Below are 114,234 nucleotides of genomic sequence, written 5' to 3'. Positions count from 1 at the left end.
GGTGGAGGATGCGGATATATGGAGGCCTAACCCAAACTTTAAGGTAAAGAAAATGGCAGATTACAACGTAAGCATGCGCGACCTTCTTCAAGCAGGCGCACACTTCGGTCACCAAACACGTTTCTGGAATCCAAAGATGCGTCAATACATCTTTGGTGCGCGTAACAAAATTCACATCATCAACCTTGAGCACACTGTTCCTGCGTTAAATGATGCTTTGAACTTTGTTAACAACCTTGCTAGCAAAAAGAATAAAGTATTGTTTGTTGGTACTAAACGTGCTGCTTCTAACATCATCCGTGAACAAGCACAACGTGCTGGTCAACCTTATGTTGATCACCGTTGGTTAGGTGGTATGTTGACGAACTGGAAAACACTTCGCCAATCTATCAACCGTCTTAAAGACCTTCAAACTCAATCTCAAGATGGTACTTTCGCTAAGCTTACTAAACGTGAAGCTTTAGAGCGTACTCGTGAGATGGAAAAACTTGAACGCGCTTTAGGCGGTGTTAAGAACATGGGTGGTTTACCTGACGCATTATTCGTAATCGACGTTGATCACGAAGCTATTGCAATCAAAGAAGCTAAAAACCTTGGTATTCCTGTAATCGGTATCGTTGATACAAACTCTAACCCAGACAACGTAGATTACGTTATTCCGGGTAACGACGATGCGATCCGTGCAGTTACTCTTTATGCTTCTGCTATGGCTGATGCGATTCTTGCTGGTAAAGAATATGCTCAATCACAAGCAAATGCACAAGCTAAAGGCGAAGAAGCACCTGCTTCTGAGGCTTAATGCGTTTGACGTAAGCTTGTCATTTTTGCGACATGTGATGGTGGCAAAGTAAGCGTCATGTATGCAGACGGCCCAAGAGATAGCTCTGGGCCGTTTCTGTTCTAAAAAGAATTCATTTTCTACCGTATTTTAGGAGATTGACATGACTGCAGTTACAGCAAGCATGGTTAAAGAATTGCGCGATCGTACTGGTCTTGCAATGATGGAATGTAAAAAAGCATTAACAGAAGCGAATGGTGACATCGAGCTAGCGATTGATAACCTTCGTAAATCTGGTCAAGCTAAAGCGGCTAAAAAAGCAGGTAACATTGCAGCTGACGGTGCAATCACAATTGCTCAAGAAGGCAATAAAGCAATCCTTTTGGAAGTAAACTGTCAAACTGACTTCGTTGCTAAAGACGAAAACTTTGCTGGTTTCTCTGCTCAAGTTGCTGCTGCTGCGTTAGCTGCTGGTGAAACTGATGCTGCTAAAATTGCTGAATTGAAACTTGCAGATGGCGTAACTGTAGAAGAAGCGCGTATCGCTCTTGTTCAAAAAATCGGTGAAAACATCCAAGTTCGTCGTGCAACAATCGTTGAAGGCGACAACCTTGCAGTATACAAACACGGTCTAAGAATCGGTGTTGTTGTATCTTACGCAGGTGATGCTGCAACTGGTAAAGGTATTGCAATGCACGTTGCTGCATTCAACCCAGTGGCTGTAACAGAAGCTGACGTATCTGCTGAGCTTATTGCTAAAGAAAAAGAAATTGCTGAAGCAAAAGCAATTGAATCTGGTAAGCCTGCAAACATCGTTGAGAAAATGGTCACTGGTTCAGTTCAAAAGTACTTAAATGAAGTTGTACTTGAGAACCAAATGTACGTTATCGACAACGACAAAAAAGTTTCTGATGTGCTTAAGTCAACTGGTACTACAGTTGCTCAATTCGTTCGCTTTGAAGTGGGTGAAGGTATTGAGAAGAAAGCTGAACTTTCTTTCGCTGAAGAAGTTGCTGCTGCTCAAGCTGCTGCAAAATAATTGAAAAATTATTTTGAGTAAAAAAAGCCCCATTGGGGCTTTTTTTATACAATAAAAACGAAATAAAGGAAAAATACATGGCAAATAAAACAAATCTAGGTATTGGTGCAGTGATCGTGGTTTTGGTTGCTGCATATTTTGGGATTGATCTTCAAGAAAAACAGCTTAATACTTCAACTTCATCATCCAATCTAGAAAGATCGGCTACACATCGGGAAGTGCAAAACTCTGGGTCTGATGATGCTGCAAAAATTGCTCAAGCCTTTCAAAACCAAAAAAGTAATGTTCAAGTTCAATCTCAAGGGCGAGTGGTGGCTGTACTGAAAGATGACAATGATGGCTCTCGTCATCAAAAGTTTATTTTAGCGTTGCCGAATAATATGACAGTTTTAGTTGTGCATAATATTGATCTAGCTCCAAGAATTGATCGTTTGCAAAAAGGGGATACGGTCAGTTTTAATGGGGAATATGAATATAGTGAAAAAGGTGGGGTCATTCACTGGACGCATCGGGATCCACAGCAACGTCATGTGGATGGCTGGTTAAAGCATCAAGGAAAAATCTATCAGTAATAGAGCAATTTTGTTCTATACGTTTTACTGAATCACAGTATGCTGAGTGGTTCAGGAGAAGCTAACTCATGCACAAAATCAGATCCAGTGAATTTGTAAATTATCATCATGTTCAAGAACTTGGTGGTCTTGAGATGTTAAAAGCCTCCTATCAACATACTCAGTTTTCAAAACACACGCACGAAGGCTACTGCATTGGTTTGATTGATGAAGGTGCGCAATCTTTTTTACGCACAGGAAATCAGCATATTGCACCGCAAGGCGATATTATTTTAGTCAATGCGGATGAGGTGCATACGGGTTCATCTGCTGTTGAAACAGGTTGGTGTTACCGAGCAATTTATCCGACCCCTGAAATGATTCAAGCTATTAGTCAGGATTTTTTTCATGAAGCTGGTACTATGCCGTGGTTTCCACAAGCTGTGGTGCATGATGAGGGACTGGCAGAGCAGTTGAATTTACTGTTTGATTTGTTATTGCAGCCTAAAAATATACTGTTCAAGCAGAGTTTGTATATTTCAACTTTAGCATATTTATTAAGTCGTTATAGCCAGTCTAGGAAAACATTAAAAGATTTACCTGAAGCGCAGCGTAAGGTCGTGCTGATTCAGGAGTTACTCGAAGCCGAACCAGAAAAAGAGCACCAACTTACTGAGTTGGCGGCTGTGGTGGGGATGAGCCCTTGGCATTTGCTACGTCAATTTAAAAAGTTTACTGGACTTCCACCTCACGCATGGTTGATACAGTTTCGTTTACGTAAATCATTATCTTTGCTAAAACAAGGTTGTGAGATTGCGACAGTAGCACAATTGTGTGGCTTCTCCGATCAGAGTCATTACACACGTCATTTTAAAAAGGCATTGGGCTGTACACCAGCACAATATATGGCACATAAAATCTAAAATAACAGCAATTTCATACAAGAAAGTCATTTCCTCAATCTTGCATATTAATTCCTATGGATAGAAATCATAGGGTTTTTCATGCAACAACAAGCGATACAACCACAAAGTCTAAGTTTTCTTCGGGGCGTACAGGACATGCTACCTCTGTCTGTTGCTGTGATTCCATGGGGAATATTGGCTGGCTCAGCTGCGATTAATGCGGGATTGAGTGTGATGCAAGCTGTGGGAATGTCAGCTTTGGTATTTGCTGGTGCTGCTCAATTGGTCAGCTTGAGTATGCTGATGACAGGTGCATCTTTGCTGAGCATTATTTTGACGGTATTTTTTCTGACTAGTCAGCATTTTATTTATGCGTTGAGTTTAAGAGAAGATGTGAAGCCATGGTCATTAAGCCGGAGACTCAGTATTGGTTTTTTGCTGACCGATGAACTCTACGCCACCGCAATGCTAAAACAAAAGCCATCTTATGCTTATATGTTGGGGGCAGGATTCAGTTTTTATGTCTGTTGGGTAGGGTTTAGTTTAGTCGGCATACTGCTTGCAAATACAGTGCCTGATCTTTCAAATCTACATTTGGAGTTTTCAATAGTGGTGGTGTTCTTGGTGATGGCGGTAATGCTGATCCAAAATAGAGCTGCAATTTACGGTGTCATTGCATCATCACTCTCTGTTTTGCTGTTGAGTTGGTTGGGTGTGAAATCAGCCATCTTGTTAGCCGGTTTTACAGGTATGTGGGTTGCTGCGATGTTTGATCGTTCGGAGTGCTGAAGATGACTTGGTTATTTGTTTTTAGCTTAACTTGTGTGACTTTTTTTAATCGGTATTTATTTTTAGAGCCTAAAACTCAAATTCGACTGCCTAAATTTGCGACACGCATGCTGAAATATGCAGCGCCTTGTCTCATGGTTTCGATTTGTTTGCCACTGGTTTTTTTTGAGGATTCACAGTGGAAAGGGATATTTCAAAATAGCTATTTTTATGGGGCAATTTTTACCTTGTTGATCACCCTTTTGACCAGAAAGTTATTGCTCAGTATTTTACTCAGTTTAGGATTTTTTTATGGTCTGAATCTGTTATTCGATTTTTAGCATTTCATGAGCAAATAGACCCATAAAAGACCGAAAAAAGGATGAAAAAGTGCAAGAGTTTGATCTTTTTCATCGCTTTTAAATTTATATTGTTCTAAATGCGCACTGTTTGCGATTTTTACACTGTTTAGCAATTTGACGTAGCTTTGATTGGGAATATGAAAATATTGAAAATTGAGCAAATGAGGGGTTGTTTGAGAACTTTGAAGAAAGAACAGCATTTTCTTTAGCATTTGTAAGCATAAAATGCTTCTATTTATACAAAAATCAGTAGAGCTCTAACACCTGCCATATCGTAAAAAAGAAGCTGAATTCACATGCGAATTTGTCAAATAGCTCTGAATTCGAGAATAGATAAAATCACGCTTCAAAGTGGATGAAAAATAGCTTTGAATATACAAAAAATGAATTAAGAACACATTAGCTCGGCTAAACCTACAAAGTTACCAAGATTGTGAGCACAGCCAACTCAAAAACTGGAGCGATTGGATTTTTTTATTCGATGTAAACATGGTTTTGAGCGATGTTAAAGCATCGAGATAGAACGGCTAAGGATCATCTGCAGTCATTTGTATAAAGACTAGGTATTAAAAAAGCCACATTACTGTGGCTTTACTGTCAAATACGTGTTGTAGGTCTGAATCTTAAGAGTTTGGTCCATCAATACGTTCAATGCTAACTTTCGCAGTACCTGAATTGGTAATACCCAATTGTTTTGCTGCGCCGTAAGATAAATCAAGTACACGGTTACCGTGGAAAGGACCGCGGTCGTTAACTTTAACCACAACGCTCTTACCATTGGTTTTATTCGTTACGCGGATATAGCAGTTTAGTGGCAGGCTACGGTGTGCAGCAGTTAATGCATTCATATCGAATGTCTCACCACTTGCAGTTTTACGACCATGGAACTGACGACCATACCAAGAGGCCATACCGGTTTGGCTAAACTTACGTACTGTATTTGATGCAACAGTATTTAACTTTTCAATCACTGAAGGCTCTTCTTCAGGGATTTCAATTTTTGCAGCGATTGTTTCGCGGCGAATTTTATCGCCTGAACGTTCAGTGATTGAAAGGCTATTTAAATTTGAGAAGTGTGAGTTGAAGCCTTGAGCATCTTTATTTAAGACACGTGCAGCTAGACGAGAGTTATCATTATCATTGGTAAATGATGACTGAACCATCTCTGCTTGCGATTGGCTCAGCACGATGGTCGAGGCAATGGCCAGTATATATTTAAGTGATGACTGCATTTATAAACTCCAAAAGACAACGCTTTTTTCTTTAAACTAAGTGGCTGAAAGATAAAAAAACTTGCCTGTTAATTCACTTTTGCAACAGCATTTGACGAAATGGATAATATTCATGCAGTCATAAGCATGTCTAGTGTTTAATTAAAATAATGATAAAAACTACATAAACTGAACGTTTTTTGATTAAAAAATAATCAATATTGTAACATAATATTAAAAATGCCGAATTTTACATCATTTTTAAATATTTTTTTGTTGACATTTTAATCTTGAGTAAAAATCTAGCCTTATCGGCTAGCAATTTCAGCCCCTAACTGCCACACCGCAGTCGCATACATACGACTCTTATTGTAGGTTGTGATCACCTGAAAATTAGGGTAGGTAATGTAATAACTTTGCCCATAGTTTTCCTGTAGTTGGATCACATTCACCATATCTAAATCATCAATTTTCACAATCGGATTGGTGGGTTGAATGCCCTGATTTTTCAGCACACCATAAGGTGTCGGTAAGGTTAAATCTTTGGCAATCACAGATTCAGGATTAGAACCACTATAGCGTGCTGCGAATCCAATTGGCTGATTACGTTGCCAGCCATGATTTGCTAAATAGTTGGCAATTGAGCCGATAGCATCCACTGCTGAATTTCGTAAATCGACATGACCGTTACCGTCATAATCCACCCCAAACTTTGGAATGTTGCTTGGCATAAATTGTGGGTAGCCCACCGCACCCGCGTATGAACCTACAACCGAGTTGGTTGGCACGCCATCTTTATAGCTCCATGCGATTAAAGCACTGAGTTCATCTTGGAAATATTGCTTACGGCGTTCGTAACCAAAACCTAAAGTCGCTAAGGCATCACGAGTCACAAAATTACCTTTATTGCTCCCAAAACCTGTTTCTACCCCTAAAATGCCGAGAATGACGGACTGGGGTACACCAAATTGTTGTTCGGCACGGTTTAGGGTATCAGCATATTGTTCTTTAAAGCGGACACCACGTTGAATGGTGCTTTCAGCCATAAAGTTGGTTTTATATTCGTACCACGGTTTGCTTTCACCTGGACGATTCATAATGTTAATAATATTGGGCAAGTTTTTAGAGCCATTCATGGCCCAATCGACTTGTTCAGCAGACAGTCCATAGTTTTGCATGGTTTTTTGCTTGAAGCTGATATAGTCAGGATGAGAAGCGAAATCGTTGGCTTGGCAAAAGCTGGTGATTGACAAAGCGCCAATCAATAAAGGTAAACGTTTAACTTTGTTATAAAAGTTTAAATTTAACATAGAAGTCTAATTTCCAGAGTCATGATGGGCCGTGGACCAAAGCGAATAGAGCGAAGCTCTAAACTACGCATTTATATTATGTCGAAATTCTTGTGAACAGAGTCTAGTTTGGACAGGCTTTAAGATAACACTGTCTGTACTAAAGCGGGCAAATAGGGATACAAAAAAAGACAAACTCAGCCTATATATAAGGCAGATCAAGGAAAACAGGATAGAGCTTCATAGATTTTTTAGTGTGACGGTATAAGTCAAGTTTTACTCATTGATATAAAAAGCTCGGTATCTACATGTAAGCCCATTTTTTATTGAAGACTTTATGGCAAAAGTATGCATTTATACAAAACGTAAGGAATTACAGCTTAGAAACAAAAATGACCCTATATAAATAGAGTCATTTGATCTGAAAAGTCGCGAAAGGCTTTTAGTCTTTAAGCATGAAATAAAGTGTCGTGATACTCAGCTAAAGCTAAAAGTTCATCTTTGGTTAAATTTGGGATGATTTTATTCGCTGCAATATGAACCGCTTTAATGACAGCCGCAGAACCGATATCGGCTGCTTTACGCTTGATCATGCCCAAATCGAGGGTTTTATTAAAGTCATTCATAAAGTGGCGTACAGTCGCTTCAGCAAACTGTTTATACAGTTCGGTTAACGCGGCTTTATCTACTTCATTGCCTGCTTTAATTTCAGCAAAATTATATTTGAGGCTGGTCACTAAGCTTGCATCTAAAGCTTCACCCACACGGAACTGACCTTCAGCATCTTTAAACAAGCTTTTTTCAGAAAACTGAATTGAAGCTTGCACTACGTCGTTTGATGCTTTGCCTAAGAGTTGCTTCAACAAAACCGCAACTGTTGACTTAATATAGCCAGCCAGTTTTTCCGCTGTATCTCGTTTATCACTCGGTGGAAAACGGCGTACTAACTCAGTTAAAATGGCATCAATAATTTCATCATTGATCAGTAGTGCTGTTTTGTCTCGAAGTGGATATAAAGGTTCACTTGAGTCTTTCTTCTGCTGAGCAGTTTGAATAGTCTGTAAAAGTTCAGTCGATGGAATAAAACCAAAAAATGGCATCGTGTATTAACCTCAATGTTCTTTATTTTATTGTCGCGCCAATCGAATTGGGCGGGGCATCCATGACACATCAGACACACGACACGGATTAATATCTAAACCACCACGGCGTGTATAAGCTGCGTACACCATCAGCTTTTCAGGTTTCAAATTTTGCCAAATATCGGCAAATATTTGTTCCACACATTGTTCGTGGAAGCCGTTGTGCTGACGGTAAGAGATAATATAAGCCAGTATGCTGTTATAACAAGGCTTTTTACCTTTATATCTGATAAATACCGTACCCCAATCTGGTTGTCCAGTGACTGGGCAGTTACTTCTGAGTAAATGCGAGTAAATCTGTACTTCAACATCTTCAGCAGCGCTATCCAATGCCAACAGATTTGCATTGGGATGATTTTCCAGTTGGGTTGGAATCAGTTCATCAATACAGATGCCTTCAGGCTGACTAACTTGCACATCATCAACATGAAACAACTCAATACTCACATCTGCACCAGCCGCCGCCGATAAATCCTGTTCAACCGTTGCTTTAAATGCAGCTTTAGACTCAAACTGAGTAAAGTTCATGCTATTAAAGTAGAGTTTTAATGACTTTGACTCAATGAGATTGGGCGAGGTGGCAGGCAGACTGATGCGACCAATAGCAACTTGCGGAACACCGTGGTGATTTAGCCAAGAAATTTCAAAAACATGCCACCAGTCTTTACCTTGTTGAATACCTTCAACATGCGCATAGTGCTCACGTGCAGTGGCACGGGCAATAGGAAAAAGAATGTCGGGTTGATAAGTTGTTGGGTAATTGGTGTCTTTACCCAAAAGAGAATGTTCTACACTCATTATTCACGCATTCCTGAACCACGAGAAAGTAAATAGTAAGCAATGCCATAAAGCACTGCACAACATATAGTCATAACGGATAGGGAGACGACGACGTTAACATCGCTATGACCTAAAATACCGAAACGAAAAGCATTGACCATATATACAATCGGATTGATCAACGATAAATTTTGCCAAAAAGGGCTGAGTGCTGAAATGGCATAAAATACGCCGCCTAAATAAGTTAAAGGCGTCAGCACAAAGGTTGGGATGATGGAGATGTCATCAAAAGATTTCGCATACACAGCATTGATAAAACCACCCAGTGAAAATAAGAACGAGGTGACCAAGACGGTGTAAATGGTAACAAACCAATTGGTAATATACAGGTCAGTAAAAAATAAACTCATAGCCGTTACTATAATACCGACCAAGACCCCACGACAGACACCGCCTAAGACAAAGCCCCATAAAATGGCATGCAAAGGTACAGGACTCATGATCAGCTCTTCAATACTTTTTTGAAATTTGGCACTAAAAAAGCTCGAAGAAACGTTAGCATAACTGTTGGTAATCACCGCCATCATAATCAGTCCAGGGACGATGAACTGCATATAGCTAAAACCGCCCATCTCACCAATACGAGAACCGACCAAATTACCAAATATCACAAAGTACAAACTCATGGTAATGGCAGGTGGAAGTAAGGTTTGCGGCCAGATACGCATAAAGCGGCGAATTTCTTTATGCACCAGAGTATATAAAGCTACGCTAAGTTGATTTAAGTTCATGGCGTAGTTCCTTCGAGATTTTTTTCGACCATCTTCACAAACAGTTCTTCTAAACGGTTGGATTTGTTCCGCATACTACGAACTTGGATCCCTTGCGATTCGAGCAATTGAAATAAGTCATTGAGAGTATGTGCTCTATCCATAGTCACTTCTAGAGTCACGGCGTCGACTAAGTGGAAACGAACCCCAATAATGTCGATATGAATCGGCTCAATCGGTGTGGCCAAATCAAAAATAAAGGTTTCCTCATTGAGCTGATTGAGGAAATTTTTCATGCTGGTGTCTTCTTTAATCACACCACGGTCAATAATGGCAATTCGACGACATAGCATTTCCGCTTCTTCTAAATAGTGTGTCGTTAAAATGATCGAGGTACCTTTACTGTTCATTTCTGTGAGGAAGTCCCACATCGAACGACGCAGTTCAATGTCAACCCCTGCGGTAGGTTCATCTAAAATAAGGAGTTTTGGTTCATGCATCATGGCACGGGCAATCATCAGGCGACGCTTCATACCACCTGAAAGCATGCGAGCTTGAACACCACGTTTTTCCCATAAGCCGAGTTTTTCTAAATATTCTTCGGCACGAACTTCTGCAATTTTTTTAGGAATACCATAATAGCCCGCTTGTGTGACTAAGATATCGAAGGTTTTTTCAAACTGACCGAAGTTAAACTCTTGAGGTACAACTCCTAAGCACTGTTTGGCTTGAGAAGGGTGGGTGTCGAGATTATGTCCAAAAATTTCGACAGTACCTGCGGTTTTCTTGGTCAATGAGCTGATAATACCAATCGTTGTAGATTTGCCTGCACCATTTGGTCCAAGAAGGGCATAGAACTCACCTTCAGGAACAGTTAGATTGATGCCTTTTAAGGCCTGAAACCCATTTTTATAGGTTTTGGACAAATCTCTTAACGTCAATGCATCAGTCATGAAATTCTCGAATGATTAATAGTGGCACTATTGTGAGCGATTATGCCTAATAAACCAAGTAATCTACTCGCAATTCTGTGTTGCAGATATGGAACATTGTATAAAGCATAAGCAGGAAAATCACTCTAAGCTATATAGATGCTTTACCTTGTGATTTTTTTTGATATGATGTGCTCGCGCGCTCATAGCTCAACTGGATAGAGTACAGGTCTCCGAAGCCTGTGGCGTGGGTTCGAGTCCCGCTGAGCGCACCAATTTATTGTTATTTATCAATGACTTACATTTTTATACATGTGTATTTAAATGGGTTTTTGAGGGTGAAAATTCCCATATCATTCCCATCAAAATTAAAAAAACAGTATGAAAAACATTCAAAAGCCTAAATTTAGGTAAAATTGAAAATATTCGGGGACTATCGTTTTTTTGAAGTAATAAAGTAATATTTTCTTATAATTATATTTAATACAATAACTTATAGTATTTTTAAGATGTAATTTAGAGGTAATATGTTAGTAATTAATTACTGTAAAAATTAGTTAGATTTAACCTGATACCATGCTAATAAAATCAATAACTTATAAAATATTACCTAGAATATTACAAAAAATTACACTTTAATGTAATCATGTTTATTTATATATTTCAGTAACTTAAATTTTAAAATTACTTTATTACTTCAAAAAAAAATCTATGACCTAGAAAACACATTTATTTGTGCTCAATAGATGGGAATGCATTAGATTATGTTCGCAATAGTTATAAGACTGAATATTTATTCTCTCTTGTCTTAGCTCAACTTTTATCCAAACAGTCAAACATGTTTATCTGTAGTGAAATGCAGTATTAAAAAAGCTTCTCGAAGTTTGAAATGCCCTAATCACGCCCTATGTTTGCCTGATTTTTTCTTATGTCTGGCCTTGCAGTAAAACAGCCACATTTAGAGAGGGCAGGTGGGGTGGGGCAACTGCGCGGGGCAAGGTGTGGGGTGGATATAGGTGAGAATTATTCTCGTTTGTTCTTGGGGTCAAAAAAACCCGCGATGTACGCGGGCATTTTTATTGAGGAGTGGTTATGCGATTTGAATTTTCAATTCTTTGCCTAATGCTTTGAATGCATCTTCAACTGCTTCAATTTTGGTACCATGTTTTAATGATAACAATCTATCGGCATTTTTCTGTATACCGCCTAAGCGTCTAGCAAGTTCTGCTTTAGTCACTTTCTGATCTAACATTTCGTTGTATAGATAGATTTTTGAAGCAACCAAAACAGGCACATGAATGAGATACTCACCATCCTCCTGATCTGTTGGTAAAGGAATCATCTTGCGATCATCCATATACATCATAAATACTGTCTCGATACCTTCCAAGGCTTCAGATAAAGCCTCTTCCAATGAATATCCAACACTATTTAATTCTGGTAAATCACGAGCACTTACAAGAAAGGCATCGCCTTCTTGCACAATTTTCACTGCATATTTCATCTTATAAATACCTCGACTAATAGTACGAGTTTAAACCTAAAAGCTACATAGGATTTGAGGCTAAAGCCCCAAATCCTTTTTGATCTTTAAACGAGTGCCCTCTGGTATCTCTTTCTTGCCGTGGTTGGGGAAAACACTTTTCTTACCGTTTAACTCAATAATCATGTGTGAACCCTTTCCCTTGCGCAAAATAACAACACCTTGTGCTAGAAGCCATCGTTTAAATTCGTTGTAGCTCATAAGCTTCACCTTGTTTAAACAATAACTTATTATAAGACAAATTTGTCTTATTGTCTACTTAAATTAAGACAATTTTGTCTTATTTATTGCTTGCAATATTATCTATATGGAGCGAAAATCTCTGTCGTAAAGTTAATTAAGTTATTGTTTTTGGATGTTTTAATTATGAAAAATCAATTAATGAATGAACAGATTTTGAAAGCTCAACTCAAGCTTGTGCAATTAAATGAACTGTTAATGATGCTTAAAGAAGAAGAGCATACTTATTTAACTGGTGATATAGAAAAAGTAAATTATGATTTACAAGTGATATTGGAACGAATGAGTCCATAAAAAAAAGCCCTTAGGGCTTTTTTTAGGTCTTAGTGTTTACAATTTATTTTGATTTGATTAATCCATACTCTTTGAACTTAATCACCTCATCACCCGCCCATTCATTAAACTGAAGTAGACGCGATTGCAATGGCACAATTTCATTGTGATAAAACACTTCGGTAGCAGATTTAATATCACCAAATCCGCCAGCATTACTTGGAACGATACCCATCAACTGTGGCGGAATACGTAAAGCAGCCAAAGTATCATCACGTGTAATTGACTTAATATTAGTGAAATCATCCTTTGCTGCAATCTCGGAAGTTGGGATGACTTGAATACCATCCTTTTTCCCATTTGGACTGTAATAAAACAAGTTTCGGAAATTCCCTGGTCCTTTACTTTCTTTTAATGCTGTACGTAGGGCAGTAATGTCATTTGGATCGCTAGCAGGATCATTTACATAAAGAATAAATCCAGCATGGGAACCATTGTTGTAATACTTACGACGAAAGAGAGTAGCAGATTCATTCAGCCAAGCACTTTGCAAAGCAGAAATATATTCAGGCGTACCATAAATTTCTTGATCAACATCAGTTTCCCGAATTTGACAAATGCGGTCTTGGGGAAATTCATGCTCTGTATATCCGCGATGTCCTTGATCTAAATAAAAGTATTGCCCTTTATTTTCCCCTGCTCTTGTATATTTTGCTAAAGCAGGTTTGAACTCAATTGTATTGTTCAGGCGTGAGCGGACGTCTTCAACATAAGTATTTCCGCACCAAATAAAATCCAATCCGACTTGTTCAAAAGACTGTCGGCTCATACGTGTGTGTGGCACAAATAAGTTGGCTAAAAAATTCCGTTTGAAAATAATCCCACTGCTTAAATACGGTGTTGATTTCCAGCTCTTTGATAGACCTTCTAGACTGACTTGCGGTTCGTACCAACGACCATTAAACCAGCATTCCATGTAGTTTGATAAATCATTTCCATTCAATACTGGAACAGCATCACCAAAGGAGAATGCTTCCGTTTTCTGAGAAACTGTTTGTTGTAATGGCTGCGGTAATAAGTTTAGTGCTGAGGTCATTAAACTTTTGGCTGTTGAAAATGGGTTCATGAGTAAATCTCCAAGACGGAAGTGTTTGTTTCTGTAATGCCAGCCAACGGTTCGTTATAGATTGCATGCATTAGCGCCCAAGCGAGATCGGCATGTCCTATGTCTTCTGATCGACCAGCAGTAAACGTGATTTGTTTTTGACTAGCTGTAATTGTTTTTTTGATGCTCATAAGGGACTGAGTTAAATCCTTATCGCCTGCATCGTATTCAAGTCGTCCATTGCGGATGACATCTAAGGTCTTATAAACAAGTTGGGCTTTAACTTCTGGTGAATATTTAAATGAATGAACAGCAGGAAAGAACTGACGGACAAGTTCTGCAACACCTACGCCCATTCCTGTTGTATCAATACCGATGTAAGTTACGTTGTAGCGTAAAGTGATACTTCTGATATGTTCTGCTTGTTGGGCAAAGTCATCGCCTTTGAACTGGTGACGTTCTAATACACGGAACTTACCGCCCGCAACAGCAGGAGGGGCAACTACAACTAAGCCAGCATTATCTCCAGTCAAAGCGGGATCGTATCCAACCCACACTGGTTTGTTAGCATAAGGGCGTGAATGCCAAACTTTGAAATCAGACCAAGTTTCTAAACTGTCCACCATGCAGTGCTGAAGCATGTTTAGCGGGAACATGGATTGACCATCATCCACGAATTCACACATCAACAAGTTTTGAAAGTCATCTGCAGAGTATTCAAAACGAAGATCATCAATATTGAATAGATCGCATCCGCCTTCTTCAGCATCCAAAATGGTGACAATTTGTCGCCAAATCTTGTCCTCGCAAAGTCGTCCTTTTTTCAGAGCAGAATGCGAGACATCAATTTTAACTTGCTTGTTTTTCGGACGACCTTTGTTGAATCGTTCACCCGTCCAGAATGAATGTGCTTCATGGGTAATAGTTGATGGTGTAGAAAAATAGGTTTTACGCCATTTCTTATGCAAAGCCATTGCCGATGCAACTTTTTCCAACTCATTAAATCCATGAGTCCAGAAAAATTCATCGAAATAAAAGTTACCGTGGTGTCCTTGTGCTGTACGGTAATTTGTACCTAAAAACAAAAGCTCTGCACCATTGGAAAGAACAATAGGATCACCCGTGAGTTCTACCCCACAAACATCAGCTGCAAAGGCTTTGATGTAATGCTTAAAAATATGCGCTTGGGCTTTTGAAGCCGACAAGAAAATTTGATTTCGACCAGTTTTCAAAGCATCAATCAGAGCTTCACGAGCAAAATAATAAGTTGCACCAATCTGCCGACTTTTTAGAATTGCACGGGAACGTTGATCCATTGCCCGATACCAATTCCATTGGTAATCAAACAGGTTTTCCTCAAACGCCAGCACCAATTCTTCGATTTGTTCTTCGGTAAAATGGTTAGGTATTTTTTTACGTGGTGCGGTATTTCGTTTACGGATCTCAGGGTTTAAGTCTGCTTCAGTACCATCATTTCGATACTTCTCAATTCGGGCAAACTCTTTATATGCCCGCATCAATGCATCAATTTCTTTAATGTCACCTGACGTTTTTTTATTTTTAAGAATGAGCATCATCAGGCGAAGAGACAAAGCATTTTCTACACGATTTTCGGGCTTTTCTTTTTCCCAATCTTCACGTGTTTTCCATGCCTGAACTGTTCGCTCATTTTCGTTCAGTACTTCTGCAATATCGACAATTTTCCATCCAAGCCAATATAGGAATTTGGCTTTCAGTTTGTTGTCCATAATCAGATGTAAGTTTGCTATTGGAGATAAATCATTCATTGCCAAGGGCTGTTTGCTTTCATGTGCAAACATTGGCAGTACCGTGTCTTTTTAGCAGTCTGATTAATTTGTATGTGAGTTATATACAAGGAATTCGGATTGCAGATGGCATGCAAGATTGCCCATTCTGCACCTATTCGAAAACGTGATTTATATCCGACAATCAATTTACTGAATAGGTTTGCAAATGGGCAAAGAAGATAAAAAATATAAATCCAAGTGGTTCCGCATCGCTGTAGCAGGGGACACTACGGATGGACGTGAAATTCAAGCCGATTGGATTATCCAAATGGCTGAAAACTATGATCCAAACACCTATGGTGCCCGTATCAATGTCGAGCACATTCGTAGCTATTTACCAGATGGTACCTTTGGTGCGTATGGTGATGTCATTGCACTCAAAACAGAAAAAGTCACCATCAACGGTGAAGAAAAGGATGCACTATTTGCACAAATCGAACCAACAGATAGTTTGATTGCCCTCAATCAGAAAAAGCAAAAAGTCTATACCTCCATTGAAGTAGATGAGAACTTTGCTAAAACTGGTTCTGCATATCTAATTGGGCTTGCTGTGACTGACAGCCCTGCATCATTAGGCACAGAAATGTTGAGTTTTGCTTCTGGTGCTACAGTCAATCCATTCAATGAACGTAAGTTACGACCTGAAAACTTATTTACCGCTTCTGTTGAGACCAAAATCGAATTTGAAGAGGTCAAAGAGCAGCAATCCTATTCCGCAGGCTTGATCCAAAAAGTAAAAGAAATGTTTAAAAAACAAGAAAAAGGCGAGAAAAAGTCTGCGGAGTCTTTTTCAGAACAGGAAGAAGCCATTTTGGAAATCGCAACAGAAACTGCAAAGCAAGGTGAGGTTGTCTCTGATTTGGAAGAGAAATACGGCACTTTGAATCAAGAACATGAGCAATTGAAAAATGATTTCAAAGAGCTGAAAACCAAGCTCGATAGTGAGCCAAACGATGAATCTCGTCCAAAATCTGGCAATTCAAAATTCACAGAAGAAGTTGACTGCTAATTCAACTTTATAAATATAAGAGCACAAATTATGCGTAAAGAAACTCGATTAAAATTTAATGCTGCAATGCAGAAATTGGCTGCAAAAAATGGTGTTGAGTCTGTCTCCCAAAAATTCACAGTTGCGCCAACTGTGCAACAAACACTGGAAGATAAAATTCAGCTCTCTTCAGCATTTTTGCAACGAATCAATATTTTCCCTGTTTTAGAACAATCATCATCTGCTGTTGGTCTTGGTATTTCTCGTCCAATTGCTTCACGTACCAACACAGATACAACGGATCGTCAGGCCAAAGATCCGACCAGTATGGATGAGCGAGTATACTTCTGTCGTAAAACCGATTTTGATACTGCCATCAAATATCAGAAGTTAGATCAATGGGCGAAGTTCCCAGACTTCTATGCACGTTTTTCGGGTCAAATCCATAAGCGTCAAGGTCTTGACCGCATCATGATTGGTTTTAATGGTACGTCTTTTGCCGCGACCACAGACATTGTGGCCAATCCAAAATTGCAGGATGTCAACAAAGGCTGGCTGCAAAAAATGCGTGAAGAAAATGTGGCACGTGTCCTTTCTTCAGGTGCAGCACAGGGCAAAATTACTATTGGCAAATTAGGTGACTACAAAAATGTAGACGCTTTGGTGATGACCTTAGTTGATGAAATGATCGATGAAGTACACCAGGACAACCCTGATCTTGTGGTGCTTTGTAACCGTAAAACTGTAGCGGATAAATACTTCCCATTGGTCAACCAAGATCAGCCGAACTCTGAAAAGCTGGCTGCAGACATCATTATCAGTCAAAAACGTATGGGCAACTTACCAGTCTATGCAGTGCCGTACTTCCCTGAAGATACCATCTTAGTCACCACTTTCGATAACTTATCGATTTATGTGCAAGAAGGATCTCGTCGACGTACCGTCATCGATAACCCGAAGCGTGACCAAATCGAGAACTACGAGTCTTCAAATGAAGATTACTACATCGAAGATTTAGGCCTTGCTGCGATGGTTGAAAACATCGAAATCTTGGCGGGGTAATGTTGAATGAATCTAGCACGTCAACATTTTCTTAAACATAGTGCTAAAGCGGCAGCCGAAACGGCTGCTGAGTTTGGCACTATGGAGTCGCAAACGGCTTATGAGTTGCAATTAACGCAGCTTAATAATGACCGTCGACGACTTAAACAAATTCAGTCCACCGAAGCAAAAATTCAGCTCAAGCAAGGGTTGGTTCCAACTTACTTACCTTATGTAGATGGAATTATAGAAGCCAATACTGGCGTCCAAGATGAAGTTTTTATGACACTTTTGGTTTGGTGTATCGACACTGGGAATTATGCCAAAGCACTAGAAATGGCAGAATTTGCGCTATGGCACAACATGATCATGCCTGATCGTTTTGAGCGGAAGACGGCTACTTTGGTGACTGAAGAAATTGCTAACGCATTTTTGAAGCAGTTGAAAACCAATGTTGAAGTTGAAATTGGGGTACTGCAGCAGCTTGAGCAACTTGTCCTTCATACAAAGTTTGATGAAAAACTTCCAGACATGCCTGATCAAGTTAAATCAAAGCTTTTGGTTGCTTTAGGCAAAGCAACGATTAAACAGATCCAAAGCAAAGATGAACCGAGTCAGTCAGATATTGCATTTGCTCAAGAAGCACAAGCATATCTTGAACGCGCAATTGAACTGGATGACAAGTGTGGTGGTAAACAGGATTTAAAAACAGTGGAGACATTGTTGAAAAAGTTCCCACCAGAAGTAGAAAAACAAGCTGAACCTTTGCTCAATGCAAACGGTTCACAAGTCGTGGATGACCAGGGCGACCTGCAGTTCAAACCGACATAACCGAGTGCCCACGCACCGCATGGGCGAACAATGGTGATGTCATTACACTGTAATACTCATTAAAACCATTGTTCCCACCCATGCACTAACAAAAACAACGGCAGGGGATAGCATGGGATTCGTCGCAAATGGCAATTACACACCAAGCCAAATCCAAATCAAAAGTGACCCGTTTTATCCGATTATTGTTTTGGATCAAATCCGAGAAATTGTCCGTATTGATAGCGCAGTTACGAACGAAAGACTCAAGCAAGCAATTGTCGAAGAAGTGCTCGACACCAACCGATTATTAGTATCACTCAAAGCCAAAGCAGGGGCTTTGTCTGAGCTATCGACAACCCAAATCAATGATCAACCTGATACAGACTTTTTATATTTGTCTGCAGTGGCCAACGGTGTCGCAGCAAAAGTAAATGAGAATTATAGAAACTATGACAGTTCAAACTCTGGGGCAAAAAAAGCTGAGCAAGTTGAATGTACAGTCGATGATTATCGTCGTAACAAGCAATGGGCGATTCAGCATTTATTAGGTGAGAACCACACAGTCGTGGAGCTGATATGAGCAAAACCATCATCGCTATTCAAAACGACACTGTCGACAGCATTTGTTGGCGTGAATACGGACGCAGTGCTGGTGTTGTGGAAATGGTGCTCGAAGCCAATCCAAGTCTAATCGAGCATGGCGTTTTTATTCCGATGGGGACGGAAGTCATTCTGCCTGATATTGAAACACCACAACAAACAAAACAAACCATCCAGCTATGGGATTAAAAAATGGCAGAACCAACAACACCAGTAACTATTGCAACTTTGAGTGCGGTTTCATTATTTCCATTTATCAATGGCAACGCATTGTTAGGGGCAGTACTTGGGGCAGCATTTATTGCCACATTTGAAAAAGATTTAAATCCTTATCAACGTATCCGAAACATGCTTCTTGCAACGGGTATTGGTTATATCAGTGCTCCATTAATTACTGAACACACATTTTTAAAAACAGATGCAGTCGCAGCGCTTATTACCTCGACCCTTTGCTTGTTCATTCTAATCAAAGTGGTGGATTGGGTTAAGTCAGCCAAGCTGTCTGACATTCTGAGCATTTTCCGAGGTGGGAAACCATGATCGAACTTATCTTTCAATGGATCGCAGTCTTAGCCTATTTATTATGCGGATTTCGTATTGCTTGCTTCAGCCACGGTGGAAACTTCCATCGTGGTTATTCATGGTTAGCAACTGTTTTAATCGGATCATTTTTAGGCCAGTCCATTCACATTTTATTTTTCAAAGACCCTGTGACCTTGTGGGATGCCATCTTTGCAGTACTTCTTGGGGTACTCATCTGGAGATCCAAAGGTAATGTGGCCAAACTTATTTGGAGTACGACTCAATGATTCTTAAATATGGTGCTCGAGGCGATGAAGTCGTCTTAGTTCAGAAAAAACTGAAAGAGCTTGGTTATAAAGGCCAAACAGGTAAGCCTCTCAGTACCGACGGCATTTTTGGTGAAAGTACAGAGTTTGCCGTCATTCAATTCCAAAAAAGCAAAGGCATTTTGGTCGACGGAAAAGTCGGGGATAAAACCCGCGCTGCACTTGCAGGTTCTGATGTTAGTAAGTTGCTCAAAGACAGCGACTATATTGACGCAGCAAAACGTCTAAAAGTATCTGAATTGACCATCCGTGTCTTTGGTGCTGTGGAAGGACGTGGGGTAGGTTTTTTAAAAAATGGTAAAGCCAAAATCCTATTTGAACGTCATCGCATGTACTTCTACTTAGGGCAGTTTAAAGGCAAGTCCTTTGCCAGTTTACAAGCACAAACATGCCCAAGCATCGTAAATCCTAAAACGGGTGGCTATAAGGGAAATGAAGCGGAATACACCCGCTTGCGGTTAGCTCAAAACATTCATCCTGAGTCTGCCTTGATGTCATGTAGTTGGGGGCAGTTCCAAATTATGGGTGAAAACTGGAAAGAATTAGGATACGAATCCGTTTTCGATTTCGAGAAACAAATGCAAACCAGTGAATCCTTACAGCTTGAAGCCTTTATCCGCTTTATTGAATGGAAAACTGGCACAGTTGGCGGAAAAAAAGTTTCATTATTAGAAGCCTTACGTGCAGAAGAGTGGACAGCAGTTTTCACGCTTTATAACGGTCCAAACTACAAAAAGCTCGGTTACCAAGCCAAGTTCCAAAAAGAATGGGATCACCTTGAGCCAATTTATGGAGCAAAGCAAGTCGCATGATGCCACTATTTAGCCTAAGCATAAATCTAGATTTGGTCTTGGCTTTAGAGCAAACGGAACTTGCTCGAGCACAGTGTTCAGCGAAGGTGGATTCTATTATCAAAATTCAGGATCAAAACAATGAGAAAGCCCAATAGTTTAAAAAGTCACTTACTCAGTGCGGTGAAAGAACTCCAGCGTGATCCTGATCGTTTGTTGATTTTTACAGACAAAGGTAATGTACGTTGCACTAAGGCAAATGGCCTTTCATTTGAATATGTCTATGAAATCAATTTAATCCTAACCGACTTTGCAGGGGAGCTTGATGCAGTCATGCTGCCTTTGTTCGATTGGGTGCGCACGCATCAACATGAGCTGTTGGTGAACACTGAAAAATCGAAAGAGGCATTTAAGTTTGAGACTGAAATACTGAGCAATCATACAGTCGACCTTTCTTTAACATTTCCTCTAACTGAACGGGTGATTGTGAAACGTCAAGGCGATGGCACACTCGATATTTCTTTTCCCGATGAACCTCAATATGAAACTGCGACTGAACCTAAGCCATTCAAAATGATCGATCATAAGACGGGTGAAGTCTTGGCTGAGTGGATGTCTGCGCCACCTGAAAATCATTACTTTGGGCCCTAATTGATGGCAGAGCTTCAGGCACTAAACGATTATCTTGCTCCATTGCTTACCAAGTTAAGCGATGCCGAGCGACGAAAATTAGAAATGAGTATTGCCCGCAAAGTTCGGGCATCACAAAAGACCAGGATAACGCGACAACAAAATCCCGATGGCAGTGCTTTTGTGCCTAGAAAAAAACGACTAAGGGACAAGAAAAATAAAATCAAAAACAAAATGTTCAATCTTATTAAAACTTCAAAATATATGAAGATTGAACGAACCTCTGAAGGGGTGGCTATTGGCTTTATGAACAGAGTGGCCAACATTGCCCGGGTTCACCAATATGGTTTAAGAGATCGAGTTGAAAAAGGTGGACCGACTGTAAAATATGACAGCCGAGAGATATTAGGTTTTACACCTGCAGAGTTGGAAATGATTGAATCTGATGTTCTAGACTATTTTTCTAAATAATCTAAATCATTTGTATATAACTCACATACAAAAATAATGACATGCATAAAACGGTGGACTGAATAACGATTGCATCATGAATGCAGATCTAGCTCGTCGTCTTGAAAATATTATCCGCTTTGGACGAATCAAGACCATTAAACCGTCTCAACCTTATACAACAGTCACCGTCAATTTAGGCGAGATTACGACTGGAAATATTCGTTACCTAAATTTAAGAGCTGGCGCTGATAGAACGTGGGATCCTCCAAGCATTGATGAAGAAGTTGTCGTTCTCAGCCCTTCAGGTGTTTTAGACATGGGTATTGCTATAGCGGGCTTGAACAATGAAACCAACCCTGCACCATCAAGTGATCTCAATAAAGTGATTCGACTTTTTTCAGATGGCTGCATTCTTTCATACGACATACAAACTCATCATCTAGACGCTGTATTACCAGAGGGTGGCACATGTAATTTAACAGCAGATGTCAACATTACTGGAAAACTTACTGTCTCAGAAACGATTACTGCAGGTAAAGACATCTCGACAGATGCCGATGTAAAAGCTGGCAATATCAGTTTGAAAAATCATAAAACTTCTGGCGTTCAATCAGGTGGAAGTAATTCAGGAGCACCTGTTCCATGATCAATAAAAATAATGGCCAAACAATTAATACAGTTCAAGAGTCAATACAACTTTCAGTAGAGGACATCGTTACGACCCCTATTGGTAGTCGTATTATGCGTCGAACCTATGGATCACTGATGTTTGAATTAATAGATCAGCCCATTAATGATGCCTTGGTCTTGAAGTGCTATAGCGCGATTTATACTGCAATTTCAACTTGGGAGAGTCGCATTAACATTAGTCAAATTACACTTTCCAGTGTGAAAGAAAATGGCTTGGTTTTTGACATTGAGGGGGTCTATCAAGTTTCAGGACAAGAAATGAATTTAAGCATTCCATTAAATATGGGAGCACAAGCATGAGCGTAGATTTTAGTCAGCTTGCTCCGCCAGACATTATCGAAACATTAGATTTTGAAAACATCCTTGCCGAAAGGAAAGCTGATCTTATTGCGAGATTCCCTGCAGATCAGCTTTCCCAAATAACAGAAACACTAGACCGTGAAAGCGAGCCTTTGACTAAGTTTTTAGAGGAAAATGCGTATCGTGAAATGGTTTTAAGAAATCGAATTAATACCGCTTCACGGGCATTATTACTCGCCTACGCAACAAAAAATGATCTTGATCAAGTAGGGGCAAACTTTAATGTCAAACGTTTAACTATTAAGTCTGCAGACCTTTCTATTACACCACCAACCTTAGCTGTAATGGAGTCAGATGATGCCTTTCGAGAAAGGATTCAACTTGCTTTTGACACATTGTCTGTTGCAGGCCCTGAAGCAGCGTATAAGAAATTTGCCCGTGATGCCGATGGTCGTGTTGGTGATGTCTCAGTGGTTTCACCTCAACCTGCTTATATCACTTTAACCATTTTACAAGCGGATTCATTAACAGGATCTGCATCTCCAGAGTTGGTGCAAATTGTAGAAAATGCTGTCACAGCAGAGGACGTTCGTCCCATTGGAGATCGTGTCACTGTTCAATCAGCCGAAATCATTTCCTACGCCATTCAAGCCAAACTTTATCTTGGCAAAGATCCTGAAGCAGCAACGCTTTTACAACAGTCGATTGATAATGTGACGACCTACGCGACCAAACAGAAACGACTGGGTCGATCCATTCGGTTGTCTGCAATTTTTGCGGCATTGCATGTTGATGGTGTGAACCGAGTTGAATTAATGAGCCCTGTAGCCGATGTTGTATTAACTCCAGCTCAAGCAACCTATTGCACCAATATTGAAATTTCTATTGGGGGGATTGAATGAGCCAATTACTTCCCCCCAATAGCACCACTTTTGAAAGGAATGTCACTGAGGTTGCAGCACAAAATTGTGCTTTGCCTGTTGAAATAAAATCATTGGCTTCGATTGATGAGGCTCCAGATTCATTCCTTTCTTTTCTTGCATGGCAATATTCTGTTGATTCATGGGATACCAATTGGCAACCCTCATTACAACGTCAGCTTATTAAAAAGTCATTTCGACAACATCAAATAAAGGGCACACGTACTGCCGTTCGAGAAGTATTGGCACAGTTTGGCTACCAATGCATTTTTCAAGAGTGGTTTGAAACCAATCCAGTTGGAACACCAGGAACGTTCACTTTAGAGCTTGAGCTCAATGGCCTAGAACTAACAGAAGCTACTTATGCCGAAGTAAACAGACTGGTGAAAGATGCCAAACCTGCCAGTCGCCACCTCACCAATTTAGTTATTAATGTTCAACCAGTCTGTATTCCACGAGTTGCTGTTGGCACTCATGGTGCGGAAACAGTCACCATTTATGTCGAGTAGAAAATGGCAGCAACCTATAAAGGTCTTTTGACCAATAACGGTAAAGCGCTGATTGCCAGTGCAACCCTTAATAATAAAATCAACTATTCACATATTGCTGTAGGTGATGGGAACGGATCTGTCCCCAATCCAAGCGAAACAAGAGCAGCTTTGGTAAATGAAAAAGCACGTATTGCGCTTAATGTGGTAGAGATCAACCCAAACAATACCAATCAGATTATTTGTGAAGCTATTATTCCTTCAAATCTGGGCGGATTTTACATTCGTGAATTAGGACTTTATGCGGGTAATACACTGGTCGTGAATGCCAGTTATCCACCGACCTACAAGCCCTTAGCGGATGAAGGCGGTGCACGGGAAATTGCGCTCAAACTGGTAATCAATATCCAAAACGCAGAGGTCATTGCCCTGTATTTAGATGATTCTTTAATTTATGCAACACGGTCTTGGGTCAATACCAATTATATCCGTCGAAATGAATTGGTCGATAACCTCACCACCAATGATTCAACCAAGCCCGTGTCAGCTCGCCAAGCCAAAATTTTACAAGAGTCAAAGGTACAACTTGATAATTCACCGACCTCTCAAGGTGCTTACGTTTCTTGGAATAAAAGTGAGGGGCAAGGAGAAACAGACTTTATTAACCATCGTGGTTTAGGCGCTGGCGGGTTCCGTTTTTACAATGGTGACAACGATAAATTTAATTTAATTGCATATATTGATGGTAGCGGTACATTCACTCCGTTAAATGGCATGAGTGGCAATGCTTCAACAGCAACCCAACTTAAAACCGCGCGAAAGATTAACAATATTGAATTTGATGGCTCAAAAGACATCACCATTAAAGATGATACAAAGCTACCTGTATCGGGCGGGGAAATTACAGGCGACTTAGCCATTGGTGGCACCATCACTGTTTCAAATGTTGGCGATCAAACGGGTGCATTTAAGAAACTGATTCAGGCTTACACCACAACAGATGGCGGGTATTTGGCTGTAGGTAACACCGGGCAAGACAGAGGTTTTGTTGAAATCGGGACCACAGATGACAATGATGCCGAGATCTATGCAACCCAACGAGATGCATCAAGCAATATTCTTCGTAGAGCCACTTTATTGGATGGTGTGGGGAATACACTTTTTCCTGAACACGTATATGCCAAGACATTTAATGGTGGCTTGAATGGCAACTCGTCTACAGCAAGCAAATTACAAACAGCTCGAGACATTAGCTTTTCAGGTGCAGCGACAGGATCATTCAATTTTGATGGCTCTACCAATGCGTCCTGCATTCTTACCTTGGCCAATTCAGGTGTGGTGGCGAGTACTTACGGATCAACGCTAAAAATTCCTGTGCTTACGGTCAATGCCAAAGGTCTGATCACAGGAGTGTCAGAGCAGAACATTCCGATGGTTGACGACCTAACCACGGATGATGGAACTAAACCCCTGTCAGCCCGACAAGGTAAAAAATTACAGGATGAAAAGTTCCCGTTCGCTGGAGGCACTTTATATGGAAGTATGAGAGCGATTACTCTTTCTGCAAATGGTCAAGCGGATTACACACCATCACAACAGGGGGCGTATTTATCCTGGAACAGAACCAGTGGATTGGGTAAAACTGACTTTATTAACCATAAAGGCGGTGGCGGTGGTGGTTTCGATTGGTGGAATGGCAATCAAGACAGTTACACTTCATTGATGAATTTAGATCCGAATGGTGTTTTGTATTCACTCGGTGGTTTTGCTGGAAATGCGAATACTGCAACCAAGTTAAAGACACCGAGAACTATTTTTGGTCAGACATTTGATGGTTCAGATCATGTGAGTGGGACGGTGACAGCCTCTACAGGTATCGTGCAATCCGATGAATATCACTATATAGATATGGGCCGTAATGGTCTTGATCGGATGAATTTTTATAGTTATGGGGCTACATATAATTTCGTAGATACGCAGAATGGGAATATCGTTGCACGTTTGACATCTACAGGGATCGACTGTAATTCAGCTACAACAACTAAACTCAAAACCGCTCGTAATATTGCGCTTTCTGGAGCAGTTATAGGTAGTGTCAATTTTGATGGTTCAGGCAATGTTGAAATCATTACAACGCCTAATACAAATAGTTTAAGAATTGTAGAGGGCAATGGTTATACTATTACCTATGATGATTCTCGTCGAATTGCGATTATCCAACTTACCCTTTGGACAAACCTCAGCATTAATTCGCAAACAATTGCTGAAGCAAGTGCGAATAACCGCTATCAAATTTATTCACTCCCAATCACTCTGAAGAAACGTCTTTCAACTGATATCCAACTAAGTGAAGAGGGTGCAACCGCAAATTATAATGATGAATCATCAGAATGGTTAAGGTATGCAATGCAAGATGGTTATAGAGGATATGATGCTGCATCAAAACTATTTGTACGGTTCAGACGTTGGAGCGGTAGTGATGGTGAGCCTGTATCTGCTAGCGCAACAATTGTGGGGATTTTTTAATGAGTGAACTTTATTATTTTGTAAATATTGAACAGCAATCTTTAGATATTCGTATAACTGAAGATTTACTGGATGATCAAGAAATTACTCAAGAAAAGCATAATCAACTGTTCATAGCGTTAAATAATCAATGTGCGATTCTTGAGGATTTAACAGTATCTGAGCCATGTCCTTCAGCGCACCATGTTTGGGATGGGGCGAATTGGGTCGACAAACGAACTGAAGAAGAAAAGTATGCGACATATCTTACGCAGTTCACGCCTCTAACCCGTCGACAGTTCAAGCTGAGTCTACTTGAGAATGGTCTATTAGATACGGTAGAGCAGATGATTGGTGCAATTGAAGATCCAGTCCTCAAAAGTCGAATTCAGATCGAGTACAGTGAGTCTGAACGTTTTGAACGGACCAATGATTCAGTGCAATACATGCTTGGCGTACTTAATTTGAGCTCAGAGCAAGTGGACGACATTTGGCTTCATGCGATGACACTTTAAATTCTTTGTATATAACTCACATACAAACCTAAGCAACTGACAAATAATTTCCAATTTGTAAGCCTGTGATCTGAAAACATTACAACAGATCACAGGCTTTTTTATGGCTACAGATTCTTATCATCACGGAGTACGAGTCTTTGAACTCAATGAAGGTACTCGTCCTATCCGAACCGTATCTACTGCGGTTATTGGACTCATCGCCACGGGTTCAGATGCAGATGCAACAGCATTTCCACTGGATAAACCCGTATTAATTACCAATATTCAAGCTGCTATTGGAAACGCAGGTACACAAGGGACACTTGCACGTTCATTACAGGCCATTGTCGATCAGACCAACGCAGTCGTCGTCGTTGTTCGTGTTGAGCAAAAAGCCGATGAAGCAGAGCAAACAACTGCTGTAATTGGTGGAACGGTAAATGGCAAATACACAGGCATGAAAGCCTTATTGACGGCAGAACAACATCTAGGTGTAAAACCACGAATTTTAGGTGCACCAGGACTCGATACTGCAGCTGTTACTGCATCATTAGCTGGAATTGCTGAAAAGTTACGTGCGTTTAACTATGTCTCGGCACATGGTTGTGAAACCAAAGAGGAAGCAGTCGCTTATCGCGATGCGATTGGTTCACGCGAAACCATGATTATTTGGCCTGATTTTCTTGGTTGGGATACGGTCACTTCATCAACCAAAACCTTTGAAGCCACTGCACGTGCCCTCGGCTTACGCGCAAAAATTGACAATGATACTGGCTGGCACAAAACTTTATCAAACGTTGCAGTCAATGGCGTTACAGGTATTTCCAAAGATGTGTTCTGGCAACTTCAAAGCATGGATACCGATGCGGGTTATCTCAATAGCAATGAAATTACAACACTAATCCAACGTGATGGCTTCCGCTTTTGGGGTTCTCGTACTTGTTCAGCAGATCCACTTTTTGCTTTTGAAAACTCCACGCGTACATCACAAGTTCTTTCGGACACGATGGCTGAAGGGCACATGTGGGCAGTGGACAAACCTCTCCATCCAAGTCTGGCTCGCGACATTGTCGAAGGGATCAATGCCAAATTCCGTGATTTGAAAACGCAAGGTTACATCATCGATGGTGAGTGTTGGTTTGATGACTCAGTCAATAGTAAAGAAACCCTCAAAAGTGGTCGACTCATTTTGGACTATGACTACACACCAGTCCCACCACTGGAAGATTTAACCCTACGTCAGCGCATCACAGACAAATATTTGGCTGACTTTGCTTCACGTATGACAGCATAAAAGGATAAAAACAGCATGGCTTTACCCAAAAAATTAAAAATGATGGATCTGTTTAACGAAGGTAATTCCTACCTTGGCCAAACAGGTGAAGTCACCATTCCAAAGTTGGTCCGCAAGTTTGAAGACTGGCGTGGTGGTGGTATGAATGGCAACGTCAAAATCGATCTAGGCTTGGGTGATGACGCAACCGAGTTTAACTGGAAATTGGGTGGCATTGACGCACTCGTTATCGAACAATTTGGTGCTGCAACGGTTAGTGCACTTATGTTGCGTTTCACAGGCTCATATCAGCGCGATGACACAGGCGAAACTACAGCTGTCGAAATTGTGGTTCGTGGCCGTCATGAGGAAATCGACTTCGGAAGCCAAAAAGCAGGGGATGACACTGAAACCTCAATTAAGACTATTTGGTCTTATTACAAGTTATCGATTGATGGCATTGAGAAAATTTTGATTGATATTCCGAACATGATTGAACGTGTCAACGGTGTAGATCTACTTGAAAAACACCGTGCCAATATTGGCCATTAATTTTCCTACCCTTCTGTAGTCCAGTACTGCAGGAGGTTTTTTATATCCCATTTTATTTTAAGGAATGTTTACATTGAAAACTCCAGAGCAACAAGACAATACTGCAATCATTAACCCAGACATCCAAGTTATCCCTCTGGAAGTTCCTATCATGATGGGGACACTAGAAATCACCTCATTAGAAATTCGAAAACCTAATGTCACTGCCCTTCAGGGCGTGAAAATTGCCGACCTTTTAAATGGTGATGTCACAGCGATTTGTACAGTTATCCCTCGTGTATCCACACCAACATTGACCAAGTCACAGATTAATCAGCTAGAGCCGTCAGATCTTGCGCAAATTGGTGGGGCTTTAGTCCTTTTTTTGCAACCGAAATCAGTGCGTGCAGAAGTGTTACGCCAACAGTAGACGATGCAATTTCAAACATTGCGGTGGTGTTTCACTGGCCACCGCAAGCGTATGTCGATATGACGCTTTGTCAAATGATGCAATGGCATCAAAAAGCCATTGAACGAAATGGGTCAGATGCCGAATGAAAAAATTAAGATTAGAGGTTCTTTTTGGGGGGAGAGATAAACTTAGTCCTGCTCTTAAAATCATCGCTGGTAGCAGTAATGCTGCCAGTGTTGCTTTAAAAAAAACCAATGACCAATTGAAAGACCTTGAGCGTCAACAGAAACAACTAGCCACTTTCAGAAAGCTAAAAGAAGATGTTAAACAGGCATCAAATGAATTAGAACGACATAAAAAAACAGTTCAGTCACTTAAACAACAATTGGCCACCAATCCCAATTCGAAGCTTTCAGCAGAGTTAAAAAAAACAGAAGCGGAAGTGAAACGCTTAAATAAAGTTGTTGGAGAGGGTCTACCAAAGCTGATTCAACTTCGGCAAGAGCTCAATAATGCTGGATTAAAGTCAACAAATCTTGGACAGCACCAGGAAGAACTTAAAAACAAAATTAAGAGTACCAACACTGAGATTGATCGCCAAAGGAACCATTTAAAGTCCTTAAATAACCTGCAGACAAATAGCCAAAAATGGATGGGCCATACTCGGACTGCAGCCATGTATGGTGCGGGTGCAGCTGCAACAGGTGTGGGTGCTTTATATGCCATGCGTAAACCTATCGACGAAAGCAAACGAGTCGATGTTGAACAGAATCGAATTGCTTCATTGGGTCTAGGAAAAGATGCAACTGAAGAGGCAGTTAAATACGCAAGAGCCATGAAAACTTTTGGTACCAGTACACTCGACAATTTAACTTTAGTTCGAGATGGGGTAACTGCGTTCGCAGACGTGCATCATGCTCAAATGGTTGCACCTATGCTGGCCAAGATGAAATTTGCTAACGAGGCCATGTATGGAAATGAACATGGAGCTGAAAATGAAAAGAAATTCATGGACATGCTCAAAGTCATTGAAATGAGAAATGGCTTAAAAAGCGAAGCTGCATTTAAAGAACAAGCCAATATTATTCAGCAGGTCATCACAGCTACAGGTGGACGAGTTCAACCTGAAGAGTGGCTGAATGTGATTAAAACAGGGGGTATTGCTGCCAAAGGTTTTGACAACAAGGCATTCTATTACAAGCTGGAACCATTAGTACAGGAAATGGGTGGACATCGAGTCGGTACGTCTATGATGTCGGCTTATCAAAACTTATACCAAGGACGAACCACACAACGTGCTGCAAATAATTTAGATAAGTTTGATTTAATTGGCGATCGTACAAAGGTAAAACACAATAAAACGGGTGATTTGTCCTATCTTGATATCGGAGCTATTAAAGGCGCAGATCTGTTTAAAAAGGATCAATTTGCATGGATGGAGCAGGTATTAGTTCCAGCACTAAATGCAAAAGGGATTACTAAAGAAGGGGACGTGGTCGATGCGATCGGAAGTATCTTCTCAAACCGAACCGCATCCAATTTGTTTGCACAAATGTACCTGCAGAGAGAGCAAATTCATAAAAACGCCAAGTTAAATGCTGGTGCGTACAATATTGAACAGTTAGATACACAAGCCAAAGGAACTACAACAGGTAAAGAGCTCGAAGCACGCGCCAAGTTACACGATGCATATTTACGCTTTGGACAAACCATTTTACCTGTCTATACCAAGGCACTCGAAATTGCTGCAGGTGCTTTTCAAAGCTTCACAGGATGGATGGAAAAGAACCCAACTTTAGCTAAAGCATTTGGTATTGGACTATTGGTCATTGCAACCAGTTTAATTGCAATTGGTGGTGCGCTATTGGTTTTCTCACCACTGATTCTAGGCATGTTAAGCCTACGGCTGATCATGGCTTCAACTGCCACCAGTGGAACTGCTTTAGTGACTGCATTTAGTAAAGTCCCAACAGTATTTGGACTTCTACAATCTGCAATTTCAGGGATTGGTTCGGCATTTTTAACTGTTGGTCGCTTTATGATGGCCAATCCTATGCTCTTGGTATTTGCAGCAATTGCAGTTGCGGTGGTTGGAGTTGCTTATCTCATTTATAAAAATTGGGAGCCAATAAAGGCATTTTTTGTCGGTCTTTGGAATTCAGTAAAAAGTGCGTTCAACACGGGTGTGTCGTTCATTAAAGGAATTATTCAAAGTATTGATTCTACTTTCGCATCAAATCCTATTTTGAACCTACTTTTTCCCTTGATTGGTATTCCAAGGATGATCATTGCAAATTGGTCAAGTATTAGTGGTTTCTTTAGTGGACTTTGGGGGACGGTAGCATCCTTTATTGGCACATACGTTAACCAAATTTATGCAATTGTGAGTATTGGCTTTAACGCAGCCAAAATCTACATTTCTACGCTTTGGAATACTATTAAAAATGGGGTAGAGCTTGCATGGAAAGGTTTGTGTAATGTTTTTCTAGCAATTTCACCACTGCCTTATATCGTTAGTGCATTTAAATCCATTTTTGTATTTATGTCTGGGCTATCCGCTCAAATGCGTTCGATTGGCTCGAACATTATTCAAGGCTTAATTGATGGAATTAAATCAGGTTTTGAAAAGCTGAAAAGTATTTGGGCAACCATCAACAGCTACATGCCAGACTTTATGCGGAAAAAAATGGACATTCATAGTCCATCTCGTGTCATGGCAACATTGGGTGGTCACGTCATGGGAGGTATTGGTGTTGGACTTGAGCAAGGCTTTCCTGATCTCAAAGAAAAGTTCAATCAAGTATTAAATGTCTTTAACCCTAATTCCCATACAGCGCTTGAAAAAATTAATGTTGCACCTGCTTTAGCAAAAATAAACCCGGCTCAAAGACTTTCAGGATCATCCCGTGGCGATGTCATCGTACAAGGCGACACAATCACCATTCAGATCACTGCTGCACCAGGACAAAACATACAACAACTGCAAAACATGATTGAGGGCGTATTAAATCGTCGCGATCAGCAAAAGCAAGCGCGTGCTCGTAGTAGTTATAAGGATAATGAATAGGAATTTACACAATGATGATGATTTTAGGGATGTTTGTATTTTCTATACCAACAGCTACATATCAAAGCTTACAACGTAGTACGGCATGGAATCATGCGAGTAACAACCGTGTAGGGAGCATGCCTGCGTATCAGTACGTCGGAAAGGGGGAAGATACCATTACGCTAGAGGGTTCCATTGTTCCTGAATATGGACTGCAGTTGTCAATTACCGCTTTACGAATGATGGGTGATACAGGCAAATCCTTCCCACTCATTGCAGGGAATGGAAAAATTTATGGAATGTGGAAATTAGACTCGGTTGACGAAACACAAACGTATTTCTACAAAGATGGCCTACCTAAAAAAGTTGAATTCTCATTAAAGCTCACCAAGACTAAATCTGCAGGGGCACTTATTTCTGGAGTACTGGGCGCAGCAGCGGGGATGTTGTTCAAATGAATATTGTGTCTACCATTACTGACAAATTGGATGATAGCTATCCTCAAGCTATTTTTAAGCTAAAAACTTCAGGACGAGATTTACGTCAAGAAGCTGTTGAACGCCTAAAGCGTTTGGTCATTATCGACAACCGTGGCATGGAATCAGATTCACTTGAACTAGAATTTTCAGATCATGACGGAATACTTAACATTCCATCAAAAGGGGTTGTCATTGAGGTATGGATCGGTTGGAGCAATACTGGCTTAGTCTATAAAGGTTTATACAAAGTCACAGAGGTCGAACATTCAGGGGCTCCCGATGTTTTGACCATCCGTGCCACTAGCGCAGATCTAAAAGCAGGTCTAAAACAAAAAAAAGAACGTAGCTTCAGTAATGTCACGTTGGAAGCAGTATTACAGGCAATCGCATTCCAACATGAACTCGATTTATTGGTGCACCAAACACTGGCCAAACATCAAATTATCAATTTGATACAAAATGAATCCGATGCAAATTTACTGACACGACTGGCAGATGAGCATGATGCAATGGCATCTATTAAAAATGGAAAATTACTGTTCATGCCTAGAGGTGCTTCACAAACCGTTTCTGGCCAGGAACTTCCAACCTATTTAATTACCCGCGATAAAGGGGATAGCCACCGCTACAGCAATACTGATGGCGGAGATGAAATTACTGCAGTACGTACGTTTTACTATGATTCAGCTCAGGGTAAAAAGCTCGAAGTCGTTTATGGTGATGCCAGTAACCAAAACATCAAAGAACTTCGCCATATCCATCAAGACAAACAATCTGCAACTTTGACAGCGAAAGCAAAACTGGCCGACCTGAAACGTACATCATTAACCTTTAGTTATAATTTAGCCTATGGCAATCCAGACCTTATTCCTGAAATGACTTTTCTATTTGACGGGCTAAAGGAACAAATTGATGAGATCTATTGGCTCGGTACGCGCATTACTCACAGCTTAGACGATAGCAATGGCTTTACCACTGCATTAGAGCTTGAAGTATTTTGTCCAGATTTAGACGATGTTTCAGAGTTGTTTGAAGATCAGTTTGAATTGGAAAAAGATAAAAAATGGACAGGTGTTGTTGTTTATTACCAATCAGGTAACAAAGCCATTGCACTGACAAAGGGAGATCAATTTAATCCGAAACATTTCACCTATTTGTATGTGAATAGGGAAGCTGCTCAAGCACGTCTAGACCGCGAATATGCATTACTCGATCTAGAAACGGGTAAATTCTCAGCGCATAACGAATTAGAGATCAAACCTTACACAGGGCTTAAAGTCCAATATACGCTTGGGAAAAAAATTGCACCGCGCTACTGGGTCACATTAGGAGATCAATCCAACCCTAAAGTGATAAACAAAGTGTATCAAAGTAAAAAAGCCGCAGAACAACGTTTAAAAAACGAAATGCCACGGCTCAATGCTAAAAAAGATATGTTGCAACAAGTTCAAGAGACTGATTAAAAATTAGTAATAATTAATTCGTTACCATTATGCTCTTCATGCGCTGCTTTGTTATTCACAGACCAACGAATCTTTTTATGCTGGATTTTATAGTCTTTGAATAACTCTCTGACCTCAGGTGTATCGTTCAAACTGAGAATAAATTTGCCCTGAATTTTATCCAGGTAATCTTTCAGATCGTAAAAGTCCTGTTTAGACCAAATGCCTTTGCCATAAACGTTTTCACAGTCCCAATAGGGAGGGTCTAAATAGAATAGTGTTTCCGGCCCATCCATACGTTTGAGAACGTAATCATAAGTCGCATTCTCAATAATGACATTTTGCAACCGGGTGTGAATTGAAACTAAATGTTCGCGTAACTCGTCCCCCAGTTTTAAACGGCTTTTACGGTCACGGCTATACGAAAATGAACCATCCAACTGGCAACCAAATGCAGAACGAAGTAAATAATAAAATTTGGCTGCTCGTTGGATATCGGTCAGTCCACGATCGTTCTTTTTCATTTCATTGAACAACGTGCGCGAGAAGAGGGTATTTTCAAATTCGTCTAAGAACGCTTCAAAGTGAAATTTCAGTACTCGGTATAAATTAATTAAATCGTCATTAATGTCATTGATCACTTCGACTGGAGATGCCGTTTTTTTAAATAAAACCCATCCAGCACCACCAAACACTTCAACATAAGCTTTATGTGCGGGCATTAAGTCAACAATGGTACGTGCAAGTTGAGATTTACCACCAAGCCAGCCAGAAAAGCTGTGACCTTTAGGATTGTATTGCGGAATTACAGAAGTGTTTGTCATCGATCTTACCTGTCTCGATTAGACGCTCTTGGCGTTCAGGTAAGGCACTCGGGGTGCTCTGAAAAGTATTGAGGGTTTTACAACGTGGGCATTTAATTTCTAAAACATCAAATGTACCGACTTTTGCCAGTAGCTTAAAACAACATTGGCATTTTAAATTCTGCATAAGTTTTTCTACATGAGCAAAACAGGCGAAATCTTATTAAAATTCAACAAAAAGAACAAATATTTATTCTTTTATTTTAGAATGGTGAAAAATATATTCTTAATAGGGGCGGTTATGACGGCAGTATGTTTCAATAAAATCAACAAGAATAATTCAAGACCTAAATTGGTGTGTCCACATTGTAAAACGACTGTCTTAAAAATAAGAACCAGTGAACAAAAGCATCCGCTACTTAAAGAAATCCGACTTCAATGTCCGAACCTCTCATGCAGTTTTTCTTGTGTTGGCCATATTGAATTGATTTACACACTTTCACCTAGCGCAACGCCCGATCCATCTGTTCAGTTACCAACCATTCAAGAGTTAAAAGAACTTAAAGCTGCAAATGATGAATAGGGATTAATTAACTTGGTTTAGATTCTGAGTTTATTGGTTCAAATTCACAGCCGCAATGCATGCACTTTTTAGCGCCTTGAGGAACATCACCGTAGCAATCTGGGCACTTCTTTAATTGCTCGGATGCTGCAATCTTTCTATTATGGATATCTATCCAGTAAGAAATTCTAAAAATACCAAATACAGTTGCAAGCATTGTGAATACTGAATATATAAAAAGAAAAAAACCTATAGCATTCATAAGATTGCTAAAAAAATTTAATACTGCATAAGTAATGTCATATAAAACATAAAATTCTTCAATTTTTTTTATAAAAAAAGCAGCATCGTTATATTTTAAAAAATAAACAAATATAAGAGTAATAAGTTGGAAAATAACAAAATGAATAAATGATGCATTTATTTGCATAAATAATGAATAACTATTTTTCTTTTCTTTGTCGAATTTTGAGCTCAATAAAATCTTAAGTTTTTCATTTCCAACAGATAGCCACATGGCATAACCGGCAAGAGTAAAACCTAATAATGATGGAAGGATAGCTAAAGGATCAGCCATCCAGAGTTTATTGTTCAACCAATGATTAGTACAAAAAAAGGTAATAATAAGTGGGATAAGAAAATAATAAGAAGCCCAAAATGCACGGAAGCCCCCATAGGCGCTCCAGTACATTTGAAAAATATTAATGGACTTTTTAGACATTTATTACATTCTACTTTTCAGTGTCTGAACAATTTCAGCAGCCTTTATTTTGATGAAATCTAAAGGTGTTGTCTTTGCAGGATCATATTTATCTCGTTCAATAAAGGGAGTCTCTGAAGTACTTTTATCTTTATTGAGCAGGCCAGTTTCTTGATCAACATCAGTATAGATAATTTTACCATTATCAGCAGCGACTTGAATTTGTTTTTTTGTGATTTCATTAGGTTTAAGATACTGTTTATCTTGAGCTATCAGTTTCTTTTCAAAAACTTTAGCATTTTGATTTTCCATTTCTTCAAGGATATCTTCTTCGAAAATTTCGAAATCATTCGGATTTGGGCGCAGAATTATAAGTTCGAGTTTTTTTAGAGTTTTCGATTCCAATATATGTTTAACAGCAGATGTATCTGGAAAAACTGTTATATCTATGGCATTAAACTTTTCTAAAAGACTGGTAGAAGTAAATAATAACTTGAAAAATTTTTCTTGCATTTTAGGACTGAAATTACCATCTTTATCACGGATTTCTGTAACTAAAATATGTGTTTTCGGAAAAAATACAAAATAAAAATTCTTTCCATTTGGTTTTAAATCATCTGGAATTTTGATAGCGTCAAGCTCATCTTGCTCTGCATATTTTCCTGTTTCGATATTGACCCAACCATCTTCCGCAATATCGTTATACTTAATAATTTCACCAATTAAGCCTTCAAGTGGTTTCCCTTCTTGAATAGCCCATAAGCGATTTATTTTTGCAGAGGAATTATTTCCAATACTAATTTTTTTATTTTGATTGAATAATGTTTCAAAAAGATCTACATAGACGGTTTTATCTGGGTGTGGATGTACTCGAATATTGAATGCACTGTAGTCAACACTTAATTTACGCCCCACTTTTAACCCCTTGTAATTTATAATTTATAAAAAAATAGTACCTCACTATATTGACATAACACCTCACTATCGGCAACATGTAAAGGCACCGCAAAATCGGTGCACAGGCGTGAGAACCTGTTTTATTTCAAAAGAGAGCAAATTAACACCGCTCATAGCGGCTTTTTTTTGCCTAAAATGTCTGATCAGCTATACTCGTTATGGTAGATCGGGCAGGGCAGTCTTTGACTGGCCGTTAACTCTTTTGGACGGTATTCTCACCCCTGTTCGGTCTGCCACCATTCCGTGAGAAGAATGGCGGCAGGTTTAAAGCCTTCAAAAGAGAGTTTCCGTCATGAACAGACAGATTCAAGCCCGTGCGTCTGCACATTCAAAAAATGCTCACATCATCGAGCACACGCCAATTACAGACTTAGTAGCTTTCGAGCAACGCTTAAAGAAACGTAAAACTCAAAAACTTCTCAAAAATACATTCGCAGGACTAGTCCAAATTTGTATCGTGGTACTAACGTTCTCCATTCTTTTTTTAGGGGAATAAGCGCATGACTTTAAATGACAACATTATCCCGTATGTGCCCATTGCCCCGCGTGTTCAGGCATCCAACCCAAAGAGCCAGCTCCTTTTTGAGAAACTTTTCGAGCTCATCGACCGCTGTGTTCAAGCCCAGTTTTCGTTTAATCACGATACCGAAAAAGGTCATTTATCTATTAGCCCAGACCAAATAAATGACCTGCTTGATCAGCTCTCAAAAAATGATCAATCTGATAAAGCATTAGACATTAAAATATTAAAAAATTCGTTAAATGATCTTATTTATCCTAAGTTTAATGGAGAACATACCATTTCCAGCCCCATCTGGAACAATGCGGAAATCCGTGTTTGGCAATTTAAATTAAATCAAATTGCCCAAGGGGGATATATGGAAAATTCACATAATGACGCGGAACTTAGTCTAGATATGGTTATGGGCACTATTCGTGTATGGCGTAATTCATTAGAAACTGGAAGTGATAATAGAGATGTCATTTACAAAAGAAATGACCTTATTTATAAACTCATGGATTTAGAAGATAAGTTGAAAATTGTCCAAGCTAAAATAGAGGAATAGTAAAAAAAATATGCTACTTTCATTGTTGAAGGTAGCATTTTCACTGAGCATAAAGTATGTCACATCGTTATATTCGGACAGAGTGGAAAGACTTCCCCAAAGTTCAAGTTTTGTATCCTTTAAATACCTTAAAAAATGCCTCAGAAGAATTATATTTTGAGGCAAAATCAGGCAATGTATTCTCAGCGTTTAATCTACTCGCTATCCAGTTGGACACCTACGACAGAATCATTCACTTAAAACACATTTTCACCGAAGGCAATCCCATCATTGTTCCAGTTCTTGCAATAGAAGCACTCGGTAACAATCGTATCCCTGCCGTGTTCGCAGAAATGATAGCTGAAATACTAAACCTAGAAGTAAACAATGACATCGTACAAACTGTCAAAGCCAATCATACCGATGCAGGAGCTTATGAACGAATTGTGCGACAACCACGGTTTGATGGTAAAGTAGAAAAAGGGCGCAACTATATTATAGTTGATGACACTGTTGCTATGGGTGGAACTCTAGCTGCTTTAAAAGGCTATATAGAATCTCAAGGAGGCTACGTACAAAGAGCTGTTACGCTTACAGGGCTGACAACAGAATTTGATATAGTTCCTCTAGAAAAAATGTTAAAATCAGTATTAGGCAAACATCCAAACCTTTCAGAATGGTGGCAATATGAATTCGGTTTCCCAATTGAATACCTCACGCAAGGCGAACTCGGACACTTACGGACGCCAAGCTCACTTGACGAGATCCGAAATCGTCTCATTACGGCAGGATTTCAAAGTAGCCATGAAGCAGGCGCGGACTTATATACAGAACAACAATAAATCCAAAGCCTAAGCACAATAATCTTAGTGTTAAAAAAGCCCATCAATTTTGATGGGCTTTTTAGTGCAAAAATTAATCCTTTTCTGTTTCTTTGGCATATACAGTGCTTAAATCGAGCAATGCACTTTGGGCTTCAGGACTAAGCTGTCTATAAGCCTTCAATAGCAAACTTTCCTCACTGGTCAAGCCAGCATAATCGGGATCTATGCCAAGCAGCACATAACGAATATCTACACCCTGATGGTGTAGGTTGTGCAGGTAAGCCCATTGATCAGGAACATTTCCACGTACATAGACCCCGAGTGTATTGTCACTGGCACCAATTTCTCTAGATAGCGTCTTAGCTTTCAGATTTTTGTTTTCTAACTCTTCCTTAAATCGTTTTCCAATTTCAATCCCAATATTAGGGTCGAGGTTAGGCATAAATATATTCCCGATGAACATTGAAAGAAATAAAATATGTGCTATAGTGGGTCATAGCACATCACTATAACCGTAGAATACTGTATGAACACATCAAATTCACCCACAAAGTTGCGAGCGAAAAAAGTACCTGGTGGCCGTGTACGCTGCACTATCTATTTGCCCAAAGCAGAAGTCGACTCACTTGACCAACAAGCAGAGAAAACCGATATGAGCCGTTCAAACTTGATCGTGCAAACATATTTTCAAGGAAAAACAAGTAACACTAAATAAAACAGGAGCTGACAATGTCTTTGATCAATCCAAAACGTACCAATCGTAAAAACGTCAATCTCACCAATGATGAATTGGATCTATTCACCATTCTGTCAAAAATGACTGGTATTCCAGTTGGCATACTTCTTCGTCAAATGGCAATGAAGCAGGCTTTTGAACTAGTCAACGAAGAACCTGTTGAACAATATCAAAATGAAGGCTTTCAGAAAGGCGTTTTAGACCACCTTTGAAGGAGCTGAACATGCCATCTCAACCCGTTTTCTTTAGTGATCAAGAACTTGAGGTCATTCAAGAAGTAAAGAATTTAATGGGTTTCGAAACTGATGAAGAAGCGATTCACTATCTGCTTAGTGCACGTCTTAAAGAGCGACTATTAAAGCTCGTCGGCCAAGAACTTAAATCAAAGTCCAAGAAACAGTATTTTTAAGGCAATTGAATCAAATGATGTTCCCAGAAACACAAAGACAAGTTGAACAGAAACTTGAGCAAGTTTATGGCTTTAAACGTAAACCGTCTAAAAATGGGGACAAGCTTCGCGGCAGATGTCCTGACTGTAACCACAAAGAATCATCAGCTTGGGCATTTGCCGAAGAACCTTGGATAGTTTTCTGTCCACGTAAAAATGAATGTGGACATGAAAATCATGTTCGAGATCTTTTCCCAGAATTGTTTGAAAAGTGGGAAAAACGATTTGAACCGACACCTGAAGATCCCTTACGTACTGTAAATGCATATCTAATTGAGGAACGAGGGTTTCCATTAGATCAATTAAAAGGCTTATATGCACAAGAATCCATTACCCGCTATAAACCTAAAAAAACCACATCAATAACCTTACGTTTTCCCATTACGGATGAACAAGGCAACGAGGGATGGTGGCAACGTGTATTGGATCAACAGGAAGTCTTGCCTAAAACGACTTTTAAAGAAGATTGGTCATCAATGGGGCATGCTTGGCTCACACCAAATACCAATTATTTAGAATCGAAAGAAATTTACATCACTGAAGGTATTTTCGACACCATCGCCTTATGGCTTTCAGGTATTACCAGTTTTTCAGCTTTAAGTAGTGGTAATTATCCTTCCATTTTTTTAAATGAAATTGCACAAAAATGTACTGAAGCAGGGATATCGTTTCCTAAACTCGTATGGGCTTTTGACAACGACGAAGCAGGTCATAAAGGTATTTTTAAAAATATTGAACTTGCACAAGCAGATGGGTTCGAGTGTGAAGTTGCTTTGCCACCGGGTGGACGAAAAAAGCAGGACTGGAATGATCTTTACAAACAAGACCGCTTAAAATTTAGCGACTTAGAAACCTATAAATATTACGGTGCATTACTTGTAGCAGAGAAAGCCGTAGATAAAGGCATACTTATTTACAAGTACAAAGGCATGAAATCTTTTCCCTTTGACTTTAAAAATCAAGTGTATTGGTTCAAGTTGGACATGGACAAATATGACGATTACATGAAAGGTCTACATGCTACAGATGACAATGCAGACTGGGCACAAGAAGAAAAAGATCTACTCATTGCCGAGCGCAGAGATTCAGCATTAGAACATGCTTCAACAGTAGAAATTATGATGGAATGCCGTCCCTATGGCCTGTATTACCAGTATCAAAAGGAAATTGATGAAGCTTCATATTTTTTCAAAGTGGATTTTCCACGCGGTGGCCAAACGATAAAAAATACTTTTACGTCATCACAAATCACATCCGCAGGTGCATTCGGTGAACGACTAACGCACATTGCACCGGGTGTATTTTATGAGGGTAATAGTAAGCAGTTGCTCGCATTTCTTAAGCGAGAACTTCGAGACATTAAACGTGTCGAATTAATCAATTACGTGGGGTACCACAAAGAACATCAAACCTATGTTTTGTGTGACATTGCGGTTCAAAACGGTCGACGTTTTAAAATCAATAAAGAGGAATATTTTGAACTTCCACGTAAAACGAACCTTAAAGCACGTGCACCGTTTCAATTAGAAATCAACAACAATGCCAGTGACTACACCGATGCTTGGGTCAAGGATCTGCTCGATGCATACGATGTTCGTGGCATGGTGGCATTAACGGCATTTTTTGGAAGTCTTTTTGCACAGCAAATCCGAGGCATGCATAAATCATTTCCATTTATAGAATTGGTGGGTGAACCAGGAACTGGTAAATCGACTTTGCTTTCATTTTTATGGAAGTTATTCGGTCGCTCAAATTATGAAGGTATCGATCCAAGTAAATCATCCATATCAGGCTTACTACGAACCTTCAGACAGGTTTCTAACTTACCTGTAGTTTTACTCGAGTCAGATCGTGAAGGGGATAAAGGTACAGTAAAACAATTCGATTGGAATGCACTAAAAACCTTATATGACAACGGTTCACTGGGTGCGAAAGGGGTTAAAAATGGCGGGAATGAAACCTATGAACCCCCATTTATGGGCACTTTAGTGATCAGCCAAAATGCTGAAATTGTGTCTACAGAAGCAGTGATGGGACGTATTGTTCAGTACAAATTCACCAAAGAGCAAATGTCTAAAAAAGGCTTATACGCCTCTCGTAACCTTGAACGATACGAACAGGCTCAAATCAGCCAGTTCATTCTACTTTGTATCGAAAAGGAAAAAGCCATACTCGAATCCTACCGTTTGGGTATGGAGAAATACGACGAAATTCTACATCAAGAGAAATATAACGTTAAAAGTTCGCGTGTGATTCATAACCATGCACAAATGTTGTCGTTATTTGATGCTATGTGTACTCACGTTTTAAAAGACTTAATTCAAGACGATATGCAACACAAAGTGCGTGATGAATTGTTTGATATGACGCAGAACCGAGACAAGGTACTCAAGTCAGATCCAATCATTGTCCAAAACTTCTGGAACACCGTCGAAGAAATGGAAGATGCAATCAAGACCCCAACTCACCACGATACAGTACTGAATCACTCAGCCAGACCAGATTGGTTCGCAATTAATTTTGCGCATTTATACAAAGTTGCAGCGGATTACCGCTATCCACTGCCTGAAGTAAATGAACTTCAAAATGCGCTACGCCACAGTTTGCACTACCGCTTTGTTGAAGCAAATAAGGCCATACAAAGCAAAATTAGCAGTACCACCAAACGCTGTTGGATCTTTGAAAAACCAACATCACAACGGGACTAATCCCAACTTTAAAGGAAAATACTATGTATCAACTTAATATTTATACACCTGCATGCATTAAGGCAACGCTACCAGTTTCTTCAGATGTTGCTCATTACTTATCAAATCGTTTGGTTGACCAGGAGATTAAACGAGATGAACTAATGCACACAATTGGCTATCCAGCGGGCATCGGTGGGCAACAAGATTCATTTTTAAGTAGCGTTTATAACTTTGCCACTGCCATTTTAAAAGAGTCAAATTCAGAAACATTCCGTGTGCAAATAGAAGCAATTCCTGCTGAGCCAAAATTGAATCCTATTTTTCACGACATAAAAACGCTTCCTGAGCATGGCAAAGAAATCATAGTTGTATTTGATGATAAAGAAATTATGTCTGGTGTCGAATACTGTAAAAAACATAAGGAATTTCATTCAAAAAGAGGAAATCTTAAAGAGCAACGTATCCACCAATGGGCGTATGCGAATGAATTTTACGAGCAGCTAAAACTTCCGCAATTTCCAAAGCAAAAACAATTTAAACCTGAGATGCCTGAAATTTTGAAACTTATGATTTTAGCTGCGCTTATGTCGGATAAGACTGAATCAGAACAGTCAAAAAAAACTCAGCATCCAATTCATTAATTCAATTTAACAAGCACACATACAGAAGCGGCCACTCCTGTATGTGTCACATCAATCAGTTGGAGAACCAAAAAATGCAAAACGATTCTAGCGTAGAAAGCTCACAAGCGGAAATTCCAGTATATCTGCAGTGTGAACCCCGTACATATAAAGTGAAATTAAACCATTGGCATGAGGATACATGTGAACTGGAATTCACTGTAGTCATCAAATGTATTGACGAGGAATTACACGGACATAATAAGTTTTGGTCAGGACATCAATCTCGTCTTGAAGAAAACAACAGCGATATCGTCGCGGTAATCTTAAAAATGATTGGAACAAAAGTATTTTGGTGGTGCTGTCAAAATAACTCTAATTCCTTACATGAAAAATATGGCGTGAATTCTATTTTTCATGAAGAGGGTTGGCTATCAGACTGCTTCGAAATCACAAAGCTTTATTTTGAAAACTATGTACGAGATGAAGACTTTGAATTTGAACCAGTAAAAGCGGAGGATCAATCATGCTGAAGAAATCCTTCAAATCAAATGCAGTGCTTACACCCGAATTAATTCATCCTAATTTCTTCAAGATGAAAAAGACACATCCGCATACCAGTTTTAAACGTCAGGCGAACTTTAAAGATTCAGTGGCTTTAACTGCAAGTGACATTGAACACCGCAAGCGTTGGGCAATCCGTCAAGTTTCTATGATAGCTAATATTCCCAGCAACGCAGTTTTAGGAGCCTAATCATGAATAATCAAAAATTTCCACGTGAATTAGCAGAACAAATGTTTGATCAAAATGTAAGATTTGAAGCAATTTTGCATGTTCCTACATTATCAGTGAGCCATTCAGTACCAGAAAAATTTGAAGATTTTTTAAGTTCTATGGATTGTAATGCAGGTGATTTAATTGAAAAACACCCACAGTTAAAGAGCTTAATAGAAAGCATTTTGGAATATACAGACAGAGACTGGAATGAAGAACATGCACAGCAACTTGCATTCTATTGCGGGGATCTTGAGTTCTTAATCCTGGTCGAATCTTCAATTCCTAGGAATATTGAGTTTGATGAGAAAGGGGAATTTCGATCATGTTCAATTGGCGGTTGGTATCAACTAGACTGGATCTTCGCTACTGATATGAAGGGCGCAGCCGAACAGGCCATAAAAATTTCAGAAGAAATATATGAGCGTGAAGAACAAAAAGCCCGTAAAGAACAAGGCTTGGAGGGTTAAATGATGTCTAAATATCTTTGTAATTGTGGCGGTTTAATCCTACCGAATTTTGAAGCCTACCAAGTAGGTGATGAAGTTAACTTCATGATCCAAAAGCGTAAAAGTATAGGAAATGGCGCTATCGCTGTGAGTCAAAAAGCGCACAGCGGAAAAATCACCGAAATTACTGGTGATGATATTACGGTAAAAGCTCAAGTTCGTACTTACAAACTTTATCGTTTTGAAATTACTCCAAAGGATGCACCTGGTCCTATTGAATATTTCCGTATTGGCAGATGCCGTTGTGAGTTAGATCAAAAGGAGTTAACAGCGTGAATTTCAATTTCAAGAATGCCTTGTTCCTGAACCTGGTCTTTTCTTGCATGGTTTCTTCTGTAATTTTGATGCTTGGAGAGAAGCAATGAATCCAAAAAAATTAAATACACTTCGAGCGAAACACCAAGCTGAACTGAAACAGAAACAAGATGCAGCTGCTCAGGGCCCTTATGAATTTAGTATGGAATTCTGTGTCGATGAAGTAAATGAAACAGTTGAACAGCACCGCACTGAAACTGGATTAGAAGATGCTGAACAAACTCCAGAGCACGTAGCTTACTCAGTTTATAAAGGCGATTTAATCATTTGCCTGAAAAACATATTAATTCCACTAGAGCAAGAATGGCATTTAGGGGTGGATAGTCATTTTTACAATCCTGAAACGGAAGAAGTGATGTCAGTACCTGTGCAATTCCAAATGCCAAAAATGTCATTTAACGATTTCAAATTTGGTAGCACTTTAACAGTCGATCGTGGTCATGGTCTAAAAACTCGTTGGAAAGGAATTAATCAGGAACTTAACGATATTTTACTAGCTGATGTTCCACTAGGTTTTGAACGTGTACGTAGTAATGCAAAGCTCACCTGTAATACAGGCTTTACTAGTTACGAATGCTTAAAAGAGTTTAACTTTGTGAAAAAAATCATCCGTGAGCAGGGCTTAAACGGAATCCAAAAGTTGAATGAAGCCATGAAACAAAATCAAATTCAGCAGGTGGCATAATGGGTATTAAAAAATTAGTAACGATCACTGTAGAAGCAGAAATAGAAATTGAACTTGCGGATTGGGCAGCTAACCCAACCGCAGAGGATATTGAGAGTGTTAATTACTGTGGCTTCGATGTGAAGAATTCAGATGATATTTATGCCACAGCAGGACGTCTTATCTTGAATGGATATGCAAATTCTAATAACGATGTTTTTGGTGTTATTCATCATTCTTGGCAAAGAAACACTGTACCAAATGCGGAAAATGAATCCTTTCACAAAATTAACTATATCTTCATTGAGGATGTCGATATTCAAGAAATGGGGCAGGAGCAACCGAAATGAACTTTCAAGCGATCGCAATTGCCCGCCAAGCAATCACAGACAAACATGGTACCCAAAAACCACAACTAACTTTTTGTGGTGAAATGCCTTGCCCAATTTGTAGTGCAGGGAAATTGAGTTATCAAATTAGTGCAGTAAATGGGCATATCGCAGCTAAGTGCGAAACTGAAAACTGTGTGCAGTGGATGGAATAATCATGACGGCATTAATTTTTGACACTGAAACTCATAAACTACATGGCGATATTATTGAAGCTGCAGGTATAGCTCTTGAATTTGTTACACTTGAAATAGTGAAAAATTCCAGTGCTCTCGGTACATTTCCAGAGCTATTATTGAGTCCCTCCGAAAAATTCACAGAGCGCTACAAACCAAGTGAGCCGATTAGTATAGGAGCAATGGCAGTACACCATATTGTCGACGAAGATGTAGCGAAATGTGTACCTTATACAGAATTCAGTTTCCCTAGTCATTTTAATGTCCAATACCTTATTGGTCATAACATTGATTACGACATTGCTGCGATTAATCGTGCTGGCACTTCTACAAATGGTATTAAGGCAATCTGTACTTTAGCGATGGCTAGATATCTTTGGCCTAAGTTGGATGCTCACAATTTGTCAGCAGTCGCACTTTATGTGAGTTCTGACCGTGGGAAAACGGCTCATGATCTAAGATTTGCACACTCAGCATTAAGTGATTGCACGACTACCTTTTCTGTTTTAGGGGCCATTGTTCATGAAGCAGATATATCATCGTTTGAAGAGCTGTATGAATTCTCTGAAATGGCGAGGTACCCAACCCATATTTTTTATGGAAAGTTTAAGGGTACTTCAATTAAAGATTTAGAGGATAAAGACATACACTCCCTGCTTGGTAAAACAGATGATCCTTATCTAAAAATCTCTTTAGAAAATGAACTCATTGCTCGAAGCAGCATAGACGAACAAAACGAGCTACCTTTCAACTAAGTAAAGCACCTCTAAAGCACCTCCGATCGGAGGTGCACCTCTCTAAAATATCACTCATATTTGAAATACTTAAATGTAGGTTTTTCCATGTCTGCAGGATTAGAAATTCGTGGCAAAAGCATGCGAATTTGGATGAATACACATCCATCAGAGCCCATTATTAAAGAAACTTTAAACTGGCCATACACTCCAGAGAACGTTGAGAAAGCGAAAAAGTTAGCTGACTTAATTAAACTTGAGATTGAGCTAGACCAATTCAATTTAGCCAAGCATTTCCCCAACTCAAGACATTTGAAAAAGAATCAAATGTCTTACTACATTGCGCAGTATAAAGAAATGATCCGCTGGGAAGTTGCACCGAGTACCTTTGACGGCTATTACAGCCACATCAAGAAACACGTCACGCCACGTTGGGCTATGATTCATCCGAAAGACATCGACACGGCAGCCGTGAAAAAATGGATTAATGAATTAAAAGAAAAGCTTGCACCCAAAACCATTCGTGAAGTGATCACTCGACTGGCATCTATTCATGAATTATGGCGACAGGAGAATAAAATTCCTTATAACCCTTTTGAAAATATTGTTATTAAACAATTAGACAATCTTGAGCCTGATCCATTCTCTAAAACTGAAATTTCAATAATTTTGGGGACTGTGGCCAACAAAGACATACAAAATTTATTGCCATGTGTTTTTTGGACTGGTTTATCTATTTCAGAACAGATATCTATTGCATGGGAAGACATCAACCTCGAAAAGGGCACAATACAGATCAATCGTAACCATGTTAAAGGATTGTATAAGGTAACTAAGAACAGGCGTAGAAAGCGCGAAATAAAGCTATTACAGCCTGCAATACAGGCACTGCGTAGACAATTTGCTATTACAGGCAATCGCTATGGACAAAACGTAGATGTACTACAACGAGATAACAGAACATATAGGCAAGCGCGTCTACATTTTGTATGGATCAATCAAGAGTACGATCGACCTTTTAACTATTATGAATTGCGTTACATTTGGAGACGGCATTTAAAAAAGGCTAGTGTGCGCTATCGTGGAATTAACCAGGGGAGGCATACATTTGCAAGTCAATTACTATCTTCTGGGCAGGTACCACCCGAATGGATCGCAGATCAGCTTGGCCACAGTGATACATCCATGATTTATAAACACTATGGAAAGCTCATAGCTGAAGATATTCCCGACTACTTAACCAAGATCAATAATTACATTAGTCAGTGATTTAACTTACTAGGATCTTACTCCATATCTTACTTGGATGTTTTTACATAAGTGCCTAATTATCTAGGCACTTTTTATTGGCCATTACTTTATTACTCGATAAGCAGATAGGTAGCTTAATTAAAAGAATAACCAAGCTCGTGTCCTATTTTCTAAATACTGAAGCATGAAGTACCTGGTCGATGGGCATAATTCCCATATCAAGCCTACAAGTAATTATATATTTATATAAGTTATTGAATTATATTGATAAAATTTAGTTTTTGTCTTGGGTTCGAGTCCCGCTGGGCGCACCAATTTATTGTTACTTATCAATAGCTTGCATTTTTTCACGCGTGTATTTAAATGGGTTTTCGAGGGTAATCATTCCCTTAAAAATTAAAAACAGAATAAAAAATATACAAAAGTCTAAATTTGAAAATATCAGTGACTAACTTTTGCGCTTTCTAAAAGCATAAAACACATTTTTAATAGATTCTATCTTAGAGTCATGTTTTAAAGACAATAGTCTATTTTTAAAACCATTCTCAATATCTGGCTAACTCAGCTTAACGAATACTTTGATTTAACATCTCATTATATAAATGAACCCTTGATGCGACTAAAACTGGAACATGAATAGATATTTACCGTGCTCCTGAGCAGTTGGACATGGAATTTTCTTGCAAGCATCCATATACATCATAAAAATGATTTCAATACCTTCCAAGGTTTCAGTTAATGCTTTATCCAAAAAATACCTACGCTATTTAATTTTGCCAGATCACGAGCACTTGCAATAAATGCATTACTTTCTTGCATAATTTTCACTGCATATTTCATAGTTATATACTTGAGACTAATATGACGAGTTCAATAAGCTGCTAAAAAGGTTAGGGCTATAGCTTCAGATCCTTTTATCTGCAATTTTTTTGCTATTTCGTTTTTGGATAGTTTGGTAAAACAATTTTTTACTGATTAACTCAATAATCATGTATGAATCCTTTCCTTAAGCAACAGAACAACCCTTTATGCTAGACGTGTCATTTTATGTTGTTGTAATTGATAGCGGTTCTTTGTAAAACGATAACTGATAATAAGATATTTCTTCTTGGAGCTCGGCTCTCAAGTCTTCTAAAAGAGCTGCGAGAATGTTAGCTCTAAGTTTGTCTGTCTGTGTTAATCATTACTTAAGTTTGCTTGTATGCTAAACAATTTGTACTGTTGAGAGGATTGAGTACAGCTTCAAATGTCTAATCATGATATTCCATAGACGTAGAAGAATGTATTTATTTACTGGCGCTTTAAATAGAGGAGATACGAGTACAATTACGTCCATCATTTTTTGCTTCATATAGTTTTTGGTCTGCAAGCTTAATCACGTCATCGACACTTTCTGCATCTCGTGGCCAAGATGCAATGCCAATTGAAACGGTAATATGTCCCACTGGATCAAGATAGCTTTGTGCAACAGCTTCTCGAAGTCGTTCAGCTGCTGTATATGCAACTTTGGGATCTTCATGCACGACAAATACAGTAAACTCTTCTCCGCCAACACGACAGCAAATATCATGCTTACGGAAATTGTTCATCATGTGAGATGCTAGTTTCTTTAATACATGATCTCCTTGATCATGGCCATAGCTATCATTAATTGCTTTGAAGTGATCAATATCTATGTTGAGTACTGAAAAAGGAGTGTTTGTTGCTTTTAATTCATTTAAAAATAATTTCATGCCTCGGCGGTTATATAGTTCTGTAAGCGGGTCTGTATTTACGTGCTGTTTAAGTTCTGCAATTTCATCTTTAAAGTGTTTAGAGCTCAAAAGCAATGAAGTGCGAAAACGCAATGCTTCAAAATACCAAGGATCTATTTTCTTGATATCTTGATCAATATTGGGGCGTGTGAGCATGCTTGCCATTTGAGCAAGTTTATTGAGCGGAGAAGAGATTAAGTAGGATAGTTTCCAAACAAAAATAAAGAGTACAAGATAAAAAATCAGCATACCCAAGGTCACTTTTACAATAATAGCGTTCGCTTGGCTGAGCAATTCTAATGTGGGCTGCTGCGACACAATAATCCAATTCACGCTTGGTATCGCTGCAAAACCAGCTAAGTTCTCGATTCCTTTACTATTGACTAAAGCAATGTTGCCTGAGGAGCGAGAAGTAATATATTTCAACCCCGTATTATTTTTTAATGAATCTCCAATCCGGCTTTGATCAGGGTGGAAAATAATCTTATTTTTATTATCAATAACATAGGTGTAGCTTTTCTTGTGAGAATACGATGTGGCAAGGAGTTCACTCACCAAGTTCTCTTGATTTAAATAAATTGAACCCGTCACAATACCTAAAAATTCATTTTTATGATTAAAAATAGGTTGAGCAATGAGAACAATAAGGTTATTAGAAAGTCCTTTGTAGGGAGAAGATATATAAGTTTGTTTTAGTTTTAAGGCTTCAATGATTCCAGCAGTTTTATATTGTTTTTTGTGGTCTATACGAAAGTTATGTGGTGCATATTCCCGAATGTATGCATTTTTATCGACAATGGTGATCGAGTTAAATTTGTGGGATTGATTCTTGAGCCTTGAAACTTCTGCTTTTAAAACATCTTGATTGGAAAAGTTTTGACCTAAGATGTGAGCGCTAAATTTGAGTTCACTTAACATGCTTTCAAAATATTTATCTGTGCTAAATGCAATTTTGGCAGCATAGCGTTGATTTGCAGCTAAAGAATTCTCTGTGAGTTGCTCTTTGATGACATAATTCAGCACAAAAATTGAAATTAAAAACAAGCTTGATACGCTGCTAATAATTAAGATCAAAATAAGTTTTTGTAAATCTAAACTATGAAAGACAGACTTTTTGATCACTCATTACCTCGAAATAAACAGCGATGTTGTACATTTGCTTGTAGCGCGTAGGCATCCAATTTTAAACAGATTTATGAGAAAAATCTTTAAAAAAAGTATTTGATTGTTTTGGTGTTCATTTTTGAGATATAGATCAATTTACTGATAATATATATGTAATAGTTCTAGTAAATTTACACAAATTACTATTATGATCATACTGATTGAACATAATGGAGCAAAACTAATCACAAATTATAATAAAATTTAATGTAAATAACATTAAATTGACATGCTGAAAACGTAATAATCGAAGTCCATAATATTTTACCTTTGGAGAACATATATGTATGTCATCGGGATCGCATTCATCATTTTACTGTTGCTGATAGGGATAGGTGCAGTGATTACAGGCTTTGCTATGGGGGAGATGTTTTTCATTGTAATCGGAATTTTGTTATTTATTATGGCATTTTTAATTTGGTTAAGTTTTAAAGATAAAGTTTCAAACCCTTTTAAAGATTGATAGTTATAAATTTAATAATATATTTTTTTGATTAATATTTGTCATTTTTCTTGATTGTTTTGTGATTGAATAATTATAAGATTGAAATATGAACTTATTTGTGTGCTAACTGATTTTTACGTCATAACTTTAGAACTTTTAATGTTTTTCATTTAGCTAAGTAGGCTTTTCATAATGATATCGCTCTTGTCCTGACTTTGAATAAGCTCAGTTTTATTGCACATGAAGTGTTTGAAATATGATTGATTGAGCAAGAATGCACTTAAAAATATGTTGAAGAATTAGTCGCTTTTATTGATTTTTGGCCAGCGTCTATTCACTGACTGGCCTGGATGGTTATAGTTTATTACTTTTGCATAATTCCCTACGGCTGTTGCATTTTCCGGGATATCTTTTGTGACTACGCTCCCCGCACCAATGGTTGCATTATGACCAATTTTAACTGCATCAATGATACAGACATTTGGACCAATATAAACATTGTCACCAATGATTGCTGCTTGGCGACCACCATTAGCACCAATTGTTGTAAATTGCGATAAGTTGACATTATTTCCAATCACTGTAGTTGGATTGACAACCAAAGGCCCACCATGCCCAATATATAAGCCATAACCAATTTGTGTAGTACAGTGAATGTCTATACCATATTTCTTTTTCTTATAATAAAACACAGGATAGGCCAGTTTAGCGACCCAAGATTTTGAGCTTGCAAGACGCAACCAAAAACTAAAGTTAAAGCCCCGATTGAACAAATAATTTTTAACAAATGAGCTCATTTTAGTATTGCCACAATAGCGATATAAGTCACTTAAAATTAATTGAACTAACATGGAGATACACTCTTCGGTCGAGTTCGGGAGTTTACTTTATTTGCGGATGAGTTGTTATCTCTATTTTGCCATGAACATGATCGCTCATTTTAATAAAATATCAATTGGATTTTATTTGTACAGTTGTTTAGAAATGTCATACGTACTTGTCGAAGTGCAGAATTACTTTTATATTGTACCTACAGTAGGTCGATAACTAAGACGCTACGATGTAGTTGGACGGATCAATGACAGCTCGTTGAGTTTGAAACGAAATGTTCAAACAATAAATCAGCACTAGCCTTCCAACATAGAAAAGCTCGCAGAAATGCGAGCTTTTTTTATGTGAGTAATTATGACGATGTATCTCGGATGTTACCTTGATTCAGTTTAAGTTTTTGATTTATGGTTATGATTTTTAAAATATTCATATAAATTAACATTGCGATAAATTCTAACATCTCCAAATCGGGACAATTAAAAATCTTATGTTATAAAAGTAAGCAGAGCAAAAAAGAAAAGGAAAGAAAAATGACTCAACTTGTAGATGTGAAGGTTAAGGATCAATACAGTCAAACCTATGAGGTAAAAGCACGACTTAGGCAAGCTCCTGAAGAATCTGAGGCTGCAAATTTAGATTTGTTTCAGCGTATTGAACATATTGTGGTTGAGGGTGAGGTGATTCTTCCGAGTATTGAACTGCTGTTCGAAAGTCAACAGACTGAGAATATATATCGTGTTATTGATTGATTTTATCTTAAACAAAGAGCTCATGTTTACATGGGCTTTTTTGCTTGATCACCAAGCTTAAATAAAAAACAACGCTTTGGTTCTATTGAATAATCAGATGCTTTTCTCGTTAGTTAGGTCAGCACATAATTGCACATCCACATCATACTTATTCAGTTCTTGGATCAAAGTATTCAGTATACATTGTGCTTCTGCGGTATGAGGTGCAAATGAAAGCGTACTTTGCTGCTGACTGTCATAGCATTCGACATAGTCAATTGCCCAAAGATGTGCATTTGCAGTGCGGTGTATAATAATGCGCTGTGGTTGTAGTCGTGGGCTGAGTTGGCGTGGAAGAATATAAGTCAAAGCCAAACAACTATTGTTTAGATCTTCTGGGGGAGATAAAAAAGTAATCAACCAATTTCCGACTTTACTGAATTGCATCGGGTTATCTACAGGATCAAACAGTAGATGATTTAACATTGCCATAGCATGGTTCCTATTTCATATTAGAATTTATGCCTTGAGCGCTTGACTGAGCCAATTGTGCCAAAGTTTAAAGAAATTCGGATGACCTCTAAATTTTAGTTTAGATTTTAAAATAAATTTATAAAAACAATAGCTTGATATTTTTTCTTAGAGCTTACTCCTTTTGAACCATACAAAAAAAGACTGAATATGCATGCCTCAAGCGGCTTGTAAACGTAAAAGTGAATGATTAATTTGCTGTAGATATTGGTTGAGCATAATGGGTTCTATTCGACTTTCTTGTAGGGCGGTAATCCATTGCATTTGGCAACGTTTCAAGCTTTGTAGGTCTGTTGCAGATTGAATTTGGAGAATGAGTTGTCTCGCCATTAATCCACAATAACGTTGTAATAAACTCATCATCAACTCACGAGTTTCTTCAAAACTGTACGCTTTGAGTGCTGGTGCTGGTGCTGGTGCTGGTGCTGGTGCTGGTGCTGGTGCTGGTGCTGGTGCTGGTGCTGGTGCTGGTGCTGGTGCTGGTGCTGGTGCTGGTGCAGTAATTTCAGTGTTTAAAACTAGAGCAGCGTTGCTGTCTTTCAACTCAGGCGTTACAACGGGGGAGGAACTTGGAGCTATGTTGGTTATATTTGTTTCAAATTCAACAGGAGTTGGTTTTGGAGTATGAGCTGCTTGGGTGGAATGAATCAGACCCAATTCGACGAGTTGTTCGAGTATTTCTGGTGTTGCAATACGTTGTTTAAATTGATCTGCCAGTCGGTCAAAATCTTCTGTGCCAATTAAAACCAATAATCGTCTCTGGCGTGCATTGAGTGGGATATGACGTTGTTGTAACGCATCGAGACCTAATGCTGTCTTTTGATAATGATTCATACCTTAATTTACTCCCCCGAAAAAATAAATTAAGGCTGAACATACAGTGTAAAAATTACAGTAATATTAACAATTTATGACAAATGATTTTAAAGTGTTGTAATGCTGGCATTTTCCAAAGCCTTACGTAAGTAAGGATCAAGTTCATCTTGGCGCATTAACCACTGAATATAGTCGGCAGGGAGCTCTGCAATCGCAGTTCCACGATGTTTACCAAAGTTAATGACACGAGGAATACGGGCATCTTCAGAGGCTGTAAATAACTGCTCCATACTATTTATTTTTAAGTGATGAACCACATGCATTAAAATATTGGCTGTTAAAATAATATCCATATCCGCACGGTGCGCTTTTTTAATCATCTCACGGGCTTTTTCACTACCTTTGGAGATCATATAAATGAGTGCTGAAATATTATGGGCTTCAGCATCAGGCCAAACTAAGCGCGCAAGTGCCAAAGTACAAATTGCTTTAAGATTTGAAACATTTACACCACACTTTTCTATGGCACGAATATCATAGTCAATATTATGACCAATAATGTATTGGGTCTCATCTGGTAGCCTGAATGTCGTGTAGTGGGGTTGGCCCACTAAATCTGACTCTAAAATATGGTGTACAGCCATAGCAGCAAAAGAAATCGGTTCATCGACCGTATAGAGCTGATCAAAGACTTGGCTTTTATCTAGGCTTAATTTGCCATTGATGATTTCAATTGGCGCGTATGCAATCTCAATAGGTTGACCGTTGAGGGTATGAGTTTCTGTATCGAGAATGATGGCTTGCATATGCATGTCCGAAAATTGAAAACTGTATAAATTTATCATTTTCAACAGGATCAAGACAGCCTGCGATGTCGGATTTGTAGCCTGATATTATTTTTGTTGGTGAACAAGTGTATGCACTGAAGCGCAAGTTTAAATGATTGAGCCATATTCATCCGTTCAAATCGACGAGATACAATAAGCCTAGCGAGTCGTAGTTCATTATCTTGAGAAAATTAAATAGCGTTAAAAACGTATTTTTGGACAGTCTCACCTATAAGTGCAATGACTTGTTATATGGTTTTTTATTTTATAAATTACAATGCTTTATGTTGTTTTAAGAAATAAAGATAGATTCAAAAGGGTCATTTGTTTATTTTTTGTAAGTGATCTTGCTATAGGTCATTTTGAAGCGTAAATCATTAATGTATTCAAGTGATTTGAATCGTTACAACAAGAAAAAAACTTCATTAAGGAAATTGAAGATGAAAAAAAGATTATTGGCAGTGTTGGTCAGCAGTTCTGTACTTTTATTAACAGCCTGTGGTGGTGGGGAAGGGAACACAACTTCCGTCGTTGTAAATGATGGAGTCCCGAAAAATAATATTGTAAATCCAGTGGTGAAAACTGAAGCTTATACGGATGTTAATGCTAGTGCCAATATTGTTCTGGATAGTGTGAGTGCATCTAAAACCTTGATGACGTATAAAATGCGTGGTGTAAATGGGAGTGAGACTCAAGCCACCGCATTAGTATTTACACCCAAAGGAACAATGCCTGCAGGTGGTTGGCCAATTGTTGCATGGGCACATGGAACAACTGGCGTTGCTGATCAGTGTGCGCCAAGCCAACAGGGCTTAGCTGGAAATGAATATTTGATAGCTAAACTTCTTGCCTCAGGTTATGCCGTGGTTGCACCAGATTATGAGGGTTTAGGTGAACCTAGTGGCCGTGAGTTGCATCCATTTTTAAATCTAAAAAGTGAAGCCTATTCGATCACCGATGCAGTTGTTGCAGCGAGTCAAAATTTTGGTAATACAACTGAAAAACGTTGGGCTGCCATCGGACATTCTCAAGGTGGACATGCAGCATTGGGTGCAGCTGAAAATGCATCACGTGCACAACTTGATTATAAAGGTACGATTGCAATTGCTCCTGCATCATTTTTAAGCTTGATTCTGATTGGCGGTGAGCAACAGGCAGCTGCTGAAACAAACTTAACAAATAAAATTAAAACACTTGCAGGATTAGACACATTTACAGCCTTAATTACAGCAGGGTTAAGAAACCCTTATCCAAATTTACAGTATAGCGAAGTGTTCCAAACGCCAACTGATAATATTGCAGCAGAAGCTGAATCACTATGTTACACAGCATTAGGTAATAAGTTTGGTGGAGCGATGGGTGTTTATGCTGCAACATATGGAACCATAGATGGTTATCCACGAACTCAAACAGGATTTATGTCGAATATTCCGGAAGTAAAAGATTTTCTAGCCAATGGTTCACAACCTTTGAAGAGCAAGATTAGTACCCCAGTGATTATTTATCAAGGAACATACGATACGACAGTACCAAGAACAATAACCAATAACTTAGTGAATACAGCACCAGCAGGTACGGTGATCACGTATGTTAATGATGATCAACTCGTAGCAGTTGATAAATGGGATCACACTACTGTTTATACTAAAAATTTGGATAACTTTGTGGCAGATGTTAAAACTCTCATGCCAATTCAATAATTTGCTTTGACCTAAAGCGCTCATGTGGTTTTACTGCATGGGCGATTTTTATTTCAAACAGAGTAAAGTTCGTTCTCGAAATTTATAAACTTCATGCTACAATACGCGCCAATCTTAGCACGGCTTAAAAGCCCTAATTTCATAGGACCTCGCTAATGTTTGCCAATATCTCAATTGCTGAATTTGATCCAGAAATCGCGCAAGCAATCACACAGGAAGATGCTCGCCAAGAAGCGCACATCGAACTGATTGCTTCTGAAAACTATTGCTCTCCAGCAGTAATGGAAGCGCAAGGTTCAAAACTTACAAACAAATATGCTGAAGGCTACCCAGGCAAACGCTACTATGGCGGTTGTGAATATGTAGACGTGATTGAACAATTAGCGATTGACCGTGCTAAAGAGCTTTTCGGTGCAGATTACGCAAACGTTCAACCACATGCGGGTTCACAAGCAAACTCTGCTGTTTACTTAGCCCTTCTTAACCCAGGCGACACAGTTTTGGGTATGAGCTTGGCGCATGGTGGTCACTTGACTCACGGCGCAAAAGTGAGCTTCTCTGGCAAAACATATAACGCAATTCAGTACGGTTTAAACCCAGAAACTGGCGAGATCGACTACGAAGAAGTTGAACGTTTAGCAATTGAGCATAAGCCACGTATGATCGTTGCTGGCTTCTCTGCATATAGCCAAATTGTTGACTGGCAACGTTTCCGTGACATCGCGGACAAAGTTGGTGCTTACCTATTTGTAGATATGGCTCACGTTGCTGGTCTAGTTGCTGCTGGTGTTTACCCAAGCCCAGTTCAGATTGCTGACGTAACAACAACTACTACTCACAAAACACTTCGTGGCCCACGTTCAGGTTTAATCCTTGCGAAAGCAAACGAAGAAATCGAGAAAAAATTACAATCTGCTGTATTCCCTGGTAACCAAGGTGGTCCTTTGGTTCATGCTGTAGCGGCTAAAGCAATTTGCTTTAAAGAAGCAATGGCTCCTGAATATAAAGTTTACCAACAACAAGTGGTGAAGAACGCTCAAGCTATGGCTGAAGTTCTCATTGCTCGTGGTTATGACATCGTTTCTGGCGGTACAGAAAACCATTTGTTCTTGTTATCTCTAATTAAGCAAGATGTAACAGGTAAAGAAGCAGATGCATGGTTAGGTGCAGCTCACATTACTGTGAACAAAAACTCTGTACCAAATGACCCACGTTCACCATTTGTGACTTCTGGTATCCGTATCGGTACACCAGCTGTGACGACTCGTGGTTTTGGTGAAGCTGAAGTACGTGAACTTGCTGGTTGGATTGCAGACATCCTAGACAGCAAAGGTGACGAAGCTGTGATTAATGCTGTTAAAGCGAAAGTTGAAACCGTTTGCGCGAAATTCCCAGTTTACGCGAACTAAGTTTGACTTGAGAAAGCCCCCTCAAGGGGGCTTTTTTTATGGCATTAAAAAATCAAAATCAGTTGAAATGTAATTTAGACTGCATTTCTGATATAACAGAAGTTATAGGCTAATAAATTATTTTTAATAAGAATTTTATTCATATCGTATTCAAATAGGGATGCAGCACATGGCAAATCCAGCAATTATTATTTCTGAGCAGGATCTTCATCGTTTAGAAACGATGCTAGAGCATCAGCCTAAACTTACACCGACTATGCAGTTGCTTGAAGAAGAATTGGCCCGTGCCGATGTTGTTGCGCCACAAGATATGCCTGCCAATGTGGTAACGATGAATGCAAAAGTTTTACTGACCATTGCCTCATCTACAGAAGCATCTGAAATTACCTTGGTTTATCCGCATGATTTTAAAGGGGAGAAAGGGCAGGTCAATGTGGTTGCTCCAATTGGCGCAGCAATTCTGGGCTTAGCTGAAGGTCAGGAAATTGAATGGCCACAGCCAGACGGTCAAATGATGAAGGTCAAAATTGAAAAAGTGCTTTATCAACCTGAGCGTGAAGGTGATTATTTATAATATCGAATCACTTAATTTTAAGGCCATGTTGCTCATGGCTTTTTATGACGTTGAATATGTGCTTTCTATAATGAAAGACAGTAATGCAAAAGAAAACAAAAAAGTAGAGTGCTGATTGATTTCGATTTTTTATTTCATCTAGATAGAGTTGGTTATATTGTTGATAGGCTTGTTCATAGCCGAAAATCATTTTTCCATTCACATGTAGTGCATACAAAATATCATGAGGGCTCTTTAGATAAGTGATGGATTGACCTCTCCAAGCAGGAATATCTAAAGTTAACCGCATTGCATCGAATAGCCATTGGCAAGTATGAAAATAGCGAATAGGCAAATTCATTTTTTTTATTGGATTTTTCGGGCCAGTGTAGGAGGTGGTCTTAAAAGGTGAGTCTAGCCAACGATCACACCAAACCGTTTGAATTCGGCTCTGATTCTGGCTAAAGAAACCGACCAAAAATTGCGTTTTACCCAAGCGGTTTAAATTATAGGGTGCTAGATTTTTTTGATAAAGTTGAATAGCTGTTTCATTGCCTAACAGTGTGCCACTCACTTGTTGCAATGGGCTCGGATCATGCTCTAAAAATGTTTCGTGGATGCGTTTTGCTTTATAGTGCGCACCAATACCAATAAATAAGGTTAATGCAATGCAGAAGCCTAAACTATAACGAATGACGTGCTGAAGACGAATGATCATAATTTTAAATAGATATCATTTTATTGGAAGCAGAAGTAATGATTAGCCAGATCAAGATAAAAGGTTTTCACAGCATTTTTGCAAAAATCTACATGTTATTTAATACAAAAGCTGTAGTATAAAAATGATTTTATTCAATTTCTTTATTGGGTTAAAGCACTATGGCACAAATTGACGTTCTTGTTCCATTAAGGGATATACCAGTCAATTCAGACGAACTTTTAAGTATCCAGCGTAATGATTTGGTTCCGTTGCTGAACGACCAATATCGTCTCAATCATTATGCAGATAGTGTCATTCAGGCGCAGTCTGTGCTGCTTAATGGGATAGATCCACAGCTGACTTTACAGCTGAGTCAAACCATTGAGCAACTGATCCAGTCACTGGCTGACTCAAAAAAATACCTAAAAAAGCGAAAATTTAATGGGCTGCAAAAGTGGCTCGGGATTGATATTGAATATGGTTCAACCCAAGTTGAATACTATAAAAAACTGGATCAATTGCTGGATCGAGCCAATCATCTCAGCCAAAAATTACAAATTGAAATTCAAAAGTCGCAAGCACGTTATCAGCAGCTCACTGGTTTACGTGAGCAAATGGCTAAATATATATCTGCGGCTGAAGCATTTTTAATGGAATATCCTAAATTTGTGAAGAATGCACATCCTTTAGATAATTTTGCAGAACGTTTATCCAAGAAAATTAACAGCTTGCAAACTTTGCAAAGCAGTAATGATATTGCGATTACGCAAATGCAGTTGTCTCAGCAGCTTTCATTGAGTTTGTTAGACCGATATAAAGAGGCGCAGCAGGTTTTGATCCCAGCATGGCAATATCATGTCAAACAATCCCAGCAATCAAGCTCGACAATTGAACTGGAAAAGCTCGATAATAGCCGTGAAAAATTGATTCATACTTTAAAAAAATCACTACAGAAACCAACACTTTAAGAAATAGATTAGGTGAATTATGACCAACCCAGAACAAAACAGTCTTGTGGTAGAGCCAACCACTGAAGTGATTGAACACAAGTTTCAACAGTTAAATTTGCAAGAAATTGGCTTGCAACAAGATGACTTCAATGCAGTCTTGGCAGCGCGGAAAGAGTTGGCAGAAATCAACCATAACGCCGTGGCGGAGTATGGTAAAAATATTGCGACACAAACCTCAGGATATACTGATGAGTTGTTAAATTTGGTTCAAAATAAAGACTTGGATGAAACTGGGCAAAAGCTGAATCAGGTAGTACAAGTTGCACAACAGCTCAATACCTCAAGTATTTTAAATAAAAAGAAAAATTCAGGTTTCTTCGGTGGCTTGATGAGCAAAATTAAAGGCGCAAAGAATAATATTGATATGCACTTTAATACCACCAAAGAACAGATTGATACTTTGGTGAAAGAAATTGAAAAATCGCAGTCTGGTTTAAAAGCACGTGTTGATACGCTAGATCGGATGTTTCATGGTGTACAAAGTGAATATAAACAGCTCGGTGTGTATATCGCGGCGGGTAAGTTGAAACAGGATGAAATTCAGCAGGAAATCTCAACACTGACTGCACAGGCGCAAGACCAAACCACGACGCAGAGAGTTTACGATCTCAATCATTTAGCCAATAATTTGGAAAAACGCGTGAGTGATTTGCAGGTTTTACAACAATCAGCCATGCAAACATTACCGATGATTCGTATTATCCAGTCTAATAATTTGATGTTGGTCGATAAATTTTATGCGATTAAAAACATCACATTGCCTGCATGGAAAAATCAAATTAGTTTGGCGATTTCTTTAAATGAGCAGAAGAACAGTGTGCAGTTGGCCAATACCATTGACGATGCGACCAATGATTTATTGAAGCGTAATGCTGATTTGTTACATCAAAACTCAGTAGATACAGCAAAAGCCAATCAACGTTCGGTGATTGATATTGAGACGCTTGAACATGTACAAAACACCCTCATTAAAACAGTAAATGATGTGATTCAAATACAAAAAGAAGGGATGCAGAAACGTGCTGAAGCAACCACACGTTTGCGTAGTTTGCAGGACAATTTGAATCAATTGGTTTTAGACTCGAGTTCTAATCGTACGACACCATCTTAATGCTAAGTTGGGTGGTCGATAGAGGAGAAATGTTTGCCTTCTTTAGATGAGTATGTTGTTCAGCCTCAGCACCTTGAACAAGGTGTAGCTACACTCAAACAGCGTCAGCGTAAACTGAGCTTATGGTGTATGGTGAGTGTAATTCTGCTGGTCGTTTCTGGCGTGAGTTATTTCCTACAGCAGGATTTTGTCTATAGCTTTTTTGGGCTCACGACTGAAATACAGCAGCTACATATGCCCATGAGTGTCGATGAAAATCTCGCATCACTTGGACAACAGCCAGATTATTTTCTGAATTTGCTGTCATGGTTTGGTTGGCTTGTGCTCAAGATTATGGTGTCTTTTGTTGGGGCATTCGTATTGGTGCACTATGCACGGAAAATTCACTTTTTCTATGTGCGTTTTCAGTCTTTTATACTGAAGTTTGTGGCTTGGCTGATCGCATTTATTTTACTGTGGTCTGGACTGACCTATGTGCAATATGATTTAAAAGATGATGAGCATGAAGCTTTCCAGAAAATTGTATATTACGATAAAAATATTCAACAAAGCGAACTCGCGCATTATTTGCAAGAGTCAGACATTCAGCTTCCCGTAAAACATTATTTGCTTGCACAGACGGCATTGTTACACCAACCTGTCGATAAAAATGCAGCCATTCCGCATGTGCTTGCTCTTGTCCAAGCAGAAAAAAATGATTCACATTTTATTGAATATGGGTTTAAGCCTGAACAGCTATGGACGATGCAGCACCAACTCTATGGAAAAACACTGACGCCGATGGCTGCAAGTGTAGAAAAACAGGCTCAGCAAGCTGCGCAGTTCACTACGGTCATGCAATTCTTCTCGCTTATCTTGATGCTAATGATGGCGCTGTTGAGTCTTGTATTGTTTGGTTTGACACGTCAGTTAAAGGCCAGAACGTTAAGAATTGAACAGCGGATGCAGAGTAACCCCTAAGCTTTGACTTCATAAAAAGTCCTTTGTGGAGTGGGACTTTTTATGAAGAATATCTTAAAATCTATAAAACCGATTATTAAAATAAAAACAAACTGTTTTATCTATTTTTAGATTTACTCTATGATTCTTCTATCAAATAATTTTACAGACTGCTTTGGAGAGCTTAACCATGTTAGATCAAAATACTTCAGCTCAATTAAAAACGCTTCTTGAACGCCTTGAAGGTCCGATTGAATTGGTTGCAACTTTGAACGGTTCTGAGAAATCAGACAAAATCAAAGAATTGGTTGAAGAAGTTGCAGCACTGTCTCCACTGGTGACTGCACGTTTTGATGGTCAAAATTCACGTGCACCTAGCTTTGGTGTGGCAAAGGCGGGCGAACAACCACGTGTCTTCTTTGCAGGTCTACCAATGGGACATGAGTTTACCTCTTTGATTTTGGCATTGTTACAAACCTCAGGTTATGCACCCAAAGTATCGGATGAAGTTTTGGCTTCAATCAAAGCTTTGGGCATCCAGTCTGACTTTGACGTATTTGTCTCTTTAAGCTGTCATAACTGTCCAGACGTGGTGCAAGCGTTGAACCTGATTGCCATTTACAACCCAGGTACGACAGCCACCATGATTGATGGTGCATTCTTCCAAGACGAAGTTGAAGAGCGCAAAATCATGGCTGTACCAATGGTGTTCCAAGACAACAACCATATCGGTCAAGGTCGTATGACTTTGGAAGAGATTATTGCCAAACTGGATACCAATTCCGCAGCTAAAGAAGCTGAAAAACTCAATGCCAAAGATGCTTTTGATGTTCTCGTGATTGGCGGTGGTCCTGCAGGAAATACCTCTGCTATCTATGCAGCACGTAAAGGCATTAAAACCGGAATCGTGGCTGAACGTATGGGTGGTCAAGTCATGGATACCATGGACATTGAAAACTATACCTCCATTCAAAAGACCCAAGGGCCAAAGTTTGCTGCTGAAATGGAAGCACATGTACGTGAGTACGGTGTGGACATCATGAACTTACAACGTGTTTCTCACATCAAAGGTGCAGATGAGACCGCGAATGGTTTGGTTGAAGTCACTTTAGAAAATGGTGCGAAGCTTGAATCTAAAACAGTCATCCTTTCTACAGGCGCACGTTGGAGAGAGATGAATGTGCCGGGTGAAGCAGAATACCGTACCCGTGGTGTTGCTTACTGTCCACACTGTGATGGCCCACTGTTTAAAGGCAAACGTGTTGCCGTAATTGGCGGGGGGAACTCAGGTGTCGAAGCGGCAATTGATCTTGCTGGGATTGTAGAACATGTAACTTTGGTTGAGTTTGATACCAAACTACGTGCTGACCAAGTGTTGCAAGACAAATTGCATAGCTTGCCTAACACCACAGTAATCCTGAACGCCCTATCAACCGAAGTTGTGGGTGATGGTTCACAAGTGACGGCATTGAAATATAAAGACCGTGCAACCGACGTAGAACATACGGTTGAACTTGCAGGGATCTTTGTGCAAATTGGCTTATTACCAAACACCGATTTCCTCAAAGAAACAGCGGTTGAGCTTTCAAATCGTAATGAAATTGTGATTAACGATCGCAATGAAACCAATGTCAAAGGTGTATTTGCCGCAGGTGACTGTACGACTGTGCCTTACAAGCAAATTATCATTGCTACAGGTGAGGGCGCGAAAGCATCTCTGTCTGCTTTTGATTATATTATTCGTTCTGGGCTGTAAGTGTGAAATGAAAAAGCCAATGCTCTCCCAAAATCTACGTTGGCTTTTTCCCTTTATGTTGTATGACTAAGCTCTAGTTATACTTTTATAGGAACTCTGGTCGCTAACAGCCTGAGTTCCTTTTTTTTGGAATGATGATTTCGGGCAAAGAAAAAGCCAAAGTGTTCCCCAGATCACTTTGGCTTTTTCATTTAGTTGTTGTTTATTGTTATTCTTTGCCCAGTTTTTGTTTTGAAACTCTGAGTGTGGTCAGTACTCGGTTTCTTTTCTACTTTCCCCAAGGTTAGACGCTAAATAAGTTCAATCCTTTAAATTTTTCTAACAGTTGTTGCTGAGTTTCCATGTGTTCTGGGTGTGGCTCGATACAGGCAATTGGGCAAACATCGACGCAGGTTTGGGTGTCATAAAAACCAACACACTCTGTACAACGGCTGACGTCTATTTCATAAATCTTGTCACCTTCAAAAATAGCAGTATTGGGGCATTCAGGAAGGCACATATCACAGTTAATACACGTATCTGTTATTCGTAGTGCCATGGCATTATCCCTCAGTCAGCTTGCAACATAAGCCAATGCAGGCGCTGAAATATCAGTGCTTGAATGCGGTAAGTTACGAATGAGTAGGGCATAACGCATGTCAACATCAGCAGGAACAGGTATTTCAACTACATGTCCTGAGCCTTTCGCTTCAAGTATTGGATTGCCTTTTTTATCGAGGATTTCTGTCAACTTAAAGGTGATATTGCCTGACGTGGTCATGAGTTCAAGTACATCGCCCACCACAAAACGGTTTTTGACATCGACTTTCAGATAATCGTCATTTCGCTCTACAATTTCACCGCAGTATTGTTGATGGTCAAAACTAGATGAGCCATTTGCATAGTTTTGATATTCGCTGTGTACGTGGCGACGTAAAAAACCTTCGGTATAACCACGATTCGCCAGACCTTCGAGTTGTGTCATGAGTGATGGGTCAAAAGGCTTATTTGCGAGCGCATCATCTATGGCTTTGCGATAAATTTGAGCAGTACGCGCACAGTAAAAATAAGACTTGGTACGTCCTTCAATTTTTAAAGAATGGATGCCCATATGGGTTAAGCGCTCAACATGTTGCACCGCGCGCAAGTCTTTTGAGTTCATAAAGTAAGTACCATGTTCATCCTCTTCAGCAGCAAACATGTCTTCATCATGACGTTGTAATAATACGGGTTCATCGAACTGATGCTGTGCTTGCATATGCACTTCATCAACATCAGAATTTGAACAGCAGTTGGAGCTTGTATTCAGATTTTGAACGGGGATCACATCGCCATTTTCATCTTGCGTAGTCTGATGGACTTTGTATTCCCAACGGCAAGCATTGGTACATGCCCCTTGATTGGCATCACGTTTATTCATATAGCCTGAAAGCATGCAACGTCCTGAATATGCCATGCATAGCGCACCATGCACAAAAACCTCAATTTCCATGTCTGGCACTTGCTGCTTAATTTCTTCAATTTCATCAATGGATAATTCACGGGACAAAATGACACGAGTCAGTCCCATGTTTTTCCAAAATTTTACAGTAGCCCAGTTGACAGCATTGGCTTGAACAGAAAGATGCACATCCATGTCTGGAAAATGCTCACGTACCATCATAATCAGCCCAGGATCTGACATGATCAGGGCATCGGGTTGCATCGCAACCACAGGTGTGAGGTCACGAATAAAGTTTTTGAGCTTTGAGTTATGGGGTTGAATGTTGACGACCACATAAAACTTTTTGCCTAAGTCATGCGCTTCTTGAATGCCGATAGCTAAATTGTCATGATCAAATTCATTATTGCGCACACGTAAACTATAACGGGGTTGTCCTGCATAGACTGCATCTGCACCATAGGCAAAGGCATAACGCATATTTTTAAGCGAACCAGCCGGTGAAAGAAGTTCAGTAACGTGGGAAATGCTCATGATCAAACTAAGGCATAAAAAAAATATGGTTTTATTGTAGTGCTTTAAAAAATAGATTCAACCTAGTAAAAAACTCGGAATTTAACTGCTAGTGAGTATCATAAATTTTTATTCAAGGCTTTAATTTTAAATAATAAATTATATTTATTTTAGTGAAGAATGATGTCTTTATAAAGATAGAAATTAAAAAAATAAAGTGCCTCATATAAAATTCATGGTGATTTGAAAAAGAAAAGTTAAAAATTTTATACGAGTCTTTGCATATTTAGATGAAAGAAAGTGAAGACTAGGCATAAAAGTGAAGTTAAGCCATCAGGCATGTTGAGGTTCTGCTATTCGTCAGAAGTTTCCGCTTCAAGTTGCCTTAAAATTTGACAATCATCAATGGTTGATAGCGTGGCACAGGATTGACGCAGTTGTTGCAACTGAATTTGGAATTTTTTTAGTTCAACTATTTTTTGCTCGACTTGTTTTAAATGCTCATCTATCAATTGATTGACCGCGCTACAGTCCTGTAGTGGGTTCTGCTCCAATTGGATGAGATATTCAATTTCTTTGAGTGAGATATCGAGCGCACGGCAACGTTTAATAAAAATGAGTCGTTTAAGCGCCTCATCTTGATAATAGCGATAGTTATTGTCCCCGCGAAAAGAAGGTTCTAATAAATTTTTCTTTTCATAAAAACGAATGGTATCGGCACTTAAGCCAGTTTTTTGGACTAAGTCTTTTATTAAATAAACAGGAGATGAGTTTTGTTGATTCATTTTGCTTGACCTTAGAGTGACTCCATAGTTTTTAATCATAATATAAAATGATCAAGTAGTGATAGAGGTCGCTAATATGGCGTGTTCTTCTTGTAGTTGTACACCCGCACCACAAAAGCCGAATAGTAAGTTTAGAACGGCATTATGGATTGCCTTATTTATTAATTTAGCTATGTTTGTGGTAGAACTCATTGGTGGGGCTTATGCGCATTCATCATCATTATGGGCTGATTCCTTAGACTTTTTTGGTGATGCGGTGAATTATGGTATTTCACTGGCAGTGCTCGGTGCGAGTTTATACTGGCGAGCGACAGTAGCCTTGCTGAAAGGTATAACCATGGCGCTGTTTGGCTTAGTTGTGATAGGCAAAGTGATTTATGCTTATGTGCTAGGGATTCCGCCTGAAGCTATGACTATGGGTGTGATTGGTGTGATAGCTTTGCTTGCGAATGTGGTTTGTGCTGTCATTTTATATGCTTACCGCGAAGGGGACTCGAATATGCAATCGGTTTGGCTTTGTAGTCGAAATGATGCGATTGGAAACGTGGCGGTTATCTTTGCAGCTATAGGTGTGTTTGGGACAGGAAGTATGTGGCCTGATATGATTGTTGCAGGTATTATGGCAACGTTAGGTTTGACAGCTGGCTATCAAGTCGTGACTAAGGCATTAGCTGAGCGGAAAAAGAGCGTTTTAGAAAATTCGACTGTGAAATATGAATAGGATGTAATTGCGAATACGTTTAGCGTTCAAGATTCGGTTTACAGCCTTACAGTAGTTTGAAGTTTAACACTCCATAGGATGGAACTTCTGCATGTTTAAGACGAATATGAGAGTGTACATGGACGTACAGCTATTAAGATGAATTAGTGAGTATGCAATACATCTTTGTCCAAAAGTCATTCCACAGATTTAAATATTCAGCTTGAAGCTGTTTAAAATATGACTCGTCTTTTGGTTGGTAGCTTTGTGTGAATAGCAACCAAATATCGTCTTCATGATTATCATCGTTTGCAAGAGTTTGGTCACTGGCTTTAGCAATACCATGACATGCATAATAACCATTGGTAAACGAAGAATCATACACCGCGAGATTTGTTCTGAGTGCTTCACTGAACTTAATCACTTGCAGTTCAGTACAAGCCAAAATCAACAATAAGTCTGCATAAGAATGAATATGCTCTTGAATAAACTGTGTAAGAGAGAATGCTTCGGCTTGAGTTTGTTTTTGGTCAGTGACATCGAGTTTGAGTTGCTGCATCAGCTTTAAAAAATAAACCAAGTGCGATTTTGCAGGGGAGCTTTGTTCAAGTTGATGCGTGTTAAAACCCAATTCATCAAAAAGATTGAGTGAGAGTAGATAACGCGCATATATCTTTGCCGCAATACGGTCTTGTGCCTTAATATTACTGTTGTTTTCAAGTTGTAATGCTTGGTAGATCACCATGCTTAAGGCATCGGTAAAATTTTTGACAATAGCTGTAAAATAATTCAGATGAATTAATTTTAACTGCTCAAGGGTCAGTTGACATTGGTGCAACCGTGTAAGGATAGGATGCTTAAATAAGGCATGATTTCCTGTTGCCTGCTTTAGTGCATGGACCACTTGAGTATTTGATTTCCATAACTCTGGACTTAAGGAGTGCTGAATAAAGTATAAAACTTCTTCGCGGGTATGTTCAGACTGAGTAAAGGAAAGGGTGTTCATAGAGCATTAAATTTTAATTTTCATCATTTTTTATCATAGTGAAAAAGGCTGCATTCTTCTAGTTTTTTTATTGAATTTAAATCTCTTATATTTCATTCGCTTATTTTAATGTTAGTGAGATTTTCCATAAAAAAACAGTGTTGTTTTAAATTTGATATATAATATCGTTTTGAAACGATATATTTCATATTCTTGTGGTGTTCTTATGGGGCAGTGGCCTAATTTTAAAGTTTTGTGCATCAGGTAAAATAAATGTCAAAAAAAGAAGACATCATTAATACAGCGCTTAATCTCTTTAACTCACATAGCTACAATTCTATCGGTGTGGATCGAATTATTAGTGAGTCTGGCGTTGCTAAAATGACATTTTACAAATATTTCCCTTCCAAAGCTAAATTAATTGAAGAATGCTTAGTGACTAGAAACCAAAATTTGCAGCAGTCTCTCGATGCAACGATTGCTGCGTGTGACCCAAGTGATTATCTCTCACATATTCGTGCAATTTTTGAATGGTATAATACATGGTTTCATACGACAGACTTTAATGGTTGCATGTTTCAAAAAGCAGTCGAAGAAATTTCAAAAATTTATCCGTCATCGCTCCAACCAGCAATTGATTATAAAGAGTGGTTAAAAGGAAAGTTGCGCCAAGCATTGCATCATTTAGGGGTGAAGCAAGATGAACAGTTGGCTGGTTTTCTTTCTAGTATTTTGGATGGAATGACTATTCAAGCTCAAATTGACCCAAATCAAGTGCATTTGGAAGAGTATTGGAAGCGTGTGAATACATTGATTCAGATAGAATTAGCTGCGGCTTAAATTATTAAAAATAAGAATGTGGCATCTAAGAATCACATTCTTATTGATTGAAATCATGCAGACTTTTATAAAATTCAATCAAAAATAAATAAGCGCGATAACCGTTAGATTATCGCGCTTTGCTGATAATAATTTATTTTTCATATCACTCATTATTTGACACTAATGAGTGATATGAATATGAGCAACTTAAACGTGCCTTCTTATATTTTTTTGTACCCTCTGAATGTTTTCGGTCATTCAGTATTTCAGCAAAAATAGACAGACTTGTCTGTTTTGTTGAATTATAGAGAAATTGTGGAGAAAAACAACCAATATGTCTTGAGTTTGGCTGAAATTTATTCATTGCCTCTAGTATTCAATAACTTAAATAGAATTAATTTTTTTAGAATTTAATTTGCTACAGTTTCGAGTACGCTTGGGGGTAAGTAAATTGTAAATTCATTGATCGGTTCAATCAGTACACTATAAGGCTTGAGTTGATCTTCATAGGATATAAGGTTAAGCCTTGCTAACAGCTCAAAGCGTGCGTAGTGCAGTGTTGCGGGTCTAGGATTTAAGCGCTCATGCCACACACGATATGTACCGAGTTTGCCATCACGGCGATGATAAAATCCTGCCAAAGGATGTGTAAGAAAGACTTGGTAACTTTCTAAATCTGGAAAGCCTTCAAAAAACCAGTGGTCATCTTGAGCCTGAATTAAATTCACTTCAGAGCTAGCCCATGCAGATTGGGTTCGCATTTTGTATTGTGTGTATAAGCCAGTCGGATCTTGTAGACAGTCAAACTCAATTTGGGCTGGATGCCATGGCAGTTGCCAAACATAGCGTGGAAAGATCAGCGTCCAAGAGTCCAAAGTTGTGCCTAGAAACCAAACACAACGTTCCTGTGTTTCCTGATCAATCACATACACTCGATAGTTGGTTTGTCCCATAGTAAATTTAGGAAAAGGGTAGACGGCGGAGCTAAAGTCAACATCAATAAAAGGAACGACAGACATCAAAGCACATTGTTGACCTTGATAAAGGATAGTGTCTAATTTAAATCGAGGGGGAATAATGTCTTTGAAGCGTGTAGGGTCGAGTGCATAAGTAATGAGGGCGAAATGCTGAAGTTTACACTGTACATCGAGACCTTTAGGTTGAGGTCTTGGGTGTAAATAGTCTTTAAAATTGAGTTTTGGAAAGGTCATTGTATAAATTTAAGATTTGTTCTTTTGTACAAATATTAGAGAAAAAGACAAGCAGAGTAAATAAAAAAACCGAAGCCTAAGCTTCGGTTTTTTAATATCTTTATACGATCTTACTTTTCAACGAATGCACGTTCAATAACATAATCACCCAGTACACCCATTTTAGGTGATTCTTTTAGACCATGTTGATCGAGAAGTGCTGCAACGTCATCTAAGAATGCTGGGCTGCCACAAAGCATAGCGCGGTCAGTTTCTGGGTTGAAACGTGGTAGCCCAATTTTTTCAAACAATTCGCCAGTTTCAATCGCTGTCGTTACACGACCTTGGTTTGGATATTCTTCACGAGTAACCGTTGGGTAGTAAACCAATTTGTCTTTGATGCCAAGTTCTTCAAAGAATTCATGGCTTGGAAGTTCATTTAGGATTAGGTCTTGGTAGGCTAATTCAGAAATGAAACGAGTACCATGTACAACAATGATTTTCTCAAAGCGTTCATAGGTTTCTGGGTCACGAATTGTAGACAAGAACGGTGCAAGACCTGTACCTGAAGAAAGGAGGTATAAGTTTTTCCCAGGGTTTAAGTCGTCGAGAACCAAAGTCCCTGTTGGTTTTTTAGAGATTAGAATCTCATCGCCCACTTTTACTTTCTGTAAGATAGATGTCAATGGGCCATCTGGAACTTTAATTGAGAAAAACTCTAGTTCTTCTTCATAGTTTGCACTGGCAATAGAATAAGCACGCATTAACGGTTTGCCATTTACTTCAAGGCCGATCATCACAAATTGACCGTTTTTAAAACGCAGTGCAGTGTCGCGCGTCGTTTTAAAAGAGAATAAAGTATCATTCCAATGGTGGACGTGAGTAATCTTTTCGACGTTGAAAGCAGCCATTAAAGGTCTCAATAAATTATCAAATTAGAACAGCTTGCTATTCTAATCTAAAATCATTCTCGATAAACTGAATATATTTAATTGAGCTTATTAGAAAAAGTGATGATAACTGAGTTAACCTTGCCAATTATTGGTTATATGCACTCTTCTTATAAAGAAAAGTTTGGTATTCCTCGCCAACCTAATTTGGTACAAGTGGAATCCTATATTGAAATGTCAGCCCCTTATAATGATCTTTTGGCCTTTGAGGGGATTGAGGCTTTTAGTCACTTATGGTTGGTTTGGCAGTTTCATGACAATAAGAATCAAGAAAAAGCACAGTTTCGTCCACAAGTTCGACCACCTCGCTTAGGGGGCAACAAAAAAATAGGAGTGTTTGCCACACGGAGCATGTATCGTCCAGCGCCAATAGGCCTATCTGTAGTTCAATTAAAAGCGGTAAAAAAAGAAGGGCGGTCAGTTCGTGTGTATGTTACAGGGAGTGATTTGCTCGATGGTACGCCAATTGTTGATATTAAGCCTTATATTCACTATTCAGATGCAGTTTTAGATGCTGAAAGTGGTTATGCACAAGATGAGCCTAAACGAAAGGTGGTGGTGTGGTCTGATCTGGCTTTGCTACAGAAGCAGCAGCTTTTAGCAAATGGCAAAATTTCTATGCAGACAGTACAGGAGCTTGAGGCGGTTTTATCTTTAGACCCACGACCTGCATATCAAGATGATGAAGCGCGAATTTATGGGATGAGGTTTGCAAACTTAGATGTGAAATTTAAGGTAAATGAAACGTGTGTGGAAATACAGGAACTTTGAGTTCCTGTAGCCATTAAAACGCTCATCGGTAGCATGCTTTTCAAGTCATTTAGAACTTTAAGTTTTGTTCTAAATAACTTGCTGCAATTGGATTATACAGGTCACAACCTTTATTTAAGCCATCTGCCTTAGCTAAACGTGCGTTTTTCTCTTCGGTAGACATATTGTTTGTGATGAGGTCTTTCTCTGATTGAATGTCATCTGCAAGATTGGACTCTACCCCAGCATTTACTTTTGAACTTGAATAGTAACTGTCTTTGTATTGAGCATATCCAATGAAAGCATTTGCCTCAGTTCCATCTGGACTGTAATGGTAGGCAAGAACATTTTTAAATTTTGTGAGCTTAAAATACTCTTGTTTAGTTTGGTTGGTAAATCGCTCTGTATATTCTTTAAAGAGACGTTGATATTCATCATCTTTTTCAGCTAAAAGTAAATATTCCTGATTATTAGAATATTGGGTTTCCAGTAGGCAGGTTGAACCTGCTGGGAATTTTAAAGCTTGGTAGGCTTTTAATTTTGTATTGATTTCATCTGAATATTTGACGCTATATTGAGGATAGTTCAAGTTCCAATTCAACTCCGGGTCTACCGTTGCAAGCATACTTTCGCCTGAAATATCACGTTTGCTGACAGTTGACGTGAATTCTAATCCTGTAGAACCAATTGCTGAATAAGGGCGAAGTTTGAGTTGATTATTGGAAAAGGTCATTTCACCCATTAAAGTGCCATAACGACTATGGGTTGGGCCGAATGTTTGATACTCGCCTTGCGTAGTTAAGTAAATTTCATTTGTATTATCATCTGCATCTAAAGTGGCATAGGCTTTACCATCCACCAGTGTAATTTGCGTATTCAGTACATTGAAATCACCAAATTGATTGAGTTGATCATACCAATAATCAATACGGAATATTTCCCATTGCTGAGCGGTATTTGAATTATTATTTGATGAGTCAGTAGTTGTTGAGTTGTTGCTCGTGCTTGTATTATTTGAGCTATCAGAGCTTCCACCACATGCACTCAGCATGAGTGTGCTAAAAATTGCAAATGATAATATTTTAAATTTCATAAAGTACCCAATTCAAAAAATTTATTATTAATAACGTTGTTGTTTAAAAATAAAGCGGGCTGATTATAGATTAATAGTATTGAATAAATAAATAAATTTCATAAAAATAAGTAAGTTAAGTTTTTTTAAAAAATCATCCAGTACAGTAAGCCGATTAAAACCATCATATGTAAAATTTGAATCGGTGCAAAAGCAATAAAGTATTGCATCCCTCCTGTTAAAGCGGCATTCACAGATTTGGCAATCGCATGTGCGGCTAAACCAAATATAAAGGCGGATATAACAGCAGTATCTGTGGGGGTACCTTGCATCACCACGGTTGCCATCGCCGCATGGATTTCAAACAAAGAGGCCAGTAAAGTTCCTGCAATTAAGCCAGCTTCGCCTAGCCACAGGTGAAGTCCATATACTCCTGCCTGAATGAGAGTTAAGCTCAGGGCAATAATTCCTGCCTCTTTTAAACTAAACATGCGTGAATCACTGCTCAGTTGCTGTTCTTGAGCTGGGGCAGTGCGGACTAAAGTATAGGCAGAGAGTCCTAAAATCAAACATGCGATTAGAGTGGGTAACAGTATTGTTTTAAGCCAGAGCATACTGACGCCCGCCACAATAATGAGCAGTTGCAATAAAGTTGCGATACATGACATCAGAGCAGCACCTGCATTGGATTTGGCCTGTGCACGACCTGCTCGAACCTCCATGCCCAAGCTAGCAATAGTGGCTGTACTGGATACAAAACCAGAAGCAATGGCGGATAAAATCATGGCATTTTTAGTGCTTAACAATCGTTTGGCGATATGTGCAAGGGCTTGAACAGCCAGAATGAGTGTGACTAATTTTAAAATGATATAAGGATTCAGCACAGCGCCCCATAAAGGCGTATTCGGTGTTAAGGGAAGGGCTATTAAAATGAGAGCCAATAGGAAAATACCGTCTTTAAATTCTGCTTCTGTAATCCATTTTCCTGCAATACTGTGCATGGAGTGTTTAGTCATGAGAATAATGGTCAGCAGTACGGCTAAACCTGCTGCTAAAGGTGCATTCCACAGGCACATGGCGCCAATAAAATAAGTCATTACAAAGGCGAGCTCAGTGGTTGAGCCTAAGTCCTCAGTTTGGTTTTTCATGGAAAATAGGACAATACCTCCAATGATCAGCGCACCCACAATACCAATGGTGACACCAAATAAAAAGCAAATAGCACCAAGAAGGGCACAAATTGCAAAGGAGCGCAGTCCTGCAAAGCTCTGTTGGTTTTCTCGTTGCTTGCTTCTTTCTCGCTCTAGACCAATGAGTAAACCACAGCCCAAAGCTGAGGCCAATGTAAACAGGACGTCAGATAAAGCATAGTTGTCGATTGAAATGGTACTGAAGTCCAAAGCCTACCTCATAAACACAAATGAGTCGTTTAAAATATAGGCGAATGCGGGTGGTGGATTCAAGTCAAAATAGAGAAAAAGCGTAGTTATTTCATGATTATATTGATCAGCTGACATGCTTTTTTATATTTATAGGATTTGCCTGTGCTTTGTACAAAATAATCTCGAAAATCTTGCTATAGTGGTGTTCTGTTTGGGGACGTATAACAATGAATTTTAATTTTGAAATTGATACCACTTGGTGCTTAGATCAACTTTTTAAAGATGGGCGAATTACTGAAAAAGAAAAAAATCTCGTACAAACCTCGCACCGTCAACGGGATCAATTAAAGTGGCACCCTTTACAATGGATTGCCCATTTTAATATGCAGGATCAGTCACACCCTCAGTCCAGACTGACGTTGAACCGATTATGTCAATGGTTAGCCGAAAAAACCCAGTTACCGTTTTATGTGATTGATCCACTCAAAGCTGATGTTCAAGCCTTGACTTCGGTGATGTCCCAAGAGTTTGCCTTCCGCAATAAAATCTTGGCCGTAGAGGTTCAACCCAATCAAGTGTTGATTGCGACAGATCAACCCTATATGAAGGATTGGGTAGCGAATTTGGAGCACAATGTCGCACCGAAAAAAATCCAGCGCGTATTGCTCAGCCCAGAACAATTACAACGTTATATGGTGGAGTATTATCAGGTGAGTCGCGCTGTGAGTAATTCACAGAAGTCAGGAATTTATGATCGTGAAAATAAAGGCGTTGAAGCCCTGTTACAATTAGGTGATAGTCAAAATCCTGATGCCAATGATCAACACATTGTTAAATTAGTTGATTGGGTTTTACAGTTTGCTTTTGAACAAAGTGCCAGTGATATTCACCTAGAACCTCGTAAGGACAATGGTAAAGTACGCTTCCGTATTGATGGTGTGTTACATACGATTTATAACATGCCTGCCAATACTTTAACGGCGGTCATTTCGCGAATTAAAATTTTAGGTCGAATGAACGTTGCAGAAAAACGTAAGCCACAAGATGGTCGTTTAAAAACACGTACACCCAAAGGACAAGAAACAGAACTACGTCTTTCAACCTTGCCAACGGCCTTTGGTGAAAAGTTGGTTATGCGTATTTTTGACCCAGAAGTTTTGGTACGTAGCTTTCAGCAGTTGGGTTTTGATGGGCATTTGCTCAGTGATTGGAAGGCACTGACTTCACATAGTCATGGCATTATTTTGGTGACAGGACCAACAGGCTCAGGTAAAACCACCACGCTTTATTCTTCATTGAAACAGTTGGCAACAGAACAGGTGAATGTCTGTACCATTGAAGACCCAATTGAAATGTTAGAACCAAGCTTTAACCAAATGCAGGTCAACACAGGTATTGACTTAGGTTTTGCTGATGGTGTTCGTGCACTCATGCGCCAAGATCCCGACATTATTATGGTGGGGGAGATTCGTGACCATGATACGGCCAATATGGCAATTCAAGCTGCACTTACAGGGCATTTGGTACTTTCAACCCTACATACCAATGATGCGCCTTCTAGTCTAACCCGTTTACACGATTTGGGCATACAACCATTTTTAACTGCAGCCACCATTTTGGGTGTATTGGCACAACGTTTGGTACGGCGCCTATGTCCACACTGTAAAGTGGAAAAACAAATCAATAGCCAAGAGTGGGAGCACCTGACTTTTGATTATATTATGGAGATGCCTGAAAAAGTCTTTACCGCAGTAGGCTGTGAAGAGTGTCGTCAAACGGGCTACAAAGGTCGAGTTGGTATTTATGAGTTTATGCCTATTAGCATAGAGGCTAAACAATTAATTGGTGCAAATGGTGATTTGACTGCACTGCGTCAGCAGGCCAAAAAAGAAGGCATTGAGCCTTTGCGGATTGCAGGGGCACGAAAAGTGTTAGAGGGAGTCACCACGCTAGAAGAAGTGTTGCGTGTCGTACCTCTCAACTAAGCGTTTAATGTTTTACTTGAAGCTTTCTTAAGATTCAGCTCATCTAATTTTGGTTTAATAACTTCATCAAATAGATCAACAATTAAATAGAGGTACTGGATATGAATATGATGATGAAAGCGTTATTGGTTGCTGGTGTGATTGGTTCGACAACTGTGGCAGTAGCAAATACAGCGGTGAACCAAGCGGCTGTAGCTGCTTCAACGCCAACTACGGTTAAGCATGCATTAACTTTAAAAGATGACAGCCATGTTCAGTTAAAAGGTTATGTGGTCAAAGCCATTGGTGATGAGAAGTATGAATTTCGTGACCAAACAGGTTCAATCACTGTCGATATTGATGATGAATTATGGGGTGGCAAAGCGATTTCGGCTAAAACACCTGTAACCATTATCGGTGAAGTGGATATTGACTATAAACCAACAAAACGCGTTGAAATTGATGTAGATCAAGTGAAATTCTAAACACTCTAGTCCAACCTTAATTGGACTTTCTTAAAAAACCACATGGCTTAGATTTGATCTTAGCCCTGTGGTTTTTGTATTTTTCATCATTTCACGGCATGATTTAAACAACAGGGATAAGGCAGGTTCAGTAGTGCGGATATTGTTAGCAGAAGATGATGCCTCTCAAGCTGAAAGTATTAAAACTTGGCTTGAAATGGATGGTTATAGTGTGGACTGGGTGGAGCGGGGCGATCATGCCATTTTAGCGATTGAACAGCATCAGTATGACTGTGTGCTTTTAGACCGTGGATTGCCACATGCCACAGGTGATGACATTTTGCTGAAAGTCCGTAGCAAGAACCTCTCGACGCCTGTGATTTTTCTCACTGCGCGTGACAGCATTCGAGATCGGGTCGAAGGGCTAGACTTGGGTGCCAACGACTATTTGGTTAAACCCTTTAGTTTGGAGGAATTATCTGCTCGTATTCGCCTACAACTGAGACAGCAACAAAATAGCAGTTCGCATATATTGAGTTATGCCAATATTCAACTCGATCCACAAGCCAAAAGCGTAACTCAAAATGGTCAATCCGTGAATTTGACCGCCAAAGAGTTTCAAATTTTGCATAAATTGATGCTCAAGCCTGAACATGTGGTGACACGTGAGCAGTTAGAAGAAAGCCTATATGCGTGGGGAGATGAAATCGAAAGCAATGCCATCGAGGTTTTTATTTATCAACTGCGGAAAAAACTCGGTAGCCACTGTATTAAAACCATCCGTGGTTTGGGTTATAGAATGAATCAGGACACATAATGGCTCAACCAGTTTCATTACAACGTCAGCTCGTTAAAAGTTCGCTCCTCAGTTCGATACTGGCGGGGCTTTTGGCCTTGCTGATGTTTATCGGAGTGTCGGTTTATCAGACCATGTCTATGCAAGATGAGATCATGGATGAAATGGCCGATATGTTGTTGGCAGATGACTTAACTGTCAGCAATGGTCAGGCCTTAGCTGAACTTAGTGATGAGTTTGATATTCGCTATCGACTCGATAACGCACAACAGCTTTTAACTGCCTCAGAAGATGTGCCAGAAAAAATAACCGTGGATCATTTAAGTTTGGTTTCAGATGCACCTTATGGCTTTTACTGGTCAGAGCAGAAACTTTGGCGTATTTATAGTGCGCAGGATGAGCATGGATTGCAGGTACAAGTCACTCAGTTGATGTCGGATCGTTTTCAAGCCTTTGGGCACACCATCTTGATTTTTAGTGGGGTATTGCTTTTAGTCTGGTGCGTACAATGGCTATTGATGCACTTTGCGATTCGACGTAAGTTTCGGACGATCCACCAAGTTTCAGAGCAAATTTCAAATAAATCGGTAAATGATTTAGCGCCTATTTCTATGCCAGAACCTGAACTGATTGAACTACAACCGATGTTATCTCAGTTGAATGCTCTATTGGCTCGTTTAGATCAGGCCTTAGTGGCAGAGCAACGCTTTACCGCAGATGCCTCGCATGAGCTACGTTCTCCATTGTCTGCGATACAAATGCGGCTTCAGGTACTCAAACGTAAGTTTCCTGAGCTAGAGCAGGAGTTTAAGCCAATTCAGCAAGATGTGAGCCGTGGGGTACAAGTTCTCGATAATTTACTTTTATTGGCACGGTTAGATCCAGAGCAAAGTCAAAGTTTAGCCAAAAGCAAATTTGATTTTAGTCTGTTAATACAAGATGTAGTCAAAGCCTTACAGCCTTTTGCAGAATCAAAACAGATTGAGGTTCAGATGGTACTTGCAAAAGAGGTCTATGTATTTGCCAATGAACAGCTTTTATTCAGTGCACTACGGAATGTACTTGATAATGCGATTCGTTATAGTCCTGAGCAGGCAAAAGTTTTTGTGACGCTGACGATTGAAAGACAGCAGCTTAGACTGAGTATTGAAAATAGCGGATATGGTGTAGATGTGACAGTTATCCAACGTTTGGGTGAACGCTTCTATCGGGCTTTAGGTACAAAAACACAAGGCTCAGGCTTAGGTCTATCCATCTGTCAAAAAATTGTCGATTTACACGCAGGGCAGTTGTTATTTAGCCCATCTGACTTAGGCGGTTTAAGCGTTGAATTGATGCTGGATGTTGTTAAGGTTTAGAGCATGCTTTTTTAGCGATAAAATTAAAATGAATATTTTAAATCAATTAAAAAGCAGTACGCGCTGACATACTGCTTGTTTCCACGATTATTGTTATTGAATTTTTATAATTCTTATTTGGTTAGAATGAGTCGATTATTGCGTGTGAGTCGTAGACGGTACTCTTCTCCTGCGTGCATAATGCGAATTTCACGGCCTAGGGCAAATAAGTTGTTCGAGTGTAGCATTGGTAGTGAATGGGCTGTTTCGTTACGAGTAAATAAGCTAAATGGTGCGTTCATTCTGGCGACTCCGTGGTGTATATTGAACGTTTTAAATGATAATCATTATCGAATGGGGCTGTCAACATTTTATCGCTGAAAATATAAAAAACTTCTATATCGTTACATATGGTCACTTAACACACTACACATCTGAAATGGAATCTGATTATGTCAAAACCTCTGGTTCAAGTTGCTATAGCTATTCTTTTACATCAAGGCAAAGTATTGGTGGGATGGCGTCATGCTGAGCAACATCAAGGTAATAAGCACGAATTTCCAGGCGGGAAAGTTGAGTCAGGTGAAACCACAGAACACGCATGTCGCCGTGAGGTTTTAGAAGAAGTTGGAATTGATATTACAGATTGGCATGCCTTTGACAGTATTCAGTTTGAATATGAGGACGTCATTGTGCATTTACATTTGTTTCATGGCATTGTCTCAGATCATCAGCTTTCAGACATTCGTGTGCCTTGGGCATGGTTTAAACGTGCCGAGTTACAGGATTTAAACTTTCCTAAAGCCAATCAGGCCATTTTAAAGCGACTGTATGCTCCGCAGGTGATTAAGATTTCTGAGCAAATTACGCTGTTGAAGACTTTAGCTGAACAGCAAATGATGTATTGGAGAGTGCCTGTAAGCCCTGAACATCTTTTAAATATAGCGGAACTGAGTGTGGAACAGCTGTCGCGAGTCATTGTGAATGTAAGCTTGTGGAAAGAGCTGAACCCTTTACAGCAGCAAGCAATTGCGGCTATACACTTGAAACAATCTCAACTGATGCAACTTCGTAAAGGCGATTTAAAAGTTGGTCAACGTTATATTGCGGCCTGTCATGACACAGAAAGTGCAGAACATGCGCAGAATATTGGCTGTGATGCCATTTTACTTAGCCCTGTACTTGAAACTTTAAGCCATCCGAATAGTGACACTTTGGGCTGGGAGCAGTTTAGTCTGATTGCTCAAAAGATTCACATCCCAATTTTTGCCCTAGGTGGCTTACAGTTAGCTGATTTAGCCAAAGCACAAAGTTATGGTGCTTATGGTATAGCAGGTCAGCGCTCTATTTAATGGAGCGTACTTTTAAGACAGGCTTTTGATTGCAGTCTGGGCTTGTTGAATGGTTTTTTGGTTTTTCTGCATTTGACCAGCTTTTAAGATAATGCTCCAAAGTTGCTTTTTCATGGCATTACTTTGCGCATAACTCAGGCCTCGACGCGCGAGTGATTCTGCATTTGCAGGTTGTTTTTGTTGATTGGCAATTAGCGCCAAATACAGGAAGGTTTCACTTGACTGTGGGGCGATACGTTGCGCCTGCATAGCAAAACCTTGAGCTTGGTTCCACTGGCCTTGGCGGTAAGCGGTTTGTGTTTTTTGCATCAAGTTTTTGAATGCAGGAAGTTGTCGACCATCATCAAACTGCTGTTTGGTCTTTTGTTCAGGAATCACAATTTTTTGACGTTGAATTTCTTCGCGATCATAAGGGTGAATCGTTACACCTGATGGTGTTTGCTGCTCTTTGTTCGGCTCAGCCTTCTCTGGCATTTTTTTATCAGTTTGCTGTGGGAGGCTTTGGCAGCCTGCCACAGTTATGACGATTGCTAAGATACTTAAACGTTTAAACCACATCAAAATTTAAATCCGTCCTATTTATTCAGGTTGGTAGCTACCGCTTGAAATGACCTGCGTGTCATTTTCTAGGTTGCGTTGCATATTTGATTCACTTTCACGAATATAGTTGTCTATGCTGTCGCCTTGTTCAGGTGTAGCTTGGTTACCATCTGTTTCAGGATTGTAAGTGGGTTCAACTTGATAATGAGGCAAGCCACATGCGGTTGCCTTTCGGGGAATGGTGTTACGAAGTAGTGGAATATACATTGCGCCCTCACAACCTTGGGCTGCAAGATAGCCTGAACCACTGTCAATCCAGTGCCATTGAACATCATCGGGTTGGCGTAAATTGACAGGCTTTTGACGCAGTTGACTCATTACATTTGTCCACACAGGTAAAGCACCTGAAGAACCTGTTAAGCCTGTTTGTTTGTTGTCATCCAGTCCTAACCATACTACAGAAACATAGTTGCCTGAGTAACCTGCAAACCATGAATCACGGGTGTCATTGGTGGTGCCAGATTTTCCTGCAAGCTTGAGCGATGTCGGAAGAGTATTGTACGCAGAGCGTCCCGTGCCCGAAGTCATCACTTGTTGGAGTCCATAGTTCAGGACGTAGGCAGAAGAAGGGTCAATAGTTTGTTGGACGTTTAGACCATAACGGGTCAGTAGGCGACCATTTTGATCGACAACGGTACGAATCGCTTTGGTTGGGTATTTAAAGCCCCCTGTTGCAAAATTACCATAAATGCCAAGTACCTCCATTGGAGACATGTCTACCGCACCCAAGAAAATAGATGGATAGCTTGGGATGTTGCTAGTCACACCGAAACGTTTTAAGTGATTACTAAATGTTGATAAACCAAACTCTTGGCCTAAACGTACGGATGATAAGTTATAAGAATGAGACAAAGCTTGTACCATCGGTACAACCCCATGTTCGCCGCCACTATAGTTTTTTGGTGTCCATGACTGACCATTTGACTGAATGCTGATACTACTGTCTTCAACAGGACTAGCCCAGTTATAGCGACCTGACTGAATTGCACTGAGATAAATTACAGGTTTGAGCAGTGAGCCAACTTGACGTTTGGCATCTAATGCGCGGTTAAACCCAGTAAAATCTTGTGTTGATCCTACTGCTGCGACTAATTCACCATTTTCAGGATGCGCAACCAATACAGCACCTTGCAACTCTTTTAAACGATTTGACCCACGACTCAAACGATTAACTGTTGCTTTAAACGAGTCTTGAATTTTGGTCTGGGCAATCGGATCGAGTGTTGTAAAAATACGTAGACCTTGATTGGTTAAATCACCTTCTTGGTATTCGGTACGCAACTGACGACGTACAATGTCTAAGAAATCTGGGAAGCGTGATGGGCCGAGAGTTGGTTTGGCAATCACATTTAAAGGGCGAGCCGTTTCAGTTTCATACTGTTCTTGAGTCAAATAGCCCATGACCAACATGTTGTGTAAAACGATATCACGACGTTTTTTAGCCGCTTCTGGATTACGCCAAGGGTTATATAAGGTTGGACCTTGTACCAAACCAACCAAATACGCTTGTTGTGCAATATTCAGTTCGCGTAAAGGCATGCCGAAGTAGAACTGTGAAGCCAAGCCATAGCCATTAATTGAATAATTACCATTTTGACCGAGATTTACTTCGTTGAGATACGCTTCTAAAATTTCATCTTTGTTGTAGTGAAGTTCAACCAATAAAGCCATAAATGCTTCATTTACTTTACGCTTAATGGTTTTTTCAGGAGTGAGATAGAAGTTTTTCACCAACTGTTGGGTCAGCGTTGAACCACCCTGACGTTTTCCACCTGTGACATTACTCACAATCGCACGTGCAGTACCACGGATTGAAATACCGTGGTGGCTATAAAAATTACGGTCTTCCGTTGCGATTAAGGCTTCAATTAATGGTTTAGGGACTTTATCGAGTTTAATCAGTACACGGTCTTCGTTATGCTGTGGATAGATCCCACCTATGAGCATCGGCTCTAAGCGTGCAATCCCTGTAGAGGAAGGTTTAGTGGCACTTACTTCAGAGACTTGTTCATCAGCAAAGGTGACTTTAAGTACTTGCTCAGGTTCGACACTATCTCCAAAATCAAAGCCACGTGTATGCACATATAACTCATTGCCAGAACTGACATAATTGCCTGATTTGGTATAGTTTTCAGAGGACTTATAGCCCAAAAGTTTGAGCTCTTGGGTAAAGTCAGCCTGACTAATCGGTGCGTTGGTATACACTTCAAGCGGACGTGCGAATACTTTCGCAGGGATATCCCAACGCTTTCCTTCAAACTTGTCACGAACAACCGAATCTAGTCTTATTAAATAAATACTAAAGACCAAAAAAGCTGCAATGACTAAGATGCAGAAGATCAGTGCAATTATACCGATGCCACGTTCTGACTTCATAAATACTGATAAGATCCTGATAAATTGTGCTAATCATGCGAAGCTTTTCGCTAATTTGCAATAATTAAACTGTGAACAAATTGAAATATAGAGATAAATATTTGTATAGAAGCAGTCACTTTAGTTTTGAATCAATTTAAATAAATAATGCTATGATAGGCGGGAATCTTAGCGGAGCGATGTTGCTGGTGCAAATTTCACATAAAACATTTCGAAACATAGGCTTAATTGGGCGTCCAGATAAGTCTTCAGTCGTCGAAACCTTATGTCTTATTCATGATCATCTTCTCAGTTTAGGGTTACATCCCGTTTTCGATGCGGAAACAGCTGAACTCGTTCCTTATAAAAATACACAAACAGTCAGTCGAGCACTTCTCGGTGAAGTGGTCGATTTGGTGATTGTGGTGGGTGGAGATGGTTCACTTCTTCATGCCGCACGAGCTTTGGTGAAATACAATACCCCTGTAATTGGGGTAAACCGAGGTCGCTTGGGCTTTTTAACGGACATTAAGCCAACAGAAGTGATTTTTAAGCTCGATCAAGTCTTAAAAGGTGAATTTCAACTGGACCGCCGTTTCCTGTTGGAAATGGAAATTCGCTCAAAAGGTGAAACCATTTATGATGCGATTGCCCTAAACGATGTGGTGTTGCACTCAGGTAAATCGGTACATATGATTGACTTTGAGCTCAATATTGATGGCCAATATGTTTATCGTCAACATAGCGATGGTTTGATTGTATCGACTCCAACAGGTTCAACAGCTTATTCGCTGTCTGGTGGTGGACCCATTGTACATCCGAGTATGGATGCGATCGCTTTAGTTCCAATGCATCCCCACACTTTGTCTTCACGCCCAATTGTGGTGGGTGGACACAGTGAAATTAAGATTTTCATTCGTGAAAACCGTGTATTACCGATGGTTAGTGCCGATGGTCAGCACAGCGTATCTTTAAATGTCGGTGACAGTTTACATATTCGTAAACATCCCTTTAAACTGAATTTATTACATCCGCCGGGTTATGACTTTTATATGTCATGCCGAACCAAACTCGGCTGGAATCAAGATTTTGACTCTTTTCAGCAGGATTAAATCATGAATATTGAACAAATGTTAGCTGTGCTCAATCCTGAAATTGTTGAGCGTTTAAGAACAGCGGTTGAAATTGGTAAATGGCCAAATGGGGTTGCGTTAACCAAAGAACAGCGTGAAATTTCGATGCAAGCGGTCTATGCGTGGGAAATGAAACATTTACCTGAGGATGAGCGCAGTGGTTATATCGACCGTGGCACGAAAGAAGACGGTGAAGAGTGTGATGATGATCATCACCATCAGCATGACGATTTCCAGCCTATCAAATTTATTTAAGTTCTTTTAAAGATAAAAAGCTAAGCCCAGTGCTTAGCTTTTTACTTTAACGTTTATGAGTATCGAACGTGCTTAGTGGAGACGGTTTTGCCATAAACGTTTTGCCTGTTGCATCGCTTCTTCATATTGCTCGCAGATTCCCATGGTATATAGTGCAATGCCAATGGTTTCAGTCACTGCCATTTCACCATATTCGTGCTGTTTTTCACCCAGCCAAACTGCTTTAAACTCGGCCAAATCCAGTTCTTCTTCGATTGGGCTGCGGTTGTTGGTGAGCTTTGGTAGTTCATGTTCGTAAAGTTCACCATTTTTAATACCACAGATTAACGTTTTAGCATCAGGGTTACGTTCAAACTCGCCACCTTCGCCTTTAATGACAGCACTATTTTGATAACCCAGTTTAAATGCTGCTTGTTGATGCGAACCACGATAGGCTGGATGGAAAATAGCTTGCAAAGTCGCTTTGGCATTAAACGGATTGATCAAGCGTGCAAGGGTATGAATAGGTGAACGAAGCCCCATCACATTTCGCAGGGAAATTAGCTCACTTAGAATCGGGGAAATGGCATGTAAAGGTAAATAAGCAAAATTATGTGTTGCTAATTCCTGTTCCACATCTGCTTGGTTTTGGCAAATATTAAAATCGAGATACTCTAATACTTGTTCGGTATAAATACGGTTAATGGTATGACCTGATGCACCATGCATCACAACCTTATAACCCGCTTTGGCTAAAGTCAGCGCTGCCAAAAGAAACCATGGATAGTGCTTACGTTTACCCGCATAAGAAGACCAGTCTAAATCGACATCGAGAGCAGTAAATGGTAGTTGATCACGAGTGGCTTGAACAAAACCTGCCAGTTCATCTACAGACTCCTCCTTTACACGGAGTAACATCAGAAATGCGCCAAGCTGCACATCTAAGACTTGGTTTTTCAAAATCATGTCAAAGGCTTGATAGGCCTCTTCATAACTGAGAGAACGTGCACCGTTTTTCCCTTTGCCAATAATGCGAACAAACTGGGCAAAAGGGTGCTCAGTATCTTTATAAATATTTCTTTTGTTGTTCATGAACAAACCAACGTAAGTGACGGCTATGGTGTACTATTTTAGATGAACGATCAAAAAAAATAGCACTTTTAATTTTAAATAATTTTTCATCATTAGACTAAAGTATGAGTCATATTGTTTAGATTTTATACATTATTTTTAAAATGAGTTTACTTTGCTTAAAGAATGTTAGGTAAAATTTACTCAATTGTTGTGACTTGCTAGTTTTTAAGTTTCTCCCATTATAGTAGATGTGAATGAACTGTGAATTTCATCACATAGCTAATGTTTGTACAGCATGATTTTTACCCGGTGTTTGGGCGCGGTCCAAACTGTGGGCTTTTTTGTGTTTATCAGAAAGCCTGCTGCCTATAAGGATATGTAGGTATACCGATTTTTTCAGTTTTTTGATTTACAGAAGTATTAGTTATGACTAAGAAACCAATCTATAAGTCACTATATTTTCAAGTTATTGTCGCGATTATTGCGGGTATCTTGGTAGGGCATTTTTTCCCTAGCGGTACGCAAGTTATCAATGGCGTTGAAGAATATGTACCCGGCTGGGGCGAGCTTTTTTATCCTCTAGGTCAAGGCTTTATTAAACTGATCAAGATGATTATTGCGCCAGTGATTTTCTGTACCGTGGTGAGTGGTATCGCGGGTATGGAAAGCATGAAGTCTGTGGGTAAAACAGGCGGTGTTGCGTTACTTTATTTTGAAATTGTATCGACGATTGCATTATTGATCGGTTTACTGGTCATTAACATCTGGAAACCAGGTGTAGGCATGAATGTTGACCCTTCAACACTAGATACTTCGGGTATCTCGAAATTTGTTGAATCGGGACAGCAGCAAACAACTGTCGACTTCTTTATGCACATCATTCCAAACACTGTGGTTGGCGCATTTGCTGAAGGTGAAATCCTACAAGTATTGCTGTTTGCACTCATGTTTGGTTTTGCATTACATAAGTTGGGTGACGCAGGTAAACCAGTTCTTAAGTTTATTGATCAAATTTCGCATGTGTTCTTTAACATTGTAAACATGATCATGAAGCTTGCTCCAATTGGTGCGTTTGGTGCAATGGCATATACCATTGGTAAATATGGTATTGGCAGCTTGGCGCAACTTGCTCAGTTGATCATCTGCTTCTACATTACCTGTTTGCTTTTCATTTTCTTGGTTCTAGGCACAATTTCACGTCTTTGTGGCTTCAGTATTTTGAAAATGATTCGCATGATTCGCGAAGAATTATTGATTGTACTGGGTACGTCATCTTCAGAATCGGTTTTACCGCGTATGTTGAAAAAGCTTGAAATTGCGGGTTGTGAAAAGTCAGTGGTTGGTTTGGTTATTCCAACAGGTTATTCATTTAACTTAGACGGTACCTCAATCTACTTAACGATGGCAGCGATCTTTATTGCTCAAGCGACCAATACTCAGCTTGATCTGATGCACCAAGTAACTTTATTGGGTGTGTTATTGATTTCATCGAAAGGTGCTGCAGGTGTCACAGGTTCGGGCTTTATTGTAATGGCTGCGACTTTATCAGCTGTTGGTCATATTCCAGTGGCGGGTCTTGCTCTCATTTTAGGTATTGACCGTTTCATGTCTGAAGCACGTGCCTTAACCAACTTGGTGGGTAACTCATTGGCAACGATTGTTGTTGCGAAATGGGTGGGTCAGTTAGACCAAGAAAAACTACATTTTGCACTAGCAAACCCAGATGAAGTAGACCGCCAAATGGCTGTTGAAGAAAATGCTCACGCATAATTTCAGTTCATCTTAAAAAGGAAGCCGAATGGCTTCCTTTTTTTATGCGCATAAAAAAATGGCCTAATGCGGTCATGACAGTTGCATTAAAAATGGCTAGCATGTGAGCTGAATAATAAAACAACATCAACATAAGGAAAAAACATGCTGAATTACGATGCAGACTTAGAGCTATTTCGCGATAATTTTCGTCGCTTTATGAATGAACACATTGCACCGCATTATGAACAATGGGAACGAGAAGGCTTAATGCCGCGTTCGGTATGGAACGCATTGGGTGAAAATGGGTTCTTATGTGTCGATGTTCCAGAGGAATACGGCGGTTATGGCGTTCCAACGCATTATTCGCTGATGTTGGTTGAGGAGTCGGCACGAGCAGGTTTTAGTGCTTTATCGACAGGTATTTCTTGTCACTCCGAAATTGCAGCACCGTATATTTTGCATATTGGAACTGAAGCACAGAAGCAGTACTGGTTACCGCAAATGGTGTCAGGTGAAGTGGTCGGTGCAATAGGGATGACGGAGCCGGGTGCGGGTTCAGACTTACAAGCCATGCGAAGTAATGCGATTTTGCAAGGGGAGCATTATATTTTAAATGGTTCTAAAACCTTTATTTCAAATGGGCAGCATGCTGACCTTGTGGTATTGGCGGTAAAAACTGATCCGCAAGCTCGTGCAAAGGGTGTTTCACTGATGTTGGTCGATACACATTTAGAAGGTTTTAAAAAAGGGACCAATCTCGATAAAATTGGCCTGCATTCGCAAGACACTTCTGAGTTGTTTTATGACAATGTAAAAGTTCCGAAAGATCAATTGTTGGGACAAGCAGGTCAAGGTTTTGCTTATTTGATGCAAGAGCTACCACGTGAGCGTACAGCAATTGCAGCAACCGCTATAGGTGCAATTCGCGGTTCGATTGATGCCACTATTCAATACGTCAAAGAGCGTCAAGCCTTTGGTCAACATATTTCTCAGTTCCAAAATACACGTTTTGTTTTGGCTCAAGCCAAGATTGATGAACAAGCCACAGCAGCTTTTTACAATCAAAACGTGGAGCTTTATATGCAAGGCAAGTTGGATGTAGAAACCGCAGCAGCACTGAAAAGCTTTTCAACGGATATGCAAATGAAGGTGGCAGATAATTTATTACAGCTCTTTGGAGGCTATGGCTATATGAGTGAATATCCAATTTCACGTTTCTTTGTCGATGCGCGTATACAACGCATCTATGGTGGAACCAATGAAATTATGAAAGAAATTGTCGCACGTAGTTTGTTGGGACGTTAATAGTTACTGAGCGAGAAACCGATCGGTTGGCTAAAGAGCTTGCATTGGTTCTTTAGCGACTGAGTACGAGCAGGCTTTCTCTAATAAAAGCAGGTAAGTCGTGCTGCGTTTGTGATGAAATGTACAAGTTATTGTCATTCACTACCCCTGTATTATATAGCACCGCGCCTGCATCTTCTAAGTCCTGATGAAGGTGGTGGATGCACGTCATACGTCGACCTTTTACGACTCCTGCATGCATCAAAACTTTTGGGGCATCGGCACTGCATAAAATGGGCTTTTGCGTGTTTGCAAATTGCCTGACAAATAGGACATAGCGTTCATCTTGACACAGGTTGTCAGGGGAGAAACCGCCTGGGATGAGTAAGGCATCAAAGTCATGCACTGAGGCATCATCTATACTTTGGTCGATGGTCACAAAGGCTTTACGCTTTTTACCATAAATAATTTTGCCGGCCTGACTTTCAAGATTAATAATACTATGCCGAGCTGCCCGAAATGCTTCAACAGGTTCAGCATATTCGGCATCCTCAAAGTCATAGGTGACTAAGACCGCAATTTTCTTGTGCATGACAGTACCTACAGTTCATTATTGTTTTGTTTTATTGAGACTATAGAGCAATCTGTCGTGCTGCATACTCTCTTTGTTATGAATACGTCAACTTAAGTAAAGCATATTTTAAAACAAAGTCTAACGCACTGAAATACAGATAAATGGTGATTTTTACCTAGATGTAGCAAAAATTTTCTAAACCAAGTTTAAGTGTTAAAAACATTAGACTTAGATAAAAATTCAATAATCAGGTGAGGTGTGTTTTTAAGGGTGTTCTGCATAATATGTGCAAGCTCAATACAGATTCCTCAGTGATTTTATTGATGTCGATTATTTAGGCAGTTTATTGATTAACTTGATGATTAAATCAACTGTATGTTTTTAGCACTGAAACATGCAAAGTCTTATTGCGCAAGATTTCAAAGCTAACTATTGTTATACTGTTTGCACAATGTATATGAAGGGCGACATAACAATGATCCAAGACGATCAAAACACAACGACTTCTCTTGACCTCAATCAAATCCGTCAGGATATCGACTCTGTTGATCAGCAGATTCAACAACTTATTAACCGTCGAGCAAAACTGGCGGAAGCTGTTGCAAAAGCAAAATTTGCTTCTGAAGAGAATCCAATGTTTTACCGTCCAGAACGTGAGGCGCAAGTTTTACGTAATGTTATGGAGCGTAATGAAGGTCCTTTGTCTGATGTGACTATGGCGCGTCTGTTCCGCGAAATTATGTCTGCGTGTTTAGCGCTTGAAGCGCCACAAAGTATTGCATTTTTGGGACCTGTCGGCACCTATACACATTCTGCAGTTTTAAAGCATTTTGGTCATGATGCTGTGGTTCGTCCTCTACCTACCATTGATGAAGTTTTCCGTGAAGTGGAAGCGGGCAGTGCACATTATGGTTTGGTGCCTGTCGAGAATTCATCTGAAGGTGTGGTTAACCATACATTAGATTGTTTTAAATCGTCTCACTTAAATGTGATTGGTGAAGTTGAATTGCGTATTCACCATCAGTTCCTTGTGTCTGAAAACACCCGCAAAGATAGTATTAAACAAATTTATGCACATCAGCAAACTTTAGCACAGTGCCGTGCATGGTTAGATGCACACTATCCAAGTGTTGAGCGTGTAGCTTTAAGTTCAAATGCAGAAGCGGCGCGTCGTATTCGTACAGAATGGCATTCGGCTGCGATTGCGTCTGAGGTGGCTGCAACCATTTATGATCTTGAAATTTTGCACAGCAATATTGAAGATAATCCAGAAAATACAACGCGCTTTTTAGTGATTGGCCGTGAAAAAGTGCCACAAAGTGGCAATGATAAAACTTCGCTTTTGATTTCAGCACACGATCGTGCAGGTGCATTGCTTGAAATTTTAGCACCTTTTGCAAAGCATAATATTAGCTTGACCAGCATTGAAACCCGTCCTGCGCTGCCTGAAAAATGGGCTTATGTCTTCTTTATTGATTTAGAAGGGCATGTGGAACAAGACAATGTTAAAGCGGCGATTGAAGAGATTCGTCCACTAGTAAAAGAAGTTCGAGTATTGGGTTCATATCCGATAGCAGTATTGTAATCTCCAAGGTGGTTGGGTTTGTAAAGAACTCAACCCTATAACCACTTGTAAGAATGGAAAGGTCACATGTCGTTTGCTCCAGCCAATGAAGGTATTTCAAAGTTAAAACCATACCAACCTGGTAAACCTATTAGCGAATTAGAGCGTGAATTGGGGATTACCGATATTGTTAAACTTGCCTCAAATGAAAACCCTTTGGGTTGTTCTGACAAAGTAAAAGAAGCAGTTGCTGCTGAATTGGCGCAAATTGGACGATATCCAGATGGTGGCGGTTTTATCTTAAAAGATGAAATCCATACTCAGTTTGGTGTGGCGCATAATTGCATTACCCTTGGTAATGGTTCAAACGATTTGCTTGAAATATTTGCGCGCGCTTTTGTTTCTGATAAAGACTCAGTCGTGTTTAGTCAACATGCATTTGCGGTCTATGCTTTGCTCACTCAAGCCATTAATGCTGAAGCAATAGAAGTGCCTGCTCAAGGTTTTTCGCATGATCTTGAGGCGATGGCAGCGGCCATTAAAAGCAATACCAAATTAGTATTTATTGCAAATCCGAATAACCCAACAGGGACTTGGTTTGAAGAAGCTGAATTTGATCGCTTCATGCAAAAAGTACCGAGCCATGTGATCGTGGTTTTAGATGAAGCCTATGTGGAATATTTCCCAGAGAACTTCAACAGTTTAAAATTTTTAGCCCAGTACCCAAACTTGATTGTCAGCCGTACCATGTCGAAGTGTTTTGGTTTGGCAGCCTTACGTGTTGGCTTTGCTTTAGCATCAGCAGAAGTAACAGATTTCTTAAATCGTATTCGTCAACCGTTTAACGTCAACCATTTAGCTATGGTGGCTGCTGTTGCGGCACTGAAAGATAAAGATTTTATTGAGAAATCACGTGTGGTCAATAAAGCTGGCATGGCGCAATTGGAAGCAGGGTTTAAAGCTTTAGGATTAAGTTTTGTGCCTTCACGCGCTAACTTTATTTTGGTGGACATACAAGCTGACCCAACACAGACTTTTAATGCGTTGTTAAAAGAAGGTGTGATTGTTCGCCCAGTAGGAATTGCGCATCATCTGCGTGTGTCCATTGGTACTGAAGCTGAAAATGCGAAATTTTTAACAGCTTTGGCTAAAGTACTTGGTTTAGAGGCGAACACTTAAATTATGTCTGTGCCACTGTTTGAAAAAGTTGCATTTATTGGACTAGGACTGATTGGTTCAAGTCTTGCACGGGTCATGATTGCTGAGGGTTTAGCAAAGCAAATTGTAGCATCAACACGCTCTGAGAGAACCCTACAGGATGCCAAAGCATTAGGCTTAATCCAACAAGGCTATAGTGACCCTGTAGAGGCAGTTCAAGGTGCGGATTTGGTGGTTTTAGCCTTACCTGTTCGTGCAACCCAAAAAGTACTGGAAACCATTAAACCGTATTTGCAAGAACATACGATTATTACCGATGTAGGCAGTACCAAAGGCAATGTGGTCGAGGCGGCTAAAGCCGTGTATGGCGAGGCATTGCCCGCTGGTTTTGTACCGGGACACCCAATTGCGGGAGCAGAACACACGGGAGTTCATGCGGGTAAGGTCGATTTATTTGCAAATCATAAAGTGATTTTGACACCGTTACCGACCAGTGCTGATTGGGCGGTAGAGAAACTGATCCAACTGTGGCAAGCTGCGAAAGCAGAAGTGATTTGTATGGATGTGGCCAAGCATGATGAAGTCTTGGCGCATACCAGTCATCTTCCGCATTTGATGGCTTTTAACTTAGTCGAACAACTGGCAAACCGTGAAGATAATTTAGATATTTTTCGCTATGCTGCGGGGGGCTTCCGTGATTTTTCTCGAATTGCGGCAAGTGATCCGCAAATGTGGCATGACATCTTCTTTGCCAATAAAAAAGCCATTTTAAATGCCGTAGATGGTTTTGAGAACCAACTGGCAACGATTCGTAAACTCATTGAAGATGAAGATTCACATGCTTTAATGGGCTTGCTTGGACATGCGCAAGCAGCACGCCAGCATTTTAACCATATGCTCGCTCAAAAACCTTTCATGGAGAACAATAAAGTGACGACACAGCAATTCACCATATTACCAGGTAAAAAAAGTTTCCAAGGTAAGTTTAGCGTGCCAGGTGATAAATCTGTGTCACACCGTTCAATCATGTTTGGTGCAATTGCGGAAGGAACGACGCATGTGACAGGTTTCTTGGAAGGGGAAGATGCGTTAGCGACCTTACAAGCGTTCCGTGATATGGGCGTGAGTATTGAAGGTCCTAAAAATGGTGAAGTGACAATTCATGGCGTGGGCGTAAATGGCCTAAAAGCGCCAGCAAGTGCACTTTACATGGGTAACTCAGGTACTTCGATGCGTCTGCTTTCAGGCATGCTCTCTGCACAGAAATTTGACTCTGTAATGACGGGTGATGCATCACTGTCGAAGCGTCCAATGGAACGTATTGCTAAACCGTTACGTGAAATGGGTGCTCAGATTCAAACCACAGGTGAACGTGGCACACCCCCTGTTTCTATTACTGGAAGTCAAGCTTTACAAGGCATTCACTATGATTTGCCGATGGCATCTGCGCAGGTAAAATCTGGGATTTTATTGGCAGGTTTATGGGCGGCAGGTGAAACATCGGTCACAGAACCAGAACCTACACGTGATCATACTGAACGTATGTTGCGTGCATTTGGTTATGATGTGAAAACAGAAGGCAACCGCATTTCACTGCAAGGTGGTGGTAAGCTCGTTGCTACAGAGATTCAAGTGCCATCAGATATTTCATCGGCTGCTTTCTTTATGGTGGGTGCGGCGATTACCGAAGGTTCAGATATCACTTTAGAGGCGGTAGGCATTAACCCAACCCGTACAGGTGTGATCGAAATTTTGAAGCAAATGGGTGCAGACATTACGGTTGAGAATGAACGTATTGCGGGCGGTGAGCCGATTGCAGACATTCGTATTCAAGGTACACGTACACTCAAAGGCATCCATATGCCTGAAGATCAAGTGCCACTGGCAATTGATGAATTTCCTGCATTGTTTATTGCGGCTGCCTGTGCAGAAGGGCAAACCGTACTAACGGGTGCTGCTGAACTCAGAGTGAAAGAGTCAGACCGTATTCAAGTGATGGCAGATGGCTTAAAAACGATGGGCATTGATTGTACACCGACTGACGATGGCATCATCATTGAAGGTAAAGGTCGATCAGGTGAATGGAGCGCGATTTTCACTGGTGGTGAAATTGCATCACATCACGACCACCGTATTGCAATGAGCTTCTCAATGGCAGGCTTACGGACTTCTGGTGAAATTAAAATTGTAGGTACTGAAACGGTTGCAACCAGTTTCCCTACCTTTACGCAATTGAGCAATCAAGCCGGTTTAGCGATTCAAGTCACTGAATAAGACCAAAGCTTAACGACTTTGTTGAATTACAGCCAAGCTTTTGCTTGGCTGTTTTGTTTTTACCCTTTATGCTTAAACCCATATAACAAAAAAGCCTTTAGGATGATTAATGAGAAAATTACAATTTACGGCACAGCATGGACAACCGCATAGCCTAAATGACAATGCTGTAGTACAAAAGCAGGTGCAACAGTTATTGGTTCAAAAATTGGGGCAATTTGGCTTTGAAACGTTGCCACAAAGTGGTGATCAGGTGGCTGTGAGTGTGGATAACCATACTTTGCCGTTGTCTATTACTTGCCAAGGTCATGACAACGAAGGAAACTTGGTATGTGAAATTGCTTCTTATCCTGATGAAGAGCAGGACTGGGTAGACCGTATTGCGGAGCGTAGCTTATTGAATCAACTTGCTCAAGCAGTTGAAAATACATTAAAAACAGATAAAAGTTTTACTGAGTTTGAGTGGAAAAATAGTTAGCCGAATGGGGAAAAATGCTGAATATTTTATCATTCAGCATTTTCTAGGACAGAACAAGTTTAATATTTTAATGGGTCAATGCGTCTATTGCATGATGTGCTATAAGACCTACTCCACACGTAACCAAGTCTGGCTACGTCCCACAGCTGAAACCCCTAAATACCCACGTAAAAAAAGCTTTTTGCCGTTTGGGCTAATTTTTCCTTTCAGGCTATACAGTTTGCCTGAAACGGGATCAATAATTTTGCCATGCGTATAATTAATATTATTGTCAGTTTTTAAACCCGTAATCACTTGCATGCCAATAATCGGTTTATCTGTGTACGGTGCTGGACAGTTGGTGCAAAATTCTTTTGCTGTATAACCTGGGCGAGGAGTTGCTTTCAGTGCAGTTCCAGCATAAGTCCCATTGGCTTGCTTTTCAATTTTAACCAGACCTTTGGGTTCGCCTGTCTTATCGTCGATATAGCGCCAAGTTCCTGTAATATCCTGAGCCCAGATGGATGTAGTTGTTACAGCAACTAAAATAGCCCCAATAATTGTTTTCATAAGATCCTTGAATATTTTAAAAATTATTTAAATCTGTAGCTCTCTTGAGCCAAGGCATTGATTGTATAATTAATTATTTGAAAAAGGTTATGCAGAATATACCAAGTTAAAAAAGATATAGTTGCATAATGTGCCATGATACGGTTTGAAACTTCACGGATATTTAAATGTGGGGGGGGCATGTCGGTTTTGAAGCGATCTAATATGGAGTTCAAAAGAGATCATCAAAAAAATATAGAAGATGAAATAAGTGATTAAAAACGCGCTGTTCAGATCAAGACAATAAAATAAAGTGATACCTAAATGTGTAATCAAAGAAAAGTGCGAAGTGAAATGCTGGAAAACTCAAGAAAGAAATGTTCTAAAGAAGATCATCATTTCTCTCTTGAACTCCTTTAAGCATTAAATCCACAGAAAACGTGTAATCGCGATACGTAACTGCTTTAAATAACCTGTAAAGAAATGGTTTGCGCCCGGTAATACAGTCACTAAATGGCGCTGTGGTTTAGCCCACTGGATCATATCGGAGAGCAATGTGACATCATCGGCTTCACCATGAATAAACAAGATGTCACCCTTAATGTGTGGGGTAACATAGTGACGTACACCCGCTACAGTTGCTGTTGGTAAGCCACATAAAATAGTTTGTACAGGATGAACATCTACTGGAAGCATAGAGTAGCTTTTTGCCATGACATGTGCACCAAAGCTAAAACCACCTGCATAAAAAGGTAAGTCTGCGTGTTGGCTACGTGCGTAGTGTATAACTTCTAAGGTGTCTATCGTTTCGCCGTGACCTTCGTCGTGCTCACCAGCACTTTGACCAGAACCACGGAAACTTGGGCGATACACAACGCAACCGCGTTCTAAAAACATTTGTGCAAGTAAAGCAGGCACCTTGTGTTGAGGCGTACCACCTTGCAGGGGATGGGGGTGAGTTACTACCGCGAATCCTTTCACTTCACCCTGTGGATAGTCTACAAAAACTTCAATTTGCCCAACTGGACCTTGAATGAACATCTGCTCAGACATAGAAAATAGATACATATAACAGGAGAATCGGCTAGTTTAACCGTTTATGCTTATTAAAAACACAGATTGGCAATAAAATAAGTCTACTGTTATAGTCTGTTTAATTGTTTTTTAATCAGGTTGTCTATGCTCGCCCTTGTTTCTCCCGCTAAAACTCTAGATTACCAAACTGCTTTACCTACCGATCAGTACACACAACCCAGATTGCTACAACATTCCCAAGAATTGATCGAAGTTAGTCGCAAGTTGTCGGCAAGTGAAATTGCAAACTTAATGAGCGTGAGTGAGAAAATTGCCACTTTAAATGTAGCGCGCTTTCGTGATTGGCAGTCAGAATTTAGCTTTGCGAATGCACGACAAGCCATGTTTGCTTTTAAAGGTGATGTTTATACAGGTTTAGATGCTTATCATTTATCTGCAGATGACATTCAATATGCGCAGCAGCATTTAAGAATGTTATCGGGTCTGTATGGTTTGTTACGTCCATTGGATTTGATGATGCCTTATCGTTTAGAAATGGGCACTAAACTTACGAACCCTCGCGGACACAATTTGTATGAGTTTTGGGGCAATCACATTACTGATTTAATCAACCAAGATTTAGAACAAGCTGGTTCTCAAATTTTGCTGAATATTGCTTCTGATGAATACTATAGATCTGTGAAAGAAAGCAAAATCCAAGCAGAAGTTATTAAACCTGTGTTTTTAGATCAGAAAAATGGCAAATATAAAGTCATTAGTTTCTATGCCAAAAAAGCACGTGGTTTGATGGCTCGCTATATGATTGAAAATCAGATTGATCAAATCGAAGGCTTAAAATCCTTTAATACTGATGGCTATTATTTCGATGCAGATAGCTCGCTAAAAGGCGAGTTGGTCTTTAAACGAGATGAACAGGCAGCATAACGAAAGGGCATTGCAATGGTGCGGTATATAAAACAGTTTCAGGACTATTGGACACATACCGCAAGCCAGTTGGATTTAACTGTGAGTAGTTGTGAAGAACTTTATGGAGCACTGTATAGCGCCTATAGTGAATCACAACGGCATTATCATACGGTGCAGCATATTGTTGAGTGTTTAGAGCATTTTCATGACATTAAAACCCACCTAACAGATGCCTTATCCGTTGAGTTGGCGATTTGGTTTCATGATGTTATTTACAATCCGCAAGCAAATGACAATGAACAGCAAAGTGCTGAGTACATGAAGCAGGTGCTTGAAAGTGTGCTGGTTGCTGAACAAATGGAAAAGATTTATGCATGGATTTTGGCAACCCAAGCACATGCACTGACAGCTAACTTGGATTTAGCTTATCTACTGGATATTGATCTGGTAATTTTAGCCAGCAATCCTATTCGTTTTGCTGAATATGAAGGCCAAATTCAGCAAGAATATGCTTGGGTTGAGCCTTCACTTTATGCACAGAAACGTCAGCAGGTGTTAAGGCACTTTTTAGAAATGCAGCCTCTGTATCAAACACCACTTTTCCAAAAGCGCTATGAGCATCAGGCTAAGCAGAACTTAGCCCAAATTTTAAGTGTTTAGAGCCCTTTAAACGCTTCGATGGCACGCACACGGCTGGATTTTAAATCTACGATTGGTTTGGGATAGTCTAGTTCCATATTCGGCTGCCGAGCATAAGGTTCATGAATGCTTTTGGCATCTAAATGTGCAAGCTCTGGTAACCACTGTCGAATATAGTCACCATGACTATCAAATTTCTGCGATTGGCTTACAGGATTAAAGACTCGGAAGTAAGGCACAGCATCGGTGCCTGTGGAGGCACACCACTGCCATCCACCATTATTGGCAGCCAAGTCACCATCTGCCAAATGTTGCATAAACCACTGTTCGCCCAGTCGCCAATCAATCAACAAGTTTTTCGTTAAGAACATTGCGACAATCATCCGCACTCGATTATGCATCCAGCCTGTCGCAAGGAGTTGTCGCATACCTGCATCCACAATTGGAATACCAGTACGACCTTGTTGCCATGCTTTTAAATCCTCGGGTGCATCTCGCCAAACAATTCGTTGTGTGTTGGCTTTAAATGGCAGATGTTTAGAGACATGCGGAAAATCAAATAGAATATGTTGATAAAACTCCCGCCAAAGTAATTCATCTAACCACGTTTGCTGGCCTGTATTATCAATCATAAATTGACCATGTTGAGCACGAAACAGGGCATTGAGACACTGGCGGATAGATAGGATTCCAATATTTAAATAGGTTGAAAGTTGGCTCGTACTATTCAGAAAGGGGAAGTCCCTTTCTTTCTGATAGTCACTAACTTTATGCTCAATAAAATCATCGAGCACCGAAAGTGCATAGGCTTCCGTTTCAGGCCAATAGGCTTTAATTTGATTTAATTCATTCGTATTTGCATCAATCAGTGATTCAATGTGAGGAATGCTTGTATTTAAATCGGTAGGAAGCTGTATGTGCTGCTGTGCAGAAGGGAGTGGGTAGCACTGAGGTAAGCCAATATTTAAACGTTCATAACAGGTTTTCTTAAAAGCGCCAAAGACTTGATAGGGTTTACCTGATTGGTTACGAATACTGTTTAAAGGAAATATCGTCCGATCTTGAAATAGAGTAAATGTAATGGCATGTTGATCGAGACACTTTTGTATTTCAGCATCACGTTTCAGCTCATTTACGCCCACTTCGAAATTTGCAAAGATCTGTTGTACTTGAAGTACATGACATAAGGATGAAAGTTGAACAGGGATATCACGCCACAGAGGAATGTTTAAAATAACCAGTGGAATATTGAGCTTAGCCAGATTTTGTTTCAAATCTTCCAATTGTCGGACATATAAATCTATTTTTACAGGAGCATCATGGTGTAATAGCCATTGTTCAGGAGATAAGATGACTAAAGCAAGCATAGCCCCGTCTTGGCTTGCATGCCAAAGTGCAGCATTATCATGTATGCGAAGGTCTTGTCGAAACCAAATTATGTTCATCAAAAGTTAATCAACTGTAATTTTTTGAAATATAAAATATTACAAAATTGAGCACTTTGATCATATTTTCTTGGCATGTCTTTCACTTAATCTTATGTTATTGAAATAATTAAATCAGAAAAAACTATAAAGTGTGAATATGCTTTTTATCAGATAAGTGTGTTGACCCTCATGTAATTTGTTATGATTTGTAATCATGCTAAAACAGTTATGGATATTGTGAATACCGTGAAAAAGATTCTAATTCCTATTTTTGTATTAGCTGTTTGTTTGCTTGGTTTTGTTGTTTTTCAGGATACTGAAACTAAAAAGCAACAAGAGCTGAATCAACTCATGAACAGTGCTGAACCTAAAGTACAAAACTTGAGTCCGATCTCAAAGGTAACGGTCGTCCCTGAAAAAGTTACGCGCCCACTTCAAAGTGATGCTGAAGTGGTAATAGAACAGGTCTCGATCAAAGTACTTTGATGTTCATAATTGAATAAAAAACGCATGAATCACTTATCATATTGAATTTTAATCAAAAATAAATTTTAAAACAATTAAAAATCAGTGTGTTATAATCCGCGCCGAGATATCTTGAATTTTAGACTTTGATTCTAAAATGACATTTTTGTTGAAAGCTGCATACGGTTTATGCGGCTTTTTTGTTTAGGTATATATGGTGTAAGTTTCAACTTAAATCATTCATGGCTAAATAAACTTTTCCTGAGTTGAGGAAATTTGGCATATCCATTGCTTTAACTTGCAAAAATTGAATTAGATGTTCAGTGTGTTGAATCTAGCAAATTTTGAAAAGTTATACAGTTTTAAAAGTTTATTTACAGGGGCTAGGTCATGACGACTCCTAATCCATCTTCAGAAAATATGCTCGAGCGTATGTTCAAACTGAGTGAAAATAAAACCAGTTTTCGTACAGAGCTTCTTGCAGGTGTAACCACATTCTTAACGATGTGTTACATCATTATTGTGAATCCAATGATTTTATCCGAAACGGGGATGGATCATGGAGCTGTCTTTGTAGCAACTTGTCTTGCAGCCGCAATTGGTTGTTTAGTGATGGGCATTGTTGCGAATTATCCTATTGCACTCGCACCAGGTATGGGTTTAAACGCTTACTTTACCTATTCGGTATGTTTGGGTATGGGGGTACCTTGGCAGACCGCTTTAGCAGCCGTGTTTGTATCAGGTTTTATATTCATTGCGATCAGCATGTTTAAAATTCGTGAAGCTATTGTGAATGCAATTCCAATGTCACTTAAGCTTGCAATTGGTGGTGGGATTGGTTTATTTCTTGCATTAATTGCTTTAAAAAATGCAGGGATTATTGTCGATAATCCAGCAACTTTGGTGGGATTAGGTGACTTAAAGCAACCAACTGTTCTTTTGGCTTTATTCGGTTTCTTAATGGTGGTTGTGCTACATCACTTTAAAGTGCGCGGTGCAATTATTATCAGTATTCTAGCTTTGACTGCTATTTCAACTGCATTGGGTTTAAGCGAATTTAAAGGTGTGGTGGGGGAGATTCCATCAATTGCTCCGACATTCATGCAGATGGATTTCAAAGGTCTTTTTACTGCGAGTTTAGTGGGTGTTATTTTTGTATTCTTCTTGGTCGATTTATTTGACTCAACGGGGACATTGGTTGGTGTGTCACACCGTGCAGGTTTACTGAAAGATGGCAAGCTTCCACGTTTGAAAAAGGCTTTGTTTGCAGACTCAACTGCAATCGTTGCGGGTGCAGCATTAGGTACATCTTCAACAACGCCATATATTGAGTCTTCAGCAGGTGTTGCTGCGGGTGGGCGTACAGGCTTAACCGCAGTTGTGGTTGCTGTGCTTTTTATTCTATGTTTATTCTTGGCACCATTAGCTCAGTCTGTACCTGGTTTTGCAACCGCTCCAGCTCTGTTATTTGTTGGTGTGTTGATGATTCAGGGGATTACCCATATTGATTGGGATGATATTACTGAAGCAGTACCTGCGTTTTTAACTATTGTCTTTATGCCATTTACTTACTCAATTGCAGATGGTATTGCGATGGGCTTTATCAGCTATGCATTGGTTAAACTGTTCACAGGTAAGGCAGCAACTGTACCGTATATGGTTTGGATTGTTGCTGCGCTTTGGGCACTGAAATTTGCAATGTTTGGTGGCTAATTCACCAAATATTGATAAGGGTGTAAACTCCGTTTACACCCTTTTTTATTTTTTAAAGAGGAAGAGATATGAGTCAATTGGAGCTCATTCGTGCTTTACCAAAAGCAGAACTGCATGTGCATATTGAAGGGACATTTGAGCCAGAACTCATGTTTGCAATTGCACAGCGTAACCAAATAGACATTCCCTATAAGTCGGTTGAAGAAGTAAAGCAGGCTTATAACTTTCATAACTTACAGTCCTTTTTAGACATCTATTATGCAGGTGCAAATGTACTGATTCACGAGCAAGACTTTTATGATTTGGCTTGGGCGTACTTTGAAAAATGTGCTGAAGACTGCGTAGTACATACCGAAATGTTCTTTGATCCTCAGACACACACTGACCGTGGTGTTGCATTTGAAACCGTGATCAATGGTTTACAACGTGCTTGTGATGATGCCAAAGCAAAATTTGGCATTAGTTCGCATTTGATTATGTGTTTCTTACGTCATTTAAGTGAAGAAGCTGCATTTGAAACTTTAGCGCAGGCATTGCCTTATAAAGATCAAATCATTGGTGTAGGCTTAGACTCAAGCGAAGTTGGGCACCCTCCTGCAAAGTTTGAACGTGTCTTTGCTAAAGCACGTGAAGCAGGCTTTTTAGTGGTTGCGCATGCGGGTGAAGAAGGCCCAGCAGAATATGTGTGGGAAGCTTTAGATTTGCTTAAAGTGAATCGTATTGACCACGGTGTACGTTCTGAAGAAGATCCTGTATTAATGCAGCGTTTGATTGCAGAGAAAATGCCACTGACAGTTTGCCCACTCAGTAACTTAAAGTTATGTGTCGTTGATGATATGGCACAGCACAATATCCGCCGTTTATTGCAACAAGGTGTGCAAGTGACAGTAAATTCAGATGACCCATCGTACTTTGGTGGTTATATGAATGATAACTTTATTGCGATTACAGATGCATTAGACTTAACAGCAGCTGAGCTAAAACAGTTGGCGCTGAACTCTTTTGAAGCATCGTTTATTTCGACAGAAGAGAAGCAAAAATGGGCGGCTGAAATTGCAGCCATTGCTTAATCTAATGTTGCTTTAAAGACAGAGTTCGCTCTGTCTTTTTTATGTGAGGTCGATATGAAAAAAATCATTGCATTGCTTGTGGTTATTTTTGCACTTTTTGCAGTTTATTTACTTAAAACAGATACAGGGTTAACTCAAAAGTTATTAAAGCCAGTGGTGGTATATCAGTGCGGTGTAGAGTTGGAGTCGACACGCTTATGGAAAGTCAGGACAGCATTGATTGGTGAAGAAAAAAAGAATCAACTCCAAACACAAATCTGTGGCTGCGTGGGTGAAAATGCATTAAAGGATATTCCCGCAACAACCTTATTACATGCAGTGGTTGATGAGCAAGTCAAAAAACAGGTAGTACAACAGGGCGTGTTGAATACGCTTAAAGGATGCGTGGTGGATGAAGTCCTAAAAGCAACAGATTGATGCTTTTAGGCTGATTCAACTTGGTATTACTTTGCTTGTTTGGTCATGCTGTTTAATACGTTATCTTTATCTATAAAGTGGTGTTTTAGAGCTGCTGCAATATGACCTGCCAACAGCAATCCAGCTGCCCATGAAATCCAGACATGTAATGGTTTTACGATTGCGAGTAATTCAGGGTTGTCTTGTACTAAACGCGGTATTTCAAATAAGTACAAAACAGGTGCAGGGTGCCCAGCACTCCAGCTAAATAAACAGCCTGTAATAGGTAAAGCCAACAAAATGAAATATAAAGCCAAATGACCGAGGTGTGCCAGTTTTTGCATTAGCGGGGACATACTATCAGGCAGTTTAGGCGCAGGGTGGGTGTAGCGCCAGAAGATACGGATCACCACCAGAAAAATGATCGTGGTTGCAATATTTTTATGCAGGGTGATGACATCTCCCTTAAAGCTACCATCCACATCATAACTTAAGAAATTTCCGCTATAAAACCCAATCAGCCATGCGGCAATAAAGATAATTGCCATCAGCCAATGTAGAACTTGAGCGGTACGCGTGTAATGGGTATTTACTGTGTTCATTAGATTCACATCCATTTTTATGTTGCGCTATTTTATAGAACTATAGATATTGCAAAAATATGCGAGATGCAACATAGCGTTGAAATTCTGCAACGCTGTTTAGATGAGTGGTGTGAATGATCTAAAATTATGCAATGGATTAAGTATGATCGGTGCATTTATGAAATAGTATTTCCGAAATGCGAGAATCTTCGGCACAATACGCTGAATTTTAACTGCAAGAAAAGGATAAATCAGTGAAAAAATGTGTCGCAATGTTAGCCCCTTTGGCTTTGGTTCTCTCAGCATGTACCACGACAGGTACTCCGTCAACGGCTGAAACCACAACTCAACAGTTAGGTACAGCGGCGCTCAAAATTGCCATTAATGCAAAATGCACCACTGAGCTGAATAATTTACCCGCATGGAAAACTGCGACTAAGCTTATGACAGTAGATCAAAAAGCCGATATCCAAACTGAAATTTGTGGTTGCGTGAGTGATAAAGCTCCACAAAATATTACAGCAGTTGATGTTGCAACGGCAGCGATTGATCCAGCAGCTCGTACAACAATTATTAGCAATGCTGTGACGAAGACCATCAATGCATGTGTGGCTGAAGCGGTCAATTAATCACTGAGTGGCGGGTCAAGAGGTGAGATGAATTCGAACTTCTTGATCAATCTTTTGTACTTTTATTTATTTATCTTTTATATTGAACTGAATAATAAAAATTGAAGCATTATTTGATCAATAAAAAAGGTATATATGTATGAAAAATAATAAATTAATCATGGGTTTATTCAGCTCTATTTTGCTGACTGCTTGTGTGTCGAATCCATTATCGAGTTCCAACTCAGATGGTTTTTCTGTCATTAAAATGGCGTCTCATGCGAAATGTATGGATGAAATTGAAAATAATCCCACTTGGCTTATGACGAGTAAGTTGTTTTCTGACGATCAAAAACAAAAGAAAAAACGTGAAGTATGTAACTGTGTAGGTGAGAACTCACCAAAGGTCTTGTCCAAAGAACAACTGGCCTTGGCCGCGATTGATCCTAAAGCAAAGGCGACCTATACCGCTTTAGCAACAACTAAAACTACCGCCACCTGTGCATCTGAAGTGTTAAACTAGGCGCAAGAAATTGTTATTAATATTGAGAGTGGCTGTTATCAGCCATTTTTTTATGAGAGTAGAATATGCAAATTGCTGGTGCAGATGAAGCAGGGCGTGGCCCTTTAGTGGGTTCGGTCGTTGCAGCTGCGGTGATATTAGATCCGAATAATCCCATACAGGGCTTAAATGACTCTAAAAAATTGACTGAAAAAAAACGAGAGAAACTCTTCGTTGAAATTCAGGAAAAAGCACTGGCTTGGGCAATTGCAGAAGCAAGTGCCGCTGAAATTGATGAAATCAATATTCTACAAGCTTCATTACTTGCGATGCGCCGTGCGGTGGAGAAGCTGGCAGTGCAACCTGACCATGTCTTGGTTGATGGTAATAAAATCCCACAAGGCTTGAGCATGAGTTGTGAAGCAATCATTGGAGGGGATGCTTTACATGCTGAAATTTCAGCAGCGAGTATTCTGGCGAAGGTGACACGTGACCATCAAATGATTGAATTGGATTGCAAGTATCCACAGTTTGGTTTTGCCAAACACAAAGGTTATCCAACTAAGGCACATTTTGAAGCGATTGCTGAACATGGGGTGATTGATGAACACCGCCGTAGTTTTGGACCTGTAAAGAAAGTGATCGAGGCACTTGAGCAAAAAAAGATGCCATAAAAATTTAAAGCGGCTGATCGAGCCGCTTTATGTCAGAAAACTTCAACCTTAACGGTTGTAGTTGTTCTGCTGTGCACCATCATCTTCATAAGCAGGTTGGTAATCCTGATCCAGATGTTGAAGGTGCTCATGCATAGCACGTTCATGCTGAATGCGTTGATAGATCTCTTCACGATGTACAGATACTTCTTTGGGAGCATTGACACCAATACGAACTTGGTTGCCTTTGACACCAAGCACAGTAACGCTTACTTGATCCCCAATCATTAATGTTTCACCGACACGTCGGGTCAAAATCAGCATGTTTATCTCCTTGCAAAACGCTAAACCTGCAGTTGTACTAAAATAAATACATAATTTTTTGTATTTAAAAAAATTTAAACAAATGTTCAATACAACTACATGACATTCTGTTTTTTTTAATGTCTAGCGGTATTTGGCATAACATAGGTTTAAATTTAAGAAAGCCTCGGGTTTAATATAACAGAGCCACTATAGAAAAAACTATAGTGGCTCTGAAATTTTGTAGTCTTTTGCAAAAACTGTCAGACAATGACAAGTTTTTCACTCGATTACTTAAGCACGGGCACTTGACTCGCCATGTTCACGGTCTAAACCGAAAGCCGTGTGCAAAGAGCGAACAGCAAGTTCTAAGTAATTTTCTTCAATAATCACAGAAATTTTGATTTCTGATGTTGAGATCATCAAAATGTTGATGCCTTCATCAGCAAGAGCAGTAAACATCTTACTTGCAACACCTGCGTGAGAGCGCATACCTACACCCACGATTGACACTTTAACAATGTCATCACGTGTAGCAACTTCGCGAGCACCAATAGCTTGAGCGGTTTCTTCAAGAATTTTTGTTGCTTTAGCAAGTTCACCACGGTTTACCGTGAAGGTGAAGTCAGTCGTACCGTCTTCCTCAACATTTTGGATGATCATATCCACTTCAATGTTGGCATTACCAATTGGCGATAAAATTTTAGATGCAATACCTGGTTCATCAGGAACACCTAAAATCGTAAGTTTAGCTTCGTCACGGTTAAATGCGATACCAGAGATAATTGGTTGTTCCATGTTGTCTTCCGCCTCAGTGGTGATTAGTGTTCCGACGTTTTTCTTAAATTCTTCGTCGAATGCGCCATCATCGTCATTATCAAAACTTGATAATACGCGTAAAGGCACTTGGTATTTGCCCGCAAATTCAACCGAGCGAATTTGTAGAACTTTAGAACCAAGTGATGCCATTTCCAGCATTTCTTCAAATGAAATGCGGTCTACTTTTTTCGCCTTTGGCGCAACGCGTGGGTCAGTGGTATAAACACCATCTACGTCTGTGTAGATTTGGCATTCATCTGCTTTTAATGCAGCAGCTAAGGCTACACCTGAAGTATCTGAACCACCACGGCCAAGTGTTGTTGTGTTGCCATTCAAATCAAAGCCTTGGAAACCAGCAACTACAATAACGCGGCCTGCATCTAAATGTTCAGTCATCACATCTGTATCAATTGACTCAATACGTGCTTTGGTAAATGAACTGTCCGTTTTAATGCCGACTTGGCGACCAGTGAGCGACTTAGCTTCAACGCCAATAGAATTGAGCGCCATAGCTAACATTGAAATCGTTACCTGTTCACCCGTAGAAACCATTTGGTCTAATTCTCGTGGGTCAGGGGTTTCGGTAATGGCTTTCGCTAAAGCAAGTAGACGATTGGTTTCGCCACTCATTGCTGATACAACCACTACAACCTTGTGGCCGTGGTCATGCCAACGCTTTACACGACGAGCAACATTTAAAATGCGCTCTGGAGTACCCATAGAGGTACCGCCATATTTTTGAACGATTAATGCCATAGTTGTTCCATATAAACCATGACCCTGAATGCACCATTCAAGGTCAGTTACACAAAAGGTGAAGTTTTATTTCGCTTCAAGCCAAGCAGCTAAATCTGCCATCACTGTTGCAAACTTCTCGTTTAGTGGCGCGCCACCTTGTGCTAAGTCAGGTTTGCCACCACCTTTACCACCGAGCTCAGTTGCTAGATGTTTGATGATGTCACCTGCTTTAATAGAAGCAGTAAAGTCTTTTGCTACAGATGCAATCAGGCTGACTTTGTCACCTTCAACACCTGCAAGGACAATGACTGCATTTTCTAATTTTGATTTCACACCGTCATGTAGATTGCGAAGTGATTTCGCATCCATGTTTTGAACAGTCGTGATCAGCGTTTGACGACCCGCAAGCGTTTGAACTTGGCTAAGCAGTTCAGCAGCTTGGAAGCTGGCAAGTTTTTGATTGAGTTGCTCAATTTGTTTTTGCAAGCTTGATGCAGTGTCGACTAAAGCTTCAACTTTTTCTAAAGTTTGGTCTTTTTGAGCTTTCAATAAACCATTGATGGTGTTGATATCACGGTCAGCTTTTTGAGCAACTTCAATGGCTTTTGTACCTGTTATCGCTTCAATACGACGTACACCTGCAGCTACACCACCTTCAGAAGTGATTTTGAACAAGCCGATGTCGCCCGTGCGTTTAACGTGAATACCACCACACAGCTCAATTGAGAAGTTTTTTTCTTCAATGATTGAACCCATTGAAAGTACACGAACTTCATCGCCATATTTTTCACCGAACAACATCATCGCGCCTTTTGCTTTCGCAGATTCGATGTCTAAAAGCTCAGTAGAAACTGTAGTGTTGGCAATTACTTCAGCGTTTACAAGACGTTCAATTTCTTGAAGCTGTTCAAATGACACAGGTTGATCGTTGGCAAAGTCAAAACGTAAGATGTCTGAGGCAACCAATGAACCTTTTTGTTGTACGTGTTCACCTAAGATTTGACGTAGTGCAGCATGTAAAAGGTGAGTCGCAGAGTGGTTACGCGCAGTTGCAGCGCGGATGTCTGCTTTCACTGTCGCTTCTACATGTTGAGCAAGCTTAATGCTACCGACTGTCACGATCCCTTGGTGTACAAAAGCACCACCCGATTTCTTGGTGTCTTGGACTTCAAAAATACCCGTGTCATTTTTGAAAATACCTGTGTCACCAATTTGACCGCCGCTTTCTGCATAGAACGGGGTTTGGTTCAGTACGATGAGAGCTTCGTCACCTTCAACCACTTCATCAACTTGTTCGCCATCTTTGTAGATTGCGATAATTTGACCTTCGCCAACCGTTGCGTCATAGCCGTCAAACTGAGTTTCGCCTTCAACTTTAACAACAGAGTTGTAGTCAATCGCGAATTTACCTGCATCACGTGCACGTTGACGTTGTGCAGCCATTTCAACTTCAAAGCCTGCTTCATCAATGGTTAAATCACGTTCACGTGCGATGTCAGCAGTCAGGTCAGTTGGGAAACCGTAAGTATCATACAGTTTAAACACCACTTCACCTGGAATCACTGAACCTTTCAGTTGAGCCAATTCGCCTTCAAGCAATTTCAAACCTTGCTCTAAGGTTTTAGCAAATTGTTCTTCTTCTTTCAGTAATTGTGCTTCGATACGGACTTTCTGTGCTTCAAGTTCTGGATAAGCTTGACCCATCACTTCAATTAAAGGTTGCAACATTTTATGGAAGAAGGAGCCAGTTGCACCGAGCTTGTTACCATGACGAACTGCGCGACGGATAATACGGCGTAGTACATAACCACGACCTTCATTTGATGGGTTTACACCATCCGCAATTAGGAATGAACATGAACGTGCGTGATCGGCAACGACTTTAAGTGAAGCAGGGTACTGAACTGGTGTACCTTTTTCGTGTGCTTCTGCTTCAAGTGCTGCGGTATCTAAACCAATAATTTCAGCGGCCGCTTTGAGTAAGTGCTGGAATAGGTCAATTTCGTAGTTAGAGTTAACATGTTGTAAAACAGCAGAAATACGCTCTAAGCCCATGCCTGTATCGACAGACGGCGCTGGAAGAGGGTGCAATACGCCATCCGCAGTACGGTTGAACTGCATGAAAACGTTATTCCAGATTTCAATGAAACGGTCGCCATCTTCTTCAGGTGTGCCCGGTAAGCCACCCCAGATATGGTCGCCATGGTCAAAGAAGATTTCAGAACAAGGACCACAAGGACCTGTATCACCCATTGCCCAGAAGTTATCTGATGCGTATTGGCCGCCTTTGTTGTCGCCAATACGAATAATACGAGATGCATCTAAACCAATTTCTTTGTTCCAGATGTCAAATGCTTCGTCGTCAGTGTGGTAAACCGTTGCATAGAGTTTGTCTTTAGGCAGTGCTAACCAAGCTTCACCTGTTAGAAAATCCCATGCAAATTTGATTGCATCACGTTTGAAGTAGTCGCCAAATGAGAAGTTACCTAACATTTCAAAGAAAGTATGGTGACGTGCGGTATAACCGACGTTGTCTAAGTCGTTATGTTTACCACCTGCGCGGACACACTTTTGTGAAGACACCGCACGTACATAATCACGTTTTTCTAGGCCTAAGAAACAATCTTTAAATTGGTTCATACCCGCGTTGGTAAACAACAAAGTAGGGTCGTTGGCGGGAACTAGAGAACTCGACGCGACACGTGTATGCCCTTGCGATTCAAAGTAGCTTAAAAAAGCTTCGCGAATTTCAGCTGATGTCATAAAACGAGTACTCACAACCAAGTCACTCCATAATTTCGATTTGGCTAATAGTAGCTGAAGCAAGTCTTATTCTAAATACGCTGACTTCAGTTACTGGCTTAAAAATTTTAAAACGCCAAATTATAACGGAAAAAGGATGTTGCACCAATCACTTTAAGGCGAATTGATGACATTTCTATGTATTCAATCGTTCTTTGATTTTGCGGGTTAATGTTGGATATTTATATCATTTGATAGAAAGAAAGCAGGTTGATAGGTCTAGTCAGGCAGGTCAATTTGTGACTTAAGGGTTCATATTTATCATCTTCACTGATGAATCATAGAAAAAGAAAGCTTAACCAAATCTATATAAATCCATTAATATAGGCCTGCTTTATCTTTCATCATTTTATAAATAAGGGCAAGTCATGCAACGAGTGGCGATAAATGGATTTGGTCGAATCGGACGTAATGTATTACGTGCTTGGTTTGAAAATCCAAAGAACTTTCAGTTTGAAATCGTCGCGGTAAATGATGTGGCAGATGTAGAAACCTTATTGCATTTATTTAAATATGACACGACTCATGGGCGCTTTCCAGGGAAAGTCGATTTAAGTTATGAAAATGAAAGAATTTATTTACATCTTTCTAAAGATCAGGCGCAGCTCAAAGTTGAAGTATTGTGTCAGGCAAACCCGCAAGATCTACCTTGGGCCAGCCTCCATGTCGACGTGGTTCTAGAGTGCACAGGTTTATTTCGCTCGCGTGAAGCAGCAACAGAGCATATCCATGCAGGTGCAAAACGGGTCATTATTGGCGCGGCACCTTTTGACTCGGTTGATGCCGCAATTGTGTATGGGGTGAATCACCATGAGGTGAAAGTCAGTGACCAAATCATTTCCAGTGTGTCATGTACTACGCAGGCCTTAGTGCCTTTGGTTAAAATCATTGATGATGCTTTTGGTATTGATACTGCGCTCATGACGGAAATTCATGCGGTCACTGCTGATCAGTCTGTATTGGATCATGCCCATCGGGACTTAAGACGTGCTCGTGCTTCAGGTCAAAACATTATCCCGACTACATCGTCTGCTTTAGGTGCTTTAAAACAAGTCATGCCAAAAATGGCCGATCGTATTGATGGTTATTCCATCCGCGTACCGACCATTAATGTGGCGGCAATTGATTTGACCTTTATTTCGCAAACACCGATTACCGATCATAAAATCAATGAAGTGTTGATTCAGGCGGCGAAGTCAGACTACCGTGAAATTATGGATGTGACCGATGAACCCTTGGTGTCTTCGGATTTTAACCATTCACCATATTCACTCATTGTTGATTTAACGCAAACCATGGTGGTAGGGCATCAAGCCAAGGTCTTTGCGTGGTATGACAATGAATGGGGCTATGCAAACCGCTTATTGGATTTGTGTGAATCTTTTAGTGCGTCATTAATCTAAAGGACTTTTCTACAGTATCTTTTACTCTGAAAACAAGATGATAGACATAGACCGCATACAGACTTGTGGGTATGATGAGTGTATAAACGAAAATAAAGAAGAGTGCTGCTTATGTTGATCTTAATTTGGGGATTTATTTTGCTGTTGGCGGTCGCAGTGGTGTTTTTAATTTGGTTTCAATTTAAAAATCAGACAGATAAAACTGACCCCTACGCAGAGCAACATCAGCTTCAGGAAAAAGTACACCATCTTGAAGAAAATTTAAAAAAGACTTTAGAGATTATGCAAGATCTTGCAAAAAAGATGCATGTGCAACAGGAAGTGATCGAGCAGACCACCTCTAAGTTGCAAAAAGTTGAGCTACAAAACGCTGAGTTAGTGAATATTCTTGCTAAAGCCGTACAACCAGAACGCTAAAAGTTAAGTTTAGATGAGCACGGTACGCAATAATGCCGCGCTCAGCATACTAATCACAACCGTTGGTAAGAGTGAAAAGCGTGAAGCTGCAAGCAAAGTGATAGCAATAGCGAGTAGATCTGCGACATTGTCCTTCACAAAATAAGGCGCAATCACTGAAATCAGTACGCAGCCTGGGACAACTTCTAAAATTTTCCGCTGTTTATTGGTAAGTGTTTTATTTTTCAGCAAAACATAGCCCAATATACGTGTCAGATAAGTGGTGGCTGCAACCAATAAAATTGCAACAAGAGTCGTGCCGTGAATCATAGCTCATCCTCCTGAATAAATATGAAAGCAGAGGCGATGCCACAGATTGCCCCAATAGGCACATACCAACCCGTCGGTAAATATAAATAAGCAATCGCTGCACTAATGAGACTAACCAGCCAAGGGCGTGCGGCGCTGAAGCCTTTCCACATGCCACGCAATAAAACCAGAAATACCGCAGCAAAGGCCATATCAAAACCGTAACTGTGTACATCTCCAAGTAAAGGACCAAGAATGGCACCTAAACTGGTAAAACTGACCCACATCAAGTACAGGGCAAAACAGATGCCTGCGTAGTAAGACATGCTAAAGGCCTGTTGTAGCCCAAATCTTTTCTTTTGTTCTGCATCGGCAAGAGCTGCTGCCCAACTTTCATCACACATGAAAAACAGAGCAGGGAAAACCTGTCGATTGGGCAAATGGCGTAAATAGGGCACGAGACTTGCACCCATGAGTAAATGACGGCTGTTGACTAGAAAAGTAATGAAAATTAAAACGAGAAAATTTGGTGGGTTGGTCCAGACCTCCAGCACAGCAAATTCGGAACCGCCCGCAAAGTTTAGGCCAGTAAAGAGTGGGACTTCTAAATGGCTAAAGCCCTTTTGAGTGGCTTGTGTTCCCAAGACCAAAGCAAAAGGAATAATACCTAGCAGCATCGGGATAGACGTTTTAATTCCACGTTTAAACTCGACATAATCGCTGGAATCATTAAGTTCCTGAGTCGTATTTCTAAAGGAGAGCATTTTAAATCGCCTATACGTGCTATGTTTTGGTGCGGTAGGTGAATAATTTTAGGGTTTTTCCGAAGATATTTTTTACTTTATTTAGCTTAATATTATGGTTGTTTAGCAGAATATGCTGTAATTTGTTAAATATGAGCAAAATTATGCTTTAGGGATGGAATTTATGGACCAAACAGATAAGCGCATATTACAAGTACTACAAGTCGATGGAAAACTTCAAAATAATGAGTTGGCTCAGCGCATTGGACTGTCTGCCTCACCGTGTTTAAGACGAGTAAAACAGCTAGAAGAAGATGGGATTATTCGGGCTTATGTGGCGTTGGTTGATCCTGCCAAGGTGAATTTGCGATTGACCGTATTTGCACGGATTTGGCTCAAAAGTCAGGATCCGCAAACTGTGAACCAATTTGTCGAGTCGATTCGTGAAGTTCCAGAAGTGGTTGAATGTCATTTAATGGCAGGGGATTGTGATTTCTTTTTACGTATTGTGGTT

General features: G+C 39.8%; 128 protein-coding genes and 1 tRNA gene (1 of these 129 running past the window's edge). 86 read left to right on the top strand and 43 right to left on the bottom strand.

The annotated features are described in order from the left end of the window. Nucleotides 1–52 precede the first annotated feature (52 nt). The 6 genes from rpsB to B9T36_RS02340 all read left to right on the top strand — a co-directional run bounded on the left by rpsB (nt 53) and on the right by B9T36_RS02340 (nt 4,382). Nucleotides 53–799 carry a 30S ribosomal protein S2 gene (gene rpsB, locus B9T36_RS02365; protein ID WP_086207971.1) on the top strand — a complete coding sequence of 249 codons (747 nt, stop codon included), beginning with the start codon at nt 53–55 and terminating at the stop codon, nt 797–799. A gap of 142 nt (nt 800–941) precedes the next feature. Then, nucleotides 942–1,817: a translation elongation factor Ts gene (gene tsf, locus B9T36_RS02360; protein ID WP_086207970.1), complete on the top strand. Its 876-nt coding sequence runs from the start codon at nt 942–944 to the stop codon at nt 1,815–1,817. Nucleotides 1,818–1,894: 77 nt separating this feature from the next. Continuing rightward, nucleotides 1,895–2,389: a DUF3465 domain-containing protein gene (locus B9T36_RS02355; RefSeq protein WP_086207969.1), complete on the top strand. Its 495-nt coding sequence runs from the start codon at nt 1,895–1,897 to the stop codon at nt 2,387–2,389. 68 nt (nt 2,390–2,457) lie between these two features. Further along, entirely contained in the window at nt 2,458–3,291 is an 834-nt protein-coding gene (locus B9T36_RS02350) for an AraC family transcriptional regulator (RefSeq protein WP_086207968.1), read from the top strand. An 81-nt stretch (nt 3,292–3,372) separates the two neighbouring features. Further along, nucleotides 3,373–4,062: an AzlC family ABC transporter permease gene (locus tag B9T36_RS02345; RefSeq protein ID WP_171264392.1), complete on the top strand. Its 690-nt coding sequence runs from the start codon at nt 3,373–3,375 to the stop codon at nt 4,060–4,062. 2 nt (nt 4,063–4,064) lie between these two features. Then, entirely contained in the window at nt 4,065–4,382 is a 318-nt protein-coding gene (locus B9T36_RS02340) for an AzlD domain-containing protein (RefSeq protein ID WP_086207966.1), read from the top strand. A gap of 644 nt (nt 4,383–5,026) precedes the next feature. Here the strand turns inward: B9T36_RS02340 and B9T36_RS02330 are convergent. The 6 genes from B9T36_RS02330 to B9T36_RS02305 all read right to left on the bottom strand — a co-directional run bounded on the left by B9T36_RS02330 (nt 5,027) and on the right by B9T36_RS02305 (nt 10,548). Beyond that, entirely contained in the window at nt 5,027–5,635 is a 609-nt protein-coding gene (locus tag B9T36_RS02330; RefSeq protein WP_086207964.1) for a septal ring lytic transglycosylase RlpA family protein, read from the bottom strand. Nucleotides 5,636–5,922: 287 nt separating this feature from the next. Next, nucleotides 5,923–6,924 carry a lytic murein transglycosylase B gene (gene mltB, locus B9T36_RS02325; protein ID WP_086207963.1) on the bottom strand — a complete coding sequence of 334 codons (1,002 nt, stop codon included), beginning with the start codon at nt 6,922–6,924 and terminating at the stop codon, nt 5,923–5,925. A gap of 428 nt (nt 6,925–7,352) precedes the next feature. Further along, nucleotides 7,353–8,003 carry a hypothetical protein gene (locus tag B9T36_RS02320; RefSeq protein WP_086207962.1) on the bottom strand — a complete coding sequence of 217 codons (651 nt, stop codon included), beginning with the start codon at nt 8,001–8,003 and terminating at the stop codon, nt 7,353–7,355. A gap of 27 nt (nt 8,004–8,030) precedes the next feature. Further along, on the bottom strand, nt 8,031–8,843 hold the full coding sequence (gene queF, locus B9T36_RS02315; RefSeq protein ID WP_086207961.1) for an NADPH-dependent 7-cyano-7-deazaguanine reductase QueF: 813 nt from the start codon (nt 8,841–8,843) through the stop codon (nt 8,031–8,033). After that, on the bottom strand, nt 8,843–9,616 hold the full coding sequence (locus B9T36_RS02310) for an ABC transporter permease (RefSeq protein ID WP_004982514.1): 774 nt from the start codon (nt 9,614–9,616) through the stop codon (nt 8,843–8,845). Before B9T36_RS02310 ends, queF begins: the two co-directional genes overlap by 1 nt. Further along, nucleotides 9,613–10,548, bottom strand: a complete 936-nt coding sequence (locus B9T36_RS02305) for an ABC transporter ATP-binding protein (protein WP_086207960.1) — start codon at nt 10,546–10,548, stop codon at nt 9,613–9,615. Before B9T36_RS02305 ends, B9T36_RS02310 begins: the two co-directional genes overlap by 4 nt. Before the next feature lie 178 nt (nt 10,549–10,726). On the opposite strand from B9T36_RS02305, the gene B9T36_RS02300 reads away from it, so the two are divergent. Next, nucleotides 10,727–10,802: transfer RNA gene (locus B9T36_RS02300), tRNA-Arg, on the top strand. Nucleotides 10,803–11,617: 815 nt separating this feature from the next. Here the strand turns inward: B9T36_RS02300 and B9T36_RS02295 are convergent. After that, complete coding sequence (locus tag B9T36_RS02295) at nt 11,618–12,031, bottom strand: antitoxin (protein ID WP_086207959.1); 414 nt, start codon at nt 12,029–12,031, stop codon at nt 11,618–11,620. A 60-nt stretch (nt 12,032–12,091) separates the two neighbouring features. After that, a complete protein-coding gene (locus B9T36_RS02290; RefSeq protein WP_016168155.1) occupies nt 12,092–12,271 on the bottom strand; it encodes a type II toxin-antitoxin system HicA family toxin in 180 nt (59 codons plus the stop codon). Between the two features lie 165 nt (nt 12,272–12,436). Between B9T36_RS02290 and B9T36_RS19010 the strand changes: the two genes are divergently transcribed. Next, complete coding sequence (locus B9T36_RS19010; RefSeq protein WP_171264380.1) at nt 12,437–12,604, top strand: hypothetical protein; 168 nt, start codon at nt 12,437–12,439, stop codon at nt 12,602–12,604. Nucleotides 12,605–12,647: 43 nt separating this feature from the next. On the opposite strand, the gene B9T36_RS02285 is transcribed toward B9T36_RS19010, so the two are convergent. Next, nucleotides 12,648–13,709, bottom strand: a complete 1,062-nt coding sequence (locus B9T36_RS02285) for a phage portal protein (RefSeq protein ID WP_086207958.1) — start codon at nt 13,707–13,709, stop codon at nt 12,648–12,650. After that, nucleotides 13,706–15,475 (bottom strand): terminase large subunit domain-containing protein, encoded by a 1,770-nt coding sequence (locus B9T36_RS02280; RefSeq protein WP_086208245.1) that lies wholly within the window; start codon nt 15,473–15,475, stop codon nt 13,706–13,708. The genes B9T36_RS02285 and B9T36_RS02280 overlap by 4 nt, the downstream gene beginning before the upstream one ends. A 187-nt stretch (nt 15,476–15,662) precedes the next feature. On the opposite strand from B9T36_RS02280, the gene B9T36_RS02275 reads away from it, so the two are divergent. From B9T36_RS02275 to B9T36_RS02165, 24 genes are all read left to right on the top strand, one after another. Continuing rightward, complete coding sequence (locus tag B9T36_RS02275) at nt 15,663–16,505, top strand: GPO family capsid scaffolding protein (RefSeq protein WP_086207957.1); 843 nt, start codon at nt 15,663–15,665, stop codon at nt 16,503–16,505. Nucleotides 16,506–16,535: 30 nt separating this feature from the next. Continuing rightward, nucleotides 16,536–17,546 (top strand): phage major capsid protein, P2 family, encoded by a 1,011-nt coding sequence (locus B9T36_RS02270; protein WP_086207956.1) that lies wholly within the window; start codon nt 16,536–16,538, stop codon nt 17,544–17,546. A 6-nt stretch (nt 17,547–17,552) separates the two neighbouring features. Beyond that, complete coding sequence (gene gpM / locus B9T36_RS02265; RefSeq protein WP_086207955.1) at nt 17,553–18,356, top strand: phage terminase small subunit; 804 nt, start codon at nt 17,553–17,555, stop codon at nt 18,354–18,356. 112 nt (nt 18,357–18,468) lie between these two features. Further along, the gene (locus tag B9T36_RS02260; RefSeq protein ID WP_086207954.1) at nt 18,469–18,918 is read left to right on the top strand and encodes a head completion/stabilization protein; all 450 of its coding nucleotides are present in this window, start codon (nt 18,469–18,471) and stop codon (nt 18,916–18,918) included. Next, on the top strand, nt 18,915–19,127 hold the full coding sequence (locus B9T36_RS02255; RefSeq protein ID WP_086207953.1) for a tail protein X: 213 nt from the start codon (nt 18,915–18,917) through the stop codon (nt 19,125–19,127). The genes B9T36_RS02260 and B9T36_RS02255 overlap by 4 nt, the downstream gene beginning before the upstream one ends. 3 nt (nt 19,128–19,130) lie before the next feature. After that, complete coding sequence (locus B9T36_RS02250) at nt 19,131–19,478, top strand: putative holin (RefSeq protein WP_086207952.1); 348 nt, start codon at nt 19,131–19,133, stop codon at nt 19,476–19,478. Next, nucleotides 19,475–19,747: a phage holin family protein gene (locus B9T36_RS02245; RefSeq protein ID WP_086207951.1), complete on the top strand. Its 273-nt coding sequence runs from the start codon at nt 19,475–19,477 to the stop codon at nt 19,745–19,747. The genes B9T36_RS02250 and B9T36_RS02245 overlap by 4 nt, the downstream gene beginning before the upstream one ends. Then, complete coding sequence (locus B9T36_RS02240) at nt 19,744–20,598, top strand: N-acetylmuramidase domain-containing protein (RefSeq protein WP_086207950.1); 855 nt, start codon at nt 19,744–19,746, stop codon at nt 20,596–20,598. The genes B9T36_RS02245 and B9T36_RS02240 overlap by 4 nt, the downstream gene beginning before the upstream one ends. Further along, nucleotides 20,595–20,735 carry an Rz1-like lysis system protein LysC gene (gene lysC / locus B9T36_RS19005; RefSeq protein ID WP_171264391.1) on the top strand — a complete coding sequence of 47 codons (141 nt, stop codon included), beginning with the start codon at nt 20,595–20,597 and terminating at the stop codon, nt 20,733–20,735. Before B9T36_RS02240 ends, lysC begins: the two co-directional genes overlap by 4 nt. Further along, complete coding sequence (locus B9T36_RS02235) at nt 20,719–21,228, top strand: phage tail protein (protein ID WP_086207949.1); 510 nt, start codon at nt 20,719–20,721, stop codon at nt 21,226–21,228. Before lysC ends, B9T36_RS02235 begins: the two co-directional genes overlap by 17 nt. A gap of 3 nt (nt 21,229–21,231) precedes the next feature. Continuing rightward, entirely contained in the window at nt 21,232–21,678 is a 447-nt protein-coding gene (locus B9T36_RS02230; RefSeq protein WP_086207948.1) for a phage virion morphogenesis protein, read from the top strand. A gap of 76 nt (nt 21,679–21,754) precedes the next feature. Beyond that, nucleotides 21,755–22,306, top strand: coding sequence for a phage baseplate assembly protein V (locus B9T36_RS02225; protein ID WP_086207947.1), 552 nt, complete (start codon nt 21,755–21,757; stop codon nt 22,304–22,306). Continuing rightward, nucleotides 22,303–22,650: a GPW/gp25 family protein gene (locus B9T36_RS02220; protein WP_086207946.1), complete on the top strand. Its 348-nt coding sequence runs from the start codon at nt 22,303–22,305 to the stop codon at nt 22,648–22,650. The genes B9T36_RS02225 and B9T36_RS02220 overlap by 4 nt, the downstream gene beginning before the upstream one ends. Further along, complete coding sequence (locus B9T36_RS02215) at nt 22,647–23,552, top strand: baseplate assembly protein (protein ID WP_086207945.1); 906 nt, start codon at nt 22,647–22,649, stop codon at nt 23,550–23,552. The genes B9T36_RS02220 and B9T36_RS02215 overlap by 4 nt, the downstream gene beginning before the upstream one ends. After that, complete coding sequence (locus B9T36_RS02210) at nt 23,549–24,079, top strand: phage tail protein I (protein ID WP_086207944.1); 531 nt, start codon at nt 23,549–23,551, stop codon at nt 24,077–24,079. The genes B9T36_RS02215 and B9T36_RS02210 overlap by 4 nt, the downstream gene beginning before the upstream one ends. 3 nt (nt 24,080–24,082) lie before the next feature. Continuing rightward, on the top strand, nt 24,083–26,584 hold the full coding sequence (locus tag B9T36_RS19195; protein ID WP_086207943.1) for a phage tail protein: 2,502 nt from the start codon (nt 24,083–24,085) through the stop codon (nt 26,582–26,584). Then, entirely contained in the window at nt 26,584–27,078 is a 495-nt protein-coding gene (locus B9T36_RS02200) for a hypothetical protein (protein WP_227556866.1), read from the top strand. Before B9T36_RS19195 ends, B9T36_RS02200 begins: the two co-directional genes overlap by 1 nt. Nucleotides 27,079–27,181: 103 nt before the next feature. Next, on the top strand, nt 27,182–28,354 hold the full coding sequence (locus B9T36_RS02195; protein WP_086207942.1) for a phage tail sheath protein: 1,173 nt from the start codon (nt 27,182–27,184) through the stop codon (nt 28,352–28,354). A 15-nt stretch (nt 28,355–28,369) separates the two neighbouring features. Then, complete coding sequence (locus B9T36_RS02190) at nt 28,370–28,885, top strand: phage major tail tube protein (protein ID WP_086207941.1); 516 nt, start codon at nt 28,370–28,372, stop codon at nt 28,883–28,885. Between the two features lie 73 nt (nt 28,886–28,958). Beyond that, nucleotides 28,959–29,294: a phage tail assembly protein gene (locus tag B9T36_RS02185; protein WP_086208243.1), complete on the top strand. Its 336-nt coding sequence runs from the start codon at nt 28,959–28,961 to the stop codon at nt 29,292–29,294. Between the two features lie 23 nt (nt 29,295–29,317). After that, nucleotides 29,318–29,422 carry a GpE family phage tail protein gene (locus tag B9T36_RS19190; protein WP_228146955.1) on the top strand — a complete coding sequence of 35 codons (105 nt, stop codon included), beginning with the start codon at nt 29,318–29,320 and terminating at the stop codon, nt 29,420–29,422. Continuing rightward, nucleotides 29,419–32,343 (top strand): phage tail tape measure protein, encoded by a 2,925-nt coding sequence (locus tag B9T36_RS02175; protein ID WP_086207939.1) that lies wholly within the window; start codon nt 29,419–29,421, stop codon nt 32,341–32,343. The genes B9T36_RS19190 and B9T36_RS02175 overlap by 4 nt, the downstream gene beginning before the upstream one ends. An 11-nt stretch (nt 32,344–32,354) precedes the next feature. Then, entirely contained in the window at nt 32,355–32,783 is a 429-nt protein-coding gene (locus B9T36_RS02170; RefSeq protein ID WP_086207938.1) for a phage tail protein, read from the top strand. Next, nucleotides 32,780–34,267 (top strand): contractile injection system protein, VgrG/Pvc8 family, encoded by a 1,488-nt coding sequence (locus B9T36_RS02165; RefSeq protein WP_086207937.1) that lies wholly within the window; start codon nt 32,780–32,782, stop codon nt 34,265–34,267. Before B9T36_RS02170 ends, B9T36_RS02165 begins: the two co-directional genes overlap by 4 nt. On the opposite strand, the gene B9T36_RS02160 is transcribed toward B9T36_RS02165, so the two are convergent. Beyond that, nucleotides 34,264–35,070, bottom strand: coding sequence for a DNA adenine methylase (locus tag B9T36_RS02160; RefSeq protein WP_086207936.1), 807 nt, complete (start codon nt 35,068–35,070; stop codon nt 34,264–34,266). The two genes, B9T36_RS02165 and B9T36_RS02160, sit on opposite strands and share 4 nt — an antisense overlap. Then, nucleotides 35,033–35,236, bottom strand: a complete 204-nt coding sequence (locus B9T36_RS02155; RefSeq protein ID WP_086207935.1) for a Com family DNA-binding transcriptional regulator — start codon at nt 35,234–35,236, stop codon at nt 35,033–35,035. The genes B9T36_RS02160 and B9T36_RS02155 overlap by 38 nt, the downstream gene beginning before the upstream one ends. Before the next feature lie 12 nt (nt 35,237–35,248). Between B9T36_RS02155 and B9T36_RS02150 the strand changes: the two genes are divergently transcribed. After that, nucleotides 35,249–35,632 carry an ogr/Delta-like zinc finger family protein gene (locus tag B9T36_RS02150; RefSeq protein ID WP_228146954.1) on the top strand — a complete coding sequence of 128 codons (384 nt, stop codon included), beginning with the start codon at nt 35,249–35,251 and terminating at the stop codon, nt 35,630–35,632. Nucleotides 35,633–35,639: 7 nt separating this feature from the next. Here B9T36_RS02150 and B9T36_RS02145 read toward each other — a convergent pair whose 3' ends face one another. Next, nucleotides 35,640–36,332: a hypothetical protein gene (locus B9T36_RS02145; RefSeq protein ID WP_086207934.1), complete on the bottom strand. Its 693-nt coding sequence runs from the start codon at nt 36,330–36,332 to the stop codon at nt 35,640–35,642. Nucleotides 36,333–36,335: 3 nt separating this feature from the next. Then, nucleotides 36,336–37,226 carry a DUF4747 family protein gene (locus B9T36_RS02140; protein ID WP_171264390.1) on the bottom strand — a complete coding sequence of 297 codons (891 nt, stop codon included), beginning with the start codon at nt 37,224–37,226 and terminating at the stop codon, nt 36,336–36,338. Nucleotides 37,227–37,560: 334 nt separating this feature from the next. Between B9T36_RS02140 and B9T36_RS02135 the strand changes: the two genes are divergently transcribed. Genes B9T36_RS02135 through B9T36_RS02125 form a run of 3 tightly spaced genes read left to right on the top strand, consistent with a single transcriptional unit; the run spans nt 37,561 to nt 39,156 of the window. Then, the gene (locus tag B9T36_RS02135; protein ID WP_086207932.1) at nt 37,561–37,764 is read left to right on the top strand and encodes a hypothetical protein; all 204 of its coding nucleotides are present in this window, start codon (nt 37,561–37,563) and stop codon (nt 37,762–37,764) included. 4 nt (nt 37,765–37,768) lie between these two features. After that, nucleotides 37,769–38,335, top strand: a complete 567-nt coding sequence (locus tag B9T36_RS02130; protein ID WP_086207931.1) for a hypothetical protein — start codon at nt 37,769–37,771, stop codon at nt 38,333–38,335. A gap of 56 nt (nt 38,336–38,391) precedes the next feature. Further along, nucleotides 38,392–39,156, top strand: a complete 765-nt coding sequence (locus tag B9T36_RS02125) for a phosphoribosyltransferase (protein ID WP_086207930.1) — start codon at nt 38,392–38,394, stop codon at nt 39,154–39,156. 73 nt (nt 39,157–39,229) lie between these two features. Here the strand turns inward: B9T36_RS02125 and B9T36_RS02120 are convergent, their stop codons facing one another. Further along, nucleotides 39,230–39,580 (bottom strand): hypothetical protein, encoded by a 351-nt coding sequence (locus tag B9T36_RS02120; RefSeq protein ID WP_086208241.1) that lies wholly within the window; start codon nt 39,578–39,580, stop codon nt 39,230–39,232. 84 nt (nt 39,581–39,664) lie between these two features. Between B9T36_RS02120 and B9T36_RS02115 the strand changes: the two genes are divergently transcribed. The 14 genes from B9T36_RS02115 (at nt 39,665) to B9T36_RS02050 (ending at nt 48,463) form a co-directional block, all read left to right on the top strand. After that, nucleotides 39,665–39,853, top strand: coding sequence for a CopG family transcriptional regulator (locus tag B9T36_RS02115; RefSeq protein ID WP_086207929.1), 189 nt, complete (start codon nt 39,665–39,667; stop codon nt 39,851–39,853). A 14-nt stretch (nt 39,854–39,867) separates the two neighbouring features. Further along, on the top strand, nt 39,868–40,086 hold the full coding sequence (locus B9T36_RS02110; RefSeq protein ID WP_086207928.1) for a hypothetical protein: 219 nt from the start codon (nt 39,868–39,870) through the stop codon (nt 40,084–40,086). 11 nt (nt 40,087–40,097) lie between these two features. Then, nucleotides 40,098–40,283 (top strand): hypothetical protein, encoded by a 186-nt coding sequence (locus B9T36_RS02105; protein ID WP_086207927.1) that lies wholly within the window; start codon nt 40,098–40,100, stop codon nt 40,281–40,283. Nucleotides 40,284–40,297: 14 nt separating this feature from the next. Beyond that, nucleotides 40,298–43,030 carry a toprim domain-containing protein gene (locus tag B9T36_RS02100; protein WP_086207926.1) on the top strand — a complete coding sequence of 911 codons (2,733 nt, stop codon included), beginning with the start codon at nt 40,298–40,300 and terminating at the stop codon, nt 43,028–43,030. Between the two features lie 23 nt (nt 43,031–43,053). Then, nucleotides 43,054–43,653 carry a hypothetical protein gene (locus tag B9T36_RS02095; protein WP_086207925.1) on the top strand — a complete coding sequence of 200 codons (600 nt, stop codon included), beginning with the start codon at nt 43,054–43,056 and terminating at the stop codon, nt 43,651–43,653. 74 nt (nt 43,654–43,727) lie between these two features. After that, nucleotides 43,728–44,165 carry a DUF2528 family protein gene (locus B9T36_RS02090; protein WP_086207924.1) on the top strand — a complete coding sequence of 146 codons (438 nt, stop codon included), beginning with the start codon at nt 43,728–43,730 and terminating at the stop codon, nt 44,163–44,165. Further along, nucleotides 44,159–44,386 (top strand): hypothetical protein, encoded by a 228-nt coding sequence (locus B9T36_RS02085; protein WP_086207923.1) that lies wholly within the window; start codon nt 44,159–44,161, stop codon nt 44,384–44,386. The genes B9T36_RS02090 and B9T36_RS02085 overlap by 7 nt, the downstream gene beginning before the upstream one ends. A 2-nt stretch (nt 44,387–44,388) precedes the next feature. Next, the gene (locus B9T36_RS02080; protein ID WP_086207922.1) at nt 44,389–44,877 is read left to right on the top strand and encodes a hypothetical protein; all 489 of its coding nucleotides are present in this window, start codon (nt 44,389–44,391) and stop codon (nt 44,875–44,877) included. A gap of 3 nt (nt 44,878–44,880) precedes the next feature. Then, nucleotides 44,881–45,192, top strand: coding sequence for a hypothetical protein (locus tag B9T36_RS02075; RefSeq protein ID WP_086208240.1), 312 nt, complete (start codon nt 44,881–44,883; stop codon nt 45,190–45,192). 85 nt (nt 45,193–45,277) lie between these two features. Next, on the top strand, nt 45,278–45,916 hold the full coding sequence (locus B9T36_RS02070; protein WP_086207921.1) for a hypothetical protein: 639 nt from the start codon (nt 45,278–45,280) through the stop codon (nt 45,914–45,916). Next, nucleotides 45,916–46,245, top strand: coding sequence for a hypothetical protein (locus tag B9T36_RS02065; RefSeq protein ID WP_086207920.1), 330 nt, complete (start codon nt 45,916–45,918; stop codon nt 46,243–46,245). Before B9T36_RS02070 ends, B9T36_RS02065 begins: the two co-directional genes overlap by 1 nt. Then, on the top strand, nt 46,242–46,439 hold the full coding sequence (locus B9T36_RS02060; RefSeq protein WP_086207919.1) for a hypothetical protein: 198 nt from the start codon (nt 46,242–46,244) through the stop codon (nt 46,437–46,439). Before B9T36_RS02065 ends, B9T36_RS02060 begins: the two co-directional genes overlap by 4 nt. A gap of 2 nt (nt 46,440–46,441) precedes the next feature. Then, entirely contained in the window at nt 46,442–47,215 is a 774-nt protein-coding gene (locus B9T36_RS02055; RefSeq protein ID WP_086207918.1) for a 3'-5' exonuclease, read from the top strand. Nucleotides 47,216–47,302: 87 nt separating this feature from the next. Next, nucleotides 47,303–48,463 carry a tyrosine-type recombinase/integrase gene (locus B9T36_RS02050; protein WP_086207917.1) on the top strand — a complete coding sequence of 387 codons (1,161 nt, stop codon included), beginning with the start codon at nt 47,303–47,305 and terminating at the stop codon, nt 48,461–48,463. 1,283 nt (nt 48,464–49,746) lie between these two features. On the opposite strand, the gene B9T36_RS02040 is transcribed toward B9T36_RS02050, so the two are convergent. Together B9T36_RS02040 and B9T36_RS02030 are read right to left on the bottom strand one after the other, a co-directional pair. Further along, entirely contained in the window at nt 49,747–51,321 is a 1,575-nt protein-coding gene (locus tag B9T36_RS02040; protein WP_086207916.1) for a sensor domain-containing diguanylate cyclase, read from the bottom strand. Between the two features lie 786 nt (nt 51,322–52,107). Next, nucleotides 52,108–52,659: a serine O-acetyltransferase gene (locus B9T36_RS02030; protein ID WP_086207914.1), complete on the bottom strand. Its 552-nt coding sequence runs from the start codon at nt 52,657–52,659 to the stop codon at nt 52,108–52,110. 510 nt (nt 52,660–53,169) lie between these two features. Between B9T36_RS02030 and B9T36_RS02025 the strand changes: the two genes are divergently transcribed. Further along, nucleotides 53,170–53,388, top strand: a complete 219-nt coding sequence (locus tag B9T36_RS02025) for a hypothetical protein (protein ID WP_086207913.1) — start codon at nt 53,170–53,172, stop codon at nt 53,386–53,388. A gap of 93 nt (nt 53,389–53,481) precedes the next feature. Here the strand turns inward: B9T36_RS02025 and B9T36_RS02020 are convergent, their stop codons facing one another. From B9T36_RS02020 to B9T36_RS02005, 3 genes are all read right to left on the bottom strand, one after another. Continuing rightward, nucleotides 53,482–53,859 carry a hypothetical protein gene (locus B9T36_RS02020; protein ID WP_228146953.1) on the bottom strand — a complete coding sequence of 126 codons (378 nt, stop codon included), beginning with the start codon at nt 53,857–53,859 and terminating at the stop codon, nt 53,482–53,484. A 198-nt stretch (nt 53,860–54,057) separates the two neighbouring features. Next, nucleotides 54,058–54,732: a hypothetical protein gene (locus B9T36_RS18920; protein WP_139841335.1), complete on the bottom strand. Its 675-nt coding sequence runs from the start codon at nt 54,730–54,732 to the stop codon at nt 54,058–54,060. A gap of 89 nt (nt 54,733–54,821) precedes the next feature. Beyond that, the gene (locus tag B9T36_RS02005; protein WP_086208238.1) at nt 54,822–55,520 is read right to left on the bottom strand and encodes an exonuclease domain-containing protein; all 699 of its coding nucleotides are present in this window, start codon (nt 55,518–55,520) and stop codon (nt 54,822–54,824) included. Between the two features lie 461 nt (nt 55,521–55,981). On the opposite strand from B9T36_RS02005, the gene B9T36_RS02000 reads away from it, so the two are divergent. The 3 genes from B9T36_RS02000 to rnk all read left to right on the top strand — a co-directional run bounded on the left by B9T36_RS02000 (nt 55,982) and on the right by rnk (nt 59,224). Then, entirely contained in the window at nt 55,982–57,241 is a 1,260-nt protein-coding gene (locus B9T36_RS02000) for an alpha/beta hydrolase (protein WP_086207911.1), read from the top strand. Nucleotides 57,242–57,396: 155 nt separating this feature from the next. Further along, complete coding sequence (gene glyA, locus B9T36_RS01990) at nt 57,397–58,650, top strand: serine hydroxymethyltransferase (RefSeq protein WP_086207910.1); 1,254 nt, start codon at nt 57,397–57,399, stop codon at nt 58,648–58,650. 169 nt (nt 58,651–58,819) lie between these two features. Further along, nucleotides 58,820–59,224, top strand: coding sequence for a nucleoside diphosphate kinase regulator (gene rnk, locus B9T36_RS01985; protein WP_086207909.1), 405 nt, complete (start codon nt 58,820–58,822; stop codon nt 59,222–59,224). Nucleotides 59,225–59,231: 7 nt separating this feature from the next. Here the strand turns inward: rnk and B9T36_RS01980 are convergent, their stop codons facing one another. Next, on the bottom strand, nt 59,232–59,921 hold the full coding sequence (locus B9T36_RS01980) for a hypothetical protein (RefSeq protein ID WP_086207908.1): 690 nt from the start codon (nt 59,919–59,921) through the stop codon (nt 59,232–59,234). 161 nt (nt 59,922–60,082) lie between these two features. Between B9T36_RS01980 and B9T36_RS01975 the strand changes: the two genes are divergently transcribed. From B9T36_RS01975 to ahpF, 4 genes are all read left to right on the top strand, one after another. Then, complete coding sequence (locus B9T36_RS01975) at nt 60,083–60,871, top strand: tellurium resistance protein (protein WP_086207907.1); 789 nt, start codon at nt 60,083–60,085, stop codon at nt 60,869–60,871. Nucleotides 60,872–60,890: 19 nt separating this feature from the next. Next, a complete protein-coding gene (locus tag B9T36_RS01970; protein WP_086207906.1) occupies nt 60,891–62,024 on the top strand; it encodes a toxic anion resistance protein in 1,134 nt (377 codons plus the stop codon). A gap of 33 nt (nt 62,025–62,057) precedes the next feature. Further along, complete coding sequence (locus B9T36_RS01965; RefSeq protein WP_086207905.1) at nt 62,058–62,984, top strand: hypothetical protein; 927 nt, start codon at nt 62,058–62,060, stop codon at nt 62,982–62,984. A gap of 169 nt (nt 62,985–63,153) precedes the next feature. Continuing rightward, a complete protein-coding gene (gene ahpF, locus B9T36_RS01960) occupies nt 63,154–64,719 on the top strand; it encodes an alkyl hydroperoxide reductase subunit F (protein ID WP_086207904.1) in 1,566 nt (521 codons plus the stop codon). 283 nt (nt 64,720–65,002) lie between these two features. On the opposite strand, the gene B9T36_RS01955 is transcribed toward ahpF, so the two are convergent. The 3 genes from B9T36_RS01955 to B9T36_RS01945 form a co-directional block, all read right to left on the bottom strand. Continuing rightward, entirely contained in the window at nt 65,003–65,257 is a 255-nt protein-coding gene (locus B9T36_RS01955) for a YfhL family 4Fe-4S dicluster ferredoxin (protein WP_086207903.1), read from the bottom strand. Nucleotides 65,258–65,272: 15 nt separating this feature from the next. Further along, entirely contained in the window at nt 65,273–66,673 is a 1,401-nt protein-coding gene (yegQ, locus tag B9T36_RS01950) for a tRNA 5-hydroxyuridine modification protein YegQ (RefSeq protein WP_086207902.1), read from the bottom strand. Nucleotides 66,674–67,005: 332 nt separating this feature from the next. Continuing rightward, entirely contained in the window at nt 67,006–67,437 is a 432-nt protein-coding gene (locus B9T36_RS01945; RefSeq protein ID WP_086207901.1) for a Cd(II)/Pb(II)-responsive transcriptional regulator, read from the bottom strand. Nucleotides 67,438–67,513: 76 nt separating this feature from the next. Here B9T36_RS01945 and B9T36_RS01940 point away from each other — a divergent pair, with 76 nt between their 5' ends. Beyond that, a complete protein-coding gene (locus B9T36_RS01940; protein ID WP_086207900.1) occupies nt 67,514–68,158 on the top strand; it encodes a cation transporter in 645 nt (214 codons plus the stop codon). Nucleotides 68,159–68,291: 133 nt separating this feature from the next. Here the strand turns inward: B9T36_RS01940 and B9T36_RS01935 are convergent, their stop codons facing one another. Then, complete coding sequence (locus B9T36_RS01935; RefSeq protein ID WP_086207899.1) at nt 68,292–69,143, bottom strand: hypothetical protein; 852 nt, start codon at nt 69,141–69,143, stop codon at nt 68,292–68,294. A 252-nt stretch (nt 69,144–69,395) separates the two neighbouring features. Between B9T36_RS01935 and B9T36_RS01930 the strand changes: the two genes are divergently transcribed. Continuing rightward, nucleotides 69,396–69,962, top strand: coding sequence for a TetR/AcrR family transcriptional regulator (locus B9T36_RS01930; RefSeq protein WP_086207898.1), 567 nt, complete (start codon nt 69,396–69,398; stop codon nt 69,960–69,962). Nucleotides 69,963–70,354: 392 nt separating this feature from the next. On the opposite strand, the gene B9T36_RS01925 is transcribed toward B9T36_RS01930, so the two are convergent. After that, a complete protein-coding gene (locus B9T36_RS01925; protein WP_086207897.1) occupies nt 70,355–71,155 on the bottom strand; it encodes a DUF2071 domain-containing protein in 801 nt (266 codons plus the stop codon). 110 nt (nt 71,156–71,265) lie between these two features. After that, the gene (locus B9T36_RS01920) at nt 71,266–72,045 is read right to left on the bottom strand and encodes a ferredoxin--NADP reductase (RefSeq protein ID WP_086207896.1); all 780 of its coding nucleotides are present in this window, start codon (nt 72,043–72,045) and stop codon (nt 71,266–71,268) included. Between the two features lie 102 nt (nt 72,046–72,147). Here B9T36_RS01920 and tsaA point away from each other — a divergent pair, with 102 nt between their 5' ends. Then, nucleotides 72,148–72,855, top strand: a complete 708-nt coding sequence (tsaA, locus tag B9T36_RS01915) for a tRNA (N6-threonylcarbamoyladenosine(37)-N6)-methyltransferase TrmO (RefSeq protein ID WP_086207895.1) — start codon at nt 72,148–72,150, stop codon at nt 72,853–72,855. A gap of 49 nt (nt 72,856–72,904) precedes the next feature. Here the strand turns inward: tsaA and B9T36_RS01905 are convergent, their stop codons facing one another. Further along, the gene (locus B9T36_RS01905; protein WP_228146952.1) at nt 72,905–73,927 is read right to left on the bottom strand and encodes a hypothetical protein; all 1,023 of its coding nucleotides are present in this window, start codon (nt 73,925–73,927) and stop codon (nt 72,905–72,907) included. 125 nt (nt 73,928–74,052) lie between these two features. Then, nucleotides 74,053–75,306, bottom strand: coding sequence for an MgtC/SapB family protein (locus tag B9T36_RS01900; protein WP_086207894.1), 1,254 nt, complete (start codon nt 75,304–75,306; stop codon nt 74,053–74,055). Nucleotides 75,307–75,515: 209 nt separating this feature from the next. On the opposite strand from B9T36_RS01900, the gene B9T36_RS01895 reads away from it, so the two are divergent. The 4 genes from B9T36_RS01895 to B9T36_RS01880 all read left to right on the top strand — a co-directional run bounded on the left by B9T36_RS01895 (nt 75,516) and on the right by B9T36_RS01880 (nt 79,870). Continuing rightward, nucleotides 75,516–77,273 carry a GspE/PulE family protein gene (locus B9T36_RS01895; RefSeq protein ID WP_086207893.1) on the top strand — a complete coding sequence of 586 codons (1,758 nt, stop codon included), beginning with the start codon at nt 75,516–75,518 and terminating at the stop codon, nt 77,271–77,273. A 101-nt stretch (nt 77,274–77,374) separates the two neighbouring features. Further along, nucleotides 77,375–77,737, top strand: a complete 363-nt coding sequence (locus B9T36_RS01890; protein WP_086207892.1) for a NirD/YgiW/YdeI family stress tolerance protein — start codon at nt 77,375–77,377, stop codon at nt 77,735–77,737. Nucleotides 77,738–77,870: 133 nt separating this feature from the next. After that, nucleotides 77,871–78,533, top strand: a complete 663-nt coding sequence (locus tag B9T36_RS01885) for a response regulator transcription factor (RefSeq protein ID WP_086207891.1) — start codon at nt 77,871–77,873, stop codon at nt 78,531–78,533. Then, nucleotides 78,533–79,870: a sensor histidine kinase gene (locus tag B9T36_RS01880; protein ID WP_086207890.1), complete on the top strand. Its 1,338-nt coding sequence runs from the start codon at nt 78,533–78,535 to the stop codon at nt 79,868–79,870. The genes B9T36_RS01885 and B9T36_RS01880 overlap by 1 nt, the downstream gene beginning before the upstream one ends. 113 nt (nt 79,871–79,983) lie before the next feature. Here the strand turns inward: B9T36_RS01880 and hemP are convergent, their stop codons facing one another. Continuing rightward, nucleotides 79,984–80,151 carry a hemin uptake protein HemP gene (gene hemP / locus B9T36_RS01875; RefSeq protein ID WP_004696105.1) on the bottom strand — a complete coding sequence of 56 codons (168 nt, stop codon included), beginning with the start codon at nt 80,149–80,151 and terminating at the stop codon, nt 79,984–79,986. Nucleotides 80,152–80,301: 150 nt separating this feature from the next. On the opposite strand from hemP, the gene B9T36_RS01870 reads away from it, so the two are divergent. After that, a complete protein-coding gene (locus tag B9T36_RS01870) occupies nt 80,302–81,201 on the top strand; it encodes an NUDIX domain-containing protein (RefSeq protein ID WP_086207889.1) in 900 nt (299 codons plus the stop codon). Nucleotides 81,202–81,213: 12 nt separating this feature from the next. Here the strand turns inward: B9T36_RS01870 and B9T36_RS01865 are convergent, their stop codons facing one another. Both B9T36_RS01865 and mrcB read right to left on the bottom strand, forming a co-directional pair. Beyond that, entirely contained in the window at nt 81,214–81,759 is a 546-nt protein-coding gene (locus B9T36_RS01865) for a hypothetical protein (RefSeq protein WP_086207888.1), read from the bottom strand. Nucleotides 81,760–81,780: 21 nt separating this feature from the next. Then, nucleotides 81,781–84,177 (bottom strand): penicillin-binding protein 1B, encoded by a 2,397-nt coding sequence (gene mrcB / locus B9T36_RS01860; RefSeq protein ID WP_086207887.1) that lies wholly within the window; start codon nt 84,175–84,177, stop codon nt 81,781–81,783. A gap of 152 nt (nt 84,178–84,329) precedes the next feature. On the opposite strand from mrcB, the gene B9T36_RS01855 reads away from it, so the two are divergent. Both B9T36_RS01855 and B9T36_RS01850 read left to right on the top strand, forming a co-directional pair. Then, entirely contained in the window at nt 84,330–85,268 is a 939-nt protein-coding gene (locus B9T36_RS01855) for an NAD(+) kinase (protein ID WP_171264389.1), read from the top strand. Nucleotides 85,269–85,271: 3 nt separating this feature from the next. Further along, the gene (locus B9T36_RS01850) at nt 85,272–85,544 is read left to right on the top strand and encodes a YeaC family protein (RefSeq protein WP_086207885.1); all 273 of its coding nucleotides are present in this window, start codon (nt 85,272–85,274) and stop codon (nt 85,542–85,544) included. 72 nt (nt 85,545–85,616) lie between these two features. On the opposite strand, the gene B9T36_RS01845 is transcribed toward B9T36_RS01850, so the two are convergent. Next, on the bottom strand, nt 85,617–86,615 hold the full coding sequence (locus B9T36_RS01845) for a glycosyl transferase family protein (RefSeq protein WP_086207884.1): 999 nt from the start codon (nt 86,613–86,615) through the stop codon (nt 85,617–85,619). Between the two features lie 408 nt (nt 86,616–87,023). On the opposite strand from B9T36_RS01845, the gene B9T36_RS01840 reads away from it, so the two are divergent. Further along, the gene (locus B9T36_RS01840) at nt 87,024–88,367 is read left to right on the top strand and encodes a dicarboxylate/amino acid:cation symporter (protein WP_086207883.1); all 1,344 of its coding nucleotides are present in this window, start codon (nt 87,024–87,026) and stop codon (nt 88,365–88,367) included. Nucleotides 88,368–88,511: 144 nt separating this feature from the next. Further along, nucleotides 88,512–89,654, top strand: coding sequence for an acyl-CoA dehydrogenase family protein (locus B9T36_RS01835; RefSeq protein ID WP_086207882.1), 1,143 nt, complete (start codon nt 88,512–88,514; stop codon nt 89,652–89,654). A gap of 52 nt (nt 89,655–89,706) precedes the next feature. Here the strand turns inward: B9T36_RS01835 and B9T36_RS01830 are convergent, their stop codons facing one another. After that, on the bottom strand, nt 89,707–90,225 hold the full coding sequence (locus B9T36_RS01830) for a DJ-1/PfpI family protein (RefSeq protein ID WP_086207881.1): 519 nt from the start codon (nt 90,223–90,225) through the stop codon (nt 89,707–89,709). A gap of 457 nt (nt 90,226–90,682) precedes the next feature. On the opposite strand from B9T36_RS01830, the gene pheA reads away from it, so the two are divergent. The 4 genes from pheA (at nt 90,683) to B9T36_RS01810 (ending at nt 95,681) form a co-directional block, all read left to right on the top strand. Then, complete coding sequence (pheA, locus tag B9T36_RS01825; protein WP_086207880.1) at nt 90,683–91,792, top strand: prephenate dehydratase; 1,110 nt, start codon at nt 90,683–90,685, stop codon at nt 91,790–91,792. Between the two features lie 66 nt (nt 91,793–91,858). Further along, on the top strand, nt 91,859–92,950 hold the full coding sequence (gene hisC, locus B9T36_RS01820; RefSeq protein ID WP_086207879.1) for a histidinol-phosphate transaminase: 1,092 nt from the start codon (nt 91,859–91,861) through the stop codon (nt 92,948–92,950). Nucleotides 92,951–92,953: 3 nt separating this feature from the next. Next, a complete protein-coding gene (locus B9T36_RS01815) occupies nt 92,954–95,203 on the top strand; it encodes a bifunctional prephenate dehydrogenase/3-phosphoshikimate 1-carboxyvinyltransferase (protein WP_086207878.1) in 2,250 nt (749 codons plus the stop codon). 109 nt (nt 95,204–95,312) lie between these two features. Next, nucleotides 95,313–95,681 (top strand): hypothetical protein, encoded by a 369-nt coding sequence (locus tag B9T36_RS01810; RefSeq protein ID WP_086207877.1) that lies wholly within the window; start codon nt 95,313–95,315, stop codon nt 95,679–95,681. Nucleotides 95,682–95,789: 108 nt separating this feature from the next. Here the strand turns inward: B9T36_RS01810 and B9T36_RS01805 are convergent, their stop codons facing one another. Together B9T36_RS01805 and B9T36_RS01800 are read right to left on the bottom strand one after the other, a co-directional pair. After that, nucleotides 95,790–96,230, bottom strand: a complete 441-nt coding sequence (locus B9T36_RS01805; RefSeq protein WP_086207876.1) for a DUF2147 domain-containing protein — start codon at nt 96,228–96,230, stop codon at nt 95,790–95,792. A gap of 402 nt (nt 96,231–96,632) precedes the next feature. After that, complete coding sequence (locus B9T36_RS01800) at nt 96,633–97,262, bottom strand: alpha/beta hydrolase (RefSeq protein ID WP_086207875.1); 630 nt, start codon at nt 97,260–97,262, stop codon at nt 96,633–96,635. Between the two features lie 126 nt (nt 97,263–97,388). Between B9T36_RS01800 and yaaA the strand changes: the two genes are divergently transcribed. Then, a complete protein-coding gene (gene yaaA / locus B9T36_RS01795; RefSeq protein ID WP_086207874.1) occupies nt 97,389–98,168 on the top strand; it encodes a peroxide stress protein YaaA in 780 nt (259 codons plus the stop codon). A 15-nt stretch (nt 98,169–98,183) separates the two neighbouring features. Continuing rightward, the gene (locus tag B9T36_RS01790) at nt 98,184–98,810 is read left to right on the top strand and encodes a metal-dependent hydrolase (RefSeq protein ID WP_086207873.1); all 627 of its coding nucleotides are present in this window, start codon (nt 98,184–98,186) and stop codon (nt 98,808–98,810) included. Here B9T36_RS01790 and B9T36_RS01785 read toward each other — a convergent pair. Next, the gene (locus tag B9T36_RS01785) at nt 98,807–100,234 is read right to left on the bottom strand and encodes a cryptochrome/photolyase family protein (protein ID WP_086207872.1); all 1,428 of its coding nucleotides are present in this window, start codon (nt 100,232–100,234) and stop codon (nt 98,807–98,809) included. The two genes, B9T36_RS01790 and B9T36_RS01785, sit on opposite strands and share 4 nt — an antisense overlap. A gap of 228 nt (nt 100,235–100,462) precedes the next feature. Here B9T36_RS01785 and B9T36_RS01780 point away from each other — a divergent pair, with 228 nt between their 5' ends. The 4 genes from B9T36_RS01780 to B9T36_RS01765 all read left to right on the top strand — a co-directional run bounded on the left by B9T36_RS01780 (nt 100,463) and on the right by B9T36_RS01765 (nt 103,881). Continuing rightward, entirely contained in the window at nt 100,463–100,702 is a 240-nt protein-coding gene (locus B9T36_RS01780) for a hypothetical protein (RefSeq protein ID WP_228146951.1), read from the top strand. 369 nt (nt 100,703–101,071) lie between these two features. Then, nucleotides 101,072–102,394, top strand: coding sequence for an NCS2 family permease (locus tag B9T36_RS01775; protein ID WP_086207870.1), 1,323 nt, complete (start codon nt 101,072–101,074; stop codon nt 102,392–102,394). Between the two features lie 68 nt (nt 102,395–102,462). Next, on the top strand, nt 102,463–103,464 hold the full coding sequence (locus B9T36_RS01770) for an adenosine deaminase (RefSeq protein ID WP_086207869.1): 1,002 nt from the start codon (nt 102,463–102,465) through the stop codon (nt 103,462–103,464). Nucleotides 103,465–103,518: 54 nt separating this feature from the next. Next, complete coding sequence (locus B9T36_RS01765) at nt 103,519–103,881, top strand: hypothetical protein (RefSeq protein WP_086207868.1); 363 nt, start codon at nt 103,519–103,521, stop codon at nt 103,879–103,881. A gap of 26 nt (nt 103,882–103,907) precedes the next feature. Here the strand turns inward: B9T36_RS01765 and B9T36_RS01760 are convergent, their stop codons facing one another. Beyond that, nucleotides 103,908–104,462: a cytochrome b gene (locus B9T36_RS01760; RefSeq protein ID WP_086207867.1), complete on the bottom strand. Its 555-nt coding sequence runs from the start codon at nt 104,460–104,462 to the stop codon at nt 103,908–103,910. A gap of 236 nt (nt 104,463–104,698) precedes the next feature. On the opposite strand from B9T36_RS01760, the gene B9T36_RS01755 reads away from it, so the two are divergent. The 3 genes from B9T36_RS01755 to rnhB all read left to right on the top strand — a co-directional run bounded on the left by B9T36_RS01755 (nt 104,699) and on the right by rnhB (nt 106,228). After that, the gene (locus tag B9T36_RS01755) at nt 104,699–105,073 is read left to right on the top strand and encodes a hypothetical protein (RefSeq protein WP_086207866.1); all 375 of its coding nucleotides are present in this window, start codon (nt 104,699–104,701) and stop codon (nt 105,071–105,073) included. A gap of 139 nt (nt 105,074–105,212) precedes the next feature. After that, nucleotides 105,213–105,575: a hypothetical protein gene (locus tag B9T36_RS01750; protein WP_086207865.1), complete on the top strand. Its 363-nt coding sequence runs from the start codon at nt 105,213–105,215 to the stop codon at nt 105,573–105,575. Between the two features lie 65 nt (nt 105,576–105,640). Next, nucleotides 105,641–106,228, top strand: a complete 588-nt coding sequence (gene rnhB, locus B9T36_RS01745; RefSeq protein ID WP_086207864.1) for a ribonuclease HII — start codon at nt 105,641–105,643, stop codon at nt 106,226–106,228. Between the two features lie 48 nt (nt 106,229–106,276). Here the strand turns inward: rnhB and csrA are convergent, their stop codons facing one another. The 3 genes from csrA to alaS all read right to left on the bottom strand — a co-directional run bounded on the left by csrA (nt 106,277) and on the right by alaS (nt 110,845). Beyond that, nucleotides 106,277–106,531 carry a carbon storage regulator CsrA gene (gene csrA / locus B9T36_RS01740; protein ID WP_086207863.1) on the bottom strand — a complete coding sequence of 85 codons (255 nt, stop codon included), beginning with the start codon at nt 106,529–106,531 and terminating at the stop codon, nt 106,277–106,279. A 273-nt stretch (nt 106,532–106,804) separates the two neighbouring features. Further along, nucleotides 106,805–108,085, bottom strand: coding sequence for an aspartate kinase (locus tag B9T36_RS01735; protein WP_086207862.1), 1,281 nt, complete (start codon nt 108,083–108,085; stop codon nt 106,805–106,807). 66 nt (nt 108,086–108,151) lie between these two features. Next, on the bottom strand, nt 108,152–110,845 hold the full coding sequence (gene alaS, locus B9T36_RS01730) for an alanine--tRNA ligase (protein ID WP_171264388.1): 2,694 nt from the start codon (nt 110,843–110,845) through the stop codon (nt 108,152–108,154). A 392-nt stretch (nt 110,846–111,237) separates the two neighbouring features. Here alaS and B9T36_RS01725 point away from each other — a divergent pair, with 392 nt between their 5' ends. Beyond that, on the top strand, nt 111,238–112,272 hold the full coding sequence (locus B9T36_RS01725; RefSeq protein ID WP_086207860.1) for a type I glyceraldehyde-3-phosphate dehydrogenase: 1,035 nt from the start codon (nt 111,238–111,240) through the stop codon (nt 112,270–112,272). Nucleotides 112,273–112,383: 111 nt separating this feature from the next. Next, complete coding sequence (locus B9T36_RS01720; RefSeq protein ID WP_086207859.1) at nt 112,384–112,689, top strand: hypothetical protein; 306 nt, start codon at nt 112,384–112,386, stop codon at nt 112,687–112,689. Between the two features lie 9 nt (nt 112,690–112,698). On the opposite strand, the gene B9T36_RS01715 is transcribed toward B9T36_RS01720, so the two are convergent. Both B9T36_RS01715 and B9T36_RS01710 read right to left on the bottom strand, forming a co-directional pair. Further along, complete coding sequence (locus tag B9T36_RS01715) at nt 112,699–112,998, bottom strand: AzlD family protein (RefSeq protein WP_086207858.1); 300 nt, start codon at nt 112,996–112,998, stop codon at nt 112,699–112,701. After that, a complete protein-coding gene (locus B9T36_RS01710) occupies nt 112,995–113,741 on the bottom strand; it encodes an AzlC family ABC transporter permease (protein ID WP_086207857.1) in 747 nt (248 codons plus the stop codon). Before B9T36_RS01710 ends, B9T36_RS01715 begins: the two co-directional genes overlap by 4 nt. Before the next feature lie 163 nt (nt 113,742–113,904). On the opposite strand from B9T36_RS01710, the gene B9T36_RS01705 reads away from it, so the two are divergent. Further along, a protein-coding gene (locus B9T36_RS01705; protein ID WP_086207856.1) for an Lrp/AsnC family transcriptional regulator crosses the window boundary here: on the top strand, nt 113,905–114,234 show its 5' portion. It continues 126 nt past the right edge of the window; the window shows 330 of its 456 coding nt (coding positions 1–330); the start codon lies at nt 113,905–113,907; the stop codon falls past the right edge of the window.

Origin of the sequence: Acinetobacter sp. ANC 4204 (assembly GCF_002135205.1) — a bacterium.
GTDB lineage: Bacteria > Pseudomonadota > Gammaproteobacteria > Pseudomonadales > Moraxellaceae > Acinetobacter.
The sequence above is the reverse complement of the archived record's forward strand: the minus strand, read 5'-3'. Positions and strand labels throughout refer to the sequence as shown.

Coding starts and splice junctions, on each gene's coding strand:
- rpsB (WP_086207971.1), top strand. CDS start 53: ATGGCAGATTACAACGTAAGCATGCGCGACCTTCTTCAAGCAGGCGCA.
- tsf (WP_086207970.1), top strand. CDS start 942: ATGACTGCAGTTACAGCAAGCATGGTTAAAGAATTGCGCGATCGTACT.
- B9T36_RS02355 (WP_086207969.1), top strand. CDS start 1,895: ATGGCAAATAAAACAAATCTAGGTATTGGTGCAGTGATCGTGGTTTTG.
- B9T36_RS02350 (WP_086207968.1), top strand. CDS start 2,458: ATGCACAAAATCAGATCCAGTGAATTTGTAAATTATCATCATGTTCAA.
- B9T36_RS02345 (WP_171264392.1), top strand. CDS start 3,373: ATGCAACAACAAGCGATACAACCACAAAGTCTAAGTTTTCTTCGGGGC.
- B9T36_RS02340 (WP_086207966.1), top strand. CDS start 4,065: ATGACTTGGTTATTTGTTTTTAGCTTAACTTGTGTGACTTTTTTTAAT.
- B9T36_RS02330 (WP_086207964.1), bottom strand. CDS start 5,635: ATGCAGTCATCACTTAAATATATACTGGCCATTGCCTCGACCATCGTG.
- mltB (WP_086207963.1), bottom strand. CDS start 6,924: ATGTTAAATTTAAACTTTTATAACAAAGTTAAACGTTTACCTTTATTG.
- B9T36_RS02320 (WP_086207962.1), bottom strand. CDS start 8,003: ATGCCATTTTTTGGTTTTATTCCATCGACTGAACTTTTACAGACTATT.
- queF (WP_086207961.1), bottom strand. CDS start 8,843: ATGAGTGTAGAACATTCTCTTTTGGGTAAAGACACCAATTACCCAACA.
- B9T36_RS02310 (WP_004982514.1), bottom strand. CDS start 9,616: ATGAACTTAAATCAACTTAGCGTAGCTTTATATACTCTGGTGCATAAA.
- B9T36_RS02305 (WP_086207960.1), bottom strand. CDS start 10,548: ATGACTGATGCATTGACGTTAAGAGATTTGTCCAAAACCTATAAAAAT.
- B9T36_RS02295 (WP_086207959.1), bottom strand. CDS start 12,031: ATGAAATATGCAGTGAAAATTGTGCAAGAAGGCGATGCCTTTCTTGTA.
- B9T36_RS02290 (WP_016168155.1), bottom strand. CDS start 12,271: ATGAGCTACAACGAATTTAAACGATGGCTTCTAGCACAAGGTGTTGTT.
- B9T36_RS19010 (WP_171264380.1), top strand. CDS start 12,437: ATGAAAAATCAATTAATGAATGAACAGATTTTGAAAGCTCAACTCAAG.
- B9T36_RS02285 (WP_086207958.1), bottom strand. CDS start 13,709: ATGAACCCATTTTCAACAGCCAAAAGTTTAATGACCTCAGCACTAAAC.
- B9T36_RS02280 (WP_086208245.1), bottom strand. CDS start 15,475: ATGAATGATTTATCTCCAATAGCAAACTTACATCTGATTATGGACAAC.
- B9T36_RS02275 (WP_086207957.1), top strand. CDS start 15,663: ATGGGCAAAGAAGATAAAAAATATAAATCCAAGTGGTTCCGCATCGCT.
- B9T36_RS02270 (WP_086207956.1), top strand. CDS start 16,536: ATGCGTAAAGAAACTCGATTAAAATTTAATGCTGCAATGCAGAAATTG.
- gpM (WP_086207955.1), top strand. CDS start 17,553: ATGAATCTAGCACGTCAACATTTTCTTAAACATAGTGCTAAAGCGGCA.
- B9T36_RS02260 (WP_086207954.1), top strand. CDS start 18,469: ATGGGATTCGTCGCAAATGGCAATTACACACCAAGCCAAATCCAAATC.
- B9T36_RS02255 (WP_086207953.1), top strand. CDS start 18,915: ATGAGCAAAACCATCATCGCTATTCAAAACGACACTGTCGACAGCATT.
- B9T36_RS02250 (WP_086207952.1), top strand. CDS start 19,131: ATGGCAGAACCAACAACACCAGTAACTATTGCAACTTTGAGTGCGGTT.
- B9T36_RS02245 (WP_086207951.1), top strand. CDS start 19,475: ATGATCGAACTTATCTTTCAATGGATCGCAGTCTTAGCCTATTTATTA.
- B9T36_RS02240 (WP_086207950.1), top strand. CDS start 19,744: ATGATTCTTAAATATGGTGCTCGAGGCGATGAAGTCGTCTTAGTTCAG.
- lysC (WP_171264391.1), top strand. CDS start 20,595: ATGATGCCACTATTTAGCCTAAGCATAAATCTAGATTTGGTCTTGGCT.
- B9T36_RS02235 (WP_086207949.1), top strand. CDS start 20,719: ATGAGAAAGCCCAATAGTTTAAAAAGTCACTTACTCAGTGCGGTGAAA.
- B9T36_RS02230 (WP_086207948.1), top strand. CDS start 21,232: ATGGCAGAGCTTCAGGCACTAAACGATTATCTTGCTCCATTGCTTACC.
- B9T36_RS02225 (WP_086207947.1), top strand. CDS start 21,755: ATGAATGCAGATCTAGCTCGTCGTCTTGAAAATATTATCCGCTTTGGA.
- B9T36_RS02220 (WP_086207946.1), top strand. CDS start 22,303: ATGATCAATAAAAATAATGGCCAAACAATTAATACAGTTCAAGAGTCA.
- B9T36_RS02215 (WP_086207945.1), top strand. CDS start 22,647: ATGAGCGTAGATTTTAGTCAGCTTGCTCCGCCAGACATTATCGAAACA.
- B9T36_RS02210 (WP_086207944.1), top strand. CDS start 23,549: ATGAGCCAATTACTTCCCCCCAATAGCACCACTTTTGAAAGGAATGTC.
- B9T36_RS19195 (WP_086207943.1), top strand. CDS start 24,083: ATGGCAGCAACCTATAAAGGTCTTTTGACCAATAACGGTAAAGCGCTG.
- B9T36_RS02200 (WP_227556866.1), top strand. CDS start 26,584: ATGAGTGAACTTTATTATTTTGTAAATATTGAACAGCAATCTTTAGAT.
- B9T36_RS02195 (WP_086207942.1), top strand. CDS start 27,182: ATGGCTACAGATTCTTATCATCACGGAGTACGAGTCTTTGAACTCAAT.
- B9T36_RS02190 (WP_086207941.1), top strand. CDS start 28,370: ATGGCTTTACCCAAAAAATTAAAAATGATGGATCTGTTTAACGAAGGT.
- B9T36_RS02175 (WP_086207939.1), top strand. CDS start 29,419: ATGAAAAAATTAAGATTAGAGGTTCTTTTTGGGGGGAGAGATAAACTT.
- B9T36_RS02170 (WP_086207938.1), top strand. CDS start 32,355: ATGATGATGATTTTAGGGATGTTTGTATTTTCTATACCAACAGCTACA.
- B9T36_RS02165 (WP_086207937.1), top strand. CDS start 32,780: ATGAATATTGTGTCTACCATTACTGACAAATTGGATGATAGCTATCCT.
- B9T36_RS02160 (WP_086207936.1), bottom strand. CDS start 35,070: ATGACAAACACTTCTGTAATTCCGCAATACAATCCTAAAGGTCACAGC.
- B9T36_RS02155 (WP_086207935.1), bottom strand. CDS start 35,236: ATGCAGAATTTAAAATGCCAATGTTGTTTTAAGCTACTGGCAAAAGTC.
- B9T36_RS02150 (WP_228146954.1), top strand. CDS start 35,249: ATGAGCAAAACAGGCGAAATCTTATTAAAATTCAACAAAAAGAACAAA.
- B9T36_RS02145 (WP_086207934.1), bottom strand. CDS start 36,332: ATGTCTAAAAAGTCCATTAATATTTTTCAAATGTACTGGAGCGCCTAT.
- B9T36_RS02135 (WP_086207932.1), top strand. CDS start 37,561: ATGAACAGACAGATTCAAGCCCGTGCGTCTGCACATTCAAAAAATGCT.
- B9T36_RS02130 (WP_086207931.1), top strand. CDS start 37,769: ATGACTTTAAATGACAACATTATCCCGTATGTGCCCATTGCCCCGCGT.
- B9T36_RS02125 (WP_086207930.1), top strand. CDS start 38,392: ATGTCACATCGTTATATTCGGACAGAGTGGAAAGACTTCCCCAAAGTT.
- B9T36_RS02120 (WP_086208241.1), bottom strand. CDS start 39,580: ATGCCTAACCTCGACCCTAATATTGGGATTGAAATTGGAAAACGATTT.
- B9T36_RS02115 (WP_086207929.1), top strand. CDS start 39,665: ATGAACACATCAAATTCACCCACAAAGTTGCGAGCGAAAAAAGTACCT.
- B9T36_RS02110 (WP_086207928.1), top strand. CDS start 39,868: ATGTCTTTGATCAATCCAAAACGTACCAATCGTAAAAACGTCAATCTC.
- B9T36_RS02105 (WP_086207927.1), top strand. CDS start 40,098: ATGCCATCTCAACCCGTTTTCTTTAGTGATCAAGAACTTGAGGTCATT.
- B9T36_RS02100 (WP_086207926.1), top strand. CDS start 40,298: ATGATGTTCCCAGAAACACAAAGACAAGTTGAACAGAAACTTGAGCAA.
- B9T36_RS02095 (WP_086207925.1), top strand. CDS start 43,054: ATGTATCAACTTAATATTTATACACCTGCATGCATTAAGGCAACGCTA.
- B9T36_RS02090 (WP_086207924.1), top strand. CDS start 43,728: ATGCAAAACGATTCTAGCGTAGAAAGCTCACAAGCGGAAATTCCAGTA.
- B9T36_RS02085 (WP_086207923.1), top strand. CDS start 44,159: ATGCTGAAGAAATCCTTCAAATCAAATGCAGTGCTTACACCCGAATTA.
- B9T36_RS02080 (WP_086207922.1), top strand. CDS start 44,389: ATGAATAATCAAAAATTTCCACGTGAATTAGCAGAACAAATGTTTGAT.
- B9T36_RS02075 (WP_086208240.1), top strand. CDS start 44,881: ATGTCTAAATATCTTTGTAATTGTGGCGGTTTAATCCTACCGAATTTT.
- B9T36_RS02070 (WP_086207921.1), top strand. CDS start 45,278: ATGAATCCAAAAAAATTAAATACACTTCGAGCGAAACACCAAGCTGAA.
- B9T36_RS02065 (WP_086207920.1), top strand. CDS start 45,916: ATGGGTATTAAAAAATTAGTAACGATCACTGTAGAAGCAGAAATAGAA.
- B9T36_RS02060 (WP_086207919.1), top strand. CDS start 46,242: ATGAACTTTCAAGCGATCGCAATTGCCCGCCAAGCAATCACAGACAAA.
- B9T36_RS02055 (WP_086207918.1), top strand. CDS start 46,442: ATGACGGCATTAATTTTTGACACTGAAACTCATAAACTACATGGCGAT.
- B9T36_RS02050 (WP_086207917.1), top strand. CDS start 47,303: ATGTCTGCAGGATTAGAAATTCGTGGCAAAAGCATGCGAATTTGGATG.
- B9T36_RS02030 (WP_086207914.1), bottom strand. CDS start 52,659: ATGTTAGTTCAATTAATTTTAAGTGACTTATATCGCTATTGTGGCAAT.
- B9T36_RS02025 (WP_086207913.1), top strand. CDS start 53,170: ATGACTCAACTTGTAGATGTGAAGGTTAAGGATCAATACAGTCAAACC.
- B9T36_RS02020 (WP_228146953.1), bottom strand. CDS start 53,859: ATGGCAATGTTAAATCATCTACTGTTTGATCCTGTAGATAACCCGATG.
- B9T36_RS18920 (WP_139841335.1), bottom strand. CDS start 54,732: ATGAATCATTATCAAAAGACAGCATTAGGTCTCGATGCGTTACAACAA.
- B9T36_RS02005 (WP_086208238.1), bottom strand. CDS start 55,520: ATGCAAGCCATCATTCTCGATACAGAAACTCATACCCTCAACGGTCAA.
- B9T36_RS02000 (WP_086207911.1), top strand. CDS start 55,982: ATGAAAAAAAGATTATTGGCAGTGTTGGTCAGCAGTTCTGTACTTTTA.
- glyA (WP_086207910.1), top strand. CDS start 57,397: ATGTTTGCCAATATCTCAATTGCTGAATTTGATCCAGAAATCGCGCAA.
- rnk (WP_086207909.1), top strand. CDS start 58,820: ATGGCAAATCCAGCAATTATTATTTCTGAGCAGGATCTTCATCGTTTA.
- B9T36_RS01980 (WP_086207908.1), bottom strand. CDS start 59,921: ATGATCATTCGTCTTCAGCACGTCATTCGTTATAGTTTAGGCTTCTGC.
- B9T36_RS01975 (WP_086207907.1), top strand. CDS start 60,083: ATGGCACAAATTGACGTTCTTGTTCCATTAAGGGATATACCAGTCAAT.
- B9T36_RS01970 (WP_086207906.1), top strand. CDS start 60,891: ATGACCAACCCAGAACAAAACAGTCTTGTGGTAGAGCCAACCACTGAA.
- ahpF (WP_086207904.1), top strand. CDS start 63,154: ATGTTAGATCAAAATACTTCAGCTCAATTAAAAACGCTTCTTGAACGC.
- B9T36_RS01955 (WP_086207903.1), bottom strand. CDS start 65,257: ATGGCACTACGAATAACAGATACGTGTATTAACTGTGATATGTGCCTT.
- yegQ (WP_086207902.1), bottom strand. CDS start 66,673: ATGAGCATTTCCCACGTTACTGAACTTCTTTCACCGGCTGGTTCGCTT.
- B9T36_RS01945 (WP_086207901.1), bottom strand. CDS start 67,437: ATGAATCAACAAAACTCATCTCCTGTTTATTTAATAAAAGACTTAGTC.
- B9T36_RS01940 (WP_086207900.1), top strand. CDS start 67,514: ATGGCGTGTTCTTCTTGTAGTTGTACACCCGCACCACAAAAGCCGAAT.
- B9T36_RS01935 (WP_086207899.1), bottom strand. CDS start 69,143: ATGAACACCCTTTCCTTTACTCAGTCTGAACATACCCGCGAAGAAGTT.
- B9T36_RS01930 (WP_086207898.1), top strand. CDS start 69,396: ATGTCAAAAAAAGAAGACATCATTAATACAGCGCTTAATCTCTTTAAC.
- B9T36_RS01925 (WP_086207897.1), bottom strand. CDS start 71,155: ATGACCTTTCCAAAACTCAATTTTAAAGACTATTTACACCCAAGACCT.
- B9T36_RS01920 (WP_086207896.1), bottom strand. CDS start 72,045: ATGGCTGCTTTCAACGTCGAAAAGATTACTCACGTCCACCATTGGAAT.
- tsaA (WP_086207895.1), top strand. CDS start 72,148: ATGATAACTGAGTTAACCTTGCCAATTATTGGTTATATGCACTCTTCT.
- B9T36_RS01905 (WP_228146952.1), bottom strand. CDS start 73,927: ATGAAATTTAAAATATTATCATTTGCAATTTTTAGCACACTCATGCTG.
- B9T36_RS01895 (WP_086207893.1), top strand. CDS start 75,516: ATGAATTTTAATTTTGAAATTGATACCACTTGGTGCTTAGATCAACTT.
- B9T36_RS01890 (WP_086207892.1), top strand. CDS start 77,375: ATGAATATGATGATGAAAGCGTTATTGGTTGCTGGTGTGATTGGTTCG.
- B9T36_RS01880 (WP_086207890.1), top strand. CDS start 78,533: ATGGCTCAACCAGTTTCATTACAACGTCAGCTCGTTAAAAGTTCGCTC.
- hemP (WP_004696105.1), bottom strand. CDS start 80,151: ATGAACGCACCATTTAGCTTATTTACTCGTAACGAAACAGCCCATTCA.
- B9T36_RS01870 (WP_086207889.1), top strand. CDS start 80,302: ATGTCAAAACCTCTGGTTCAAGTTGCTATAGCTATTCTTTTACATCAA.
- B9T36_RS01865 (WP_086207888.1), bottom strand. CDS start 81,759: ATGTGGTTTAAACGTTTAAGTATCTTAGCAATCGTCATAACTGTGGCA.
- mrcB (WP_086207887.1), bottom strand. CDS start 84,177: ATGAAGTCAGAACGTGGCATCGGTATAATTGCACTGATCTTCTGCATC.
- B9T36_RS01855 (WP_171264389.1), top strand. CDS start 84,330: ATGATAGGCGGGAATCTTAGCGGAGCGATGTTGCTGGTGCAAATTTCA.
- B9T36_RS01850 (WP_086207885.1), top strand. CDS start 85,272: ATGAATATTGAACAAATGTTAGCTGTGCTCAATCCTGAAATTGTTGAG.
- B9T36_RS01845 (WP_086207884.1), bottom strand. CDS start 86,615: ATGAACAACAAAAGAAATATTTATAAAGATACTGAGCACCCTTTTGCC.
- B9T36_RS01840 (WP_086207883.1), top strand. CDS start 87,024: ATGACTAAGAAACCAATCTATAAGTCACTATATTTTCAAGTTATTGTC.
- B9T36_RS01835 (WP_086207882.1), top strand. CDS start 88,512: ATGCTGAATTACGATGCAGACTTAGAGCTATTTCGCGATAATTTTCGT.
- B9T36_RS01830 (WP_086207881.1), bottom strand. CDS start 90,225: ATGCACAAGAAAATTGCGGTCTTAGTCACCTATGACTTTGAGGATGCC.
- pheA (WP_086207880.1), top strand. CDS start 90,683: ATGATCCAAGACGATCAAAACACAACGACTTCTCTTGACCTCAATCAA.
- hisC (WP_086207879.1), top strand. CDS start 91,859: ATGTCGTTTGCTCCAGCCAATGAAGGTATTTCAAAGTTAAAACCATAC.
- B9T36_RS01815 (WP_086207878.1), top strand. CDS start 92,954: ATGTCTGTGCCACTGTTTGAAAAAGTTGCATTTATTGGACTAGGACTG.
- B9T36_RS01810 (WP_086207877.1), top strand. CDS start 95,313: ATGAGAAAATTACAATTTACGGCACAGCATGGACAACCGCATAGCCTA.
- B9T36_RS01805 (WP_086207876.1), bottom strand. CDS start 96,230: ATGAAAACAATTATTGGGGCTATTTTAGTTGCTGTAACAACTACATCC.
- B9T36_RS01800 (WP_086207875.1), bottom strand. CDS start 97,262: ATGTCTGAGCAGATGTTCATTCAAGGTCCAGTTGGGCAAATTGAAGTT.
- yaaA (WP_086207874.1), top strand. CDS start 97,389: ATGCTCGCCCTTGTTTCTCCCGCTAAAACTCTAGATTACCAAACTGCT.
- B9T36_RS01790 (WP_086207873.1), top strand. CDS start 98,184: ATGGTGCGGTATATAAAACAGTTTCAGGACTATTGGACACATACCGCA.
- B9T36_RS01785 (WP_086207872.1), bottom strand. CDS start 100,234: ATGAACATAATTTGGTTTCGACAAGACCTTCGCATACATGATAATGCT.
- B9T36_RS01775 (WP_086207870.1), top strand. CDS start 101,072: ATGACGACTCCTAATCCATCTTCAGAAAATATGCTCGAGCGTATGTTC.
- B9T36_RS01770 (WP_086207869.1), top strand. CDS start 102,463: ATGAGTCAATTGGAGCTCATTCGTGCTTTACCAAAAGCAGAACTGCAT.
- B9T36_RS01765 (WP_086207868.1), top strand. CDS start 103,519: ATGAAAAAAATCATTGCATTGCTTGTGGTTATTTTTGCACTTTTTGCA.
- B9T36_RS01760 (WP_086207867.1), bottom strand. CDS start 104,462: ATGAACACAGTAAATACCCATTACACGCGTACCGCTCAAGTTCTACAT.
- B9T36_RS01750 (WP_086207865.1), top strand. CDS start 105,213: ATGAAAAATAATAAATTAATCATGGGTTTATTCAGCTCTATTTTGCTG.
- rnhB (WP_086207864.1), top strand. CDS start 105,641: ATGCAAATTGCTGGTGCAGATGAAGCAGGGCGTGGCCCTTTAGTGGGT.
- csrA (WP_086207863.1), bottom strand. CDS start 106,531: ATGCTGATTTTGACCCGACGTGTCGGTGAAACATTAATGATTGGGGAT.
- B9T36_RS01735 (WP_086207862.1), bottom strand. CDS start 108,085: ATGGCATTAATCGTTCAAAAATATGGCGGTACCTCTATGGGTACTCCA.
- B9T36_RS01725 (WP_086207860.1), top strand. CDS start 111,238: ATGCAACGAGTGGCGATAAATGGATTTGGTCGAATCGGACGTAATGTA.
- B9T36_RS01720 (WP_086207859.1), top strand. CDS start 112,384: ATGTTGATCTTAATTTGGGGATTTATTTTGCTGTTGGCGGTCGCAGTG.
- B9T36_RS01715 (WP_086207858.1), bottom strand. CDS start 112,998: ATGATTCACGGCACGACTCTTGTTGCAATTTTATTGGTTGCAGCCACC.
- B9T36_RS01710 (WP_086207857.1), bottom strand. CDS start 113,741: ATGCTCTCCTTTAGAAATACGACTCAGGAACTTAATGATTCCAGCGAT.